This is a genomic window from Rothia nasisuis (assembly GCF_928381405.1).
Classification (GTDB): Bacteria; Actinomycetota; Actinomycetes; order Actinomycetales; family Micrococcaceae; genus Rothia; species Rothia nasisuis.
Genome location: NZ_CAKMSB010000001.1, coordinates 1 through 115,343, shown reverse-complemented (window position 1 = coordinate 115,343; position 115,343 = coordinate 1). Strand labels below are relative to the sequence as shown.

Here is a 115,343-nt window from a genome sequence, read left to right as displayed (position 1 = left end):
TGCCTCAAGCCGCTCAACCCTCACCACCAAGGACGGCAAGATTGTTTGGCAGGGTCTGACTCCTGCCGGTGCCCCCGTCGAGGGGGACCCCGTTGAAGCTATCCGCCAGACCCTAGAGATGCTCCACACCGAGCCCCTGGCGGGGCTGCCCCCGCTCACCAGCGGCCTGGTCGGCTACATGGGCTGGGACGTGGTGCGCCACTGGGAAAAGCTGCCCGGTGGACCAGCGGACGACGTCAACCTGCCCGAATTCGCCCTCAACATCGTCTCAGACATGGCAGTGCACGATAACGCCGACGGCACCGTCACCCTGATTGCCAACGCCATCAACTTCAACGGCACCGATGAAAACATCGACGCCGCCTACGCCGACGCCCTCTCCCGCGTCTACGCCATGATGGACAAGCTGGCCCAGCCCGCCCCCGACTCCGTCTCAACCCTCACCGGCACAGCAAACGTCGAAGCAAAAGTCGCCCAGGTCAAGCACACCTGGGCTGAACAGGGCTTCTTGGATGCTATCGACAAATCCAAGAAAAACATCCTGGACGGCGACGTCTTCCAGATTGTTATCTCCCGCCGCTTTGAAGCCGAGAACCGCGCCAGCGCCCTGGACGTCTACCGGGTACTGCGCCAGTCCAACCCCTCGCCCTACATGTACCTCTTCAACTTCGAGTCCACGGTCGATGGCGAGCCCTTCCAGATTGTCGGCTCCTCACCCGAAGCCCTGGTCACCCTCAAAAACGGCACCGCCACCACCCACCCCATCGCCGGGTCCCGTCCGCGCGGTGCCACCCGCGAAGAAGATACGGCCCTGGCCGAAGAACTCCTGGCCGACGAGAAGGAACGCTCCGAGCACCTCATGCTCATCGACCTGGCCCGCAACGACCTCTCCCGCATCGCAGTACCCGGTTCTGTCAATGTCACCCAGTTCATGGAAATCGAGCGCTTTAGCCACATCATGCACATCTCATCCGAGGTGCAGGCCCAGTTGGCCGAGGGCATGAATGCCTACGACGTGCTGCGCGTGGCCTTCCCCGCAGGCACCCTCTCCGGTGCCCCCAAGCCTCGCGCCATGCAACTACTGGACGAGTACGAGGTCAGCGCCCGCGGCGTCTACGGCGGTGTGTGCGGCTACTTCGATTTTGCGGGCAATATGGACATGGCCATTGCCATCCGCACCGCCGTGCTCAAGAGCGGGCGGGCCTATGTTCAGGCAGGAGCCGGTATCGTCATGGACTCGGTGCCTGCCTCTGAAGCCCAGGAAACCGTGAACAAGGCGGCAGCCCCCCTGCGCGCTGTGCTCACCGCTTCGGGCCTGGCCCCTCTGTCAACCGAGGTGATTGACTAGATGTCACAGCCAGCAGAGCACACGGACGCCGCCCAGCCCTTAGGTGGTAGCCAGGGCGGTCTCACGGGGGGAGGCTCGGCCCCTAGGTGGGCGCGCCCAGGCACGGTTATGCTGGGGTCAGCTGCCGCCGCCGCTACCGCCTTCCTGGCAACTCTGCCCACGTGGATTCAGGCTGAGGTGTCTACCGTTCTTGAAACCTCAACAATCGAAATATCGGGGGCAGATGCGGCTCCTGCTGTTTCAGCTCTTGCCCTGGTCGCCCTGGTTGCTTCGGTTGCTTTACGGATTGCGGGGCCTAAGCTCCGCAAGCTACTGGCAGTATTGATAGTGGGTGTGGGTGTGGGTGTCGCTTTTGCGGCCTTTGGTGTTCAAGCTGACCCGCAGGCTGCCTCACTGGCTCAGGTGAGCGCTGTAACCGGCACCAACGCTGCCGCCAACTCCTATAGGGTGACCGCCCTTCCCCTGCTAGCTGTTGCCGCCGGCGTTCTCGTCTGTCTCGCCGGTTTCTGGGCGCTGCTGGCATCGAGGCACTGGAAGTTCAGGCAGAAGTATGACCGTTCAGCTGCTCGTGCTGCCCGCCTTGCTGCCACCGATGAGAACCCCGATGAGATTGACACCTGGGACTCGCTGACCGAGGGTAAGGACCCCACCCAGTAGGGAGCACCGTCTAAAACGAGTCAAGCCGCAGGCCCGCTGTGATACTGCCGGGCCTGCGGCTTTTTGCTTGCTGTATCCGCCCTATTGGGGGTTAGCTGCCAAAGGAGCCTTCGAGGCGGCTGCGGGAGCCGGGGTGTAGGAGCACCACCTGGCTGATGAGTTCATCGCCTGACCAGGTGCTGCGCAGCAGGCGCAGGCAGGGGGTGGCCGGAGTGATGTGCAGGTCGGACGCCTGGGCGCTGGTAGGTAGCACAGCCTCAACGGTGTGCGTGCCCCGGGTAATAGGGGAGCACTGCCCCAGGTAAAAGTTGGGGGTAATACTGGTGAAGTCCTGCTGGAGATAGTCGGGGATAGCCTGAGCGTTCACGTAGCGCTCTTCGCGCTGAATGGGTAGCCCATCGTCGTAGTGCACCAGCACGCTGTGAAAGACCCTCTCGCCCAGCTCGGGTGCTAGGCGGCGCTGGGCCTGGTTAGCCGTTATCTCTTCGAGGGTGAGCACCCGGCTGCTGTGGGTGTGGCCGCGTTCGGTAATTTCATCGGCAATATTGCGTACCTCAAAGAGGGCTGAGGAGTTTTTGTGCTCTGCCACGAAGGTGCCCACTCCGCGGGTACGCACCAGCAGACCTTCAAGCGTCATTTCGCGAATAGCGCGGTTGACGGTCATGCGGGAGAGCCCTAGGGCGCTGGCTATTTCGTTTTCTGAGGGGATGGTTTCACCTGCGTCCCAGTGCCCGCTGTTGATTTGCTCGGTGATGATGGTTTTGAGGAGCTGGTAGGAGGGTGCCTTGCGGTCTTTGTGGTCAGCGAACTGCTGGGACAAGTCGGTGATTTTTTCCACGCCTACTCCATTGACAAGTAGTTGTATATACAAGAAGATGGGTGTGTGACCCCCTTCATCTTCCCACTGTACCGCCCCGGTGCGGTCAGGTAAAAGTAAAGATCCAGAAGCCGGGCGAAGTAGACCATCATGTACAAAGGAGTAGGCATGACCACCAGCGGCCCCCGCCCTGTCCGCGCCCCTCGCGGCCCTGAACTCAACACCCTCGGCTGGCAGCAGGAAGGTGCCCTGCGCATGCTCATGAACAACCTTGACCCCGAGGTTGCAGAGCACCCCGATAACCTGGTGGTCTACGGCGGCACCGGCCGCGCAGCCCGCTCCTGGGAAGCCTTTGACGCCATCGTCGCCACCCTCAAGACTCTCAAAGATGACGAGACCATGCTGGTGCAGTCCGGTAAGCCCGTGGGTGTCTTCCGCACCAACGAGTGGGCACCTCGCGTGCTACTGGCTAACTCCAACCTGGTGGGTGACTGGGCCAACTGGGAGCACTTCCGCAAGCTCGAAGCCGAAGGCCTGATGATGTACGGCCAGATGACCGCGGGCTCCTGGATCTACATCGGCACCCAGGGTATTCTGCAGGGCACCTACGAGACTTTCGGCGCGGTTGCCCGCAAGCGCTTTGGCGGCACCCTGGCTGGCACCATTACCCTCACCGCAGGTCTGGGCGGCATGGGCGGGGCCCAGCCCCTGGCTGTGACCATGAACGAGGGCGTCGCAATCTGTGTGGACGTGGACGAGTCCCGCGTTGACCGCCGCATCGACCACAAGTACCTGGACGTCAAGGCCCGCGACCTGGACCACGCCCTGGAACTGGCGGTTGAGGCCCGCGACGCCAAGAAGGCCCTGTCTATCGGTGTGGTCGGCAATGCCGCCGAGATCTTCCCCGAGCTGCTGCGCCGCAAGGCCCCCATCGACATCGTCACCGACCAGACCAGCGCCCACGACCCGCTCAGCTACCTGCCCACCGAGGTCAGCTTCGAAAACTGGAAGGCAGAGGCTACCCGCGACCCCGAGCTCTTCACCCAGCGCTCCCGTCAGTCTATGGCAGCCCACGTTGAGGCCATGGTGGGCTTTATGGACGCCGGTGCTGAGGTCTTCGACTACGGCAACTCTATTCGCGATGAGGCCCGCAAGGCAGGCTACCAGCGAGCCTTCGACTTCCCCGGCTTTGTGCCCGCCTACATCCGCCCCCTCTTCGAAGAGGGCCTGGGCCCCTTCCGCTGGTGCGCTCTTTCCGGTGACCCCGAGGACATCAAGAAGACCGATGCGGCTATTCTCGAACTCTTCCCCGAGAACGAGCACCTGGCGCGCTGGATCACCATGGCCGGTGAAAAGGTCGCCTACGAGGGCCTGCCCGCCCGCATCTGCTGGCTAGGCTACGGCGAACGCCACAAGGCAGGCCTCAAGTTCAACGAAATGGTGGCAAACGGTGAGCTCTCTGCCCCCATCGCCATTGGCCGTGACCACCTGGATTCCGGTTCGGTAGCCTCCCCCTACCGCGAAACCGAGCGCATGAAGGACGGCACCGACGCGGTTGCTGACTGGCCCCTGCTCAACGCCCTGGTCAACACTTCATCGGGTGCCTCCTGGGTCTCCATTCACCACGGTGGCGGCGTAGGTATGGGCCGGTCTATCCATGCGGGCCAGGTCTCCATCGCAGACGGCTCTGAGCTGGCAGCTGCCAAGCTGGAGCGGGTGCTGACCAACGACCCCGGCATGGGCGTGATTCGTCACGCGGACGCCGGTTACGAGTACGCCCAGCAGGTTGCCGCTGAGCGCGGTGTTCGTATTCCCATGCAGGAAAACCGCTAGTCATGACCAGCCGTCTCTTGACCAATATCGGGTCGCTCGTCACCAATGACCCCACCCTTGGCCGGGGGCCGTTGGGCGTGCTGGAACAGGCCGCCCTTGTGGTGGAGCAGGGCCGTATTGCCTGGGTTGGCCCTGCCAGCCAGGCACCGGCGTCCGACCGCTGCGTTGATCTGGGCGGGCGAGCTGTGCTGCCGGGTTTCGTGGAATCCCACTCCCACCTGGTTTTTGCCGGGGACCGCTCCCACGAGTTCGCTGCCCGTATGGAGGGCAAGCCCTATGAGGCCGGTGGCATCCGCACCACCATCGAGGCCACCCGGGCCGCCAGTGCAGCCGAGCTAGAATTCAACACCCGCTCTCTCATGCAGGAGTACGCCCGGGCCGGGGCAACCACGATTGAGGTAAAGACCGGCTACGGCCAGTCAGCAGAGTCTGAGCTGAAGTCGGTGCAGGTCGCCGCTGCCTGCACCGACGAGGTCACCCTGCTGGCTGCCCATGTGGCTCCGCCGGAGTACCGGGATAAGCAGGACGAGTACGTTCAGATGGTGGTCGACACCATGATTCCCGAGTGCGCCCCCTACGCCTCCTGGATCGATGTTTTCTGCGAGCGCGGGGCTTTTAGTGAGGACGAGTCGCGGGCAGTTCTGCAGGCAGGAATGGCTGCCGGTTTGAAGGCTCGCGTGCACGGCAACCAGCTGACCTACGGGGCCGGTGTGCAGCTGGCAGTGGAGCTGGGGGCTGCCAGCGTGGACCACGTGGTCTACCTGTCGGACGCGGACGTGGACGCCCTGGCCAACAGTTCTACGGTGGCTACGGTGCTGCCCGGTGCAGACTTTTCTACCCGGGGCGACTACCCCAATGCCCGCCGCCTGCTGGATGCCGGGGCTACCGTGGCCCTGGGGGCTGACTGCAACCCCGGCACCTCCTTCACCACCTCCATTCCCTTCTGCATTGCCCTGGCCGTGCGGGATCTTCACATGAGCCCGGACGAAGCTATCTGGGCAGCAACCGCCGGGGGAGCGGCAGCCCTGGGTCGCACCGACATCGGTGCCCTGACCGTGGGAGCCCGCGCCGACGTCCTGGCCCTGGACGCCCCCAACCACCTGCACCTGGCCTACCGGCCCGGCGTGCCCCTGGTCGCCGGCGTCTGGAAGGACGGCCAGACAGTCGTACCCCTGCACCGGGAGGAGATCTAGTGATACAGGTACAGACCGACCGCCCAGCCCCGGCCTGGAAGGGACGCAACGACGGGCCCGGCACCGAGTACCGCAGGCTCTTCCAGGCGGTGCAGCCGGCCAGTCAGCTGAACCAGCAGCCGGACGCCGTCTTCATCGGTTTTGCCTCCGACGAGGGCGTGCGCCGCAACCAGGGGCGCCCCGGCGCAACAGAGGGGCCAGCTGCCCTCCGCAAGGCCCTGGGAACCCTGGCCCTGGCACGGGCCTTTGGGAGTGACCGGCGTGCTGATGTGGTCTTAGCCGACGCAGGTGACGTCCTCGTTGAAGACGACCACCTCGAAGCCGGCCAGGAGCGCCTGGGCCAGGCTGTCGCCTCCGTCCTCGACGCTGGGAGCCTGCCGGTGGTGCTCGGGGGCGGGCACGAGGTTGCCTACGGAACCTACCTGGGAGTAGCCACCTCAGCCCTCCGCCAGCAGGCAGGTAAGAGCAGCCACCTGGGCATCCTCAACCTAGATGCCCACTTTGACCTGAGGGCTGCTGGGCAGGCCACCAGCGGCACCCCCTTTAGCCAGGCCCTGGCCCGAGAAGCCGAACAGGGCGGGCAAATCACCTACGCGGTCATCGGTATTTCAGAGGCAGCCAACACCCAGGTGCTCTTTGACGCAGCCAACACCCAGGGGGTCGCCTACCTGGTAGACGAAGAAGTGACCTGGGCGAACACAGCCGTTCTCGACGAGTTCCTGGCAGCTTTCCTTGCTAGCGTCGACCTGGTGTACCTGACCCTGGACCTAGACGTGCTCCCGGCAGCCGTTGCCCCCGGCGTCAGCGCCCCGGCCGCCCTGGGGGTTGATACGGCCATCATCAACCGAATCGTGGGGCAGGTAGCCGCCTCCGGCAAACTTGCGGTCTTTGACGTTGCCGAACTCAACCCCTCCCTGGATATCGACGGGCGCACCGCCAAAACCGCAGCCCGCCTGATACACACCGTCCTGACCCGGCACACGCCCTTGCCGGGGTAAGGAACTTTACAGGTTCTGCAGGCTCACGCCCGCCCCGCCTTACGGCGGATTCCGTGCTCTCTTGTGTGCTCGCGCGCTCGCACCCGGGCACTTCATCCAAGCCAGTAGCTTGGCTGTGAGCCTGCTTCACCTCGTACACTTTCAAAGGAGAAAATCATGACCACCACCGTCACCGTCGGCACCGGGCCCGTGAGCTTCGCTGACCTTATCGCTGTTGCCCGCCACGGCGCAGCCGTCACCGTCAGCAGCGAAGCCCTGGCCGAAATCGAGAAGTCTAGCCAGCGCATCCGCGACCTGGCTAACCAGGACCGCCCCGTTTACGGGGTTTCCACCGGTTTCGGCGCCCTGGCCAACAAGCACATTCCCCTGGAGATGCGCCAGGCCCTGCAAGGCGGCCTCATCCGCTCCCATGCGGCAGGATCTGGCCCCGAGGTTGAAACCGAAGTCATCCGCGCCCTCATGCTCCTGCGTCTTTCAACCTTGGCAACCGGCCGTACCGGTGTCCGCCCGGTTGTCGCCCAGGCCTACGCCGACATGCTCTCGGCTGGGTTGACCCCGGTGGTGCGCGAGTACGGCTCCCTGGGCTGCTCCGGGGATTTGGCACCCCTATCCCACTGCGCCCTGGCCATTATGGGCGAGGGGCAGGTGCGGGACACCGACGGTAGGCTCTACGAGACCGCCGAGGCGTTTGAGAAGTTCGGGCTGACCCCGGTCGAACTGGCTGAGAAGGAGGGCCTGGCCCTGATCAACGGCACCGACGGCATGCTGGGTATGCTGGTACTGGCCCTGACCGATCTGGACGCCCTGGTCAAGCTGGCCGACGTGGCTGCGGCCATGAGTGTTGAGGGGCTCGCCGGTACCGACCGCGTCTTTGCCCCCGAGCTGCACCAGCTGCGCCCCCACCCCGGCCAGGGGGCTGCCGCTGCCAACATGAAGAAGGTGCTCGAAGGCTCCGGTATTATTCAGCACCACGCCGAGAACGTCACCACCTACGTGCAGGACGCCTACTCCCTGCGCTGCGCACCCCAGGTCGCTGGCGCTGTACGCGACACCATCGAACACGCCCGCACCGTTGCCCTGCGCGAGCTGGCCTCGGCCGTCGATAACCCCGTGGTGACCCTGGATGGCCGCGTAGAATCAAACGGTAACTTCCACGGCGCCCCGGTGGCCTACGTGCTGGACTTCCTGGCTATTGCCGTGGCTGACGCAGCCTCCATTTCGGAGCGCCGCACCGACCGCTTCCTGGATGTTGCCCGCAACCGCGGCCTGCCGCCCTTCCTAGCCGATGACCCCGGCGTGGACTCAGGCCATATGATTGCCCAGTACACCCAGGCTGCTATCGTCTCCGAGCTCAAGCGCCTGGCCGTACCAGCCTCGGTAGACTCCATTCCTTCTTCTGCTATGCAGGAGGACCACGTCTCCATGGGCTGGTCGGCTGCCCGCAAGCTGCGCAAGGCGGTGGATGGGCTCACCCGCGTCCTTGCCATCGAAATCCTCACCGCCGCCCGCGGTATCGACCTGCGCGCCCCGCAGACCCCCTCACCGGCAACTGCCGCTGTGATTGAGCGCCTGCGCAAGGACGTGGCGGGCCCCGGCCCTGACCGTTTCCTCTCACCCGAAATTGAGCAGACCGTCGAACTGGTCGCCAACGGTGAGCTACTAGCGGCAGTCGAGAGTGTCACCGGGAGCTTTGCCTAAGGAAATAAAAAGGCACACGGGCACCTAACTGGGCCAAAGAGCCCCCTATCTTCTAAGATAGAGATAAGTATCTGTGTGCTCGGCACCCCATACACCGGCAAGCGCACGCCCACACACTACAAGGAGACTCACATGGCTCAGCAGACCGTTGAGATGATTCCCGACCTGCCCTACAATAACCACGGCAACACCACAGCCTCCTGGGCCATGACATTGATTATGATTCTGGGTTCTATCGTCGCTGCCGTTGGTTTTTGCATCGCGAACACTCCCATCTTTATCGTGGGCGTCGCTGTGATTGCTATCGGCGTTGTTGCCGGTATTGTGCTACGTTCTGCTGGTTACGGCCAAGGCGGCAAGCACACCAAGTACCACCACTAAGCCCGCTCCCGGGCCTCATGCCAGTGAGGGCACCCAGCTGAATCAGCCGGGTGCCCTTTCTGCTTGAACGACCTGTTCTCACCGGGTGAACCCGCCTGGCGCACAGGCCCCGGGCTACGAGATACTAGAAAGAGTTTTTACCAGCGCCTTCCGCTGGCACCATATACTGAAGCACCATAAGGGGCACCATGACCGTACTTGATGACATCATTGTAGGCGTGCGCGAAGATATGCAGGCACGCATGCAGATTCTGCCCCTCGACAAGGTGAAGGAGCAGGCTGACGTTGCCGCCCCAGCTCTCAACGCCTATGAGGCTCTGCGCGGCCTGGCACAGAACACAGTGCAGGTTATCGCTGAGGTCAAGCGGTCCTCTCCCTCTAAGGGGGCTCTTTCTGATATTCCTGACCCCGCTGACCTGGCTGCTGCCTACGAAGCTGGGGGAGCAGCTGCCATTTCGGTCCTGACTGAGGAGCGCCGTTTTAGGGGCACCCTGGCTGACCTGGACGCCGTCCGAGCCGCTGTGTCTATTCCGGTGTTGCGCAAGGACTTTACCGTTGATGAGTACCAGATTTATGAGGCCCGCGCCCACGGGGCTGACCTAATCCTGCTCATCGTCGCAGCCCTGGACGACGCCACCCTGCGCCGCTTTCTCGACCTGACTCACGAACTTGGCATGAACGCCCTGGTCGAAACCCACACACCCGAAGAAATCGAGCGGGCAATCAATGTAGGGGCCCGCATCGTGGGTGTGAACGTGCGCAACCTCAAGACCCTTGAGGTCGATAACGCCAACTTCAGCAAGCTGGCCCCCCTGCTCCCTGCTGATGCTGTGATTGTGGCTGAATCCGGTGTAGCTTCACCTGAGGACGTTGCCGCTTACGCCTCGAACGGAGCGCAGGTTGTGTTAGTGGGTGAGGCCCTGGTCAAATCTGGCACCCCCACCGAGACTCTGCGCGACTTCCGTGCAGCGGGTGAAGCTGCCCGCTCTAGCTGGCTGGCCTCTCACTAGCCTGAACTTTACCTTGTGCAAGCAGTTTAAGCGGGCCACGCCGGGCGTCGGCGTCCTCGGTGAAACATGCCTGCCACAGCAACCAGCCCAGCAGATAAATAGACTTTATGACCACCCACTCGAAGGGAAAACCCGTGACTGAAACCCTGGCAGACCAGTTCTTGGCAGCAGGCCAGAGCCTGAAGAACGCCCCCGGCCCCTACTTTGGCCAGTACGGTGGCCGCTACATGGCAGAATCTCTCATCGCGGCCATGGACGAGCTCGAAGAAACCTTTGAAAAGGCCAAGCTCGACCCCGACTTCATCGATGAATTCCGCCGCCTTTCAGCCGAATACTCCAACCGCCCCTCCCTGCTGACCGAGGTGCCCCGCCTCTCGGCAGCAGCCGGGGGAGTGCGCTTCTTCCTCAAACGAGAAGACCTCAACCACACCGGATCCCACAAGATCAACAATGTCATCGGCCAGGCCCTACTGGCTAAGCGCATGGGCAAGACCCGCCTGATTGCCGAAACCGGCGCAGGCCAGCACGGCGTCGCCACCGCCACCGCAGCTGCCCTCTTCGGCATGGAATGTGTGGTCTACATGGGCGAAGAAGACACTGAGCGCCAGGCCCTCAACGTCGCCCGTATGCAGCTGCTGGGTGCCACCGTCATTGCCGTGCAGACCGGCTCCCGCACCCTCAAGGATGCTATCAACGAGGCCCTGCGCGACTGGGTCTCCAACGTCGATACCACCCATTACCTGCTGGGTACCGCAGCCGGTGCCCACCCCTTCCCGGCCATGGTGCGCTACTTCCACGACGCCATCGGTTCTGAGGCCCGCGAACAGTTCCTCGAAGCCACCGGCACCCTGCCCACCGGCATTGCCGCCTGCGTCGGCGGCGGCTCAAACGCCATCGGCCTCTTCCACGCCTTCCTCGACGACGCCGACGTCAAAATCTACGGCTTCGAAGCAGGCGGTGACGGGCTCGACACCGACCGACACGCGGCCACCATCAACCTGGGCCGCCCCGGCATGCTCCACGGGGCCATCACCTACCTCATGCAGGATGAGGACGGCCAGACCATCGAGTCCCACTCCATCTCAGCGGGTCTTGACTACCCCGGCGTCGGCCCCGAACACGCCTACCTTTCAGACATCGGCCGCGTGGACTACCAGGCGGTCACCGACACCGAAGCCATGGACGCCCTACGCCTGCTCTGCCGCACCGAAGGCATCATCCCAGCCCTCGAATCAGCCCACGCCCTGGCAGGTGCCCTGCGCGTTGCCCGTCAGTGGGCAGATGAAGACCCTGCCACCGCGCACGAAAAGTCCATGATTGTCTGCCTCTCTGGGCGAGGGGATAAGGATATGGAAACCGCGCTCAAGTGGTTCGGCCTGGGCAAGGCCATTCCCTCCACCAGCCTGAACGTGGGCAACAAGGAAGCGGCGGCAGAGACCACCGCAGAGAACGACAAGGCTATGCAGAACGAAAGCAAGGGTGCCTAATGAGCCACATCGATTTTCAGGACGAAACCCGCTACTCGGTGCGCAAGGGCACCTTCCCTGCCCCCAACCCCGATTCCAAGCTGGCCGCCCGCCTCGCCGCGTGTAAGGCTGAGGGCCGTGCGGCCCTGATTGGCTACCTGCCGGTGGGCTACCCCAGCGTGGACGAGTCTATTGAGGCTGCCATCGAGATGGGCAAGAACGGGGTCGATATTATCGAGCTGGGCCTGCCCTACTCGGACCCGGTGATGGACGGCCCCGTGATTCAGCGGGCCACCGTTGAGGCGATTGAGAAGGGCTTCCGCACCGATGACCTCTTCCGGGCCGTGCGCGAGATTACCGCCGCCACCGACGCTGTAGTTCTGGTCATGACCTACTGGAACCCTGTACTACGCCGGGGTGTTGACCGTTTTGCCGAGGAGCTAGCTGCTGCCGGTGGCGCCGGTCTGATTACCCCCGACCTGGTACCCGATGAGGCCGCCGACTGGTTTGAAGCCTCAGAAAAGCACGGCCTGGACCGTATCTTCCTGGCAGCTATCTCCTCCAGCCCCGAGCGTCTTTCCCTGATTTCGCAGGCTTCCAGCGGCTTTGTCTACGCTGTCTCGGTGATGGGTGTGACCGGTGCCCGGTCATCGGTCAATACCGCCGCCGAGACTCTGGTCGCTGACCTGCGGGCCGCTGGCGCTCCCGCTGCCTGCGTGGGGCTGGGCGTTTCTCAGCGCGAACACGTGGAAGAAATCGGTGCCTATGCAGATGGCGTGATTGTGGGTACCGCCCTGGTTAAGGCTCTAGCTGAGGGTGGACCGTCCGCTGTTGCCGCCCTGACCCGCCAGCTGGCTGGTCGCGAGTAGGGGAAGTCGCCCATGACAGCTACCGTCCTTGCCTCTATTCCTTCGCCGTCTATCTCCACTCTTGAGCTGGGCCCCCTGACCATCCACTTCTATGCCCTCTGCATACTGGCGGGTATCGCGGTCTGCATGTGGCTGACTGGCCGCCGCTGGGCTGCCTGGGGTGAAGACCCCGAATGCGTCTGGGACGTTGCCATGTGGGCCATTCCCTCGGGTATTATTGGTGCCCGCCTCTATCACGTGCTCATTACCGACCCCGGCTCCTACTTTGGTGCTGGCGCTGACCCGCTTGATGTCTTCAAGATTTGGGAGGGCGGCATCGGCATTATGGGCGCCATTTCGGTCGGTGGCTTGGGCGCCTGGTACGCCTGCCGCCGCTACGGCATTTCGCTGGCTAAGTTCGCGGACGCCGCAGCCCCCGGCATCATGATTGCCCAGGCTATGGGCCGCTGGGGTAACTGGTTTAACCAGGAGCTCTTTGGCAAGCCCACCACCCTGCCCTGGGGCCTGGAGATTTCGGCCTCTTCACCCAACTTTCCCGACCAGTACCCGGCCGGTACGCTCTTTCACCCAACTTTTCTGTACGAATCCCTCTGGAACCTACTTGGTGCAGCCCTGCTGATTGCCCTGGGCCGCCGCGGCATTTTCCAGCTGGGCCAGGTCTTTTGGGCTTATGTTGTCTGGTACGGTTTCGGCCGCCTGATGATTGAGACTTTCCTGCGGATCGATACCGCTGAAATGCTGCTGGGGGTTCGTATCCACGTATGGACTTCTGGCCTGATTATGCTGCTGGGCATCGTTATGTTTGCGATCATGGGGCTACGGGCCCGCAGACGTGGTGAACTCCCGGGCGCCTATATGCAGGGTGCTGTCGTGCCCAGCGCGGACGAGCCCGCCCCGGCGTCCGTCCGCTCCGGGGAGTAATACTAACCCCGTCCTTTGGGTAATATCCCACTCTAGAGTGGGATATTACCCAAAGGACGGGGTTCTTCCGGTGCTTGTGGAATTTTGTGAGTATTTGGTTGATAGAACTCACTCATTAGAATTCGAAAAAACCGCTGTTGTGGGTTGAAATATATATCAACTCGACATTCTTAGAAGTAAAAGGTCGTCGGTCACATTCAATTCGCTGAGGCCTAGTTGTTTTCGGAGACTATTTCTGAGTGCAATAATTACCTTTTTTAAATCTCCGCCTTCTCTGTTCTGACTGGAGGAAATTTGTAACATAAATTGTCTTGCGGCTTCAATTTCCTCCTGCTCTCCAAGAAGCATGATGTCGGATAAAGCTTCTTCCAGTCCTTGCGTTTGCTCGAGGGATCTGTTTTCCCTATTGGCTACATCGCTCAATTTTCGGTAGGCTGAAATTAGGAACTCAATTCTTTGGTCACGCCTCTCTTTCTTTCGTTCGTTCCAGGCTGTGAGTATGTGTACAACGATTGAAGCCAAAAGTCCACTAAGTAGCGATATGATAATTGAGGCAATAAATGTTGGATTTGACATATAAGTCCTTTGTTGCGGATTGGTTTCCGGGATAAATCATACTATAGTGTAAGGTTGATGTGCTGAATGTCAGGATATAACCCCAAAATTACTTCCGTAGTGAGGGTTGTTCATAAGGGGATCCTCAATTTTTTTGCCGCTGGTGGGGCTGTTGTCTAGTTAGTGGTTGCATTCCTTATGAATAACCCTCAGTGTTCACAGCTGTAGTTATTTGTTGAAAAACCGCTTGTTGTGGTTTAAGTAAATTGGATGCTCTTATCACGTCCTTCCCTCCTGGTTGTACTTGGAAATAGTATAGTTATTTATGTGTGCAGAAATTGTTTGCAGCATATTTCTTTAGTCAAATTTTCCACCCTAATTGGGATTTGGCAAATATGTGCGAAATCAATTAATTTTGAATAATAAAGAAAGTGGATAAATCAGAACCTGCCGGTGAATCTCTGGCAGTTGTAAGGAGTTATTGTTTTGCATAGTTGTAAGCGTCAGGGTACAAAAGAGAAATTTCAGTGCGAAGCAGGAGAATCTACTGTGACTTTTGAATAACCAATGTTGAATGGGAAATTAGGTGGTTTCAAAACTAATTTTTTTCGTATGAGGATGGCAAATCTATTGATGACTATCGGTTGCAGTGCCCGCAGGAGATGCATGAGCCTTTCGAAGTGAATGGGGGTAACGAATTGTTATGAGATTTCTTCCTCTAAGCAACCAGAGCACTCCCACCTTTAATTCGTATGCAAGTATTGTTGAAGGCGGTGATTAGTAGCAGAAACCGCATTTATTCTGAAAAGTCCGCAACTAGTTGCGGGTACATCAGAATAAGTGCGGATTACTTTTTGCTCTGGGCCAGCACAAGATTGATATGGCTACTTATTAAATGGTAGGGTAGAGGTAGTCAGCTTCACAGAGGAGGTAATCATGAGGTATTCATCTTTCCCAAATCTCACAACGGTTCCGGCGTATCTGCTGTCTTCTACCCTGTGGGCGCTGGCAAGTTACGGGCTGCTTGTCTCGCTTGGAACAGTATTTTCTTCGCGATTTTTCCAGCCCGGGCTAACGATTTTGTTCGTTACCTGGTGTGGTATCGCGCTGGCGTTCTTGGCTCTACACCACCGGGTCAAAGCTGAGCGTGAACAAGCAGATGGTGCAAAGCGCCGTGGAAACTTCGACTCCTGGCTGCCGGGTAACCCTGTTGAAGCTGTGGCGGCACTGCTTATATATGGTTGTGCTGCCAATGGTGCTGTATATGTCATCGCGTCAATGGTTGGAGTAGGTTTTACCTGGGTCACGGCGCTCTTGGGGCTGGTGGCAGCGCTTCCGGTTGCCGCTGCTGGTTTCAACCGAAACCTGGCTCGCGGTGGTAACACCTAACCAGGGCGCCTAATCCGCATTTATTCTGAAAAGTCCGCAACTAGTTGCGGGTACATCAGAATAAGTGCGGATTACTTTTCGCCCCGGGCCAGTCTGGTCAATAGGGCGGAGGCTCGGTGGGCCCGCATATTCACCAGCGACGCGTTGGTCGATTCGCTGGGCTTCATAGTTGAAGCGTACAGATAGTAGCCCGCTAGTGCGACGACATTGGCCTTCAAAAACTCAAGCGGAGGGCGCAAGGACGCCGGGATCAGCTCCCTCACCTCGGTGAGGCTCAGGCTAGGGTCGGCAATCAGGGCGTCCGTCGCTACAGAAGCGACGTCAAAGTGGGGATTGCCCACCGTTGCCCAGGGCCAGTCAATCAAAACTGCTTCACCAGTGGGGCGAATCAGAATATTGTCGCCCCGCAGGTCCGTATGTACATAGGAGCTTCCTGCCAGGTGGGCAACCAGGTGCTCATCGACAAAGGCGGCAAAATCAGCAGCCTTCTGGTTAACAAAGGGCAACAGGTCTACCAGCTCCTGGTAGGAGTCGGTTCCCCGAATGTAGGCCAGCTGTTCTAGGGCCACACCCTGGGCGAGCCTGTGCCAAAAAACGAGTTCTTCGGTCAGGTCCGCTTCAGTGGCCGGCAGCTTGAGCTCCGCATTCACAGGAACCCGGCTTATACCGTCCAGGGCCCGAAAAACGGCGGCCAGTTCCTCTCTTCGCCAGGGGTATTCTGGGTGCCGCCCTTCGATATCTTCCAGGAGCAGGGCAACCCAGCCTGTGCCGTCCACCTCTAAAAAATCACGGGTGGCAAGGACGGCCGGTGTTGGGGCACTACGGGGGAAGGCTGAGGTAATTTTGCCCTCCTTGCGGTGCAGGGTAGCTGTTTGAGGGTGAACAGCTGCGTCGACAGCCTTGAGAAAAGCCCTACGCCCGTTATTGGCAATCAGGCGGTCAGCGGTGCCCAGGCTAAACCCGCCTTGCTGGGTTACTGCGGATATGACGGGCGCGCCGAGTGCTTGCGTGACCCAGTCCTGAATCTGCTGGGGGAGTTCAGCCCAGGTGAGCCGTTGTGATGTTGTGGCACGTGACATGGCTCTAGTGTAGTCACCCAGCCTATCTTAGGGGTAATGAAACCTTGAGATAGCGGTCTTAGGGAGTGGCAGACACCTCGACACTTAACAAAAAATAATGGGTAGGCCTAGCCATGAGCGATGGAAACCCCTAGGCTTTAAGTGAGCCACAACACGTATCCGGCCTATGTTGTAAGGGGACACCTTATGTCAACCATGAAAGCAGTTGTTGTATCTGACCGCCTTGATGGCACCGTAGATATTAAAGACGTGCCCATCCCTGAAGTTGGGCATGGCCAAGTGCTTGCAAAAATTGAATACTCAGGCATCTGCCATACTGACCTGCACGTTGCAGCCAGTGACTTTGGCGAAAAGCCCGGCCGTATCTTGGGCCACGAGGGCGTTGGTGTCATTACCGAGGTTGGCCCCGGTGTTGACCATCTACAGGTGGGGGATCGCGTCTGTGTTCCCTGGTTCTTCAAGGGCTGCGGCTACTGCGAATACTGCACCAGCGGCCGTGAGACTTTCTGCCGTACCGTCCTCAACGCAGGGTACACCGCAGACGGTGGTATGAGCGAGTACACCCTGCTCTACGCGGATTACACCGTCAAAGTGCCTGATGCTCTTGACCCCGTTGAGGCTTCCTCCATCACTTGTGCGGGCGTAACTACCTATAAGGCGGTCAAGGAGTCCGGTGTACGCCCCGGCCAGTGGATTGTCTGCTTCGGCGCCGGCGGTCTGGGTAACCTTTCTGTGCAGTACGCCAAGAATGTCTTTGGCGCTCAGGTCATTGCAGTTGACCTTAACGAAGACAAGCTGGTTCTGGCAAAAGATAGCGGTGCTGACGTGGTCATCAACGCCCAGAATGTTGAGGACGTAGTCGGAGAGATCAAGAACATCACCGAAGGGGCAGGTGCTCACGTAGCGGTTGTAACGGCTGTGGCCAAGGCTGCCTTCAACCAGGCTGTTGAGTCGGTACGTGCTGGTGGAACCGTGGTTGCGGTTGGCCTGCCCACCGAATCGATGGACCTCAATATTCCCCGTCTGGTCCTTGATGGAATCAGGATTCAGGGCTCACTGGTGGGTACTCGTCAAGACCTTGCAGAGGCTTTTGAGTTTGGTGCCCAGGGGCGCGTCAAGCCTGTCGTCCAGCTTCGCCCCGTTGAGGATGCCCAGGCCATCTTTGACGAAATGCACGCAGGCCTCATTAATGGACGCATGGTGCTCGACTTTACCGGTCAAACCAAGTAACCATATAGGAATCATTATTTTCCGGCGGGCCCATCATGCGATGGGCCCGCCGGATGCTGGTGTCTGGGCTACTTGTGGGCAGGCAATGTCTCAATGAACCGAAGTATGAGACTTTTGGTCAAAATATGAGATTCCACGTTTCACTCGTGTTTCAATTTATCGCCACTCTCGTTACGGCTCGCAGAGGAGAATAACGATAAATATTCATTATCTAATTGCTTTCTGCCCTAATGTAGAGCGTGCCTTGTATCGCAAGAGACCCAGACTCATGGGAGAACGATGCGTATACCTCTTTGAGCACCTATTGAATCTTTACATGCAGGCGCGTATAAATTTACACATACGTAACGAAGTCGCAGAAAACTGAGCACAGTAACCTCGTACGCCACAACCCGGCGCGAGGAACAGTAAGTTAGGGGCCCCACCGGGTGACCCACCAGAATTACGCGCTCACCGAATCAGCGAGGCGACCACTGACCACTCGTGCTGCAAGGGAGCGGCTAAACCACCGGCGTCCTACCCTCTCCCGCACACGCCTACCCGTTTAGCCCCCAGCAACACCGGAATAACGTAAGTAGGAATGGCCATGAGTCACACACCGATTGGCGGTACAACAGAAGCTGCAGAGAACCTTGCCCAAGATTCCCAGACCCTTGGGCAGGCACCCTCACCTTTCACCACCTTCGCCTCCATTCCTGGGGCAACCGGGCTCTATGACCCTGCCAACGAAAAAGACGCCTGCGGGCTGGCCATGATTGCCACCCTGCGAGGCACCCCCGGTCATGACATCGTCGATCACGCCCTGACCGCCCTGCGCCGCCTCGAACACCGCGGTGCTGTGGGTGCGGACGAGGGGACTGGAGATGGTGCCGGTATCCTGCTGCAAATTCCCGACGCCTTCCTACGCGAAGTGGTCGACTTCGACCTGCCTGAACCCGGCAAATACGCTGTGGGCACCGCCTACCTGCCTACCGGCGGAGTTAACGCCGACGAACTCAAAGACGGTCTAGCCCAGATTGCTGAAAAAGAAGGCCTGCGCGTCCTGGGCTGGCGTGAGGTGCCGGTCAAAGCAGACATTGTGGGCAAGGCTGCCCGCGAGGTTATGCCCTACTTTGTGCAGATGTTCATTGCCGAAGCCTCTGGCGAAGACCTGGACGCCGTCAACGCCCCCTTTACCGGGCACATCCCCGTCATCAACCTGGACGAAGACTCGGAACGTCACCAGCTTGACCAGAAGGCCTTTCGTGTGCGCAAGCGTGCCCAGCACAAACTCGGCGTCTACTTCCCCTCCTTCTCATCGCGCACTATCGTCTACAAGGGCATGCTGACCACCGCTCAGCTGGAACCCTTCTACCCCGATCTCTCAGACCCCCGTTTTGCTACCAAACTGGCCATCGTCCACTCGCGTTTTTCAACCAATACCTTCCCCTCCTGGCCACTAGCCCAGCCCTTCCGTACCATCGCCCACAACGGCGAAATCAACACGGTCAAGGGTAATCGCAACTGGATGCGCGCCCGCCAGTCCCAGCTCAAGTCACCCGTGCTGGGCCGCAATCCCGAAGAGCTCTTCCCTATCTGCTCGGTGGGTGCCTCAGACTCGCAGAGCTTTGATGAGGTAGCCGAACTGCTCATGCTCTCGGGCCGCTCGGCTGCCCAGGTGCTGATGATGATGGTTCCCGAGGCCTGGGAAAACCACGAGACCATGGACGAGGACCGCCGCGCCTTCTACCGCTACCACTCCTCTCTCATGGAGCCCTGGGATGGCCCCGCCGCTATCGCCTTCACCGACGGTGACAATGTTGGCTCCGTGCTTGACCGCAACGGCCTGCGCCCCGGCCGCTACTGGGTCACCGATGATGGCCTAGTTATTCTTGCCTCTGAGGTGGGCGTGGTTGACATGCCCGAAGAGAAGATTGTTGAGAAGGGCCGCGTTTCTCCTGGCACAATGTTCTTTGTGGACACCAAGGCCGGGCGTCTGGTTCCAGACGAAGAGGTCAAGGCCGCAGTTGCCGCCGAACAGCCCTGGAAGCAGTGGGCTGATGAGAATATCGTTGACCTTGCTGACCTGCCCGAGCGCGAGCACATCCGTGCCTCCCGCAAGTCTATTCTCAAGCGCCAGCAGACCTTCGGTTATACCGAGGAAGAGCTGCGCAAGATTCTGGCTCCTATGGCTAAGACCGGGGCTGAGCCTATCTACGCCATGGGCACTGATACACCGATTGCAGTGCTTTCCACCCGTCACCGCCTGCTCTTTGACTATTTTGTACAGTCCTTTGCGCAGGTGACCAACCCGCCCCTGGACTCCATCCGCGAAGAGCTGGTCACCAGTCTTAGGACCTCCATTGGCGCTGACGGCAACCTGCTCCGCAAGGGCCGGGTGAAGGTCCGCCACGTGGGCCTGGATTTTCCTGTTATCAACAACGATGAACTCGACAAAATCGTACACATCGAAGATGAGGACGGTATGCCCGCCGCCCTCAAGGTATCCGGTCTTTACCCCGCGCATGGGGGAGAGGAAGCCCTGCGTGCCCGCATCGCTGAAATTTGTGAGAAGGTCTCAGCGGCCGTGGAACGCGGTGTGCACTTCCTGATTCTCTCTGACCGTAACTCTAACGGAGCCTGGGCGCCGATCCCCTCATTACTCTTGACCAGCGCCGTCCACCACCATCTGTTGCGTTCTGCGACCCGCACCAAGGTTGCCCTCATCGTTGAAGCAGGCGATGTGCGGGAGGTCCACCATGTAGCTACCCTGATTGGTTACGGTGCCTCAGCGGTCAACCCTTACCTGGCTATGGAATCTGTTGAAGAGCTGGTTGCCCAGGGCGAAATTACCGGTGTTACCGAGTCTGAGGCCGTCTACAACCTCATTAAGGCCCTGGGCAAGGGGTTGCAGAAGATTATGTCAAAGATGGGCATCTCAACCGTCTCCTCCTATTGCGGTGCCCAGACCTTCGAAGCTCTAGGCCTCTCCCAGCAGGTCGTTGACCAGTACTTCACCGGCACCCACTCCCAGATGGACGGCGTGGGGCTGAACGTCATCGAAGCTGAGGTCCGTAAGCGTCACCACGACGCCTACCCCGATGACGGTGTTGCCGTGCCCCACCGTGCCCTAGAGACCGGCGGTGAGTACGACTGGCGCCGGGAGGGCCCACCGCACCTCTTCAATCCCGAGACCATTTTCCGCCTGCAACACTCCACCAAGACCCGCCGCTACGACATCTTCAAGTCCTACACCAAGCTGGTTGATGACCAGGCCAAGGATTTGATGACCCTGCGCGGCCTCTTTACCTTTGCCGAGGGCCGCCAGTCGGTTCCCCTTGACGAGGTTGAGCCGGTCAGTGAGATTGTCAAGCGTTTCTCGACCGGTGCTATGAGCTACGGCTCTATCTCTAAGGAGGCTCACGAGACCCTGGCTATTGCCATGAACCGCCTGGGCGCTAAGTCCAACACAGGTGAGGGTGGCGAGGACGTTGACCGCCTGCTGGATCCCGAGCGCCGCTCCGCTATCAAGCAGGTTGCCTCCGGCCGCTTCGGCGTCACCTCCCTTTACCTAACCAACGCCGACGATATCCAAATTAAGATGGCCCAGGGTGCAAAGCCCGGTGAGGGCGGCCAGCTTATGGCTGCCAAGGTCTACCCCTGGGTAGCTAAGACCCGCCACTCGACCCCCGGCGTCACCCTGATTTCGCCTCCGCCTCACCACGATATCTACTCCATTGAGGATCTGGCTCAGCTGATCTACGACTGCAAGCGCGCCAACCCATCTGCCCGCGTGCACGTCAAGCTGGTCTCTGAAATCGGTATTGGCACTGTGGCGGCTGGCGTGACCAAGGCCAAGGCCGACGTCGTGCTCATTTCGGGCCATGACGGCGGCACCGGCGCAGCCCCGCTCAACTCCCTCAAACACGCAGGTGCTCCCTGGGAGCTTGGCCTGGCTGAGGCCCAGCAGACCCTCATGATTAACGGTCTGCGCGACCGTGTGGTGGTGCAGGCGGACGGTCAGCTTAAGACCGGCCGCGACGTCATCATCGCCGCCCTGCTCGGCGCAGAAGAATACGGCTTTGCCACTGCCCCGCTGGTGGTCGAGGGCTGCATTATGATGCGCAAGTGCCACCTGGACACCTGCCCGGTCGGTGTTGCCACCCAGAACCCAGATTTGCGTGCCCGCTTTACCGGTCAGGCTGACCACGTGGTCAACTTCTTCGAGTTCATTGCCCAAGAGGTGCGCGAATACCTGGCGGCTCTCGGCTTCCGTACCCTGGACGAGGCCATCGGCCACGCTGAAGCGCTCGATATGTCTCGGGCTATCGACCACTGGAAGGCTGACGGGCTGGATCTTTCGAGGGTGCTGACCTCCACCGCCGTAGAGTACCCGGGGCAGGGCATCCGCCACCTCAAGGACCAGGACCACGAGCTAGAGAAGCACATCGACAACACCTTCATCCAGGCCGCAGCTGTTACCTTGAGTAGTCGCAAGGCTGTGAGTATTGATTCGCCGGTGGTTAACACCGATAGGTCGGTGGGCACCATGCTGGGCTACCACGTCACCAAGACCTTCGGCACCGATCTGCTGGAGCACAATTCCATCACCTTGAATCTGACCGGCCACGCCGGCCAGTCCCTGGGTGCCTTCCTGCCGCAGGGCATCACCATCCGCCTGACCGGTGACTCCAACGACTATGTAGGCAAGGGCCTCTCCGGTGGCCGCATTATCGTGGCTCCGGACGCTGCCGCCCCCCTGGTAGCCGAAGAGAATGTGGTTGCCGGTAACGTCATCGGCTACGGCGCCACCAGCGGCGAAATGTTTATCCGCGGTATCGTCGGTGAGCGCTTCTTAGTCCGTAACTCCGGCGCAACTGCCGTGGTTGAAGGCATTGGTGATCACGGCTGTGAGTATATGACCGGCGGTAAGACCCTGATTCTGGGCTCAACCGGCCGTAACTTCGGAGCCGGTATGAGCGGTGGAGTGGCTTACGTACTCGATCTCAATATGGCAAAAGTTAATAAGCAGTCCCGTGAGTCTGGCGAGTTGACCTTCCTTGAACTGAGCGAGGACGACCGCGCCGAGGTTGCCCAGCTTTTGACCCGCCACCGTACCGAGACCGGCTCAGACCTGGCCTCCGCCCTGCTAGCCGATCTGGAAGGCACCTACGCCCGCATCACCAAGGTGCTACCGCGCGACTTCGCAGCTGTTCAAGAAATCCGTGCCGAGGCTGAAGCCGCTGGCGAAGACACTGAATCCATGCAGGTTTGGAACAAGATTTTGGAGGTGACCGCTCGTGGCTGATCCCCGCGGTTTTCTGAAAGTAACCACCCGTCAAGACCGACCCAAGCGCCCCGTGCCCGTGCGCATCCTTGACTGGAACGAGGTGCAGGTCGCCCAGAACTCGGCTGTGCTCAAGACCCAGGCCTCCCGCTGCATGGACTGCGGTGTGCCCTTCTGCCACGTCGGCTGCCCCCTGGGTAACCTAATTCCTGAATGGAACGACCTGACCTGGCGTGAACAGACCGAGAAGGCTGTGGAGCGTCTGCACGCTACCAACAACTTCCCCGAGTTCACCGGGCGTGTCTGCCCGGCTCCCTGCGAGACCTCCTGTGTGCTGGGTATCAACCAGCCTGCGGTGACTATCAAGCAGATTGAATACTCTATTGCTGAGCAGGCCTTTGAGGGTGGCTATATCGAGCCGATTATGCCCGACCGTATGCTCGATAAGACCGTGGCTGTGGTCGGTTCAGGCCCCGCAGGTCTGGCAGCTGCCCAGCAGCTGACGCAGGCCGGTTTCACGGTTGCTGTCTTTGAACGCGATGACAAAATCGGTGGCCTGCTACGCTACGGCATTCCCGACTTCAAGCTGGAAAAAGATATCGTTGACCGCCGTATCGAGGTGATGAAGGCCGAAGGAACCCGCTTCCGTACCGGCGTTGACATCGGTAAAGACATCACCTGGGATGACCTCAAGCGCCGCTACGACGCCGTCATTGTTGCCACCGGTGCCACCGCCCCTCGTGCCCTGCCCATTCCCGGGGCCGACCTGGACGGTGTCCACTATGCCATGCCCTACCTGACCGAAGCCAACCGAGTCGTGGCCGGTGACCTCACCGCCCCCACTATTGACGCAGCAGGTAAGCAGGTCATCGTGCTCGGCGGCGGCGACACCGGCTCAGACTGTATCGGCACCGCAGTGCGCCAGGGCGCAGCCTCCATTACCACCCTGGCTATTGGTGCTCAGCCCCCAGCCGACCGCGCAGACCACGAGCCCTGGCCCATGTTCCCCAAGGTCTTTGAGGTCTCCTCATCTCATGAGGAAGGCGGTGAACGTAAGTACCTGGCCTCTACCGTGGAGTTTGTAGGTGAAAACGGTAAGCTCACCGGTCTTAAGGTGGCTGAAACCGAATACCTGCCCGACGGCCGTCGCGTACCCAAGGCGGGCACCGAACACGTGATCCCTGCTGACCTGGTCTTCTTGGCCCTAGGCTTCACCGGCCAAGAAAACGATGCCATCACCGCTCAAGCTGGCGCCGAGCTTGACAGCCGCACCAACGTGGCCCGCGACGAGAACTATATGACCAACGTCTCCGGCATCTTCTCGTGTGGTGATGCGGGCCGCGGCCAGTCGCTGGTGGTCTGGGCTATCGCCGAAGGGCGTGCCTGTGCGGCTGCCGTGGAAAAATACCTGACGGGATCGACCCTGTTGCCTGCGCCGGTCGCCCCATCAGACCGAGCAATAGGCTTGACCATCTAATCTCCAGCCCAAATCAGCTGGGTAGCCGCCTACACCTAGTAACGTCCCCGTGCCCCTGAAGCAGGGTCACGGGGACGTTCGTAGGCAAGGACGCTTCGGTGGGGAGCGCCTAGACTTAGGCCGGTAGATAGCCCTTGACCTGCTCGACGAGGGGGGCAACCCAGGAGCGGTCCATGTGGTCGGCGCCGCCGTTTTCGAAGGCTTCGATGAGCTGCTTATCGTACTCGTTCTGTTTGGGCTTGAGTTTATAGGCAGTTTTGACGCCGGTTAGTGCGGTCCTGTGGAGCTTAGACATCTCGCTCATCTTGAGGCCACCGCGAAAATGGTAGGCGGGGCGGTCACCGGCAACGTCGGCTTTAAAGCTTTTCATCACGCGCTCGTCTAGGTAGGAGCGGGGGTAGACCTCAGTACCGTTGAAGGAGACGGTGTAAAAGAGGCGGTGGGGCACCTTGAGCATGGCCTCGCGGCGCTTGCGTAGGGTAGGAGCGCCGGTCAGGAAGCCACCCAGGTAGCTGGCACCCACAATGAGCACGTCGGCTTGCTCAATTATCTCGTCAGTGGCTTCAGCGATGGGGGAGAGCGTCACTTCTGGGGCAGCAGGTAGTGCGCGCAGGTCTTCTGCGATCCACTGGGCATACCGTTCGGTGTGGCCGTAGGCCGAGCCGAAGAGAATGAGGACGTGAGGGGCTGGCATCTCGTTACTTTCTGAGGTTGTGTCTTTAGAATTGAGTTTTGGTCAAGCAACAGCATACGCCGGGTTGGTGGGAGAACCTCGATGTGACAGGCCACCCCTTAATATTTCTATTTGTTTATTACTGTTTATGTGTGTTTTGGTGGGGATTTTTCTGTGTTTTGACAGTAAAAGTACCTGAGACCTTCACCAAAACCCCCAAAAACAACGTATAATGGGGTACGAAAGTGTTGGAATTCGCCTGGCTGTTTGTGTATATGTTGGTTACGCCCGGTGGCTCAGGCGGTTCGCTTCACCAGAGTTCTCAGCCCCTACAGACCTAAGGTTGATTGATGAGACGCGCAAAGATTGTTTGTACTATTGGCCCCGCAATTTCTGCACCAGAGAAGATTGCTGCGGCTATCGAGGCGGGCATGAACGTTGCCCGCCTGAACATGAGCCACGGCGATCACGAGGTTCACACCAACTCATACGCAACCATCCGCGAGCAGGCTGAGAAGCTAGGCCAGAACGTCGCGATTCTTGCTGACCTCCAGGGCCCCAAAATTCGTTTGGAAACCTTCAAGAACGGCGCAGAGGTTCTTGAACCCGGCGACACCTTCACCATCACAACTGAGGATGTAGAGGGTACCAAGGAAATCTGCGGCACCACCTTCAAGGGCCTGCCCGGCGACGTCAAGCCCGGCGATACCCTGCTGATTGACGACGGTAAGATTCGTCTCGAAGCTATCGAGGTTGACAAGACCACCGTGACCACCCGCGTCATCGTCGGCGGCCCCATCTCCAACAACAAGGGCATCAACCTACCCGGCGTTGCTGTCTCCATCCCCGCCCTCACCGAGAAGGACGAACGCGACCTGCGTTTCGCCCTGAACCTGGGTGTCGATATCATCGCTCTCTCCTTCGTTCGCTCCGGCGACGACATCCAGCGTGTTCACGAAATCATGGAAGAAGAAGGCCGTAAGATCGCCGTCATCGCCAAGATTGAAAAGCCTCAGGCCGTTGAAAACCTGCAGGACATCGTCGACAAGTTTGACGGCATCATGGTGGCCCGTGGAGACCTGGGCGTGGAGTTCCCCCTCGAAGAGGTTCCTCTGGTTCAGAAACGTGCCATTGAGCTGGCCCGCCGCTGGGCCAAGCCCGTCATTGTGGCAACCCAGGTGCTAGAAACCATGATTCAGAACCCCACCCCCACTCGCGCAGAGGCTTCGGACTGTGCCAACGCCATCCTTGATGGTGCTGATGCCGTTATGCTTTCCGGTGAAACCTCGGTGGGTAAGTACCCCATCATCACCATCCAGACTATGGCCCGTATTATTAGATCAACCGAAGAGCGCGGCCTCTTCCGAGTTCCTGAACTGGGTACCTCACCCAAGACTCGTGGCGGTGCACTGACCCGCGCTGCGGTGAACATCGCTGATCAGCTGGATGTCAAGTACATCGCGACTTTCACCCAGTCCGGTGATACTGCCCGCCGTCTGGCCCGTCTGCGTCCGGCCAAGCCCGTGCTGGCGCTGACACCGGAGCCTTCTGTGCGTGCCTTCCTTTCCTTGCTCTGGGGTGTTGAAGCTGCTGTGGCGCCCGCAGCGAAGAATACTGACGAGATGACCGCCGTGGTTGATCGCTACATGCTCGCTAACGGCTGGGCTGAAGCTAATGACCTCATCGTCATGGCTGCTGGATCACCTCCCGGTGTTGCTGGCTCGACCAACACCGTCAAGGTGCACCGTGTGGGAGACCTGGATGACGCTGGTGCGGTTCTCCCCGAGGCTCGCGAGCAGGTTCGCCCTTTCACAGACTAGGACGTTCACGCGCCCCCGGGTGCTCACTTTTAGAGTGGTGAATAGCCCAGCCCTGCCACGGTTGAAGTGGCGGGACTGGGCCATTGCTGTGGTTAGGGAGCGCTTCATTTCAGGGGTATACGGGGTGGTAAACTGACCGTATGTTGAATACTCTACTCACTCGCTCCACTTTGATTGAGGCCCCGCTTGAGGTAGTACAGCCCCTGATTGCTGACTTGCACCACTGGGAGAGCTGGTCCCCCTGGCAGGAGCTTGACCCCGCTATGCGTCAGGCCTACTCGGGTGCCGAGAGGGGCGTCGGCGCAAAGATGGCCTGGGCTGGTAATAAGAAGGCCGGCGAGGGCCGCATGACTGTGGTCACTGTGCAGGACGATCTGGTTGAGATTGATATTGAATTCATCAAGCCCTGGGCCGCTAAGAACCGTAGCCACTTCAAGCTACAGCCTACCGAGGGTGGTACCGCAGTTGCCTGGTCGATGAGCGGTGAGCAGAACCTGATGATGAAGGTGATGTTCAAGGTCTTTAATATGCAAAAGCGTATCGGTGCTGATTTTGAGCGCGGCTTGGCCCGCCTGAAGGCGGTAGCAGAGGGTTAGGACGCCCGCCTCACCCGGTTGCCTGGGGAAAGTTCTTCGTCATATAGGGGTCATAGTTGCCTATTGTGATTGAGGAATGAACTTTAACCTGCCTGACAGGTGTAGACTTGTTGCGGTGATTCAGGGCCGGAGATTTGGTCTTTGAATCGAACCACCGCAGGAACCACAGGATCAAAGCCTCGCTTCGGTCTTGTCTCCGCACCAGCCCGCTCACTCTCCAAGAAGAGTGAGCGGGTTTTGTATGTAGGCTACCAACTTCTTCTATACAGAACTCTCGGTGAGCCGCGCTAGCCCAGGAGCGTCCAACTCATCCACCTAGTGGTCCATGGGGGCGGGCCGGGGATAAGACTGCTTGACGGGTGACAGGGGCTAGCTTTGCTTGAAAAATATCTGGATAAATTCTGACGACGCCACCGTGTCGACGAGCGAGGCTACGGTGGCGACCGGCGGAGCCTCTGAGTCAACGACTGGAACAGCCAGCGATGACTCCACCGAAACTCTGACCGTGACCGCAACCAATAACGGCGAAGCTTCTGTAATCTGGACTTTTGGTGCCTCCGTGGGCTCCGATGATTTTGAAGGTGAGTGGACCGAGCAGGTTGAACTTACCGATGAAGCCGATGTATTCACGATGACTGTAATTGGCGATGTCACGGTTGATAATGAAATTACCTGTACTATCACCGATTCAGACGGCAAAGTGCTTGAGGAGGTCACAGCCTCAGATCAGAACTCTGCTACCTGCACCTATGTTGATTCTTTCTAAGCCTTGCAGCCTGGCTCAGCTAAAGCCTAGCCAGCTTCCCACGAGGTGAGCTAAAAATCAGGTCACCTCAATTCTTACTGACCGGTTGGTGCAACAATGACCGGCTCCAGGAACGTTTCAAGGGCCTGACTCCGATGCAGAATCGGAGTCAGGCCCTTGAGGTTCTCACCGTTTAAAATTAAACCAGTCCAACTTTTTTTGGGGCTAGTTGACAGGAGAGAGGGTTTACCGTGCTTTGACTAGCCTCTTTATGGTGCCCAAGGTGGGACTCGAACCCACACTCCGAAGAACCGCATTTTGAGTGCGGCGCGTCTGCCAATTCCGCCACTTGGGCAAGTGCGAAAGCTCTTCATACAATACACGCCCACCTGCCATTCACGCCAATCGGCACTCGGTGGCTAAAACGACCCTGGGCGGCAGGCGTCCCGGTACCAAACTACTCCCGGCTCTCTAGATGCTGACTGTAAATGTCGTTACTATTAGGAGTGATTGAGTGCACGCGCCAGCTCTCGGTTGCAGGGGCGTATGCCGGGTGAGACGCGTGCGAAAATAGAGTGAGAACCTCAAACCAGCCGAAAAGGAGGCAAGGGTATGTCAGAGCAGACCGCCCAGGAGCCCGAGAACCAGGATCAGCAGCCCGAGCGCACTGTTGTCGTCGCTGAAGACGAGGCACTGATTCGTCTTGACATCGTCGAAATCCTCAAAGACCACGGCTTCAAGGTTGTGGCTGAAACCGACAACGGTAAAAAAGCAATTGAGCTTGCTGAAGAGCACAGCCCCGATGTGGTGCTCATGGACGTTAAGATGCCCGTTATGGACGGTATTGCCGCTGCCGAAGCTATCAGCGACAAGCAACTGGCACCCGTCGTCTTGCTCACCGCCTTCAGCCAGAAGGAACTCGTCGACCGCGCAACCGAAGCTGGTGCCATGGCATATGTGGTCAAGCCCTTTACTCCTCACGATCTGATTCCCGCAATTGAGGTAGCTATTAGCCGCTACGAGCAGATTCGTGCGCTTCAGAACGAAGTGGCAAACATCAAAGATCAGTTCGAAACCCGCAAGCTGGTGGATCGTGCCAAATCATTGCTCATGACCAAGATGGGTTTGAGTGAACCTGAGGCCTTCCGCTGGATTCAGAAAACCTCTATGGATCGCCGGCTCTCCATGCGTGAGGTTGCCGAAACCATCGTCAAACAGGTTCAGTAGGTACGCGCCAGGGCAGGCTAGAGCCCATCCTTATGCTGGGATTTAGTGCCGATGCCCCAGAGTGAAACCGCGGCGCAGACGGTGACGCCAACCCACCAGAGGCCGCCCTGGGCCAGAGCGGTGACCGTGAAGAGGAGGGTGAGCACAAGAAAAATATTGCCGATGAGCTTGCGGCGGCCTGAGGTCACGAGCTTTCCTTTCTGAGAGGGCTGGCCTTCTAACTTTACCGCCACCGGCCTGACCGCGTGAGTGTAGGCGCGTGCCAATGACCCAAGAGAACTGCTCCCCACCGGTTGGGCTGAGACATCAGTATCCAACTCGTGGGGAGCAGGTCAGGCCAGGATAGGCCGGGCTTGTTGAAAACAGGGAGGGCTAGACGGTTTTCGCTGCGGCCTCCTCGGCCTGAGCTATCTCGGTAGGTTCGTCGTCAACGTCCGCGCCAAAGACCTTAGCTAGGCGCTCAGTGAGCGACGCGATGGCCGCGTCACCGGTGACGTTGGTGGCAGTGCCGAAGGAATCTTGAGCCAGGTAGAGGGCAATCATGAGGGCAATCATGGCGTCGTCGAAGCCCAGCATCGACTGAAGTAGGCCTATCGCAGTCATGACTGCGCCGCCGGGTACACCGGGGGCGGCAACCATCATGACGCCCAGAACCAGAACCACGGGAATCATAGCGGTAAAGCTGAGGGAACCGCTGGTCATGAAGACCACAGCCACCGCACAGGAGGTGATGGTAATCATCGAACCGGAAAGGTGGATGGTGGCGCAGAGCGGGATGGCGAAGTCCACAATCTTGCTCTTGATACCAATTTTCTTAGCAGAAGCTACGGTCACGGGAATAGTGGCGGCTGATGACTGAGTTCCGATAGCGGTGAAGTAGGCAGGGAGCATTCCGCGCAACATCCTGACGGGGCTGCGGCGGGTCACAGTGCCAGCGATGGTGTACTGGATGGCCAGCATAGTCCAGTGCAACAGAATCACCATGATAAAAACCTTGCCGAAGACCGCAAGAATCTGGCCGACCTGCCCTGCCAGGGTCATATTAGCGAAGACGCCGACGATATGGACCGGTAGCAGGGGGATAATGACGTAGCCGAGTAGCTTCTCGATGATGGTCTGAAAATCCTGAAACAGATTCAGCATGGCTGTGCCACCTAGAGCGGTGATACCTAAACCCATAATGAAAGCCAGCACCAGGGCGCTCATGACCGACATGATGGGATCAAGGGTGAACGTCAGATAGCCAGCTGAGAGTGATTCTTCGGGGTTGTCGAAGGCAGTGAGTTGCTGGCCTTTGAGAATGATGGGGTAGAGAAAATAAGCCACGCTCAGCGCCAGGAAGCCGGCGGTAATAGAGGAGACATAAGCCAACCCCACGGTGGTGCCCAGCAGCTTGCCTGCGCCCCTGGCCAGGGAGCCGATACCGGGCACAATAAAACCAATGATGATCAGCGGGATAGCAAAGCTGAGGAAGGCACTAAAAATAGTGGAGAAAGAGACGAAGAGCTGGACGATGAGGTCGGTGGGGAGGGACGAACTTAGGGCACTGTTGATGCCCGAGATAAGACCGGGTGTGTAGGCTCCAATGAGGATACCGCCGATGATGGCGACGATAATCCACACGAGCAGAGGAATCTTTTTCATAGGGTTCCTTGTGGGTTGTGTGGGTGAATGTGCATATGACTGCTAGTTTATGCAATGACGAGTATTTTTAGTGGCCTACGGGGCAATTGATAGCCGAAGTATGCCCCGTATCACTGCCCGGTGGCTGTGGCTGATGCGGGTGGGGTGATGATGTTATTGGTGATTCGGGCGGTGGCTACCAGCCTGCCAGCATCGTCAGTGATGTCAACGGTGTGGACGGTAACGGTGCGGCCCAGCTTGACGGCGCGGCAGGTTGCGGTGACGGTGCCAGCACGGGCTGGGAGCATGTGCGTGATATTGAGGTCGACTCCCACAGCGGCCTGTCCCTTGTCAGCAACGGATAGGAAGGCGGCGAGTGAACCCGCGGTTTCGGCAAGGGCGGCGGAGGCACCGCCGTGAAGCAGACCTACTGGCTGTGTGTTTCCTTCTACCGGCATCGTGGCAACTAGATACTCCGGGCTGGCTTCATGAACCCTTATGCCGAGCTTTTCACTCAGCGCACCTGTTCCGAGTTTCTTAAGGACGTGTTGGTAGTGGTCATGAGAGTTTTCGGTCATGGTGATGGGTCTTTCACAGTAGGGTACTGGGCGGTCGGCTTCTATGGTAGGTCAGGAGGCAGATGACCCGCTAGGTCTGGTGGGGGGCGAAGCGGTAGGATGGTGGCTGTGATGACTACACCTGAAACCTCAGTAGAAACCCCACGTAAACTCATGCTCATTGACGGGCATTCCCTGGCCTTCCGTTCTTTCTACGGCACGCCAGTGGACGTGTTTGTTAACTCAGAGGGCCAGCATACCAATGCTGTTCACGGCTTTCTTTCAACTCTGATTTCATTGATTAAGAGCGAGCAACCAAGCCATATTATTGTGGCCTTTGATCTTGCCGGTGGTACTTTCCGCACCGAGGAATACGGCGAGTATAAGGGTGGCAGAAACGAGACTCCTGAGGAATTTTCTGGGCAGATTGACCTGATTCAGCGGGCTCTGGCTGCGCTGAAGATCCCGTCGGTAACCCTGCCCCGCTACGAGGCCGACGATATCGTGGCCACCTACACCCGTCAGGGGCGTGAAGCCGGGTTTGAGGTGCAGATTGTTTCGGGTGACCGCGATGCCTTCCAGCTGGTCACCGATACAGTTACGGTGCTATACCCTGTGACCACTGGCCCCACCAAGGGCATCCGCTATATGACTCCCGAGGCGGTCGAAGAGAAATATAAGGTCGCCCCTCATCTGTACCCTGATCTGGCTGCCCTCACCGGTGAGCAGGCTGATAATCTGCCCGGTGTGCCCGGAGTGGGCCCCGGTTTCGCTGCCAAGTGGATTAACGAGTACGGAGATTTGAACGGGGTACTTGAGAACGCAGAGAATATTAAGGGTAAGAAAGGGGAGGCTCTGCGTGAGCACGTGGACGACGTGTTGCGCAATCGCCGACTCAACCGCCTGGTTGATGACCTTGACCTGCCGGTGGCCCTGGATGAGGCTCATGGCTATGGGCCTCAGGCAGAGGAGCTTGAAGAGCTCTTTGACTACCTAGAATTCAACTCTATCCGCAAGCGCGTGGCTGAACTGTTTGACGGCATGGGGCAGACAACCCCTGCGGTGAGTGTTGAGATTGAGGGCCTGGAAAGAATAGAGACGCCGGACGCTCTGGCTGCCTTCCTGGGGAAGGCTGGCGAGACTGTTGCAGCAGCTGAGCGCCCTGCTCCGGTTCCTGAACGTCTGGCAACAGCTGTCACGATCTACCCTGTTGCTGATGAAAATGAAGGAAGGGCAAGTGCCCTGCAAGGCTTGATGCTGGTCGCCGGTGCGCAGGCAGCCTACGTATCCCTGACCCGTGCAGGCGAAGGCGTCACCGAAGCCTTAGCAGAGTGGCTGGGTGATGCAGGGGCTCCCAAAATCACTTTTGACGTTAAGCAGAATTTTAAATCTTTAACAGCAGCGGGCCTGCCCTTGGCCGGTGTGATAGAAGATCCGGTACTTTCCTCTTATGTTTGTGGCTTTATTCCCACCGCTCGCCGTCGTGGCCACCGCGACATGCTCGAAGACCTGACCCGAGACTACCTGAGTCAGTCGCTTCCTGCCGAGCCAGAGCAGGCAGACCAGGGCGAACTTTTCTCACTTGAATCCTCGGTTGATCTCACCCACCAGGGTCTTATCGCCCGCTACGTACAAGAGCTGGCCTACGCCCTGCACACAGACCTGGTGGCCAAAAGCCAGCTGGGTCTCTACGAGGAAATTGAACTGCCTACCGCGACCGTTTTGGCGCGCATGGAAATTGCAGGTGTAGCCATAGACGCTTCTGCTATCGCTGAACTCAAAGACTACTACGGTGAACATATTGCTCGGGCCACCGAGGCCGCTTATAGGGTACTGGGGCACGAAGTCAATCTATCCTCGCCCAAGCAGCTACAAACGGTCCTCTTTGAAGAGCTTGAGCTACCTACCACTCGTAAACTCAAGAGCGGTTACTCCACCGATGCCGATTCTTTGGCCGGTATCTTAGCCCAGGTAGCCCCCGATTCTCGTGGCGCCGACTTCCTAAAGGAGCTACAGACCTACCGCGACTACACAAAGTTGCAGCAAACCGTTGAAGGTTTGCGTAAGGCTAGAACCTCAGACGGCCGTATTCACACCACCTACCAGCAGAATGTTGCCGCCACCGGCCGTCTCTCCTCCACTGACCCCAATTTGCAGAACATTCCCATCCGCACCGAGGAGGGCCGCAAGATTCGGGATGCTTTTGTGGTTGCCCCTGAGCCCCTCAACGGTGTGGAGTACGTCAGCCTGCTCACCGCAGACTACTCCCAAATTGAAATGCGTATCATGGTTCACCTCTCGGATGACGCGGACCTCATCGCCGCCTATCAGGCTGGTGAAGACCTTCACCGTTTCGTGGGTTCTGAGGTATTTGGTGTTGATCCCGAGGACGTGACCTCAGAGATGCGCTCCAAGGTGAAGGCCATGAGCTACGGCCTGGCCTACGGCCTTTCCCCCTTCGGCCTTTCCAAACAGCTGGGTATCAGTGTGGACGAAGCTACTAGTCTGCGCGCCAACTACTTTCAACGTTTCGGTAAAGTGGGCAAATTTTTACGGTCCATTGTGCGTGAAGCCCATAAGACCGGATACACCGAAACCATGTTCGGCCGTCGCCGTCTGCTACCCGATCTGGCCTCCTCCAATCGTCAGCGCCGTGAGGCCGCGGAGCGCGCCGCTCTCAACTCGCCTATCCAGGGCACCGCAGCAGACATCATCAAGATCGCTATGATCAATGTGGATGAACGCCTGCGCCGTGAAAACCTCGCTACCCGCATGCTCTTGCAGGTTCACGACGAACTCATACTCGAGGTGGCAGCCGGTGAAGAAAAGGCTGCCGAGAAGATTCTTGTGGACGAAATGAGTGGAGCAGCCTCGCTACGCGTCCCGCTGGACGTGCAGGTTGGTTGGGGTAACTCCTGGCACGATGCGGGCCACTGAGCTACATTGCGGTGAGGCTAAGACTAAAATCACCCGGTCAGCCAAGGAACACGCGGTGAAATCGCCCACCAAATCGTTGACCGGCAGTCCGGTGGCCCCTAGACTTGAAACGGTGCGTGAGCTCTGCCCTCTTCCCGTGCGGTCGAGTAAGCGCACAGTTATTGTCCGTATCAACGCTCAATACAGAGAACCACGCGGTACCTCACCCCGGCAGAACGTGATGACATCGCGCCTGGCCGGGTCAGACTAAGATGCCGCCTGTATTGACCTAGAAAACTATCCATATTGGAGCCCTACTCTCTATGAGCACCAACGTTCCCCAGGTTGCAATCAACGACATCGGCAACGAAGAAGAATTCCTCGCAGCAGTTGACGCAACCATCAAGTACTTCAACGACGGCGATCTCGTTTCAGGCGAAGTTGTCAAGGTTGACCACGACGAGGTACTACTCGACATCGGTTACAAGACCGAAGGCGTCATCCCCTCACGTGAACTTTCCATCAAGCACGACGTAGATCCCGACGAAGTTGTTTCTGTTGGTGACACCGTTGAAGCTCTTGTCCTCACTAAGGAAGACAAGGAAGGCCGCCTGATTCTCTCCAAGAAGCGTGCACAGTACGAGCGCGCCTGGGGCGACATCGAGAAGGTCAAGGAAGAAGACGGCGTCGTCACCGGCACCGTCATCGAGGTCGTCAAGGGCGGTCTTATCCTCGACATCGGTCTGCGTGGCTTCCTCCCCGCCTCACTCGTCGAAATGCGCCGCGTCCGCGACCTGGCCCCCTACATTGGCCAGGAAATCGAAGCCAAGATTATCGAGCTCGACAAGAACCGTAACAATGTTGTTCTGTCCCGCCGCGCCTGGCTTGAGCAGACCCAGTCAGAGGTTCGCTCCACCTTCCTCAACCAGCTCGAAAAGGGCCAGGTCCGTTCAGGTGTTGTATCCTCAATCGTCAACTTCGGTGCCTTCGTTGACCTCGGTGGCGTCGACGGCCTCGTCCACGTGTCCGAGCTCTCCTGGAAGCATATTGACCACCCCTCAGAGGTCGTTGAAGTTGGCGACGAAGTCACCGTTGAGGTCCTCGAAGTTGATCTCGACCGTGAGCGCGTCTCACTGTCACTGAAGGCCACTCAGGAAGACCCCTGGCAGGCATTCGCCCGCACCCATGCCCTCGGCCAGGTTGTACCCGGTAAGGTCACCAAGCTTGTACCCTTCGGCGCATTTGTTCGCGTCGAAGACGGCATCGAAGGCCTCGTCCACATTTCCGAACTCGCTGTTCGCCACGTGGATTTGGCAGAGCAGGTTGTCTCCGTCGGTGACGAGCTGTTCGTCAAGGTCATCGACATTGACCTGGACCGCCGCCGCATCTCTCTGTCACTGAAGCAGGCTAACGAAGGTGTGGACCCCGAGTCCACCGAGTTTGACCCGGCCCTCTACGGCATGGCCGCAGAGTACGACGACGAGGGTAACTACAAGTACCCCGAGGGCTTCGACCCCGAGACCAACGAATGGCTCGAAGGCTTCGAAACACAGCGCGCAGCATGGGAGCAGCAGTACGCTGACGCCCAGGCTCGCTGGGAAGCACACAAGACACAGGTCTCTAAGGCGCTAGAAGCCGATGCAGAAGCAGCAGCTGCCGCTCCCGCATCAGCAGCTCCCGCCGAAGCCGCACCCACCTCCTACTCATCTGAGAAGCCCGCCGAAACCGGCACACTGGCTTCAGATGAGGCGTTGGCTGAGTTGCGTAAGAAGCTCACCGGCAACTAAAGAATGCGCGGCGCTCATGCGTTGCTCATTCCTAGTCCATAATGGGCCCTCCCACTACATGGGAGGGCCCGTTTGCGCCCGATAGCAAGCTACGGCAAGGCCAGAGAGCTGTGGAATCCGTCATGCTCATAGTTCATGCGGGCGATAGCGTTAGTTCACCTAAACTTAACCTTTTTCTCAGATTATTAACAGGGCCCAAAATGCGCCTTAAGACCGTATGAACTCAACCGAAGGGGGACTCGTGAATTCCAGCGCGGATTCCGGTTCACAGCTCGCAACCCCCGCGTTGCAACGAGACACCACCGATCGATGGTGGCACCTTACCTTTGGCGTCCTCATGGCCGCCTCACTTACTCTCTTTACCGTCTGGTCACTCAACTATGTTGACCAATCCCAGCACGTCATCATTCTAGTGGCGGCAGTGCTACTTGGTCTTTTCATGGCTTTCAATATTGGTGGTAATGACGTCGCTAATTCCTTCGGTACCTCCGTAGGTGCAGGTACGCTGACCATTAAACAAGCCCTGCTCATTGCAGCCGTCTTTGAGGTCTCAGGCGCTGTCATCGCAGGCGGCTCTGTGACCGATACCGTGCGCTCAGGCATCGTCGATCTGGGTGCCATCGACCTGGACCCCATGCAGTTCGTCTACATCATGATGGCAGCCCTCCTGGGTGCAGCTATCTGGCTACTGGTCGCCACCCGCATGGGTTGGCCCGTCTCAACTACCCACTCAATCATTGGTGGCATCGTGGGCGCAGCCCTAACCATTGGCTTTACCACCGGCACCGGCGGTATGGAGATGGTGCAATGGAACAAAATCGGCCAGATCGCAATTTCCTGGGTACTCTCACCGGTCTTAGGCGGTCTGTTCGCTTGGCTGCTATTCGGCTTTATCAAGAAGTACATCTTGGGCTATAACGAGAAGGTCGACGCGGCCATGCTTGAAATCAAGAAGTCTCAGGAGCAGGAACGAGCAGCACACACCCCACACGACGGCTTTCAACGTATCACCGACCTGCAGGCTGACGCCTATGCCAACGCCATGCTACGCAAGAAGAAGTTTAAGCTCAAGAAACTGGACCCCGAGGCTCCCGAGAGCGAGTACTACCGCCAGGTATACAAGCTTGACCAGCAGGCAAAGCGTAGTGACTCCCATCGTGCCCTGGAGGTTTACGTACCAATCCTGGCTGCCTTTGGCGCCGCTCTCATTGCTGCCATGCTCCTTTTCAAGGGCCTGGATAACCTCGAACTGGGTATCTCCACCATGGGTAACATCATGATTATGGTCATGGTAGCCGCTATTGCCTGGGTGAGCGTATCAGTCTTTGCCCGAAGCTTGCAGAAGCAGGAGCTCTCACGCGCTACCTTCACTATCTTTGCCTGGTTGCAGGTCTTTACCGCAGCAGCCTTCGCTTTCTCACACGGAGCGAACGACATTGCTAACGCTATCGGTCCCTTTGTTGCCATCCTCGATGTGCTGAAGACCGGCGTCATCGGTGACGAAGCGATAGTTCCTATGCCCGCGCTCATCACCTTCGGTATCGCTCTTATCGTGGGTCTCTGGTTTGTTGGCCGTAACGTCATCGCAACCGTGGGGCACGGGCTGACCAAGATGCACCCATCCTCTGGCTTCGCTGCAGAACTAGCTGCAGCGGGTGTGGTCATGGCCGCTTCGGTTTTAGGTCTACCCGTTTCGTCGACCCATATTCTGATTGGTGCTGTGCTCGGTGTGGGAATCGTCAACCACTCAGCCAACTGGAGGCTCATGCGCCCCATTGCTCTTGCCTGGATTATTACCCTACCCATCTCAGCCGCTATCGGCTCGGTAGGTGTGCTGGCTATTTCAGCAATCTTCTAGGCTAAATCAACCCACTGGGTTTCACCCCACGAAATGTGCCCTGCGCCGGCTGTCAGCTCGGCCAGGGCCGTTTCTGTCTGTGCCCGGGTTGCCCGGTCGTCAAAAACACCCAGGGTGATATCGGCTCCGCTGGCTGTGTAATCGGTCCCCAGCACCGTATAGCCCAGGGCCCGCAGCTCATTTTCGAAGCGTCCTGCCTCAGCGTGGGAGGCGGTAACTGTGCCCAGCCGCAGGCGTTCGCGGGGCACCAGGGGAGCGGCGTCCAGGGTTGCAACAACCGCATCTGTGTAGGCGCGCACCAGCCCGCCTGCCCCTAGCTTGATACCGCCAAAATAACGCACCACCACAGCGCAGATATCGGAGAGATCGGTGGTTTCGCCGTCGCGTCCTTCGGTGCGTCGGGCTAGCAGTGCTTGGAGCATGGGAATACCGGCGGTGCCAGCGGGCTCACCGTCGTCGTTAGAGCGCTGAATCTGCCGATCACCCCCGATGATAAAAGCAGAGCAGATATGGCGGGCATCGTGGTAGGTCTTGCGTTTGGATTCAATAAAGGCGCGGGCCTCTTCTTCAGTTTCCACGCGCTGAATGTAGCCGATGAATTCGCTGCGCTTAATTTCTAGCAGATGCCGGGTCTCGTCACGGGTGGCGAGCACGGTGTAGCGGTTGGTGCGGGTTTCATCGGTCATGGTGTCAATTCTAGTGTGCGGAGCCTAGCCCGCGTAGGCTGGTGGGAGCGGGCGGCCGCCCGGCGATAAAAGACGAAAGGACGCTTGTGGTAACGCGCATTGGCCTGACCGGCGGTATTGGGTCGGGTAAATCGACGGTGGCAAAGATGCTGGTGGAGTGCGGCGCTGTGCTGATTGACGCTGATGCTATCGCACGAAAGCTGATGGAGCCGGGGCAGGAGGTACTGGCGGTAACCGTCCGCACCTTTGGCGAGGGGATACTGACCCCCGACGGATTACTTGACCGCGCTGCTCTTGCGGCTCTAGTGTTCGCTAATGAAGATGCCCGTGAAAAACTCAACGCCATTGTGCACCCCGCAGTACGGGCTGAAGCGGCGCGGCTACGAGAGGTAGCCGTACAAGAGCGGGGGCAGGGCGTGGTAATCGTCGAGGATATCCCGCTACTAACAGAGACTGGCCAGGCAGCAGATTTTGATGGGGTGATAGTGGTTGAAACACAGCTGGAGGAGCGCCTACGGCGCCTCATACAGGTACGGGGTATGAGCGAAACAGACGCCCGCGCCCGCATTGACGCGCAGGCCAGCGATGAGCAGCGCCGGGCGATTGCCACCTGGGTGATTGATAATTCGGGAAGCGAAGAGCACACTGCTGCGCAGGTGCACGAGGTGTTTACCAAAATCACAGCAGGTTCTTTACATGAATAAATTTTAAATCGCTGATATTTGAACTAGCGGTTTAAAAAATTTGTTGTGACCTGTAAAAACGGGTGAGAACAAGAGCCTGCAGAAAAATCAAGTAGTTCTATCTCCCCTGGAAAACAATTCCAAGCCCTCTTATTGTTGATACGTTGCCCAGAGACCGGGCAGCCGCTGTGCGGGCGGTGGATGCAAGGGGCCCACACAGTAATACACTTATTTCCACCGGGATAATCCTGTGCTGAACAAGTTACACGACAGACTGGGGCTGCGAACCAACCCCATCATTTTCTTCTCATCTGCACTCTTTATCATCGTCTTTACCCTGCTGATGATGGCCTTCCCCACCGCCATGTCCGACGGAATCGGGGCTGTCTCCGACTTCATCATCACCTACCTGGGCTGGGTCTACACCCTGGGTATCGTCATCTTCTTTGTCTTCCTGATCTACATGGCGATGAGCCGGTTCGGGCGAATAAAAATTGGCGACGACGACGCAGAACCCGAATACTCCGGCCTGGCCTGGTTCGGTATGCTCTTCGCAGCCGGTGTGGGCGCCGTCCTGCTCTTCTGGGGCGCGGCAGAACCCATCACTCACTACGCCAACCCGCCCTACGACGGGGTAGAACCCCAGTCAGACAGGGCAGCCCTTGAAGCCCTCTCCATCGCCAACTGGCACATTGGCCTGGGCGTCTGGATTATCATGACCGTCCCGGCCCTGGCCTTTGGCTACTTCACCTACAAACGCAAGCTACCCCCGCGCGTCTCCTCCACCTTCCAGCCCCTACTGGGCGAGCGTATCCACGGCCCCATCGGTAAGAGCATTGACTCGGTAGCCATTATCTCAACCGTCTTTGGCATTGCTGTTTCGGTAGGGCTGGGCGCCCTGCAGATCAATTCAGGCCTGGGCATCATGTACGGTGTCCCCCTGGGCGGCTGGATTCAGGCTGCCATTGTCGCTGTTATTACCGCTGCCGGTATTACCTCGGTTCTCATGGGTATGGACAAGGGTGTGAAGCGCCTCTCCTATATCAATATCCTGCTGGCTATTGCCCTGATGCTCTTTATTCTGATGACCGGCGCAACCCGCTTCGTCACTCTCGGCACCATCGAGTCCGCCGGTTACTTCCTGCAGAAGCTTCCGGTGATGATGCTCTTCAACGATACTTTTGCTGATACCGGTTGGATTGGCTCTTGGACGGTCTTCTACTGGGCCTGGACCGTGACCTGGGCCCCCTTCGTCGGCCTCTTTATCGCCAAGATTTCTCAGGGCCGCACCATCCGCCAGTTTGTTGTCGGTGTGCTGGCTGCCCCCACCACCTTCACCCTCATCTGGGTCGGTGTCTTTGGCCTGAGCGCGTTCAACATCGAGCGCAACGAGAACGGTACCCTGGTCCAAACCGTAGCGGTCGAAGGCGATATTCCTGCTGCCCTCTTTGAATTCCTGGGCCACTTCCCGCTCTATCAACTGGTAGCTGCAATTACCCTCGTGGTGATTACCATCTTCTTCATCACCTCCATTGACTCAGCGGCCCTGGTGATGGACGCAATCGCTAACGGCCATGAGGATCCGGCCCCTAAGAAACAGGGCATCTTCTGGGCTGCTTCAATCGGCGTTGTGGCAGCTTCTATTCTGGTAGCGGCAGGAGATAACGGCCTGACAGCCCTGCAGAACGTCATTATTGTGATTGGCTTCCCGGTGTGGCTCATCGGCTTCATGCAAATGTGGATGCTGGTGCGTGCTCTGCGTGAGGACGCCGGCGAATTGCCTCCCATGCGCACTCGCCAGTGGAAGCAGGTTATCCCCCTCGAGGAGTACCACCGCCGAGCCCAGGAGGACTTCTCTTCCATTGAGGAGGTCACTATTCGCCCCGAATACGAGCTGGGTACCGAACCCGAGTTTGAGGGTCTAGTACCCAATACCGGGCAGATCCCCGTGGTAACAGCCGAAGATATCGCCGAGGACGCCGCCGCCAAGAAAGCAGCCTCAAAGCCGGCTGAAGAGCAGGGAACCCACACCGCGGTGGTGACAGGTGAGCTGCCTGCCACCGGCATTGATCTCAAGAAGTAGCGCCGCGGTAGGCGATTCGTCACCCCCCAACAAAACTAGTACATATGTTCTAGTTTTGTTGGGGGTTTTTCGGTAGGGTAGAGGGCATGAGTCTTGCCCAGGAAATTAAACGAGTCGTCGCTCCCTTTGAGGTCATCTCCGAATACCAGCCCGCCGGTGACCAGCCCAAGGCAATTGCGCAACTGACTGAGCGCGTTCAGAACGGCGAAAAAGACATCGTACTCATGGGCGCGACCGGCACCGGTAAATCGGCTACATCCGCCTGGCTCATCGAATCTGTGCAACGCCCCACCCTGGTTCTGGTGCAAAACAAGACCCTGGCTGCCCAGCTGGCCAACGAGCTCCGTGAGCTACTGCCCAACAACGCGGTGGAATATTTTGTCTCCTACTACGACTACTATCAGCCAGAAGCCTATGTTCCGCAGACCGATACCTTCATCGAAAAAGACTCGTCCATTAACGAAGAAGTTGAGCGCCTTCGTCACTCCGCTACCAACTCCCTGCTGACCCGCCGCGACGTCGTCGTCGTCGCTACAGTCTCCTGCATCTACGGCCTGGGCACCCCCGAAGAATACGTCGCCCAAATGGTCACCCTGCGCCAGGGCGAAGAAATAGATCGCGACGAGCTACTGCGCCGCTTCGTGGGGATGCAATACGCCCGCAATGATCTAGATTTCCACCGCGGCACCTTTCGCGTGCGCGGCGACACCGTAGAAATCATCCCCATGTACGAGGAAAACGCCATCCGCATCGAGTTCTTTGGCGACGAAATCGAAGCTATCTACACCCTGCACCCGCTCACCGGTGACGTCATCCGCGAAGAGACCGAAATGTATGTATTCCCGGCCTCCCACTACGTTGCCGGTGCTGAACGCATGGCCCGAGCCATTGCCTCCATCGAGGACGAACTGCGCGACCGCCTGCAAGAACTCGAATCCCAGAACAAGCTGGTTGAAGCCCAGCGCCTGCGCATGCGTACCCAGTACGACCTGGAAATGATGGAGCAGATGGGCTTCTGCAACGGCATCGAAAACTACTCCAGCCACATTGATGGCCGCGCTCGCGGTACCGCTCCGCACTGTCTGCTGGACTACTTTCCCGACGACTTTCTGCTGATTGTGGACGAATCTCACGTGACTATCCCGCAGATTGGTGCCATGTATGAGGGGGATATGAGCCGCAAGCGCACCCTGGTGGAGCACGGTTTCCGTCTGCCTTCTGCCATGGACAACCGCCCACTCAAGTGGGAGGAGTTCCTCGACCGCATTGGGCAGACCGTCTACCTCTCAGCTACCCCAGGTAAGTACGAGCTCTCTCAGGCTGATGGAGTGGTGGAGCAGATTATTCGCCCCACCGGTTTAGTTGACCCAGAAATCGTGGTCAAGCCTACGGAAGGGCAGATTGATGACCTGCTCGAAGAGATCCGTGTGCGTGTTGAGCGTAACGAGCGCGTACTCGTCACCACCCTGACCAAGCGTATGGCTGAGGATCTCACCGACTACCTGTTGGAGCACGGGGTCAAGGTACAGTACCTGCACTCCGATGTCGATACCCTGCGCCGAGTGGAGCTGCTGAGCGAACTGCGTCAAGGCGTCTTTGATGTACTGGTGGGTATTAACCTGCTGCGTGAGGGCCTGGACCTCCCCGAGGTCTCCCTGGTTGCTATTTTGGATGCCGATAAGCAGGGCTTCTTGAGATCGACTACATCGCTGATTCAGACAATTGGCCGAGCCGCCCGAAACGTGGGCGGCCAGGTACACATGTACGCCGATAAAATTACCGACTCCATGCGCACCGCTATCGACGAGACCAATCGTCGCCGCGAAATCCAGCAGGCCTATAACCGTGAGCACGGTATCGACCCTCAACCCCTGCGCAAGAAAATTGCCGATATCACGGACGCTTTGGCTCGTGAGTCTGAAGATACTGCCGAACTCTTAGCCACCCGTAAGGGGGCATCGGGCAAGCTGGCACCGACCAAAAAAGGTACCAAGTACGCCTCAACCAGCCCTGAAGCTGAGGAGCTCTTTAGAAAGGTTGAGGCGCGTGTACGCCAGGACGGTCTGGCTGCGGCCCCCGCTGAGGATCTGATGGGGTTAATTGAAGAGATGCACGCTCAAATGATGCAGGCTGCTGAGGAGCTCAAGTTCGAGTTGGCTGGCCGCTTGCGCGACGAGATTGCCGACCTCAAAAAGGAGCTTCGCGCTATGCAAGAAGCAGGGCACGCCTAGCGGGCAGGGAGTAGTGAGGAGCATCCCACAGCTGGTGGTGTAGACTGGCCAAGTTTGCGTCCGAACCACCGCAGGAGCTTCAATGAGCCAGAAGACCGCGCGCACTAGCGTTGCCCGTATGCCGGGTATGCCCCAGATTCTGCTCACCTTTGGGCTGAGTATCTGTAGCCTCTCGCTTCTGCTCCCTGCATCCCCGGCCTGGGCGCTGGCAGGTGGGAGCGGCTCCCTGGGGGCAGGTGCTACAAACGCGGTACTCATGGCCGTCACGGTGCTGACCCAGTTCAGCGTCCCAGCTCTTACTCGTCGTTTCTCCTGGGCACTCGTACTGCCGGTGGGCACCCTCTTCATGGGGCTACCCTCCCTGATACAGGCCCTTAGCCCAGACCTGCTCAACGTCCTTGTTACTTCGGGCCTGCGCGGTATTGGCTTCGGCATCGTCACCGTCTGTTGCTCCTCAGCTATGTCCTACCTCATTCCGGTCGAATACCGCGGGCGAGCCGTAGGGCTTTACGGGCTGGCAGCATCCGGTGCTCAGCTCTTCTTCACGCCCGTTGCCCCCTGGGCTCTTGAAACCTTCGGCTACCGTTCTGTGATTTCAGCCGGAGCAATTTCCGCCATTGCAGCCCCCTTTGCCCTACAGCTGGGGCGACTGGTTGACCACTTCATGGCCGAACAGCGCAGTGAGCAGCGGGGGAGCGAACCTACCTCACTCACCTCAACAGCCACCATAATTGCCCGTATCTGGCCTGCCCTGCTGACGCTCACCCTGGTCACTAGCGTCGGCGGTGCTTTCATGACCTTCTCCACCAAAATCGCTCCCACCGCCACCCTTGCAACCGGTGCCCTGCTGTTGCTTTGTGCCCTGGCAACTCCCACCCGTCTGTACGGGGGATCGCTGACCGACCGCTTCGGCACCCGTCTGCTCATGGCCCCGGTGCTAGCGGTCACTTCTCTGGGTGTGGCGGCAATAGCCTGGGTTGATGGAGCTGATCGAGGGTCTGTGTTCCTCCTGCTGGTTGGTGCCACAGTCATCGGTTTTGGCTATGGCTTCCTTCAATCCGTGACCATGGTACGGGCTTTGACGGACGCCGGCGGGCTCGAGACGACCCAGCGTGCCTCAGTCGCCTGGAACTCTCACTTTGACATCGGTACCGGCTTGGGTGCCCTTGCTATCGGTGCCGCCGTCCAGGCGACCAGCTTCACCGTAGCCTGGGTGGGTGCCGCCGTCCTGTTGTTGGTCTGTGCCCTTGTGCTCGGGATTAAGGACGCCCGTGCGTCTGTTCAAAAGTAAGAAGATGGGTTATAGTTGTAGACCGAGCAAGGGAGTATCCCACTAATTCCTGCATCGTCAGCACGTTGATCGAAGGCGCCCAACCGGGGCAGGAAACCACTCATTCGGGTGGTGGGAGAGACTTGTGGATTTTGGCAAACCCCAACCACAAGAAAGGCTCCCAATGCATATCACTGGGTTGCAGTGGGGTGTGACGATTGCGTTCATCCTGGCACTGCTTGCTTATGACTTCTTCTTCCACGTGCGTAAAGCACACGAACCCACCATCAAAGAGGCCGCGATTTGGTCGGCTGTCTACGTGGGTATCGCCCTGCTCTTTGGCCTGGTCATCCTCTTTTGGGACGGTACCCAGTACGCGGCCGAATACTATGGTGGCTATATCACTGAGAAGGCTTTGAGTGTTGATAACCTCTTTGTCTTCTTGATTATCATGGCCTCCTTCCGCGTGCCGCGTGAGGACCAGCAAAAGGTTCTGCTCTTCGGTATTATCTTCGCAATTATTGCCCGTACTGTCTTCATCTTCCTCGGTGCCGCTGCTATTGAGCGCTGGAGCTGGGTCTTCTACCTCTTCGGTCTGATTCTGATTTACACTGCCGGTAACCTCATCAAGGGTGAAATCACCGATAAGGAAGAAGAGGACGAAGCCAACAACATCGTGGTGCGCCTGGCTAAGAAGATGTTCCACACCGTTGACTACTACGACGGCGACAAGCTCTTCACCGTTGAAAACGGCAAGAAGGTTATGACCCCCATGTTGCTGGTCATGGTTGCTATCGGTGGTACCGATATTCTCTTCGCCCTGGACTCCATCCCCGCGATCTTCGGTCTGACCCAGGAAGCCTACATCGTTTTCACCGCGACCGCCTTCTCACTGATGGGTCTGCGTCAGCTCTACTTCCTGATTGACGGCCTGCTGGATCGCCTGATTTACCTCTCATGGGGTCTATCGATCATCCTGGCCTTCATCGGTGTCAAGCTGCTGCTGCACGCCTTGCACGAGAACACCCTGCCCTTCATCAACGACGGCCAGCCCGTTCACGTTGTTGAAGTGACCATCGGATTCTCACTAACCGTCATCGTGGGCGTCCTGATTGTTACCGTGCTTGCGTCCCTGCTTTCACCCAAGGGCAAGGCACTGGCTACTATTCAGAAGGTTCAGACTCTGTCTGAGAAGTATCTGAACCTGCCCGCCGATGCTTCTGAGGCTGAGCGCGCTGAGATTCAGCGCCAGCTGGATGAGCAGGTTGCTAAGTCCCGCGAGATTCCGCAGAAGTACCGCGATGAGTTGATTGAGTCTGAGAACGAGTACCAGGATTTGGTGCGCCGCGCTCGTAGCGCTCACGCTGAGCGCACTGCCTAGCTTATAAAATAAGCCGCCGTCTCTTCCCGAGTAGGGGAGAGGCGGCGGTTTTTCTCTGCCTTTGGAGCGGGGCGGCATGATTGTAGTTCCTCGCTCCAGAAAGCTTCAATTTTTTACTAATATTTCATTGGTCCGACCTGTAGGGGAATATTTTGAGGATTCTTCCCTCAAATCACGCTTGACCCATCAAGACATCCTATGTTTAGATACCTGTAGACAAAATCTGTAACTGGAATCACGAACCAAGGATGTCAAGTGAGCACCTTTACTACCTTTAAAGTCCACGATTTGCGTTTTCCTACATCGCAGCACCTCGATGGCTCGGACGCCATGAACCCCGACCCCGACTACTCCGCCGCTTACCTGACACTGCACACCGATGCAGGCGATAGCGGCCACGGCTTCGTCTTCACCATTGGCCGCGGCAATGACGTGGTCTGTAAGGCTATTGAACTGGTTGCAGGCTGCATCGCCGGGCGGGACGCTGAGGCAGCCCTCGCTGATCTTGGTGGGGTGTGGAAGGAACTGGTAGGGGACTCCCAACTTCGCTGGCTCGGCCCCGAAAAGGGTGCCATGCACATGGCTATTGGCGCTGTTGTTAACGCCCTGTGGGATTTGCGAGCAAAGCGGGAGCAGAAGCCCCTCTGGCTGCTACTGGCAGAACTGTCGCCCCGGGAGATTGTTGACCTGGTGGACTTTCGTTACCTGAGCGATGCCCTGACCGAAGAGGAAGCCCTCGATATTTTGACCCGGGCAGAGAGCGGCCGCGCAGACCGCATCAAGGAGCTGCGCGCCAAGGGTTATGGGGCCTACACCACCACACCCGGCTGGCTAGGCTACTCCGATGAGAAGCTGGCCCGCCTCTGCAAGGAGGCGCAGGAGGAGGGCTTCCCTCAGATTAAGCTGAAGGTCGGTGCAAGCCTTGAGGATGACGTCCGCCGTCTGGGCATTGCTCGCAAAACCTGCGGTGAGGGCTACCCCATCGCTGTTGATGCCAACCAGAGATGGGATGTTTCGGAGGCGATTGAGTGGATCGAGGCGCTCAAGCCCTTTGACCCGGCCTGGGTCGAAGAACCCACCAGCCCCGATGACGTCCTTGCCCACGTAGCCATAGCGGAGGCTATCGCTCCGGTACCCGTAGCGACCGGTGAACACTGCCAGAGCCGGGTTTTGGCCAAGCAGTTCTTTCAGGCCAAGGGTCTTAGTATCTATCAGATGGATGCCTGCCGTGTAGCAGGCGTCAACGAGAATATCGCCATTCTTTTGCTGGCTACAAAGTTTGGCGTTAGAGTCTGCCCCCATGCCGGTGGCGTGGGCCTGTGCGAGCTGGTCCAGCATCTTTCTATGTTCGACTTTATCTCGGTCTCAACGGAACTTGACCCCCGCATGATTGAGTACGTTGATCATCTCCACGAGCATTTCATCACCCCGGTTAATGTTCACGACGGCCGCTACTGGCCTCCCGAGGCTCCCGGTGCCGGCGCTGAAATTCTTGAATCGACCGTGACTGAATACACCTACCCAACTGGTCCAGTGTGGGCCCAGTAGGCTCCTTGGGCAGTGTTGCCCACCGAAAGTGAAAGGTTTACTACCATGGCTTCTGTAGTACAGAATCCAACTGCCGATGCTCTTGACCACTCTAAAGAGCCCATCACCGGCAAAGTGATTATGATCGCCGTCCTCGCTGGTTTCTCCGGCCTGCTCTACGGCTTTGACTCCGGGGCTATCTCTGGTGCTCTGCCGCAGCTCATTGACCTGTGGGGACTGACCGATGGCCAGGTCGGCCTGGTCACTGCCCTGCTCCTCTACGGCGCGCTACCCTCAATCGTGGGTGCCACCCTGGCCTCTCGCTACATCGATCGCCGTCAGCTCTTGCTTATTGCCGGTGTTATCTTTATCGTGGGTTCTATCGTCTGTGCGGTAGCTCCTACTGTTGAGGTGCTCATGGCAGCCCGCTTCGGCCTGGGCTTTGGTATCGGTATTGCCAACATGTTTGGCCTGATTTACCTCTCTGAGCTAGCCCCCACCCGCATTCGCGGTATGCTTACAGCCCTCTACCAGCTGGCCGTTAACTTCGGTATTCTCGGTGCTTTTACCGTGGGCGATGTTTACCAGAATGTAGAGCACGGCTGGAAGTGGATGCTGGGCCTGGGCGTTGTACCTGCTGTTATCTTCTTCATCGGTATGTGGATCGCCCCTCCCTCACCCCGCTTCCTCATTACCCGGGGCCGCTTTGAAGAAGCTCGTGACGTACTGCGCAAGCTCCGCGCCACCGAAGACATCGCAGATGCTGAAGCCCTCGAAATCCAGCGTATTGCCTCAGAAAAGAACGCCGGCATCGGCGAACTCTTCTCCAAGGCCCGCAAACCCCTTGTGTTGCTGATTGGCCTGACCTTCTTCCAGGTCTACACCGGTATTAATGCTGTGGTTTACTACGCCCCGATTATCTTCGGCACCATGGAAGGCCTGGGCGACCGGGCGGGCATGATCGCCAACTATTCCGTGGGTTTTGCGCTGGTTATCTCAACCGCTGTCTCCCTGCCCCTCATCGAACGTATGGGGCGCGTCAAGCTCCTGGCCATTTCTATGGCAGGTCAGGCCGTTGCCATGACCGTGCTCTGGCTCTTCCCCGAATCAGGATGGTTCACCGTTGCCGCGGTTTTTGCGTACACCTTCGCCTTCGGTTTTGGTCTAGGCCCGGTCTTCTGGCTCTACGTGCCCGAGATTCTGCCCCTCAAGATGCGCGCTATCGGCATGGGTGTTATTACTTTCACCCAGTACCTCTTCAACGCCATCTTCGCCAACATGGTTCCCACCTGGATGACCCAGTTCGGTTCCCTCACCTTCCTGGCCTTCGGCATCCTCTCCGTTGCGGGTGTACTCTACGTAATCTTCCTGATTCCTGAAACCACCGGTAAGTCACTCGAAGAAATTGAGCGCGAGCTGGCCTCAGGCAACCTCAAGGCCTAACTAACCCTATCCACCGCGATTCCCGGGAGGCGGCGTCCTTGCTGAACTCAACCATCATCCACCCCCAGCTGCTAGCGGCCCTGGCCCGCTGCGGCCACGGCACTAAAATCCTTATCTCTGACGGTAACTATCCGCATATCACCGGAGCCCCGGCAGAGGCTGAGCGGGTCTACCTCAACTTCAGCCGCGGTCTACTCACCGTCAGCCAGGTCCTGAGCGGGCTTGTACCACTGCTCAACTGTGAACAGGCCGAAATCATGCTCGATGAGAACCTCACCGAGCGGCCCGTGATTGCAGACTACCGCCAGCAGCTGGGGGAGACGGTTGAATTTATTGGCCATGAGCGGTTTGACTTTTATGCCGCGGCTAAGGAGCAGGACGTCGCCCTGGTGATTGCCACCGGGGACGATCGCCAGTACGCCAATCTGCTTCTCACCGTCGGGGTGAGGCCAGAAGGAGCTGAATAAACCGTGAGCACCACACCGTATGCGGTGAGCGACGCCCACCTACACCTATGGGACACCAGCCGCTTCACCTATCCCTGGATGGGCAGCGTCCGCGGCCTACCTGAGCTCGCCGAGCCCGCCCAGCTCCCGGCCCTAGCCACCAGCGCCACCGTCGTCGTTGAAGCGGGTGTCGCACAGGGAAGCGAATGGGCCGAACGCACCTGGGTCTACGAGCATGCTCAAACCCACCCCTGGATTAAGGGGTTCGTCATGGCAGCAGACCCCAACGCCCCCAACTGGCGAAATCTCATTGAAAAAGCAGCGGCCGACCCCTTCGTCGTAGGCATCCGTTACAACCTCGAAGGCCTTGCACCCGGCCAGATACACACCCCTATCATCGAAGACTTCATCGTTGAGGTACTCAACGCCGGGGTTGTCTTTGATGTGTGCATTCGCCACCAGCAGTTTGACGAACTCTACCGACTTCTCTCTGCGGTACGGGCTCGCACCACTGAAAGCTACCTGGTGCTTGACCACCTGGGAAAACCGCCCATCGCCACTGGTGACCTCGAAGACTGGGCCAAGGCCTTAGCTGTCTTCGTCAAACTCCCCGGAGTTATAGGCAAACTTTCAGGCCTACCCGCAGAAGCCGACCCCGGCCGTCCCCTCATCGAACAAATCATTCCAGCGCTCAAGGTCGCCATGTTCCTTTTCGGTCCTGAGAGGCTCATGATCGGCTCAGACTACCCGGTCTCCCGCGTGCCCGGCGGCTACGGATCCTGGCGCTCGCTCGTCCGCTCACTGCTTACCCTGGGGTTTACCGACCACGAGGTAGAACAGATTTCCCAGGGAACCATGCGAACTGTCTACGGCATACCCCAGAAGGAGGACTAACCATGAACATCATCGACGACCTCAAAGCCCGAGGCTCCTTCGGCTTCGGCGCCGCTCAAATTGGCAACCTCTACCGTCCCATCGATGATGAGACCGCCCACCGGGCCGTAGAAGCCGCCTGGGATCAGGGCATCCGCTACTTTGACACCGCCCCGCACTATGGGCTGGGCCTTTCTGAAACCCGCCTGGGTGCTGTACTAGCCACCAAGCCCCGCGACGAATTTATTGTCTCCACCAAAGTCGGCCGCCTACTACGCCCCAACCCCGAACCCCAGGGACAGGACGCTGAGGGATTCGCGGTAGCCGATGACCTTACCCGCGTACGTGACTACTCCGAAACCGGGGTACTTACCTCCATCGAAGAGTCCCTAGAACGCACCGGCCTTGATCGCATCGACATCGTCTACATTCACGACCCCGATGACCATTGGGAGCAGGCCTCGACCCAGGCCGTCAAGGCCCTCAACCGCCTTAAAGATGAGGGTGTGGTGAGGGCCTGGGGCATCGGCATGAATCAGGCTGAGATGCTCCACCGCTTCGTCACCGAAACCAACCCCGACCTCATCATGCTGGCAGGACGCTACACCCTGCTTGAACAGGGAGCCCAGAAGGAGTTACTACCTGCCTGCCTGGCCAATAATGTGGGGGTTGTGAATGTGGGCGTCTTCAACTCTGGTCTGCTTTCTAAGCCGCGCCCGGCTGCGGATGCCACCTACAACTATGAGCCTGCACCTGCCCAGCTCATTGACCGCGCCAACCAGCTGGCAGATTTGGCAGAGAAGCACGGGGTTACTTTGCCCGAGGCGGCCCTGGCCTTTCCCTACCAGCATCCGGCTGTGTGCAGCGTCGTGATTGGCATGCGTACCGCCGAGCAGGTCACCTCCAACGTGCAGATGCACACCCAAGCCCAGAACGTCCCCGCCGAGCTCTGGGAAGAAGCCCACGAGCTTGGCTACATCACCTCACACCGGTAGGAAGGAAAACACCATGGAACTACTGCGTCTAGGAGCCAAGGGCTCAGAAACCCCCGTTCTCAAACGAGGGGAGACCTACTACGATCTCACCGAGCTGGTGGGGGATATTGATCAGAAAATTTGGGGCAAGCTCGATGCTATTCGGCAGGCTGCGGACGCCGGTGAGCTGAAGGAGCTGGCAGGGGCAAAAGACCTGCGTGTGGGTTCACCCGTCGCCGCAGCCGGTTCGATTATCTGCATCGGCCAGAACTATGCCGCCCACGCTGCTGAGTCGGGAGCTGAACCGCCTACCGAGCCGGTGGTCTTCTTCAAGAGCCCCAACACCATCACCGGCCCCTATGATGAGGTGGGTATTCCGCCGCAGTCACTCAAGACTGACTGGGAGGTTGAGCTGGCTCTGGTAATCAGCAAGCCTGCCGCCTACCTGAAGTCCAACGAAGAAGCCGCTGCCTGCATCGGCGGCTACATGGTAGCCAACGACCTCTCAGAGCGTGAATACCAGATTGAGCTCTCAGGCGGCCAGTGGTCTAAGGGTAAGTGCTTCCCCGAATCCATGCCCCTGGGGCCGGTTCTGCGCACCGCCGACGACTTTGACCCTCGCGCCGTGAACCTGCGTAGCTGGGTCAACGGTGAAGCCCGCCAGGACTCCAATACCTCAGACATGATTTTCTCGGTCGAAGACATTGTGCGCGAACTCTCCTGGTTCATGCGTCTGGAACCCGGTGACATTATCTCCACCGGCACCCCTGAGGGGGTGGCCTTCTCGGGCCGCTTCCCCTACCTGACTGCGGGGGACACCACCGACCTTGAAATTGAGGGCCTGGGTGCCCAGAAGCAGACCTACTACCAGGTTGAAGTTGAAGGTAGCCGTCTTGAGAGCCGAGGAGCCTAAGTCATGGGTGAATTTACCGGACTCAAAGCTATTGTGACTGGCGGTGCATCTGGCTTGGGGCAGGCTACAGCCCAGGAGCTTTTGAGCCGCGGTGCAGCTGTTGCTGTACTGGATTTGCGGCCTGAGGGGGCACCCGAAGGAGCGCTGGGAATTCAGTGCGACGTTTCGGATGCTACGGCCGTAGCTACCGCCGTACAGCAGGCAGCGAGTGAGCTGGGCGGTATTGATATTGTGGTCAACAATGCCGGCATTGGTGCCCAGGGCGATATTGCCGCTAACGACGATGACGAGTGGGCGCGGGTGCTGAGCATCAACGTCACCTCGGTAGCCCGCGTGACCCGCGAAGCCCTGCCCTACCTGCGGCAGTCAGAGCACGCTGCGGTAGTAAACACCTCATCCATAGCAGCTACCGCAGGTCTTCCCCAGCGCGCCCTCTACTCAGCCAGTAAGGGAGCCATCTACTCCCTGACTCTGGCTATGGCGGCAGACCATATTCGTGAAGGTATCAGGGTCAACTGTGTGAACCCCGGTACAGCCAACACCCCCTGGATTGCTAACCTCCTAGCCAAGGCCGACGACCCGGACGCTGAGCGGGCAGCCCTCAACGCCCGGCAACCCCACGGCCGTTTGGTTGAACCCTCAGAAATTGCCCAGGCAGTCTGCTACCTGGCTAGCCCCCTCAGCGGCTCCACCACAGGCGTAGCCCTGGCCGTCGACGGCGGTATGCAGGGGCTACGACTGCGGCCCCAGTAATGGTTTACAAAAAGAAGGCGGAAGAGACCTGCGTGGGCTGCTCCGCCTTCTGCTATGCCCAGAGGCTAGAGGTTTCTTTGATAAACCGTTCAACCCCGCAGATATGGTGTGTCATTACGGCTCGGGCAAGAGCCGGGTTTCGCTCAGTTAGGGCATCAACAATGGCCTGGTGCTCAATAAGGGTGCGTTCTACCGCTTGTGAATCTGTGAGGCCACGCCAGATACGAACTCGTGTGGTGTGGGAAGCTAGGCTGTCAGTCAGACTCGCCAAATAGGAGTTATCGGCTAGATTCAGGACGAATTGGTGAAAGGCGATATCGTGCTCAACGAGAGTGTTGATAGTTGAAACATCTGTATCGGTGGCCCCACCCTGTTGAAGGGCCTGGCGGATGGTCTGCATCTGTTCTTCGAGCTCAAGGATGTCTTGGTCGGTTATGCGGGCAGCGGCTTTCTCGACGGCGGCGGCCTCAAGTATTCTTCTAACTTCAAAGAGCTCAAGTAGGGACGATTCTTGATGCAGGTCAAGAATGAAGGAGACGGCGTCGGTCAGGTAGTCGGTGCCCAGGTCGGTCACGTAGGTGCCGTCGCCCCGGCGGACGTCCAGAACTCCGATAACTTCGAGGGCCTTGACTGCCTCGCGCAGGGAGTTGCGGGAGAGCCCTAGGTGCACCCCGAGTTCTTTCTCAGGGGGGAGCCTATCGCCGGGCTTGAGTTCACCATCAATAATCATCTGTTTGATGGTCAGGATTGCTTCATCAGTCAGAGCCATAAGGCTATTTTACCGAGGAATAGCGGGAAAACCTGCCGGTTTTATGCCCGCAGCTTCCGCTCCTTCAAGGGTTTATGTAAAGTTGACCTTATCTTGAATGTTTAATCAAGGAGTCCCGTGAGTCCTCTTGCTCTTTTGCCCTTATCCGTGAGCCTTCTCATTGTAGGCGGTCTTTTCCTGATCATAGCGCGTATGGGGCGAGCCGGTACCCTGAGCCGTAATGGGCTCATAGGGATTCGTACCAATGCAACCATGCAGTCGGATGCCGCCTGGTATGCGGCCCATAGGGCGATTGCTCCCAGCCTGCGGGCCTGCGCCTGGGGTTACATGGCTGGGGCGGTTATCGTTCTTGGCCTTGCGCTGGCTGCTCCAACTGCTTTCGTGATTCCGGTTGGTCTAGCCTTTTTGATTCTTCCCACTATAGCTATGGTGGTAGTCGCCATGACAAGAGGTAAGTCCGCGGCCAATGAAGCCCACCTGGCCTGGGAACAGGAACAGTAGGTTTCCCCAGCCCATACCTGAACAAAAGGCCGAGAGGTGCACCCGCACCCCTCGGCCTTTTTTGTCTGAGCAGACCCCGTTAGCGCATATCAGCCAGCAGATTCTTCAGGTGGCCCAGGATCAGGGGACCGTCAGCGCCCAGGCCGTCGTGGTGGTGGGTCATGGACGTCCACACGCAGGTGTTCCCCACAAACTCGGCTGTCTTCATGGAGTGGGCATAATCCACGTACACATCAGGCACGTAGGCCGCTGCAACCAGGGGAACCTCGTTGCGGGCCAGCTGATCGTGATCATACAGGCGGCCCCAGTCCTTTTTCTCAGCCAGCAGCTGGGCAACCTCAGCCAGCGGGCGCAGGGCCGGGTCCTCCTCGTAGTACCAGGGGAAGATATGCTCGCCGGTCAGCAGCAGGGGAGAGGCGTCCTCGGCAAAATCCGGGCGCTCAGCGTACATGCGGGCAGCAGACCAGTTAGTCGGCGACGCAGACGGCGAGGTGCCCCCCAGCTCCTGGGCGGGGCCGTCCGCATAAATCGTCTCGTGCAACAGGCCATAGAGAGGGCCAGCCTGAAAGCTCACCTGCCCACCCACGGCAGCCAGGAACTGATCTGACAGCCACCGCTCAGACTCAGCAAAAGCTGATTCCAAGATGAAGTGCAGGGAATGCTTATAGGAGTTGCCTCCCAGAATATTGCCCAGCATCTGAAAACGGTGCGGGGTCAGGCGTTCGCCGGTGGGCAGGTATTCCTCGTTTTTGGTCAGGTGCTCGCAGATACGGACGGCCAGGCCCTTATCTTCGGGGTACCAACCGTAGTATTCTTCGGTGCGCTCCTTCATGCGGTCGAGGGTGGAGCGGTAGACCTCGTCCACGTGGGCGCGGACGGGGGCGAGCCCGGCGGTCATGCGGGAGTCCTTGACGGACTCGGGGGCAAAGGAGAGATAGGCCAGGGTTAAAAAGCCGCCGAAGCTCTGGCCCATGGTCGACCAGCGCTTGTCTGTACGATCAGCGAGCAGGAATTCACGGACGACCTCGGCGTCGGCAATGATGGAATCGGCACGGAAGAGCTCACAGAACTCAGCCTGCACCTCGGGGGTGCCCTGGGATGTGATGACGCGGGCAGAGAGCGGGGTGGAATTGCCGGTGCCGCGCTGATCCAGCAGTATCAGGCGGTGGGTCTTGGCCAGCTCCTGCACCCAACCACCTTCAGAGATAGGGCGGGGGCTCTTACCGCCGGGGCCACCCTGAAGGTAGACCATGTAGGGGCGCTCATCGACGGAGCTCGTCAGCGCGTCAGAGGTATCGATGACCTCCCGGGCAAAGATTGTGATGGTCTCAGAAGCGAAGCGGGAATCAAGGGCAGCTCGCTCATCCTTACCAAAAATCAGGCCGTGGGTGAGGGGCACGGTAAACCAGTGATCGATGAGCGTGAGAGAACCGATGGTGTGAGTGGCCCCGACTCGATAGGCTGGCGCGGGGAGCTGAGGGTGGGCAGGCATAAGCTTCAATCTTTCGTTACAGGTTGATGCATTTTGGATTAACGCTACCGCACCGCCTCATCTTTGGTTGGCCGTCTTTGATTAGACCTGCTTAAGCGGGTGGGTAACTTCAGCATGTGGCACTGCTAGCCTGGCAGAGTAACCTAGTGGTGGGCGGTGACCGCCCTGACTGGGCAGGCTAAAGCCCAACCGAAGGATATAACACTATATTGTTATATCTATAAATATAACGGTATAGTGTTATATATGTTTGTGATGACCGTAGACCAGCGCAACTCAACGCAGACAGGGATTGACCTCATCCCTCAGCTGCACCGAGACCTTTCAAACAACAGCTCAATCACCGCTCCGCTCAGAGAATTTCAGAGAACTGCCGGCGATGAAGTGCAGGCTGTATTTGATAACCCACATAACCTACTCACAACCACCCGGGTACTGGCCCGCCAGGGTAGCTGGCATATAGGCATCGGTTCAGGTATAGTCAATCAGCCCCTGCCCAGCGAGGCCCGTGCCGGTAGCGGTCAGGCTTATAGAAACGCAAGGTACGCAGTTGAGCGATCTAAAAAGTCGCCCGGACACATCGCTTTCGAAGGAAGAAGCCGCTTTGCTCCGCTCATCGAAGCCAGCCTCCAGCTGGTCATGGGACTTGAAGAAGATCGCAACGATACCTGGCAAAGCATGGGTGAACTATACGATCGGGGCCTGTCTCAACAGGCTATTGCAGAACAATGTGGAACATACCAGTCCGCAGTAAGCCGGGCGCTCAAGCGGGGGCGCTGGCATGAAACACGAAAAATCCTCAAAGAGCTGGCACACCTGTTAGAGGAGGAGCTATAAATGGCGTTTGTAGTGTATAGCCTACTGGGATTGCTGGTGGTCTTATCTCTTAGCTGGTTCAAGACACCCAGGCCTAGCCGTGTCAAAGTTTATCTTCTGGTGACTCTACTCGTTGCTACGGTGTTTAGCGCAACCCTTTTACCGCCGGTGGAATCACCGGCAATAGAATATCTTGGCCCGGTAGCTCTCTTGGCTGGGGGGCTAGGCGGCTCTGTACCCGCAGCATACTGCGTAGGACTGCTGGGGGCCCAGCCAGGAGGCGCAGATCCAACACACCAACTTGTGAAAGGTAGAATCGGGCCATTTCGATTCAAGGCGAAAATAATGAAATCTCCAGAGCAAGTTGGAGTGGCCGGTGGAGGCCGCCTCATCGGCATCTGCGAACGCCTTGCCGTCATACTCTGCCTGATGACATCACAGGTAAACCTGTTGGCAGTGATTGTCGCGGTCAAGGGCCTGGCCCGTTACCCAGATATTAAAGCTGGGCATCTGACAGCTGAGAAATTTATTGTCGGTACCTTCGTATCCTTACTTTGGGCTGCGGGGTGCGCCCTGATAGCAATCAACCTGCGTTAGAAGGCCCCTACACTCTCAATCAGCACCACGGGCGCGCCCTCCTCATCCGAGGCATCCAAATCGACCCTGGCCCTGATGCCGAAGTCATGGTTATCCTCCGGGTCAGCAAAGACCTGGCGCACCAACCAAAAACCGGGGTGGGCCGCCACATCATCATCAATCTCAATCAGACGCGGGGAGCGGGCGTCCGCGTCCGTATAGATATCCTCGTACTCATCGAAGTAGTCATCCAAGGCCTGCCCCCAGCGGTCAGCGTCCCAGCCCGAGCGCTCGCCGTCCAGCTCGCCCAGCAGGCGGTCCCGCTCGTCCGCAAACAGCTCCACCCGGCGGAAGAGGGCATTGCGTACCATCACCTTAAAGGCACGGACGTTGCGCGTCACCTTGGGTGCCGACTCGGCAACGAGCTCCTCGAGAGAGTCTTGCACCGGAGCTCCCTCTTCACCTGCGGCCAGACGCTCCCACTCATCCACCAGGGAGGAATCGGTCTGCCGGATAACCTCGCCCAGCCACTCGATTACATCGGTGAGCTCATCGGTCAGAGCAGACAGTGGCACAGTCTGGCGCAGGGCCTTATAAGCATCCGAAAGGTAGCGCAGCAAAATACCCTCGGAGCGCTCTAGTCCGTAATATTTGATGTAGTCGCCAAAGCCCATAGCCCGCTCGTACATATCGCGTACCACGCTCTTGGGCTCAACCTCAAACTCCTTCATGAAAGGGGCACTGGCAGAGTAGGTTTCAAAGGCCTGTTCCAGCAGGTCGGCCAAGGGTTGCGGGTAGGTGATGGTATCGAGTTCAGCCATGCGCTCGTTGTAGTCCATCCCCTCGGCCTTCATCTCAGCCAGGGCCTCGGTTTTGGCTCGCTTCTCCTGCCCGATTAATACCTGTCGGGGGCGCTCTAGGGTAGCCTCAATGACCGAAACGGCATCCAGGGCGTAGGACTCTGACTCCTGATCGAGCAGAGACAGCGAAGCCAGAGCGAAGGGGGAGAGAGGCTGGTTCAGGGCGAAATTCTCCTGCAATGAGACAGTCAGACGCACGGTGCGACCAAACTCGTCGGGCTCTGGCAGACGCTCTACCACACCCCCGTTCAGAAGCTCCCGGTAGATACCGAGCGCCTTGCGCTTGAGGGCCCGCTGCTTAATAGGTGGCTCGTGGTTGGCGGTCAAGAAAAGCATGACGGTCTCAAAGGGGTCAGCCTCGCGCTGCAACATATTGAGCATCATAGAGTGGGTCATCTGGAAGGAGGAGGTCAACGGCTCAGGCTCAGCGGCAATAATCTGCTCGAAGGTCTTCTCACTCCAGGCCACAAAACCCTGCGGAGGCTTCTTCTTTTTACCGCGTAGAGACTGGGCTATCTTCTTCTCATCCCCATTGAACTTCTCCCTGGCCTTGGCTTCAAGCCGGTTGTTCTCAATGTCGTGTTCGGGGGCCTGGACCACCACGTAACCGGCGGTATCAAAGCCGGCTCGGCCCGCGCGTCCAGCAATCTGGTGGAACTCACGGGACTTGAGGCGGCGGGTGCGCTGCCCGTCAAACTTTGACAGGGCGGTCACCAGCACAGTACGGATGGGGACGTTGATACCCACACCCAGCGTATCGGTGCCACAAATAACCTTGAGCAGGCCCGCCTGGGCTAGCTGCTCCACCAGGCGGCGGTACTTGGGCAGCATGCCGGCATGGTGAATACCGATGCCATTCTTGATGTACTTTTGCAGCTGCTTGCCGAAGCCCGCTGAGTAGCGGAAGCCCGCGGTCAGCTCGTTGATGCGGGCCTTATCCTCCTTGGACGCAATAGCCAGGCTCATCAGGGCCGCGGCCGTATCGATAGCCTGCAACTGTGAAAAGTGCACAATATAGACCGGGGCCTGGTGGGTGGACACCAGCTCGTCCACCTTCTCGACCAGGGGCTCCCGGGAGTAGGTGTAGTTCAGCGGAATCGGGCGGGTCTCGCTGGTGACCAGGGCCGTGCCGCGCCCGGTCAGTTCCGTCAGCTCGCGTTCAAACCGGCTGGTGTCGCCCAGGGTCGCGCTCATGAGCAGGAACTGGGCCTGGGGTAGATCCAGCAGGGGCACCTGCCAAGCCCAGCCGCGCTGGGGGTCAGAGTAGAAGTGAAACTCATCCATGATGACCTGGGTTAGGTCGGCTCCCTCACCCTCGCGTAGTACGATGTTAGCCAAAATTTCGGCGGTACAGCAGACAATAGGCGCACCGGCGTTGATAGAGGAATCGCCGGTCACCATCCCCACGTTCTCAGCCCCAAAAATCTCACAGAGATCGAAGAACTTCTCAGAGACCAGGGCCTTGATAGGTGCGGTGTAGTAGGAGCGCTGGCCAGCAGCCAGCCCCATAAAGTGGGCGGCAACTGCCACGGTCGACTTGCCGGAGCCGGTGGGAGTAGCCAGAATGACGTTGTTGCCCGCTGCCAGCTCCAGCACAGCCTCGTCCTGGGCTGGGTAGAGCTCCATGCCGCGGCTGGTAATCCAGTCAGTAAATGCTTCGTAGGCTTCGTCGCCGGTGAGCGGGTTTGAGGCAAAATCGCCGCGGAAATAGGGCTTGGCCTTATCGGCTAAAGAGGGGGAAAGAAAGGGAAGAATCTTCATGATCCTTCTAGTTTAATAGACCGGTCAAGACAGAGGCGGGTGTGACTCTTGTCAAGCACGGTTAGAATGTTCTAAGGTAAAGGGCAGAAATTAACCGTATATCTATCTCGCGAAAGGAGGCCCTGAAATAAATAACCACCCTATTCCCTTCAATAGCCTCCCGTGGGTAGATGCTCAATGGTGTGCTCGCCGCTAGCTCTTTAGCTGGTTGGCCGAGACCGGCAACCTAACCTTTCTATCGACCTACTGGGGCTTACAAACCCGGTAGGTATTTTTATGCCCCTGCGGGTTCGACGTACAACCCTCACACTTGCACGCACACACGCTGAAAGAGTAGCCAGATGGCTGAGAACGCTGACGAGAAAAAGACGAAAACACCGAAAGAAAAAGTTAAGTTCCGTATCGCACCGCCGGGCTTCCGCTGGCGTCCCCTCTTTTTTCTGCCCTTCCCCCTCGATATTCTGACCTCTCTAGCCCTCGTCTTTCTGCCGGTTCTGGTGGGCACGATTATCGACCTGCACACCTCTGGTGATGAGGCTGCTGCCTGGCGGCTGGTCTGGCTGTTAGTGGGTGTGGTGGTTTACCTGTCGGTCGTCGAGTTCGTGGGCTGGGGCATCACCTTTAGGGTAGTAGCCCGCATCGAGAGGGACTGGCGGCTCTACATCGCCCACCTAATCTCCCGCAGCCCCAACCGCGATACCGGTGCCCTCATTGCGATTTTGAATAAGGACGCCCGGGCAATGGCCGAGATGTGGGAGCCCATGATTATGGCTTTTTCTGCGGTGGGCGTGACCGCCCTGGGCACCTGGCAGCTCTGGCGCATTAGCCCGGCGATTGCGGTGGTGGCTCTGGGCGGGCTGATTCTCACCATGCTGACCCTCACCTGGATTTCCAAACTCTTGGAAAAGCACGCGGATATTTTCCGTGACAAGGTGGGGGTGTCTACCTCCCGGGCTTCAGATATTGCCTCTTCGATTCGCACTATTTTGGGCTTGGGCGCCCAGCGCCGCATGATGGACCGCTACGGGGCAACGGCCCAGGATGTCTACACCTCCCAGATCCGCCTGGAGAGCGTGCAGACCTGGTCTTATGCAGTGCGTAATTTTCTGGTAGGTACCGTAACCTGGGTAGTAATCGCCCTGGCCCTGCGTGGGGCTGCCCCTGAGGGCACCTGGATAACAGAGGTACCCGCGGGTCAGCTGGTCACAGTGGTTGGTCTGATTAACACCCTAACCGGCCCCATCTGGTCGGTGGAGATGCTGCTCTTTGACTGGCGCAATGCCCGTGTTGCCCTCAAGCGTGTAGATAGACTTGCGGCTGAGGTTGAGGGTAACTCTCAGGTAGAGGGTAAGGACGCCCCCGCCCCGGCGACCAGCGCCGCAGCAGGGCAGGCGCTGGTTGAGGTTCCCCGGGCCAGCACCCCGGTTCACTACATCAACCCGCGCGAAGCCGGGTTGCCAGCCCAGGACTACGCCGAAGCTCTGACCGAAGCCCTACGCCAAACTCAACCTGCCCCGGGCAGGGAGCAGGCGGCGGGCGTCCTCGCCGGGGGTGAGCGTGTGCTTCTTTCGGAACCCAACCCCATGATTTTTGCCGGCTCCCTGGCTGACCACCTGCAGATGGGCACCGAGGGGCTGAGCCGGGAGCGCATGATTGAGCTGTTGAAGCTCACCGACTCCGAAGAAATCGCCTTCCGACTCGGTGGCCGCGACCCCGAAAAGTACCTGGCCAGCACCCTGGCCTCAGAAGGCACCAACCTCTCTGGCGGCCAGCGGCAGCGCCTTGCCCTAGCCCGGGCACTAGCCCAGCCGGCGTCCGTGCTGGTGCTCACCGAACCGCTGAACTCGGTGGACGAACCCAGCCAGAAGTTCATCCTCAACCAGCTCGAAGCGTTGACGGGCAAACCCGGCCCCCTCGAACATATCCGCCAGATTTACCTGGTCTCAACCACCATGGAGGTTGAGCGACGACTGAAAGCAGGTGAGGCCCGTGGCTAACCTCCTCCCCATTACTGACGGTAAGACTACCTGGAGGCTACTGGCCCGCTCGATTCTCAAAACCCCCTGGCAGCTGATTTGGCTGGTGGTTCTGTTTGTGGCTAGCTCCGTGGCTACCCTGGTGACCCCTATTATGGTGGGGCAGCTCATTGACCGGGCCACCACCGGGCAGCTGACCGGCTACCCCTGGGCAGAGCTAGCAATCATTGGTGTTGCTGTGCTGGCCGGGGCCCTGCTGGCCCGTGCCTGGACCTTCCAGGGCCAGAAAATGGGCGTGCGGCTCAACCGCGATTTGGGCATAGACCTGGTTGGGGCCTCCCTGCAGCTGGATGCCCAAACCGTTGAGGATGCCGGCTCCGGCGACCTGGTAGCCCGCCTGACCGACGACGTCGATAGCGTGCGCCAGGTGCTGGCCACCGGCCTGCCGGAATTCGCCCATATCAGCATCTACATGCTGATTACCGCAGCTACCATCTTCACCGTCAACCCGGCCATCGGCCTGGTGACCGTGCCCATGTTTATCGTGATGACCATCGTGCTTTCGATTTTCCTACCCCGGATTGCCAAGCTCACCCGGGAAAAGACCGAGGCGGTCAGCGACCTGACCGTGGTAGCAACCGAAAACATTCGCGGTGCTGGGACCGTTGAAGAGCTGGGGATCAGTGAGGCCCGTGCCCGGGTGCAGGATGAGCGCATCTGGAAAACCTTTGAGGTCAGCGATCGCATGGTTGTGGTGCGCTCCATCTTCTGGGCCGTGGACGCCTTCAACTCCTTCCTACCCCTGGTGCTCTCCATGGTCTGGGGCGCCTACTGCGTGGAGCAGGGGTGGGCTACCTGGGGCGACGTTGCAACCGCCTCTATCATGCTCTTCACTATGCGCGACAACTCGGATATCTTCACCTTCTGGCTCGACCGCCTGCGCGAAATGACCGTCACCATGGGGCGTGTCTTTGGTGTTATTGACCTGTCGAACCAGCAGCAGGCCCGCCGTGCCGCCGGGCAGGTATCTGCCCCGGCGCACCTGCCCGGGCAGGGCGCGTCCGCCCCGGTCATTAGTCTGCAGGGCGTGACCTACGGGTACGACCCGGACGCCCCCGTGATTAAGGGGGTTGACCTGCAGCTGGCGGCGGGGGAGAGCCTTGCCCTGGTAGGGCGCTCCGGCTCGGGTAAGACCACCCTTGCCCGCCTGATTGCCGGGTCGCTCACCGCAGATAGCGGCACCGTGCAGGTCGGCAGTCAGCTAGTGGGCAACGGTTTGTACCCCACCCAGCCCGATGCCAGCGGACGCCCCGCCCTGCTCATCTGCACCCAGGAGGCCCACGTCTTTGTCGGCTCCCTGGCCGAGAACATGACCGTGGCAGCCCCCGACGCTAGCACCGAGCAGATGCTCACCGCCTTACGGGCGGTCGGCGCGACCTGGGTCGATGACCTGCCCGAGGGGCTGGAGAGCCGGGTCGGCGGCGGTAGCACAGAGCTCACCCGCGACCAGATTCAGCAGCTGGGTCTAGCCCGCATTGTGGTAGCTAATCCTCACGCAGTGATTCTGGACGAATCAACCACCCAGCTTGAACTGGCCGATGCCCGCCAATCTCTGGCTGCCGTGATGCAGGGGCGGGCTGTCATCATCATCTCCCATGATGCCCGTATTGCCTCTCTGGCAGACCGGGCCGTGCTCCTGGAAAACGGTGAACTGGTGGCAGAAGCAAGCCCGGCCGATATCTTTGCCAAAAGCTAAGCTGGGTGCCGGTCTGCCCTGAGCTAAGAAGCTACAAGATATGTGACGATTCTTACATCACCCCCTTTCGCCTCCTTGATGTGTGTCACTCTATACTTATGGGAACAATAGAGGACAAATGACCCCATAAAAGGTGGCAAATGTCCGATTTGAACCAGAATCAACAGGGACAAGAAAGATATTTATGCCCAGTAATCAGATGACCCGCCGCCATCTAGTCCAGGGGGCGAGCTGGTCCGTGCCTGTCATTCTAGGAACCAGTATGGTTCCAAGCTATGCCGCCTCTCAGACCTGCGCTAATGGGACCTTCGTTGCACCAGCACCAGCTGCAGATTCAGACCAGGCCGTCACCACCACCTGGACTGTTCCAGAAGGGGTCTCAAAGATCTGCTTCAGCGTATTAGGGGGCGGTGGTGGCCGAAGCTACCTTTCCTACATGCAAGGTGGGGCAGGCGGAATCATTACCGGAGAACTTATGGTTACCCCCGGCCAGCAACTGACCCTTGTAGTAGCAGCCGGCGGCATTGGTTCCCCCGGCCTGCCAGCAACAGGCGGTGGTGGCTACGGGGACGGCGGTAGCGTCCTGGCCCCAGAGACTGAAACCATCAATGGCGGCTTGAACTCTTACGCAGCAAGCGGTGGCGGTGGCTCCGCTATCCTCCTAGGGGCCGGAGACTCCGCTACCCCTCTCGTGGTGGCAGGTGGTGGTGGAGGCGGTGGCTTTGCAGGCTGGTGGACCCTCAGGGAGCCAGGCATCACCCCCCGCCAATGGACTGTGGGTAGCCGACCCTCAGCAGGTGGTGCCGGTCAAAGCGTAGGGCTGAACTCTGTCTACATGTCCATTGAGCGGGTCACTGCCACTACCTATGGCGGCGGTGGAGCTACAGGCGGTAAGGGAGGCGCTGGTGGAGCCAACGGGACAATGACCAACCAGATTGATTCAGTCCAAATTCTTGAATTTGCTCAGCTACCAGGTAACCCTGGGCAGGACGGCTTCAAGGCTAAGGGGGCAGATGGCAACATCAGTTACATCCACAACTCTGGCTACACCAACGCTATGCGCTCAGGAGCTGGCGGTGGCGGCTACGGCGGTGGCGGCTCTGGCGGGATTGTTGGTGCTGCTAGTATTTCTGAACAATCAAAGTCCACCGGCCAGGTGGGAGCCTCTGGTGGTGGCGGTGGAAACTATGTTTCCAGCCAGGTTCTGGGGGCAACCATCGCCCTAGGAAGCAACGGCGGTACTGCTCGCAGTGTCCGAAACCACGGGGCTATTTCCATTCTCTACTAGGGTAAACACTGCAACCCGGGGTAACCCCGAGGTTAAATTTTCATAGCTGAAGAGGGGAGGGTTACCCTCCCCTCTCTTTCTATGCTCCTCATAGATGGTTCCCCTCTCAAGCCCTTATTCTTGAGGGGTTACCGGCTAACCCGCCGTGCTGGATTCAGTGAGGCTAGAAAGAGATAAACTATAAAACGGCCTTCATCTTGCCTATATAAAAGGAATGAAACCATGAACCAGCCCTTCCCTTCTGACCTCGAAATCGCCCAAGCAGCGACCCTGCAACCGATTACTGAGATCGCCGCAGCGTCAGGCATCAACGAAGATCGCCTTGAACCTTACGGCAAGTATGTTGCAAAGGTACAGCTGACCGACGATACCACCGCAGAAAAAGCCCTGGCCCGTGGTTCCAAGTACATAGTGGTCACCGCAGTGACCCCCACCCCGCTGGGTGAAGGCAAGACCGCTACCTCGGTCTCCCTGGCTCAGGGCATGGCGGCTACCGGACGTAAGGCCATGCTGACCCTGCGCCAGCCCTCCATGGGGCCCACCTTCGGTATCAAGGGTGGAGCAGCGGGCGGCGGCTACTCCCAGATCGTCCCCATGGAGAAGCTCAACCTGCACCTGACCGGTGACTTCCACGCTGTCACGGCAGCCCACAACCTGCTCGCTGCCATGATTGACAACCACCTGCATCACGGCAACGAACTGCGTATCGATACCCGTGCCATCACCTGGCGCCGGGTCATCGATATGAACGACCGGGCCCTGCGCAACATCGTGGTTGGCCTGGGCGAGCGCATGGACGGCGTCCCCCGTGAAACCGGCTTCGACATCACCTCAGCTAGCGAAATCATGGTGATTCTCTCCCTCTCCACCAGCTTCGCCGACCTGCAGGAACGCCTGGCTAAGATCGTGATTGGCCTCAACGTGGACGGGGACCCCGTCACCGCCGCTGACCTCAAGGCTGACGGGGCCATGGCCGTCATACTGGCGGACGCCATCAACCCCAACCTCCTGCAGACCCTGGAAAAGACCCCCGCCCTGATCCATGCCGGTCCCTTCGGTAATATCGCCACCGGCAACTCATCGGTTGTGGCTGACTACGTTGGCCTGGAGCACGCTGACTACGTCATTACCGAGGCCGGCTTCGGTGCTGATATGGGTGCGGAGCGCTTCTTCAACGTCAAGTGCCGCGTCTCCGGTCTGAAGCCGGACGCCGCCGTCCTGGTGGTCACCGTCCGCTCCCTCAAGTCTCACTCGGGTCGCTACAAGATCGTGCCCGGCAAGCCCCTGCCCGAGGGTCTGCTGGCCGAGAACACCGAGGACGTAGAGGCAGGTGCAGCCAACCTGCTCAAGCACATCGACATTGTGCGCTCCTTCGGCGTGCAGCCGGTCGTTGCTATTAACGCCTTCCCGACCGACTTTGAATCAGAGCACGAGACCATCCGTCGTATTGCCGAGGAGGCAGGCGCCCGCGTTGCAATTCACCGCGGCGTCGCTGAGGGCGGGGCTGGCGTGACCGAGCTGGCGGACGCCGTAGCCGCTGCCTGCGATGACGTCAGTGAGCTGACCTACACCTACGAGGATACGGACAGTCTGACCACCAAGATCGAGAAGGTCGCAACTAAGGTCTACGGGGCTGACGGCATCGAGGTCGCTCCGGCAGCTGCCAAGCAACTGGCCCGCTACGAGGAACTGGGCTACGGTAACCTGCCGGTAGTCATTGCCAAGACCCACCTGTCCATCTCGGCTGACGCGTCGCTCAAGGGGGCCCCTACCGGCTGGACCCTGCCCGTGCGCGAGGTGCGCCTGGCAGCTGGTGCTGGTTACGCCTACGCTATTTGCGGCACCATGCGCACCATGCCGGGCCTGGCTAAGTCTCCGGCTGCCGAGCGTATCGGTTTTGACGAAAACGGAACCATGGTCGGCCTCTTCTAACCCGGTCTTAAAGAGGTAGGTACCAGCTACATCGGTTATACCCACGAACTAGGTGGGTATAACCGAGTTAGCTGGTACCTTTCCTGTTGAGGGCTTTATTTACTCTTGTTCAGAACCTTCAGCCCCGAACTCATCGGGCTGGCACACCGTCCCGTCCTTGGGTACGGTGCCCTCCACCAGGTAGGCGGTTGCCAGCTCATCGACGCAGGTAGAGCGACCCGAGAAGGACGCCCCGTGCCCCGCTCCCTCTAACGTTACGAAGGACGCCTTCCCCAGCTGACGGGCCAGCTCCTTGCCGTGCTGGTAGGGGGTGGCGTGATCGCCGGTAATACCAATGACCAGCAGGTCGGTTGACACCTTGGAAGCATCAAAAGAGGTCGTAATATCGGTGCCGGTCGCGGGCAAAACCGCGCAGTCGAACTCGGTCAACTCAGTTAGCACCTCATCGGTGATCTCGGGGCCGCCGATGAACTCGGGTACGCCCACCTCCTTCATGTGGGCGAGCAGGGCCTGCACATCGGGGGTCTTGGGCTTAGAAGGGCAGACCACCAGCTGACCCGCTGTATCAATCTCAGCGCTATTAGAGGCAATCATTTCAGCCAGGGTATCAATGGACTCTTTGTCCCCAGCCTTAGCCTTACCCAGCAGGTCCAGGCCGTCACCCTGCATTACGTCCGGCCCGTAGAGCTGGCTGGTCAGGTAGTCCCGCAGCTCAGAACCGGCAATCTCGGTGCCGTCACTGGCGACCAGGGGCTTATCAGTCAGGGACTTTTGATAGTCCAGCATCTGGCGCTCGCTGGTGAAGGGGCAGGTCACCGCTTGCCCCTCTGCGGTGGTGAGCTCAGAGCAACGGTCTGCTAGAGCGCCCACAGCTTTAGACACGGCCACCATCTGGTCGTAGTTGTGGGTCAGAGCTCCCCACTGGGCGTTTTCAGCCGAGTCGAGCACCATGCGTCCGGCCTTCTCGGGGAAGAGAGTAGCGTAGGTGGCCCCCAGCATGGTTCCGTAGGAATAGCCCAGATAGTCAAGGCGCTCACCACCGGCCAGGGAGCGCAGAAGTTCCATGTCGCGGGCCACCTGGGAGGTGCCCATGTAGTTGGCAACCTCCGAACTGGCGGCGCACTCGGCTAGCTGCACAGCAGCCACCTCAGAATCAGACTCACAGGTGACGGGGGAGGAGGCCCCTATACCGCGGGGGTCAAAACCCCAGAGTTGGTGGCTTTCCAGCACGGGGGCAAAGGAGGGGTCGGTTGCCAGCGACATAGCGTGCTGAATTCCACCGATGCCGGGCCCGCCGGGATTGGTAAAGAGGGGCATCTGCTGGCCGCCTGTTGACACAGTACGGCTGACGGCCAGCTCGACGGTGCGGTTATCGTCGGGCTCTCCCCAGTTCAGTGGAGCAGTGACGGTACCGCACTGGTAGTTGGCGTAGTCAAAGCCGGTTTCTTTCAGTAACTCTTCGTTCTCGGGTGAGAATCCGCTGTGCTCGGCTGTGCATTCACCCCAGCTGATGGTCTGCTCGTAGAAGTTCTCAAAGTTTTCCCGCTGCCAGGTGGCCCCGTGGGCACGATCAGAGGCTGGGGCGATAACCTGGTCTGAGGGTTGCTGGTCTGAAGGGACGCTGAGGCTACAGCCTGCCAGTGCCAGGGCGCTGGTGGTGAGGACGGCCGTGGTCAGGTAGATGGAACGACGGCGGCCGGAGCGGGGGATTAGGGTGGTCACGGTTGTCTTCTTTCTGTGACCGGTTGTGCGGGCCTGCGCTGTAACAAACGCAGGCTCACCAACCGATTAGGTGAGAATGGTTTTTATGTGTCTGTAAAAACCACTGTAGTCTCACACCTGTCTTAAGAAATCAGCCGTCAGGGTGAACCTGCCACCTCCTACAGGCGGATACGAGGCTGCTAGGCCCAGTCCCTCTTGGGGGAGGTGCCACCGATACCGGCGTTGAAGGTGTTGGTGGGGTCAAGCTCCTTAAAGTGCTCCACCATGGCCTCGGGCATGCGGTAGAGACGCCCGTAGTTGTGCTCAGCCGGTAGCTTGGCACCGCGAGTCTCGAGCAGTTCTTGGATGTCATCGTGCAGCTTATGGGGGTCAACGCCCTTTTTCGCAACGTAGTCCTGGTGCATGACGTGGCAGAAGAAATGACCGTAGTAGGCTGCGGTATCGAGCTGGTCAGCGATCTCTGGGGGCAGGACTTCCAGCCAATCCCAGTCGTCCCGGCGCAGGGCAACGTCGATGGGAATCAACTCGCCCAGCTCCTTGCGCTTCATGCTGGCGTAGCGGGTGGCGGCACTGGCAGCACCAAAACGGTTGAGGGTAGCGCTCTTGGCCTCGTCCGCGGTGCAGATGAAGAAATCGCCGGTGTGGCCTTCCTGGCCGAAGAAGGCCTTGAGCATGGCCTCACTCTCGGCTGCCTGAGCGGCGCTCACCGTGAGCTGGAGGTGGTGCTCAAAGCGGTTGCGGTAGTCCAACAGGCGTTGGGGTAGCTGACTGGGGACCAGATCAAAAGCTCTTTGTGAGACGGTATCGGCAAAGGTGGGGCCGAGGCCTGGAACCTTTCCAAAGACCCCGTTGGCCCAGGTCTTGAAGGCAAACATGCGGGTCTGAACCTTAGGGCTCAGATGCTTGAGGAAGACGTAGGTGTCCTTGCCGTACTTTTCTGCCAGGTCAAAGGCGGTGCGACCCATGTATTCAGCGGCAATCGGCAGGGGCATATCAGCGCTCAGGAAGAGGCGGCGGATTCCCTCAAGTTCCTGCGGGGTATGGGTACCGATATAGAAGGTGGTGGGATTCTTCTCCAGCGGGTAGGTGCGGGTTCGGACTGCAAAAATAAGGATCTTACCTGCTGATCCGGAGGCTTCGAAAAGGTACTTGGGGTTTGCGTTGTACCGGGCCGGGGTGGGCTCAACCTTCCGCAGGTGCTCAGCGTATTCGGTCTCGCTGGTGTCTTCTGGGGCGGGGGTGACGTCCGCCGGTGACCAGTCGCCGCGCTGTAGCTTATCGAGGGCTACCTCCGGGTCATCGCCCAGGGCAATCCCCAGATAGTTGACCAGTTCGACCTTACCCTCTACGGTGACGCGGGCGTAGATGGCTTCGCGAGTGAAGGCCGGGCCCTTACGGATTTGGCTGCCACCGGAGTTGTTGGCGATGCCGCCGATGACCGAAGCACCGATGGAGGTTGACCCGATGACTGAGTGTGGCTCACGGCCGTGCGGGGTGAGTTCTTCAGTCAAGTGGGTCAGGGTAGCACCGGCTAGGGATATAGCCTCGTAGGCGTCATTAATCAGGTGAACCTGGTTGATGAGATGGGTGGACATCAGGACGATAGGGCGATCGTAGTCCTGGAAGCCCGGGCCAGACCCGCCGGTTAGACCGGTGTTGGAGGCCTGGGGAATCACCATAAAGTTGTGATTGACGCAGACCTGTAGAGCCTTCCACATCTGCACCAGGGTTGTGGGGCGTAGCACCGCAAGGAGAGGCCCGCCGCCAAAGCGGTAGCCCTTGCTGTAGGGCATGGTGGCGCGTTCTGAAGTCAGCACGTTGTCTGCCCCCACAATGCCTTTGAAAGCATCGAGGGCCTGCTGGTGGGCTCCTGGGTTTGCTGGGGAGGTCATCTCACATCTTTCTGTCGGTTTCGTACTCCCGCCCAGCGGCAAAACTGCAAGGTGCGGGAGGGGCCGCGCCCCGTGGTAGGGCCCATAGTCATCATCCGTCGCTGACCTAGAGCTGTCAAACAGAAAGTGTGCGGCGGTGTGCCTGGTCGAAGAAATGCAGTTCGTGGGCGGACGCCTGCTGGTAGGCCTGCGTAGCGAGAGAACGGACCTGTGGTGATGCTACTTCGAGAGCTGCCTCTATGTAGGCTAGGGCCTGTTCGACCGAGGCCCTAAAGTCTGCTGACCCGTACATGCTTAACCAGGCAGTGTAGGGGTGGTTGGGTGTGTTGGCAGCTGCGAGAAGTTCACCGATTTCTGCATAGAGCCAGTAGCAGGGTAGGACGGCTGCTGCTGCGATAGCATAGTCCTGTACCCCGGCAGCGGCTGTAAGAAAGTCGGTGTAGGCTCGCGTGACCGGGGACGGGCCTGCAGAAACGTAGTCAGCGCCCAGCCAGTCCCCGTGGAGCAGGGATTCGACCGTGATACATTCTGCTGCCCCGCGCGCCCAGAAGACCTGCTGCTCGGAGGTGGGAGCTTTGGCGCTCAGGAGGGCCAGGGCCCTTGAGTATTCCCGCAGATAGAGGGCATCTTGATCCTGATAGAAGGTGAAATCTTCAGCCGATAGCGTTCCATCGGCTAGCTGGCGGATAAAGGGAAAGGCCGTGATGCGCTCCCAGATGCCGCCGGTCAGTTCCCAGAGGGCTGCGGTGTGCGGGCCAGCTGCCGGAATCAGGGGAGCCGGGGCGGTGGCGTCCGCAAAAGCACCCAGAGGAACCGGGGTGGTATCGGCAGCGGAGCCTGCCCACAGGTTCCAGAAGTGGTTGACCGGGCCGTGACCGGCCCCCACCTGCAAGCGGTCGCTGGTAGCGATAGCCCCGTGTAACCAGGCAGTGACCCAGGAGAGCGCTTCTTCGAGGGTGTCACCCGCCCCCAGGCGAGTGGCCAACGCGGACGATAGGGAGCAGCCCGTGCCGTGCGTGTTAGCGGTGGCAAGGCGTTGCCTGCTAAAGACCGCCTGTACCCCGTCAGCTGTGACCACCGCGTTCCCGGCCTCAGAACCGGTTAAATGCCCGCTCTTGACGATAAGGGCAGCCCCATACCGGGCAGCAACCCGCCGAGCCATGTGGCAGGCTTCATCCCAGGTGGCCGGTGGCTGCTCCTGAGCCAGGATCGCAAGCTCCGGGGTATTAGGGGTGAGCACCGTGGCCCGGTGGGAGAAGTCACGCAGGGCCTGTTCTGCGGCGGTCTCAAGAAGTCGGTCGCCGCTGGTAGCAATCATCACCGGATCAAGGACCACAGCCTGCTGGGGGTTATCGTCGAGCCAGGCGGCTACCGTATCAATAATGTCCACCGACCCCAGCATGCCAATTTTGACGGCGTCAATGCGCACATCGTCACTTACCGCATCAAGCTGGGCCCGTAAAAAGTCAGTGGGCGGAACCTCAATGACTCGGACCCCCACGGTATTTTGGGCCACTAGGGCGGTAATAGCGCTCATTCCATAGCCACCTGCTGCTGCAATGGATTTCAGGTCGGCTGATGCACCTGCCCCGCCGCTGGGGTCGGTACCGGCGATAGAAAGAATATTGGGAACGGGGCGGGAGTGCTGGGAACTTACCCCCGTAAAGAGCCTGCGCAACCGAGCAGCTGTCTGCTCTGGATCAGATGCTCCCATAAGGGCAGAGACCACGCAGATTCCGTTCACCCCGGTGGCAGCAAGTTCGGCCGCATTTTCAACCTGAATACCGCCGATAGCTACGCTTGCGATGCCCGCTTCGGACGCCCGTTGGGCCAGTTCGGTGATACCCGAGATTCCCAGAGCCGGTGCGGCATTGGGTTTGGTGGGTGTCTCTGCCAACGGGCCAAGGCCCACAACATCGGGTAGCCGCACCCCGGCCGCTGCGCACTGGGCGATACAGCGCTCTAGCTGGTCGAGGTTCTCAATTGACAGACCAATCATCAGATACTCCGGTAGGAGCTGACGGGCCTGAACATAGGGCATATCGGACTGCCCAATATGCAGGTGCAGACCCAGCGTGTGAGCAAGCTGCACCCGGTCGTTCACGAAAATCGGCACCCGTCCGCCCACAGCGCGGGCTAGAGCACGGGCCTGAACTTCCAGCTGCTCGTCACTGGCCTGCTTATCGCGAAGCTGCACCACGCTTACCCCACCCTTGATGGCCCGCAGAACGTGGTTGGTCAGGTGTTCGGCAGGGTGGAAGGACGGGTCTGTGACCAGGTAGAGTGACCAGTCAACAGATGCGCGGTCGGTAGGGGGAACCGTCATGCCTGCCCACCTGCCTTTAGTTCCCGCAGGCTGACCCGCTCAAGAATGTGCTCAGCACTCAGTTCTGCCAGGGCATCTAGCCAGGCTAGCGCGAAGGAGCCTGGTTTGGCGGGGTAGAGACCGCCGGCAACTGAACCGGCAGCTGCCGTATGGGCGTGGGCTGCGACCACAGCATCGTGGCGCTCTAGACCCTCTGCCTGTGCCGCCCCGGCATAGGCGGCGACCAAGGCCCCTAAGAAGCAACCGGTTCCAATGACCTGCGCCATGGTGGGGTGGCCGCCCTCCACAGCCGTCACCCGGTCACCGGTGACGACATAGTCAACCTCCCCGCTGATAGCAACCGTAGCACCGTTCTGCTTGCTCAGCGCGCGAGCGGCGGCGAGTACGTCCTCAGCCTTATCGGTTGCGTCTACCCCGCGTCCGCCCGTACTGCTACCTGCCAGCACCCCAATCTCTGAAGCATTGCCTCGAATCACGGCGGGGGAGAGGTGCACTACCTCCCGGTAGAAGTCGGTGCGGGCCGTGAGGGCCCCGGCTGCAACGGGGTCCAGCACCCAGGGGGTTCCCGCGTCGTTGGCTCCGGCAATGGCTCGGCGCATTCCCTCGTACTGTTCGGCGCTGGGGGTGCCACCGTTCACCAGCACACCGGTGGCAATCCGAGCAAAATCATAGGATTCTGCCGGTGTATCGCACATAGCCGGGGTTGCACCCGCTGCCAGCAGGGCGTTGGCCGTGATGTTACTGACGACAGCGTTGGTCAGGCACTGGACCAAAGGAGTGCCGGTTCGCACCGCTGTAATTGCTGCAAGGACGTCGGTGGTTGAGTCAGAGGGCGCGTTGAGGCGCGCGGAAATAGAGGCATGCTCCTGCATGGGTTTCCCTTCGCTAGTTCTAACTAGAGCAGGTTCAGTGGGTGTGTTCTCAGCCCCGTACGCCCGAAAAGAATCGGGAGTAGAAGCACCCCAAACCAGTTGTAAGGTTCATGCTAACAAGTTGACCGGTGAGCGACAAGGTATACCTTGTGTATTACATTCCCACCGGTTTTACTAGTGGGGGCTTTTACCAGCCCCGCTCCTTCCACTCTGGTAAGTGGGGGCGTTCCTTGCCCAGGGTGGTGGAATCCCCGTGGCCCGGTAGCACCAGGGTGTTATCGTCGAAGCGGTCGAAGATCCGCTCAGACACATCGGTAAAGAGTTGCTCAAAGTCCCGGGAAGAGTTGGTCTTGCCCACCCCGCCAGGAAAGAGCGAATCCCCGGTGAAGAGCGAAACCCGCTCACCAGCGTCCGCGCCCTCATCAGTAGGAACCCGCAGAGCTAGCGCCACCGAGCCGGGCGTATGCCCGCGCAGGGTGATGACCTCCAGCTCAATACCGGCCAGGGTGAGGTGCTCACCGCCAGTCAGGTGCTCTTCGATTCTCACACCTTCTTGCTCGGCAATGGCGGCAGCATCGGGTGCTCCGCAGTAGGTAACCGGATCCCAAGTTTCTATCGCATCGGGTAGGGCACGAATGTGGTCCCAGTGGGCGTGGGTGGTAATGATTGCGAGGACGCCTGCCCCCGCCCGGTCGGTATTGGCGGGGGAGTCTGCTGCCAGGGCCGCCTCCGCGAACCGTCTGATAGCGGGGAAGCCGTAGGCTGCGTCAATCAGCACCTGCTCGCCGGTGGCGCGGTTGGTCAGGAGGTAGACGTTATTCGCCATGTCAGAGACTGAAATTGATCGGACAGTCAGGGTATCAGACTCAAATATTAGGGTGTCGGCCAGGGAAAACATAAGCCCAGTTTACTGTTCAGCCCTTTGCATGGACCACCCCATTCTCATTGTGCGTGTTAATTTACCCACAACATGAGAATGGAGTGGTCCATAGTGTGATGGGTGATGAACTGACCCGCCCGGTGGCACGCTTTCACCTCACGCCCAAAACCGATAGAATATATCTTCGAAACTTCTTCGTAGATAGGTGACTCATGGCAGGCTCAGCCACCCAGCCCCTCGGCAACGACCTCACCCACATTCGCGTGCAGGGCGCCCGAGAAAACAACCTCAAAAACGTTAACCTCGATATCCCTCGCGACGCCATGGTCGTCTTCACCGGCCTCTCAGGCTCCGGTAAATCCTCCCTGGCCTTTGACACCATCTTTGCTGAGGGGCAACGCCGTTATGTGGAGTCACTGTCTTCCTACGCCCGCATGTTCTTAGGCCAGGTTGACAAGCCCGACGTCGACTTCATCGAGGGCCTCTCGCCGGCCGTCTCTATCGATCAGAAATCAACCAGCAAGAATCCCCGCTCAACCGTCGGCACCATTACCGAAATCTACGACTACATGCGCCTGCTTTGGGCGCGCGTGGGCCACCCCCACTGCCCCGAATGCGGCGAGGAAATCTCTAAGCAGTCTCCCCAGCAAATCGTCGACACTCTCATGGATTACCCCGAGAAAACCCGCCTACAGGTGCTGGCTCCGGTCGTTTCAGCCCGTAAGGGTGAGTTCGTCGACCTCTTCAAGGAACTAACTAACGCAGGTTACTCCCGCGCCCGCGTCGACGGCGAGGTTATTCAGCTGACCGACCCGCCCAAGCTTGAAAAACAGTTCAAGCACACCATTGAGGTCGTCGTTGACCGTATTGCCATCAAAGAGAGCGTACACCGGCGCCTGACCGATTCCGTCGAAACCGCCCTCTCCCTGGCCGACGGTAAGGTGCTTATTGACTTTGTAGACGAGGACGAGGGCGCCCCTACCCGCACCCGTTCCTTCAGTGAGAACCTGGCCTGCCCTAACGGCCACCCCCTGGCTGTAACCGAGGTCGAGCCCCGCGCCTTCTCCTTCAACTCTCCTTTCGGCGCTTGCCCTGCTTGCGACGGTATTGGCTCCACTCTCGAGGTTGACACCGACCTGGTCGTGCCCAACCCCGATCTTTCCCTGGCAGAGGGTGCGGTTGCCCCGTGGGCTACGGGCAAGGCTACGAGCGAATACTGGCTCCGCCTACTTGCCGGTCTAGCCGACGAACTCGACTTTGATTTGGGGGCCCCCTTCAAAGATCTTCCCGCCAAGGTCAAAAAAGCCATTCTGAACGGCAAGGATTACAAGGTCACCGTCGCCTACAAAAACCGCTTTGGCCGCGAACGCCGTTACACCTCAGGTTTTGAAGGTGCATCTGCCTACATCAAACGTAAGTATGAAGAAACCGAATCAGACTGGTCTAAAGACCGCTACGAACAGTACATGCGCAAGGTCGCCTGCACCTCCTGCAAGGGTGCCCGCCTCAACCCGACGATTTTGGCCGTCACCGTCGGCGGAAAATCTATCGCCGAGGTTACCGAATTACCTATGCGTGAGGCCCTGGCCTTTGTACGTTCGCTGGCCCTGACCGACCGCGAGGCTAAAATCGCCGAGTTGGTGCTCAAAGAAATCGATGCCCGGCTGCAGTTTCTGCTGGATGTGGGCCTAGATTACCTGAACCTGGCCCGCTCAGCGGGTACCCTCTCGGGTGGTGAGGCCCAGCGCATCCGCCTGGCAACTCAAATCGGTTCAGGTTTGGTCGGTGTGCTTTACGTTCTTGACGAACCCTCCATCGGCCTGCACCAGCGCGATAATCGCCGCCTAATCGAGACCCTCACCAAGCTACGCGATATGGGCAACACCCTGATCGTGGTGGAGCACGATGAGGACACCATGAAAGAGGCCGACTGGATCGTGGACGTTGGCCCCGGCGCTGGCGAACACGGCGGGCAGATTGTGCACTCGGGTACCTTTGCCGAGTTACTCAAAAACAAGAGGTCCGTAACCGGTGACTACATGGCTGGCCGCCGCTCTATCGATATTCCCGCTACCCGACGCCCCATCGACCCCAAGCGCACTGTCAAGGTCGTCGGAGCTCGCGAAAACAATTTGAAAAATGTGGACGTCGAATTCCCCCTAGGTGTGCTCACCGCCGTCACCGGCGTGAGTGGCTCCGGTAAGTCCACCCTGGTCAACGATATTCTCTACACCTCCCTGGCCAATAAGCTCAACGGGGCCAAGCAGGTGCCGGGCCGCCACAAGACCATCATCGGCCTGGAGCATCTCGACAAGATTATTCACGTAGACCAGTCGCCCATCGGCCGTACCCCCCGCTCTAACCCTGCCACCTACACTGGCGTCTTCGACCACATTCGCAAGCTCTTTGCCGAAACCACCGAAGCTAAGATGCGCGGATACCAGCCCGGCCGCTTCTCTTTCAACGTCAAGGGCGGCCGCTGCGAAGCCTGCTCGGGCGACGGCACCTTGAAGATCGAGATGAACTTCCTGCCCGATGTCTACGTGCCCTGCGAGGTCTGCAAAGGCAAACGCTACAATCGTGAGACCCTAGAGGTGCATTACAAAGGTAAGACCATCGCCGATGTGCTTGAAATGCCGGTCTCAGAGGCATCCGAATTCTTTGCCGCCTTTAGCAAGATTTCCCGCTACCTCAATACCCTGGTGGATGTAGGCCTCGGCTACGTACGCCTGGGGCAGTCAGCCACCACCCTCTCGGGCGGTGAGGCCCAGCGAGTCAAGCTGGCCACCGAGCTACAAAAGCGCTCCAACGGCCGATCCATCTACGTGCTCGACGAGCCCACCACGGGCCTACACTTTGAAGACATTCGCAAGCTCCTTGGGGTGGTGCAGGGCCTGGTCGATAAGGGCAATACCGTCATTACCATTGAGCACAACCTTGACGTCATCAAGAGCGCTGACTGGCTAATCGACATGGGCCCTGAAGGGGGCGACGGCGGCGGAACTGTTCTGGCAGCTGGCACCCCTGAGCAGCTGGCGGCCGTTCACGAATCGCACACCGGGCGTTTCTTGGCCGAGATGCTCTCCTAGCCTCTCATCTCATGCCGAAACCCACAGGGAACCCGTACCCGGGGGTATGATTTTTAGGTAAAAAGTAGGTCAATAACCTCATATCCCATACTCTCGGGTCCCACCCCGGTCAGGAGTCAGCATGTCACTGCAGTACAAGGCTACCCAGAAAGCTGTCGAAGCTCTGCTTCGGACCGTCTTTCGCGCACGAGTCACCGGCCTTGAAAACTTTCCCGCTGAAGGTCCCGTTATTGTGGCCTCCAATCATCTGGCCTTCCTTGACTCTGTGATTATCTCAGCCCTCATGCCCCGCCGGGTTGCCTTCCTCGCTAAGAGTGAGTACGTGAACTCACCCGGTTTTAAGGGCAGGGCGATGAGGGCTCTCTTTCAGGCTATCGACATTATTCCGGTCAATCGTACCGATAAAAAAGAATCGATAAAGGCCCTTGACGTTGCTCTCAAACACCTTAATGCCGGTCAGGTTTTCGGTATTTACCCCGAGGGTACGCGCTCCCGTGATGGCCATCTGTATAAGGGGAAAATTGGAGTCGCCTGGCTAGCGCATATGACCGGTGCAACGGTGGTTCCCGTCGGACTTATCGGCACAGATAGGCTGCAAAAGCCCGGCTCGAACATGGTCTACCCCCACCGCTTCACCGTGCGCGTGGGTGAACCCATGACCTTTGAAAAGCTGGGAGAGAAGATGAGCGGTAAGCAGCGCCGTGAAACTACTGACCGGATTATGAATGCTATTGCCCAGCTCTCTGGCCAGCCCCGCAAAAACGAATATAACGTCTCCCCGTCGGCAGATCGTGATGGGGGAGCGTAGCAATTTGACGTGACACCCCGTGCCTTCTGCTTGCTTGGTTTTGGGCCTGGTGTTCAGTTCTATCTACAAAGGATGACCAGTCTTGGCTAACCCCGCTTCTTACCGCCCCACATCCGGTGAAATCCCTACTAGTCCGGGCGTATATCGTTTCCGTGACGAGGTGGGGCGCATTATCTATGTGGGTAAAGCCAAGAACCTACGCAACCGCCTGAACTCCTACTTCGCTACAGTGGATTCGCTCAGCCCCAAGACCTATGCCATGGTTCATACGGCGGCGTCGGTGGAGTGGACGGTGGTCGGCAGTGAGCTGGAATCACTCCAGCTGGAGTACACCTGGATTAAGGAGTTCAAGCCGCGTTTCAATATTGCCTTCCGCGATGATAAGTCTTACCCCTACCTGGCTGTGACCCTCAAGGACCGCTTCCCCCGTGCCCAGGTGATGCGCGGTGAGAAGAAGAAAGGGGTGCGCTACTTTGGGCCCTATTCTCAGGCCTGGGCAATCCGTGAAACCTTGGATGCCCTGCTGCGGGTCTTCCCGGTACGTACCTGTTCCACGGGCGTTTTTAATCGGGCACAGGCCTCTGACCGGCCCTGCCTGCTGGGCTATATCGACAAGTGCTCAGCCCCGTGCGTGGAGCGCGTCAGCCGCGAGGAGCACCATAAAATGGCAGAAGATCTCTGCTCCTTTATGGCAGGAGGGGCTGATAAATTTATCGCTGATCTTACCCGGCAGATGCAGGACGCCGCTGCCAGCTTTGACTTTGAAAAGGCGGCTCGGTTGCGCGATGACATCGAAGCCCTGACTAAGGCCTTTGAACGCAACACCGTGGTTCTTCCTGATTCTGTTAACGCCGATATGTTTAACTTTGTTGAAGACGATCTTGAAGCTGCTGTGCAGGTTTTTTATGTGCGCGGAGGGCGTATCCGGGGCCAGCGTGGCTGGATTGTTGAAAAGGTGGAAGATTCTAGCCCCGAGTCGTTCATGGATCACTTGCTGGTGCAGGTCTACGGTGAGTCAGTTGCAGCTCTCGCTGCGGGTGTCACCGAAGAGGAAATCAACCACAACCTCAACGAGATTCCCCGCCATATCAACGTCCCTGTGCTCCCAGAGAATCACCGGAAACTTGAAGAGTGGCTCAGCGGCGTGCGCGGAGCCAAGGTCACCATCTCGGTGCCTCAGCGCGGGGATAGGGTTGAGCTGATGGCCACCGTAGCAGAAAATGCCAAACAAGCCCTGGCCCTCCATAAAACTCGCCGGGCGGGTGACCTCACCACTCGCTCTGCCTCCCTGGTAGAGCTACAAGAAACTCTTGAACTTCCTGAGCCTCTTATGCGCATCGAATGCTACGACATCTCGCATGTGCAGGGAACCAATGTGGTGGCCTCCATGGTGGTTTTTGAGGACGGCCTGCCCAAGAAGAGTGACTACCGCAAGTTCTCCATTACGGGTGATGCTGCCCGCGATGACACTGCCAGCATGTACGACGTCATCTACCGGCGCTTCCGCCGCTACCTCACTGACGAGGCCCCCGGGGCGCAGCCCCTAGCGTCCGGGCAAATCCCGGCTCAAGAGGTAGAAGCTAAGGTGCCCGCTAAATTTGCCTACCCACCCAACCTGGTGGTGGTTGACGGTGGCCAGCCCCAGGTGAGCGCCGCTAGCCGCGCCCTGGAGGATTTAGGAATTACCGATATTTATGTGGTTGGTATCGCTAAACGACTCGAAGAGGTGTGGCTACCGGGAGAGGACTTCCCTCTGATTTTGCCCCGTACCTCAAATGCGCTCTATCTGATTCAGCGTATTCGAGACGAAGCCCACCGTTTTGCTATCACCTTTCACCGTTCAAAGCGGGGCAAGGAGATGGTCAAGTCAGCTCTCGATTCCGTGCCCGGGCTAGGGCCAGCCAAACGTGAGGCGCTGATCAAGCATTTCGGTTCTCTTAAGCGCCTGACCGAGGCCAGCCAAGAAGAGTTACTTGAGGTTCCCGGCATTGGCCTGGCCATGGCCATGAAAATTCAAGAGCACTTTGCCGCAGGTTCCACTCCGGTGGCTGCGCCGCGAGAAAAAGCAAATGAGTCCAGCCACACAAAAGCCAGTGCTGACTCCGCCGGGGTGGACTAAGCTAGAGGTAACACGTAGACCTATCAGAAGTGAGAGCCCCCACCCATGTCACCTCACACCGTTGAACAGGCCGCCCGACCCCAAATTCTGGTAATTACCGGCATCTCAGGTGCCGGGCGTTCCACTGCTGCTAATACCCTCGAAGATGAGGGCTGGTACGTGGTCGATAATATTCCGCCGCAGATGTTCGGTGCTCTGGCCCAACTAGTCAAAGAGTCACCTGCAACCCTCCCTAAGGTTGCTGTGGGTATTGACATTAGGGCCCGCCGCCAGCTGCAGAATCTGCCCGAAGCCATTAATGAGCTTCGAGCATCTGATGTTGACTTCTCCATTCTTTTTATGGATGCCTCTGATAGGGACATCATCGCCCGGTATGAGGCTCAGCGGCGCCCACACCCTCTGCAACAGGGGGGTCAGGTTGCCGAGGCCATTGCCCAGGAACGCCGAATTTTTGCTGAGCTACGCGATACCGCTGACCACATCATCGATACCACCGGTATGAACGTTCATCAGCTGGCCAAGAAGGTGCGTGAAACCTACGCCCCGGGCAGGGAGCGAGTTGTCAATATCACTCTCATGAGTTTTGGCTTCAAGTACGGCACTCCCTCCGACGCGCATTTCATGGCTGATATGCGTTTTATCCCTAACCCTCACTGGGTTCCTGAGCTTCGCCCTCTAACTGGGCAGGACGCCGGTGTGCGAGACTTCGTCTTCGCGCAGCAGGGAACAGAGCTGTTTATCGCCAATTTTATTGAGGCTCTCAAACCTGTCATTGAGGGCTACCGTCGTGAGGGTAAGCTGTATGCAACCTTCGCTATTGGTTGTACCGGTGGTAAACATCGCTCGGTTGCTGTGACTGAAGAAATTGCCCAACGGCTAGCAGAACTTGAGGACGTCACCATCTCGGTTCATCACCGTGACATGGGGCGTGAATAATGAGTGAGACTTCGCGTATGAGCCGCTTTCCAGAAACCGGCCTGCTACCTCTTGTGGCGCAGGGCCACGAGAGACGGCCTGTTCGTGTGACCGCCCTGGGTGGCGGTCACGGGCTCTATGGGTCGCTTTCGGCGCTCAAGCTCATCACTACCGCCCTCACCGCAGTTGTGACCGTGGCAGACGACGGCGGTTCCTCGGGTAAGCTCCGCGAAGAACTAGACGTACTGCCACCCGGTGACCTGCGCATGGCTCTTTCGGCCTTGTGCGACGATACCGACTGGGGCCGTACCTGGCGCGATGTCATGCAGCACCGCTTCACCTCAAGCAGCGCAGATCGCCCCACCGCTCTAGAAAACCACGCTCTGGGCAACCTGTTGATTGTGACCCTTTGGGAGCTGCTCCAAGACCCCATCGCGGGGCTCGACTGGGCCGGGGCCCTACTCAATGCCCGCGGCCGTGTGCTCCCCATGGCAACTGACCCCCTCATCATTGAGGGCGATATTGTAAGCAAGAATGAACACGGTGTTACCTTTCGTGATACCGTGCAGGGCCAGGCCCGCCTAGCTCAGGCAGGGCGGGTTGACAAGGTGCGACTGCTCCCAGAAGACGTGGTGGCTTGCCCGGACGCCGTACGCGCAGTTCATGAGGCGGACTGGGTGGTGCTAGGCCCAGGCTCCTTCTTCACCTCCCTGCTCCCGCATCTTCTGCTACCCGGTTTGAGAGATGCCGTGTTGGCTACCACCGCTCAAACCTGCCTGGTCATGAATCTAGAGCTTGATGGCAATGAAACTCGGGGCATGAGTGCTGCAGACCACCTGCTCGTTTTGCGTGATTACGTTCCAGAAATTAGGGTTAATACAGTCATTGCTGACCCCACCGCGGTGGGGGAGCGAGGCACCTTTGAAGACGTAGCTGCGCAGCTCGGTGCCACCGTGCTCTGGGCTAGCGTTGCAGAAAGCGACCAACCCGGCGTACATGACCCGCTCAAACTGGCTGCCGCTTACAAGCAGGTTTTCAAGGGATAGCCCGGCCGTATCGCCGGCCACATCACGCACTACGTGACCACATATATTTGGAGGAAGACCCGCATGGCCCTGACGGCATCGGTCAAAGAAGAACTGGCTCAGTTCGAGGCAACCCGTTCGTCGGTGCGCAAAGCTGAGGTTGCTACGATTCTGCGTTTCACCAACGGCCTGCACCTGGTGCAGGGCCGTATCGTGGTGGAGGCCGAGGTTGACCTCGAATCCACAGCAGAGCGTTTACGCTTTAACATTGCAGAGATGTACGGTCATGAGGCTTCGATTACCTCTATATCGGGTGGTGGGCTACGGCGCGGTGGGCGTTTTGTGGTGCGTATCGACCAGGGGGGTGAGGCGCTAGCTCGTCAGACCGGCTTGTTGGACGGGCGTGGCCGCCCCGTGCGCGGTCTGCCCCCGGCGGTCGTGAATGGTTCTTTGGCTGATGCTGAAGCGGTCATGCGCGGCGCTTTTTTGGCGCACGGGTCTTTAACTGAGCCAGGCCGTTCGTCCGCCCTCGAGTTTACGTGCCCCGGACCCGAAGCCGCGCTGGCTTTAGTCGGTGCGGCCCGCCGTTTAGACATTATCGCTAAAGCTCGCGAGGTACGTGGAGTGGATCGTGTGGTTGTGCGCGACGGTGAAACTATCTCACTGCTTCTGGAACGCATGGGAGCTGTGGAGGCCCTGGGCCACTGGCGCGAGAGCCGGGCCCGTAAAGAGGTGCGTGCCACTGCCAATCGTATGGCCAATTTTGACGACGCTAATCTGCGTCGATCTGCCCAGGCGGCGGTCGCTGCCGGTGCCCGCGTGGAGCGGGCGCTGGAAATTCTCGGCGACAAGGTCCCTGAACATTTACGTTACGCTGGTGAACTGCGCGTGGCTCACAAGCAGGCTTCGCTAGATGAGCTGGGCCGACTGGCTGAGCCGCCTATGACCAAGGATGCCATTGCTGGCCGTATTCGTCGCCTTATTGCCATGGCTGATAAGCGCGCAGCTGAGCGCGGTATCCCCGGAACTGACGCCGGTATCAGCTCTGCTGGTCTTAACTGAGCCCGGCACATATTCTCATGTGGGTTTTTGTTGGTTTACCCCTTACTGGGTGGTCTTTCTCATGTTGGGTGAGAGATAATGGCTGATTTCTGAGGTCAATTCGGGAAGGCGTGCCCAAAACGCAAATAAATCCACTTAAAAAACCGACAAAAACACACCAAAACTCACATAAACTCAGGTAAGATGGTGAATGAACCGGACGAGAGCTCACTGGCTGAGCTGACGGGAAGAGACTTCCCCGAATGTTCGGCGATGAAACGCCAGAACCGGCGTCTCGTCCACCAACGTCACTAACTGTATCTAGGAGTTTGATTTCAGTGACTGTACGCGTAGCTATTAACGGCTTTGGCCGCATCGGTCGTACCTTCTTCCGCGCAGCTGCTCAGCACGGCGAAGGCTTCGAAATCGTTGCAATCAACGATCTGACCGACGTCAAGACCCTGGCACACCTGCTCAAGTACGACTCCATCATGGGTCGCTTCGACGGCGAAGTTGCTGTTTCAGAAAACGGCCTGACCGTCAACGGCAAGGAAATCAAGGTTCTGGCTGAGCGCAACCCCGCAGACCTGCCCTGGGCAGACCTCGGCGTCGACGTTGTTCTCGAATCCACCGGCTTCTTCACTGACGGCGAGAAGGCTAAGGCTCACCTCGAAGCTGGCGCCAAGAAGGTTATCCTCTCTGCTCCCGGCAAGAACATCGACGGCACCTTCGTCATGGGCGTCAACGACGACCAGTACGATTCAGCCACCATGAACATCGTTTCAAATGCATCCTGCACCACCAACTGCCTGGCTCCCATGGCAAAGGTACTGAACGACAAGTTCGGTATTGAGCGCGGTCTGATGACCACCATCCACGCCTACACCGCTGACCAGCGCCTGCAGGACGCCCCCCACTCAGACCTGCGCCGCGCCCGTGCCGCAGCACTGAACATGGTTCCCACCTCAACCGGTGCAGCTGCTGCTGTTGGCCTGGTTCTGCCCGAACTCAAGGGCAAGCTGGACGGCTTCGCAGTTCGTGTACCCACCCCCACCGGCTCCATCACCGACCTAACCTTCACCGCTTCACGCGAGGTCACCGTTGACGAAGTCAATGCAGCCGTCAAGGAAGCAGCTGAGGGTGCCATGAAGGGCATCATCACCTACTCCGAGGAGCCCATCGTCTCCAAGGACATCGAAGGTGAGCCCGTCTCCACTGTCTTCGATGCCCCCCTGACCAAGGTTATCGGCAACCAGGTCAAGGTTATCGCCTGGTACGACAACGAATACGGCTACGTCTCACGCCTGGTCATGTTCACCAACAAGGTTGTTGCAGCTCTCTAAGCTGACATCCACCGGTCTTTCATGAGACAGCAATAGGATAGGGTTAGCGGATTCACGCGCGATTCGCTAACCCTTACCTATACCCAGCACTCATCAGGTGCCCACCCCATCCACCCTGACAAACAATGGAGAGAAGACTCCCATGGCTAAGACTCTCGCAGAGCTCATCGACGGTGGCGTAGCAGGCCGCCGCGTCCTCGTCCGCTCAGACCTGAACGTACCTCTCAAGGACGGCGTCGTCACCGATGACGGCCGCGTCCGTGCCTCCCTGCCCGTGCTCAAGAAGCTGACCGAGGCAGGTGCCCGCGTCATCGTCACCGCCCACCTGGGCCGCCCCAAGGGGCAGGTTGACCCCCAATACTCCATTAAACCCGCCGCTGAGCGCCTGGCTGAACTGGCAGACTTCCCCGTTGTCATCGCAACCGACCTGGTTGGCGACGACGCTAAGGCTAAGGCAGAGGCCCTGAAAGACGGCGAACTGCTGGTCGTTGAAAACGTACGCTACGACGCCCGCGAAACCTCCAAGGACGACGCCGAGCGTGCCGAATTTGCAGCAGAGCTAGCAGCCCTGACCGGCGAGAACGGTGCCTACGTCAATGACGCATTCGGTGCCGTTCACCGCAAGCACGCCTCGGTCTATGACATCGCCAAGGAATTGCCCGCCTACCTGGGCGACCTGGTTAAGACTGAAGTTGATGTTCTGCAGAAGGTCATCAAGAACCCCGACCGCCCCTTTGTTGTTGTCATGGGCGGTGCTAAGGTTTCAGACAAGCTGGCGGTTATCGATAACCTTATCGGCAAGGCAGATGCCCTGCTCATTGGTGGCGGTATGGGTTACACCTTCGCCAAAGCCCTTGGGTACGAGGTTGGCCAGTCTCTGCTTGAAGAAGATCAGGTTGAGAACTGCAAGCGCTACATGGAAGAAGCTCCCAAGAAAGGCACCGAACTCATCATCGCCTCAGACATTATCTGGGCTGATGATTTCTCTAACGACGCTAACACCGAGATTCGCCCCGTCGAGGATCTGGCCGGCGGTAGGCTGGGCGCCAAGGGGGAGGGCCTCGACATCGGCCCAGCTACCTGCCAACTTTTTGCTCAGAAAATTAAGGAGGCCAAGCTGGTCTTCTGGAACGGCCCTGTTGGTGTCTTTGAAATCGAAGCTTTCGCAGGAGGTACCAAGGCAGTAGCAGAAGCTCTCGTGGAGTCGGATGCTTTCTCTATTATCGGTGGTGGCGATTCAGCCAGTGCCGTGCGCAACCTGGGCTTCTCCGATGACCAATTCGGCCACATCTCCACCGGCGGCGGTGCCTCTCTCGAATACATGGAGGGCAAGACCCTGCCCGGCCTCGAAGCACTCGGAGCCTAAACACAGATTCAACGGCGCCGCGCAGGTGCCACCAATGGGCAGGACGCCGAGTCACAGCGTCCTGCCTGCCCTCAACTTCAGCGAAAGGAACGAGCCCATGACTCGCAAGCCCCTCATCGCAGGCAACTGGAAGATGAATATGGATCACACCGAAGGCGTGACCCTGCTCCAAAAGCTAGCCTGGACCTTGGACGACACCAACTTCGACTACGACAAAGCCGAAGTGGCAGTCTTTCCGCCCTTCACCGACATCCGCTCCGTGCAGACCCTGGTCGACGGCGATAAGCTCAACATTGTTTACGGCGGCCAGGATCTTTCTGACCAGGATTCCGGTGCCTACACCGGCGACATCTCCGGTGCCTTCCTCAAGAAGCTAGGCGCTACCTACGTTCTGGTTGGTCACTCAGAGCGCCGCACCATCCACGGTGAAACTGACGCGGTTTGCGCCGCTAAGGTACAGGCTGCCTACCGTAACGAACTGACCCCCGTACTCTGCGTGGGTGAGGGCCTCGACAAGCGTGAAGCAGGCCAGCACGTTGACTTCACCCTGGAACAGCTGCGCGGCTCCATCGAGGGCCTCAGCGCCGAGCAGGCCGAATCCCTGGTCGTTGCCTACGAACCCGTCTGGGCTATCGGCACCGGTAAGGTCGCAACTGCCGCTGATGCCCAGGAGATGAGCAAGGCCATTCGCGAGGAACTGACCAAACTCTACTCCGCAGAGGTAGCAGATAAGGTACGCGTACTTTACGGAGGCTCCGTCAAGGCAGCATCTGCCCCTGAAATCATGGCAGAAGCAGACGTTGACGGCGTGCTCGTGGGTGGCGCCTCACTTGATGCTGCTGAATTCGCGAACATTGCACGCTTCGATGCCTAACCTGTGGGCCAGCCCATTGTGCTTACCGGCTGAGTTGCGCGTATAGTTGATAGGTAGCGTGCCCGGAGCACCATACCAACCCCCGTTGAAAGGTTTTGCGTGGAAACCCTCAAGATAATCCTGATGGTCGTCATCGCCATTACTAGCGTTCTTGCTATTCTGCTGGTTCTACTGAACCGCGGTAAGGGCGGCGGCCTTTCAGATATGTTCGGTGGTGGCATGACCACCTCACTGAGCTCATCGGGTATGGCCTCTAAAAACCTGATTCGTTTGACCGTAACGGTGATTTTGCTGTGGGTCTTTGCCATTATCGGCTATGCACTGGTGATGCGCTTCTCTGAGGTAGCAGTCATCTAATCAGCTCACCTAGAGCGATAGGAAACCCAAAAATCCCGCCCATCACCATGATGAGGCGGGATTTTAGTGTTCAGCGATAGTTCGCGGGAGGCAGTTGGATGTTAGCCCAGTGCATCGTCGGTGACGAGTACCAGGGTTTCGAGTAGCCCTCGTGCACCGGCCGCCGGAGTCTCGGTCAGAATCTGCGCGGTCAGCTCGCTTTCGGGTAGAGCGGCCGCTGCCCGTAGCCGAGAGGTTGCCTCGGCCTTATCCGAGCCAGCAACCAGGAACCAGATACGCTCCGAAAAATTAATCACGGGCAGGGTCAGGGTCACACGGGTGGGCGGGGGCTTGGGCGAATCATGAATCGCAAGAGCAACCCCTTCGGCGTGTAGAATCTCATCGCGAGCTGGGAAGAGCGAAGCAATATGGCCATCTGGGCCCATACCCAGCAGGGTTAGGGTAAAGAGCGGGCTGAGCTCACCGGCTGGCGCGAAGCGGGCCAGCTCCTGGCTGTAGGCCGCTGCAGCTGCCTCAGCCGTATCAAAGACGTCCGTAGCGCCCATCACATGCAGGTTACCCTCGGGTAATCTCAGGGAGGTGAGCCAGGCATCCCGTGCCTGCTGCTCATTCCGGTCAGCGTGGCCAGCTGCCACAAAGCGTTCATCAGACCACCAGAAGTGAACCCTAGACCAATCCACGGTTTCAGCCAGGGGGTGCTCAGCAATACCGGCGAGTACAGCAATACCCATAGTGCCGCCGGTCAGAGAAATATGGGCGATACCCCGGGCAGCAACAGCGGTGGCAGCCACATTGATGATACGGGTTGCACCGGCCAGCCGCAGCTGGGCCTTATCGTGATGGGGCACAAGGACGGGTTTAGGCATCGTAGACCTCCGTGTAGTCGGCTTTTTCATTGGCGGTATCGTCTGAATTAATGTCAACGACGATGTTGCCGCTGGTGACCACAGACTGTAGCACTTCGCCGTAGACCTCATCAGGGTCAAGGCGGCGCAGCTCTTCGGCCAGGCAGTCTGCCAGCGACCGTGCAGGTAGAGAAAGCTGCTGATCGGGAACGCCAGGGGAAGAGACCGTGGCGATTGAGCGGCCGGGGCGGTGGATGACGATTGAACCATCTTCCCGGACGAGCTCAACACGGTAAAGGCCACGCTGCACGCGAGTGGTGCGAAGGTGCACCTCTGCTCCCAGCCGGTCGCCCAGCCAGGCACCAAGGAGGACCACCGATGGGCTCATAGATGAACCGGAGACAACTACCTTGGTAACCGGTGCCGGCTCAATCTGGTCAAAGACGGCCGCGAGCTGAATACGCCAAAGCGTCAGCCGAATCCAGGCCAGGTCGGTGTCACCGTCACGGTAGCTGGTAGCTAGTTTCTCTAAGACCCCGAGCGGATCGTAGGCGCGAGCTGAGTCGGTGATGCGGCGCTGGGCAATCTTACCGATTGAGTGTTCAGCAGGGTTCTCGGGAACCGAATGAGGCCACCAGGCCACAATGGGGGAGTCCGGTAGCAACAGGCCAGAAATGAGGGATTCGGTAGCAATCGCAGCGGAACCGTAACCGCGCAGAATGATGAGTTCTGAGGCACCTGCGTCGCCACCCACGTAGATGTGAGCGTCCAACCGATCACCGGCATCCCGACCGTAGTCAATATGAACGATGATGCGGGAGGGGTGCTCGTAGGAGGCCTTGAGAGCAGCTTCAACCGCGGTCTTTGAATGGCCCTTCTCTGCTAGAATCACCAGGGTCAGTACTCGTGAGGACGTGGTCGCACCTTCTTCGTTGCGCAGGCGAGACAGTTCCTTGGCGACTTCGCCAACGGTGGTATCTTTAAGTTTCTTTATCATGGGCGTCTCCAAGCACGGCCGTCACGTTCTAGCATCTCATGGGAAGAAACCGGGCCCCAGGAGCCGGGGGCGTAGGCTTCGGGCTGAATCTTGTGTTCCTCCCAGTACTCCTCGAAGGGGTCTAGAATCTTCCAGGAAAGCTCAACCTCCTCGTGTCGGGGGAACAGCGGGGGCTCGCCCAGGAGTACATCGAGGATAAGACGCTCGTAGGCTTCGGGGGATTCCTCGGTAAAGGAATGTGAGTAGCCAAAGTCCATGTTGACATCGCGAATTTCCATCTGGGTGCCGGGAACCTTGGACGCGAAACGCAGGGTCATACCCTCATCGGGCTGAACACGAATCACGATGGAGTTCTGGCCAGCCTGGTCAGTTTTACCTCCAAAGAGCAGATTGGGTGACTTCTTGAAGACCACAGCAATCTCTGTAACTCTGCGGCCCAGGCGCTTGCCCGCGCGCAGGTAGAAGGGGACGCCGGACCAACGGCGGGTATTGATGTTCAGCTTAAGCGCAGCGAAGGTCTCAGTGCGTGAATCTGCTGGAATATCGTTCTCATCCAAGAAGCCGTTGACCTCTTCACCGCCCTGGTTGCCGGCAGAGTACTGGCCAATAGCGAAAGCGGATGCGATGTCGTCCGGCACCCTGACCGCTTCAAGCACCTTAGCTTTCTCAGCGCGCAGGTGGTCTGCGTTAAAACTAATCGGCTCTTCCATAGCGGTGAGAGCCAGCAGCTGCAGCAGATGGTTCTGAATAATGTCACGGGCTGCACCCACACCGTCGTAGTAGCCAGCTCGGGTGCCGATGCCAATATCTTCAGCCATAGTGATCTGTACGTGATCTACGTTGGTGGCATTCCATAGTGGCTCAAACATCTGGTTGGCAAAGCGCATAGCCAAGATATTCTGAACGGTCTCTTTGCCCAAATAGTGGTCAATGCGGAAGACCGAGTCAGCCGGAAAAACACGCTCAACGATAGCGTTGAGTTCGCGTGCTGACTCTAGGTTGTGGCCGAAGGGCTTTTCAATGACCACACGGCGCCAGCCCTCGTGCTGGTTATGGTTGGCTAGGTCATGGTCGGCTAGCTTCTGCAGAACCTGATCAAAGTCCTTGGGCGGAATCGACAGGTAGAAGGCATGGTTGCCACGAGTACCGCGGGTCTCATCAAGTTCGGTCAGCGTCGCTTTGAGCTTTTCGAAAGACTCGTCAGAGTCAAAAGTGCCGGTGACAAAACGGATACCGGCAGCAAACTGGTTCCAGACGTCCTCACGGAAAGGAGTGCGGGCGTGAGCTTCAACGTGCCCGCGAACCTCAGTGCGAAAGTCCTCATGACTCCATTCGCGGCGCCCAAACCCCACCAGGCCAAAGCTAGGGGGGAGCAGACCGCGATTCACCAGGTCGTAGACGGCAGGGAGTAGTTTCTTACGGGCAAGGTCACCGGTCACGCCGAAGAAGACCAGCGAGGACGGGCCTGCCACGCGGGTGAGTCTGCGGTCGCGAGGGTCTCGCAGGGGATTTGATTCGTGAGTGTTGGCCACCGCCGTGAATCCTTCACAGATTGGTTGGGCGGCAGCTCTCAAGGTCTCATGGGCTGCCGCGGTTCTCTTGTCTAGTGTACTCGTGCTGGCAGGGGAAGAAGGCGCCTTCACCGTGCGCTAGGGTGCAGTGAGGGCAGGGAAGAAATGCCCCCACCCTCACAACTGACTGGTTCTACTTATTCTCAGCCAGAGCGGTGTTGACGGTTTCGAGTAGCTCCTTCCAGGAAACCTCAAACTTCTCAACGCCCTCGGTTTCGAGCTTTTCAACCACGTCCTTGTAGGAGATACCCACCGCTTCAAGCTGATTGAGAGTCTCGTTGGCTTCCTCGTAGGTCCCTGCAATGGCGTTACCAGTTACTTCTGCGTGGTCGAAGGTTGCGTTCAGGGTCGCCTCTGGCATGGTGTTGACGGTGCCAGGAGCCGCAATCTCGGTGACGTAGAGAGTGTCTGGGTAGTTTGGGTTCTTGACGCCGGTTGATGCCCAGAGCGGACGCTGGCGGTTGGCTCCAGCTGCTTCAAGGCGGGCCCAGCGCTCAGAAGCAAAAGCCTGTTCGTAGACCTCAAAGGCCAGGCGGGCGTTGGCTACACCGGCCTTACCTCGAAGAGCAAGCGCCTCATCGGTGCCCACAGCCTCAAGGCGGGCGTCAATCTCGGTGTCTACGCGGGAGACGAAGAAGGAGGCGACGGAGTGAATCTTTGATAGGTCCTTGCCGTTTTCTAGAGCTTTCTCAAGTCCCAGCATGTAGGCGTTGATGACAGCGCGGTAGCGCTCCAGCGAGAAGATCAGGGTGACGTTCACCGAGATCCCTTCAGCTAAGGCGTCCGCAATGGGCTCCAGGCCCTCTTCGGTGGCGGGAATCTTAATCATGACATTCTCACGGCCCACGATGGAGTGGAGTTCCTTGGCCTGAGCCAAGGTTTCTTGAGCCCTGTGCGCAAGTAGGGGAGAAACCTCAATGGATACACGACCGTCGAAGCCCTGACTTGCCTCGTAGATAGGGGCAAAAACATCGCAGGCATCACGCACATCATCAATCATGGCGGCAAAACCGGCGCTTTCGGCGCTTTCACCGGTAGCGGCAAGTTCCTTCATCTGCTGGGCGTATGCGGCACCATTGCTTAGGGCAGCGGCAAAAATGCTGGGATTGGTGGTCACACCGACCACGTTCTTGGTGTCAATGAGTTCTTGCAGGTTGCCGCTGGTCAAACGCTCACGGGAGAGGTCATCAAGCCAGATGGAAACTCCTGCGTCTGAGAGTTTCTGGGTAGGGGTAGTCATAGTGTTTTCCTTTAGTCAGGTGCGGTTAGCGGGTAGCTTCGATGGATTCGAGAGCCTTGGCTGCAACATTTTCGGCGGTGAAACCGTAGTCAGCAAAAAGCTCTTCGGCAGATGCTGAGGCACCGTAGTGCTCCAGCGAAACGGCGCGGCCAGCTTCACCCAGAATGTCCATCCAGGGCATGGCCAAGCCGGCCTCAACGGTCACACGGGCTTTGACAGACGAGGGGATGACCGACTCACGGTACTCGTCAGACTCGGCGGCGAACCACTCGCGGCAGGGCATAGAGACCACACGAGCAGCGACGCCGTCCTGCGCAAGCTGGGTACGGGCGGCCAGGGCAACCTCAACCTCGGAGCCGGTGGCAATCAAAATGACGTCGGGGGCACCTTCGGTATCAGCGAGCACATAGCCGCCGCGTGCGGCACCGGTGGCAGAGGCAAACTTCTCGCCCTCGTAGTCGGGGTGCAGATCCTCACGAGCTACGTTGGTCAGGTTCTGGCGTGAAAGCACCAGGCCAGCGGGGTGATCCTTGATATCCAGAATCCTGCGCCAAGCAACGGCGGTCTCGTTACCGTCTGCAGGTCGCACCACGTCCAGATTGGGAATCGCGCGCATGGCAGTCAGGTGCTCAACGGGCTGGTGGGTGGGGCCGTCCTCTCCCAGACCGATAGAGTCGTGGGTCCAGACAAAAATATTGGGCACACCCATGAGCGCTGCCAGGCGGACGGCCGGGCGCTGATAGTCGGTAAAGACAAAGAAGGTGCCAGAGAAGGGGCGGGTGGGAGAAGAGAGCGCAATACCGTTGGTGATGGCCGCTGCCGCGTGCTCTCGGATACCAAAGTGGAGAACCCGCCCGTAGGGGTGGGCCGCCCAGTTCTTGGTGGAGCGGGAGACGGGGTTAAAGGATTTCTCGGTGTCGATAGTAGTGTTATTTGAGCCAGCCAGGTCAGCTGAACCACCCCAGAGTTCGGGTAGCAGGGGGGCGAGCGCGTTGATGACCTTACCAGACGCTGCACGGGTCGCAATCGAGGAGTCGGCCTCAAAAACCGGGAGGGCCGCATCGAGATTCTCGGGCAGTTCACCCGCTACCAGGCGCTCATAGAGCTTGGCCTGCTCGGGGTTGGCCGCTGCCCAGGCGTCGAAGGACTTCTGCCACTCATCGCGCTCAGCTGCACCTCGTTCCACCAGCTCTCGGGTGTGCTCAAGAATCTCGGGTTCCACCACGAAGTGCTGCTCGGGGTCAAAACCTAGAACCTTCTTGGTAGCAGCTACTTCTTCAGCGCCCAGCTTGGAACCGTGAATACCTCCGGTGTTTTGTTTGGTGGGGGCAGGGTAGCCGATGATGGTGCGAAGCTCGATGAAGGAGGGCTTATCGGTGACCTTGGTTGCCGCAACGATAGCCTCGTAGAGAGCTTCAATATCTTCAACGTACTCACCGGTGGCGGTCCAGTCTATCTTGGTGACGTCCCAACCGTAAGCCTCGTAGCGGGCAGCGACGTCCTCAGTGAAGGCTACGTCGGTGTCATCTTCAATAGAGATGTGGTTGCGGTCGTAAATAACCACCAGGTTGCCCAGCTGCTGGTGGCCGGCAAGGGCGGAGGCCTCAGCGGTGACGCCCTCCTGCACGTCACCCTCCGAGGCGATAGTGAAAATAGTGTGGTCAAAGGGTGAGGTTCCGGGAGCGGCCTCAGGGTCGAAGAGTCCGCGCATGCGGCGCTGGGCGTAGGCGAAACCCACGGCCGAGGCCAGGCCCTGGCCCAGAGGGCCGGTGGTGATTTCGATGCCCTTGGCGTGACCGTATTCAGGGTGCCCGGCAGTCTTGGCGCCAGCAGTACGGAGCGATTTGATATCGTCAAGCTCCAGGCCAAAACCACCCAAGAAAAGCTGGTTATACAGAGTCATAGACGTGTGACCCGGAGAAAGAATAAAGCGGTCACGGCCAGCCCAGCGGTCATCTGAAGGATCGTGTCGCATAATCTTCTGGAAGAGCAAGTAAGCTACTGGAGCCAGGCTCATCGCGGTACCGGGGTGGCCCGAGCCAACCTTTTCAACGGCGTCCGCGGCAAGAACACGCGCTGTGTCTACCGCCCGCTGATCTTTCTCGGTCCATTCAAGCTTCTGATTCAGGTTAGGCATCAGCCATCCTCTCTCAATCTGGCTACCCAGAAATATTCGCAACAAAACTGCCCTGCACGGTGCGTTGGCTAACGTGGTAACCCCACGTAGGCACAAGGACGCTGCGGCACAAGACGCTACTTTCAAGGATAGTTCACCTGCGCCCGCGTGGCCCCTACTTTGTCTCACAGCAGATGAGCCTGCTTAACGTATTGGCGGGGGTACAGCTGGCGATATATGATGTAATTTGACCAAAAGCTCTTTTGGCGTGCTTTCATACCAATTTAACTCACAAAATTGTGACTGTTGGCACAAAAATGGTGTGCTCTGGGGTGCGTTGCCCGCCGGCGTCCTGCCCCAGATAAAATCATTAAAAATCCTGCAATTTCACATAGTGAATCGCCGGGAGCCAGCCTTAAGAGCCTCACACACAACAGTCAAGGGAAGTCAGCATACGTGAAGGGCCATGGCATCAGCACCGTGATTGACCGTAGCGAGCCGGGTTCGCGCACCCCTGAGCCGTCCGCCCCGGAGCGTATGAATCTGGTACGCAAAATCAAGGCCTACATTCACCTGACCAAGCCGCAAATTATCGAACTGCTACTGGTCACTACTGCGCCCACTATGATTTTTGCGGCCGGAGGTTTCCCCAACTTTTGGCTGGTACTTCACACCATGATTGGTGGCTCTCTGGCTGCGGGTGCCTCTGGTGCCTTCAACTGCTATATTGACCGCGAAGCTGACCGTCTCATGAAGCGCACAGAGAAGCGCCCGCTGGTCACCGGTGAGCTGACTGACCGTGAAGCCCTGATCTTTGCCTGGGCGCTGGCGGTCATCTCGATTATCTATTTCTACTTCCTGGTTAACCCGCTGGCTGCTGGCCTAGGCGTCGTGGCCATCTTCCTGTACGTGGTCTTCTACTCCCTCTGGCTTAAAAAGCGCACCAAGCAGAACATTGTTTGGGGTGGCCTGGCTGGCTGCATGCCCGTCCTTATCGCTTGGGCTGCCGTTGAGAACACCATCTCCTGGGCCGCTGTAGTGCTCTTTGTAGTGATCTTCCTGTGGACCCCGCCCCACTACTGGCCCCTATCTATGAAATACGCCGAAGACTACCGGGCAGCGGGCATTCCCATGCTGGGTGCGACCGACTCAGCAAAGTCGGTTTCCGTTCAGGTGGTTCTCTACGGCTGGGCTATGGTGATGTGTTCGCTACTACTGGTGCCGCTTGGCGGGGCTGGCTGGGTCTATACCGCGACCGCTATGCTAATCGGGTCCTGGTTCCTCTACCACTGCCACAAGCTACACCACCTGGCCCTGGCCGAGCAGGCAACCAGCCGCACCGCTATGGTGGTCTTCCACGGCTCCATCACCTACCTGACCGTGCTGTTCATTGCGTTGGCGATAGACCCCTTCGTGGGTGGCCCGGTACTCCCGCTCTAAACAGGTAGGTACCATCTAAATCGGAAATACCCACTAATTAGGTGGGTATTTCTGATTTAAATGGTCTTTTCTTCTGGATGCTAGCGGTTTAGAAGGTAACGGATCTCTGCAGCGATTTCTGCCCGGCGCGTTACAAGGTCTACCCACCGATACCGGCGTACTGTCCACCCCAAATTTTGGAGAAGTGACTCCCGCCTGCGTTCGGACCATTCAGCCTCATACCGCGGGCCGAATTCTCGTACTTCACTTCGCCATCAAACTCAAGGGCAATCATCCGATCAGGGTAGGCCAAATCAAGTCTGAACCGCAGCCCACCAGCAGTTACTTCTACCTGCTCTGCCGGTGCTGGCAGGCCCGCATCGATGAGGATGAGGCGAAGCAAGGTTTCGCCCGGGCTTTCGGCAAAGGGGCTCATACTTATTGCAACCCTGCGGCATTTTTGGGAACCCCACCCAGCTATCTGGGAAAGTTCATGCGAGAGTTCCTCTACACCGACCAGCTTCTGATTCAAGGCACTATCTGCGATCACAGTTGCCTCTTCTATGGGAAGATAACGTGCGCAATCTACAACCGTCTGGACCAAGCCCGTCACGCTAAAACCGCCCACAAGCGTCCTGTGCTCTTCTATGGGCTTATAGGTGTAATGTTTGCGTGTTCCGGCAGCCCGTCCGCGTGAATCTGGCGGACCAACAATATCGACTGAGGGCGGGGTTTTTGCTAGAGCTAACCCGTGTAGGCAGGCAGCTGCGGCATGTGAAAAGGTGGTAGACGGTTCTGCTACGTGCACTGCGGCAATTTGGGCTCGGTAGATTTCGTGGGGCTTCAGGGAGCCCCACCAGGCTGTTGGGCAGTAGATACCCTTTCTGATACGTGTGAGTTTTTGAGCTTTCACGTCTCGATTGATTCGGTCAAAGGTGTAGCCCTGGTTCAGAAGCTGCCGGGTTGTGTAGATTGAGTTGGTGTATTCATGCATTGACATGGCTCTAGACTTATCGATGCAACCTTAGTTTTTCTAGAGCAAGAGTAGCCTGTGGATAACTAGAGAGCGTATGAGGTGAGAAAATTCATGAGGTTGTGGCCCGACTCAGCAGAAAATTGGTGCAGCGATAACGCTTATATGAAGCCCTTGTGCGAGCTTGTGGAAAAGACCATTTAAATCAGAATTACCCACGAACTAGGTGGGTAATTCTGATTTAGATGGTACCTACTGCAGGGGGCTAGGGCTGAGGTGCAAGGACGCGGGGGGTCGCTTTGGCGCGGGCTGACGGTGAGCTGAGCGTCAGCTGCCTCTCAAACAGTGAGGAAGCCGCCAGGGCGAAGACGCCCGACCCAATCAGGTGCATTTCTACCAGCCAGATGGGCAGGCCGTTGAAGTACTGGGTATAACCGACCACGGCCTGGTAGGTCAGCACAATCAACACAAAAACCATTGACTTGCCGAAGATTGGAGCCCAGCCCTTAGACCGCCAGGCCAGGAAGAAGCCCAGTACCGAGGCACAGTAGACCCACACCAGGGTACCGTGTATACGGGTCACCCACACAGGGTTGAAGGCATGCCTGTGGGTTTCGGCGTCGCCAGCGTGGGGGCCGGTGCCGGTGGTTACTGTACCCATGAACATCAGTGCAATGACCAGTGCCGCACCAACCCAACCGAGCACCCGCATCAGGTGTGCGGACGCGGGGGCGATAGCGTCCTTGAGGTCTGCTGACTGGGCTGCCGTCACTAGCCCCTCACGCTCGGCTGTGCCCTCAAAGTAGCGGTAGACGCGGTTCAGGTAGATGCCAGCAATCATAATCATGAGGGCCGAGAGCATGTAGTGGGCGGTGATCATCCAAGGGTTGAGCTTCTGCCAGACCGAAATACCGCCAACCACTGCCTGCACGGGAATCCCCCAAAGTAGTAGCAGGGTTAGATTAAAAAGGTCGGCGTAACGGGTTTCGTTCGCTCGTGCGCCCACAAGGAGTTTTTTAAAAAAGAAACCTGCTGGCACCCGCTGCGGGAAGACCACCCGCAGTACTGCCAGAAAGGCGGTGACGGTGACGGCAACCAGTACGAAAGTGAGCAGACGGTTGCCGAACTCCACCAGGCCATGAATACCCATTTCGGGGGTGGTGGTCCAGGAGCCGTCTGAAGTGCAGCGCGGCCAGGAATCACAACCAAGCCCTGAGCCGGTGAGGCGAACGATGCCGCCGGAGATAATCAAAAAGATATTGGCAATCGCTACGGCCCACGCGGTCCTCTTAATCCAGGGGGTGTAGCGGCGTGGCATCAGCTTTTTTCCGGAGGAGGACGCCTGCCTGTGGGCCTCGTCATGAGGCTGAGGGGAGTGTGGTGCGGCGTTTGCTGGAATTGGACTTTCCTTCACGGTGCTATCTTTCATGGTGTCTGTCAGGTGCGAGCCAGCCTATGCTGACCACTTGAAAAATTTGAGTGCCAGGCTGCCAAAGAGGGCAGTTGAGATGACAAGAATCAGATGTGGAATCAGGAGGAAGGTGTGGTCGATGAAGTCCCCGCGCAGGGCGTTGCCTAGGGCAGCGGAGGGTAGCATATCAACTAGTTGGGCCAGCCATGTGGGGTACCGGTCGGTGGGGAGTAAAATTCCGCCGGCCGCAGCAAGAACCACCCAGGCCATGTTGACTATAGCCAGGGTTGCCTCAGCCCGCACGGTTCCCGCGATAAGAAGCCCGAGGGAGGTAAAGCAGGCTGCTCCCAACACAAGTGTGGGTAGTGACATGAGCACGCCGGGCACGGTGGCCGTCCAACCCAGTAACTGCCCGAGGGCCCCAACAAGAAGGTACTGAATGAGCAGGACGGAGAGAACTGCCAACACTTTGCCGGCAATCAGCCCACTCTTGCCGAGAGGGGTTGTTGAGATGAAACGCAGCACCCCGTAACGGCGGTCAAAGCCGGTGGCGATACCCTGGCCAGATAGGGCCGTTGAGAGCACGCAGAGAGCGAGCACGCCGGGTACAGCAATATCCACGCGAGAGACCCCGTGTTGCTGTGCCCAGGGGTCGAGAAACCCGGTGAAGCACAGGGCCAGTAAACCCATCACCGGAAAGGCGATGTTGAGCATAAGTTGCTCGCCGTTCTTGAGCATGGTGACGGTTTCGAAAATGCCCTGCGCCAGGACGCGGGTGAGCGGTGACGCTGCGGCTGACCGGTATTCGCGGGGTTGGGTTGCGGTCATCGGATGTCACGTCCTGCTAGGTCGAGGAAGATATCTTCGAGGGTGCGGCTGGCAAGTGAAAACTCGCCGGGCATGATGCCCTGCCGTGCCCAATGGGTGGTGAGCGCCGCTAGATGGTGGGGCTCAAGGACACCGGCTAGTCGGTAGCTGCCCGGCTGCAATTCTTTGAGAACCAGCTGGGCTGCGTCCTCTGCCTTAAAAACCTGGGTAAGATCCAGCCCCGCAGGGGCGGTGAAGGTGAGGCATCGCTCGGGCCGCTGACCGGCGGCCAGCACCTCGCTCATCGTGCCTGAGAGTACCACGGCACCTCGCTCAATCATGTAGACGTAGTCGGCGATACGCTGGGCGTCGTCGAGTAGATGGGTGGTGAGTACAACCGCAACGCCGGCGTCTCGCTGCTCCTTGATGATGTCGAAGACAACGGCACGGGATTGAGGGTCAAGCCCGGCGGTGGGCTCGTCCAAAAAGAGAATGTCAGGCTGCCCCACCAGGGCAGCGGCCAGAGCCACCCGCTGTTTCTGACCGCCTGAGAGGCGGCGAATCGTAGTGTTGTCAAAGGTATGGATTCCCAGCCGCTCAGCCAGCGCATCAACGTCCAGGGGGATGGCGTACATCTTAGCTATGTGGCGGAGCAGGGGGAGGGGTCTCACGGACGGGGGCAGGCCGCCGTCCTGCAACATAATACCTACGCGGGCGCGCACATCAGGCCCAGCGCCCCAGGGGGTATGCCCCAGCAGGAAGATTTCACCGGCATCGGGCTTAAGCAGCCCCTGGGCTAGTGTGAGCGTGGTGGTTTTACCTGCTCCGTTTGCCCCAAGCAACACAGTAACCTGGCCGGCCGCAATATCAAGTGAGAGGTTGTTGACGGCACGTTTGAGCCCGGCCTCAGTCAGGGCTTCTGGGTGTTTACGTGCAAAGTCCTTAGAGGGGGCAAAATCCTTCACCAGGTTGCGAATCGTCAGAGCGTAGGGAGCTACTGGTGACGTGGCGTTCTCTCCTGAAAGGTGCGGTGTGGATGGGGCGGTAGTCACCCGTCTATTCTAGTCCCTTCGGTTGCGCTGTGGGCAAAGTTTGGGCGATACCCGGGTTTATATAGGTTGCCCTTACTAGCCAATCACGAGACAATTACGACATACTTTATTTGTGTATTCCGCAGAGAAAGGTAGCTTAGTGTCCCTCAAGACCGCTCGCTCTGCAGAAACAGAGGAGCGCACCCGCGACCGGGTGCTCCAGGGAGTTCTCACTCACGGCCCTGTTTCTGCGGCCAAACTCGGTGAACTGCTCTCGCTTACCCCGGCAGCGGTGCGCCGCCACCTTGACGTACTTGAAAAGAAGCACCTGATTGAGGTTGCCTCCCATCGTCAGCCCGGTGCCGGTGCTGGCCGCCCGGCTCGTCGCTACGTCATTGCCCCGCAAGGGCACAGTGAGCTGGGGAACGATTACCTCGATATTGCGCGTAATGCACTCACAATGCTGCAGCAGGTAGTTGGCGACGACGCCCTGAGGCAGTTTGCCTCGGCCCGAGCCCAGGAGATGGCCGAGCGCTACCGCCCGGTTGTTGAGGCGGCAGGTTCGGATGTCGCCGCCCGTGCAGAGGCCCTCGCGGAGGCGATGAATAAGGACGGCTTCGTCGCTAGCGCCCACGAGATGCTCCCGACCCTTGAGCGCTCACGGGGCAAGACCCCCGAGTACCTTTTGGCCTCGATTCAGCTCTGCCAGGGCCACTGCCCCGTACGTGACCTTGCCGAGGATTTCACGGTCTTCTGCGATGAAGAAACCGAGGTTATCTCAGATCTGCTTGGTGTTGACGTGCGCAGGCTTTCAACCATGGCAAACGGTGCTCATGTGTGCACCACCCACGTGCCCCTGGCTCGGCAGACACCGCCCGCGCAGGTGTTCGGCGCGGCAACGGCTGAGCCGGTGACCGAGCAGGACGCCCCTGCCACCCCCTAGATTTTCTACCGGTAGCTAGCCCGTCCGTGCAGCTACCACAGAAGAAGAATTCACGAGCCCCGCCTGTGAACGGAAGGACCGTGAACCCCAACCCATCAAGAAAGGCCGTAATGACTGAACAGGTTGAGCGCACCGCCAACAACACCGTCATTTCAGAAATTCTGGAGGCAAACCCCGAACTTGAAGGTATCGGTACCTACGAGTACGGCTGGGCTGACTCCGACGAAGCAGGCCAGGCTGCAAAGCGTGGTCTTGACGAAGATGTCGTGCGCGACATTTCAGCCAAGAAGAGCGAACCCGAATGGATGCTGAACCTCCGTTTGAAGGCTCTTAAGTTCTTTGACCGCAAGCCCATGCCCACCTGGGGGGCAGACCTCTCAGATATCGATTTCGACAACATCAAGTACTTCGTCCGCTCTACCGAGCGCCAGGCAGAAACCTGGGAAGACTTGCCTGAAGACATCCGCAACACCTACGAGAAGCTCGGTATTCCTGAGGCTGAACGTAACCGCCTGGTCGCCGGCGTTGCCGCCCAGTACGAATCAGAGGTTGTCTACCACCAGATCCGTGAGGATTTGGAGGATCAGGGCGTTATCTTCCTAGATACCGATACCGCCCTCAAGGAACACCCCGAATTCTTCGAAGAATACTTCGGCTCCGTCATCCCCGCAGGTGACAACAAGTTCGCAGCCCTCAACACCGCCGTATGGTCAGGTGGCTCCTTCGTCTACGTCCCCCCGGGAGTTCACGTAGAGATCCCCCTGCAGGCCTACTTCCGCATTAACACCGAGAACATGGGCCAGTTCGAGCGTACCCTCATCATCGCTGACGAGGGCTCCTACGTTCACTACATCGAAGGCTGCACCGCCCCCATCTACAAGACTGACTCACTGCACTCAGCAGTCGTTGAAATTGTGGTCAAGAAGAACGCCCGCGTTCGCTACACCACCATCCAGAACTGGTCCAACAACGTCTATAACCTGGTGACCAAGCGCGCTATCGCTCATGAGGGTGCCACCATGGAATGGATTGACGGCAACATCGGCTCCAAAGTCACCCAGAAGTACCCCGCTGTCTACATGGTCGGTGAGCACGCCAAGGGTGAAACCCTCTCCATCGCTTTCGCTGGCGAGGGCCAGCACCAGGACACCGGCTCCAAGATGGTTCACATCGCCCCCAATACCTCTTCCACCATCGTGTCCAAGTCAGTGGCCCGTAACGGTGGACGCGCCGCCTACCGCGGCCTGGTCCAGGTACGCGAGGGCGCTTCCCACGCTAAGAGCTCGGTCGTCTGTGACGCTCTGCTAGTCGACACTATCTCCCGCTCCGATACCTACCCCTACGTAGATATCCGCGAGGACGACGTCACTATGGGCCACGAGGCAACCGTCTCCCGCGTCTCAGAAGAGCAGCTCTTCTACCTGCAGCAGCGCGGCCTGCCCGAGGACGAAGCCATGGCCATGATTGTGCGCGGCTTCGTGGAGCCCATCGCCCGCGAGCTGCCCATGGAATACGCCCTTGAACTCAACCGCCTGATCGAACTCCAGATGGAAGGATCCGTAGGCTAAATTATGGCTAAGACAGAAAACCAGGGTCACAACAACCCCGCGATTCCCGGTATGGACCAGGAAGGCGAAAAGCTGGCAACCGAGCTGGCCACCGACGACACTATCCGTGTCTCTAAACACAACACTGATAAGGTCGAGATCGACGGCTCCCGTGCCGAGCGCAAGACCTCCTACAAGCTGGAGGATTTCAAAGAGCTTACCGGCCGCGAGGAAGACTGGCGCTTCACCCCCCTCAAGCGCCTAGGTGGCCTACACACCGATGAACTCACCGGTACTGCCCCCGCTGTAGAAGTCAATGCTCCCGCAGGCGTGCAGGTTGAAACCATCACCCGCGACGACGCCCGCATCGGCTCCGCCGGCATTCCCGAGGACCGTGTAGCGGCTAACGCCTGGAGCGCCTTCTCAGAGGCAACCGCCATCACCGTTCCCGCTGAAGCCGAACTGGAAGGCCAGATTGAGGTTGCAATCAAGGGCACCCACAAGGACGCCGCAGCCCAGCACCTCTTCATCGAAACCAAGCCCTTCTCCAAGGCCGTGCTTGTACTGCGCCATACCGGCTCAGCTGTGCTTTCCCAGAATGTAGAGTTCAAGGTGGGTGACTCGTCCTCCCTGACCATCATCACCGTTCAGCTCTGGGAGGATGACGCAATCCATGCCTCAGCTCAGTACGCTGCTCTGGGACGGGACGCTAAGTTCAAGCACGTCAACATCTCCCTGGGTGGCGACCTGGTGCGCGTCACCCCCTCCACCAAGTTCACCGCCCCCGGCGCTGAAACCGAGATGTACGGCCTCTACTTCGTCGATGCCGGCCAGCACATTGAGAACCGTCTCTTCGTGGCCCACACCGAACCCAACTGCAAGTCCCGCGTCACCTACAAGGGTGCCCTGCAGGGCAAGGGTGCGCACTCGGTCTGGGTGGGCGATGTGCTCATCGGTAAGGATGCAGAAGGCACCGACACCTACGAGCTCAACCGCAACCTGATTCTCGAAGACGGCCCCCGTGCCGACTCCGTGCCCAACCTGGAAATCGAAACCGGCCTGATTGAAGGCGCCGGCCATGCTTCCACCACCGGTCAGCTCGATGAGCAGCACCTCTGGTACCTGCAGGCTCGCGGCATTCCCGAGGCTGAAGCCCGCCGCCTGGTCGTCCGCGGCTTCCTCAACGAGATTATTCAGCAGATTCGCATCCCCGAGCTCGAAGAGCAGCTCACCGATGCCCTCGAAGCTGAACTCGCGATTTCCAACAACTAAAGCTTTACCTTTTTACAGGAGAAACAAACTATGGCAACCCTTGAAATCAAGGACCTCCACGTCTCCGTTATTCTGGACGACGAAAACACCAAGCCCATCCTCAAGGGCGTCAACCTCACCATCAACTCCGGTGAAATCCACGCCATCATGGGCCCCAACGGCTCCGGCAAGTCAACCCTGGCTTCTACCATCGCAGGCCACCCCAAGTACCAGATCGACTCTGGCGAGATCCTGCTCGACGGCGAAGACGTGACCGAGATGTCCGTTGACGAGCGTGCCCGCGCTGGTCTCTTTTTGGCCATGCAGTACCCCGTTGAAATCCCCGGCGTCACCATGAGCAACTTCCTACGCTCAGCCAAGACCGCTGTTGACGGTGAAGCACCCGCCCTGCGCACCTGGACCAAGGGCGTCAAGGAAGCTATGGAGAGCCTGGCCATCGATCCCGCCTTCGTCTCACGTAACGTCAACGAAGGCTTCTCAGGCGGCGAGAAGAAGCGCCATGAGATTCTGCAGCTGGAACTGCTCAAGCCTAAGTTCGGTATTCTTGACGAGACCGACTCCGGTCTTGACGTTGACGCCCTCAAGGTTGTGTCTGAAGGCGTTAACCGCGCCCACCAGGCTAACGACATGGGCGTTATGCTGATTACCCACTACACCCGCATCCTGCGCTACATCAAGCCCCAGTTTGTTCACGTCTTCGTGGACGGCAAGATGGTAGATCAGGGCGGCTCCGAGCTCGCTGACCGTCTTGAAGAAGAAGGCTACGAGCGTTACCTGGCAGCCAAGTAAGGCTAGCTGTCTCAACCGAGAGGACGGACACCACCATGGCAGAAGCACCCGCTGGTGCCCCCAGCCAAGAGGCCATCGAAGAGGCCCTCATGAACGTGATTGACCCCGAACTGGGTGTCAATATCGTTGATCTGGGTCTGCTCTACGGTATGCGCTGGAACGACGAAGGCGCTCTCGTGCTCGACATGACCCTGACCACCGCCGCCTGCCCCCTGCAGGACGTCATCGAGGAGCAGGTTCAGCAGAACCTGGAAAACATGATTGACGAGTGGCACGTGAACTGGGTTTGGATGCCCCCGTGGGGGCCCGAGCGCATTACCGAGGACGGACGCGACCAGATGCGAGCCCTGGGCTTCAACATCTAGCCTTTGGGTAAGAACATAAGGACGCCGCCTCGCACCCTCCTTGCCCCGGGGCAGGGGAGTGCGGGGCGTCTTTACTTTTTGTCAGGTTGTTGCCCCTCGTGGGGCTGCCAGGCACAGTCTGTTAGCTCGAAATTCGTGAAGACAGCGGTAAACGATGAGTCTTCGGGGGAGCAGGCGTACACCCCAAAACTGATCTCTTCACCCGCATCCGCCAGGTGGCAGATGCGCATCTGATGCCAGGTGGTGCCATCGAGAGAGTTTTCAATGCGGAAGTCCTGGCCCCTGCGGCTGAGCCGGTACCACATATAGCCGGTTGCTGCCGGTATCTCTGTGGTGGCCCAATCTGAGTAGCCGCCGTTGGTGACGACTGAACCCAGGTGCTGGAAGTCCTTATTTTCGTATTCGATGGATCCCTTAATCCAGTTGTTGCTGTCCAGGTAGACAGCTACACCGCACTGGTCAAAACGGTGCTGGGCGGTATCGAAGCTGGCCTTGACGATAAAGGAAAAGTACTGGTCCCGGGTTCTGGTTTGCAAGACTGGGGCGTTGTCGTTGCGGAAGTGGTAGTAGGTGCGTTGCCACAGATCTGTGCCGGGTTCGGTGGTGATTTCTACTTGGTCGCGGGTGACGGTGTAGTGGCGGGGTGGGCGCGTCCAGGTGAAGGTGGTGAGATCCATGTCTAATCTCCTTGTTCTCCGTCGATATTTTCACGGAGCAGGTCAGCGTGGCCCAGGTGCCTGCCCCACTCTTCGATCAGGTGCAGGGCGACCCAGCGGTAGCTGAAGCGGGTGCCGTCCTTGAGACTGCCGTCACTGAGATCATCCCAGTCGCGCTCCACCAGGAGTTGCCGGGTCTCCTCCATACTGGCTTGCAGGTTCTCTAGAACCTGAGGCAGGGGGAGGGGCAGGTACCAGTCGGCGTCCGCTTCCTGCTGCCAGTCGAAGGACGCCCACGGCTCAGGCAGGCTGCGGCCGAGCAGGATTTCCTCCCGCCAGTAGTCCTCAACGAACCAGAGGTGCCCGGCCATACCGGCTAAGGTCATGCTGGTGGGGTGCAGGGGAGTAGCAAGGACGCTCTCGCTCAACCAGGTGCCGTCCGCTCCCTGGAGCTTGCGCAGGAAAACCTCCTGCTGAAAACGGATATAGCCAAGCACCAGCTCCTTTTCGGAGCCGGTCAGGGGCGGGTCAGTGAAAGGGGTTTTCATAGTCTCAGTTTACCGGCGACACAACGAGCGTGCGTCATATCGCTGAGCGTGCACCCGCCATACGCACGCTCAGCGATATGACGCACGCTCGGTTCGGGGAGCTGGTGGGCTAGCTAGATTTACCCCGGTGTGTTCTGCTTCGGCCTGGTAGTCGGCCAAGTTGGCGTCATCGAGGATTTCGCCGGTGTCAGTGAGACTTATTCATAAGGGTAGAGGTGCCCCGGGCTCGCAGCGAAGCTGCTGGCTCGGATGAAGTGACCGGATGAGCACCAGTTTCCGCCCCCAGGTGACAAAAGAAACTGGTGCGAATCATCTGAGCGAAGCGAAGATGCAGCGCCCTCAGGGCACGGAATCCGCCGCAAGGCGGGCACCAATCGCCTGGATAAGCAAGGATTTTTCGCGCAGCGAAAAAGAAAGCCTTGCGCATCTGGCGAGCTTGCCAGCCAGAAGCGAACCGGGCGAGAAGGTCGGCAGCGAGCGCGAGCCCGGGGGTGCCTCGAGAAAGACCTTATGAATGAGCCTCAGTGAGGGTGGGTTTCTTGTGGGCCATGTGGTCCTCCGTAGGGTGTCCTGTCTTTCCTACTTCTATTGTGGACTCCCATGTAGTGAGCAACTAAAGAGGCTTATTCAAAAGTCCTACCACCGGCATAAAACACCAACCCCCGCACCACCGAGAACACCCGCTGATACAACCTCAACGGCCGCCTGAACCCAGTATGCAAAACCCGCCACGTCTTGATATGAGCAATAACCCTCTCCACTACCGACCGCAACCGATTATTCCGTTTCTGTTCCCTGATATTGCTGATATTCAGTAGGGTTTAGAAGCTTTTGATAACTCTTGTTTTCAGAACTATTTCTGAATAGGCTGATGATATGTCTACTCTTACCTATACTAGAACTTTCAACTCTTTTGAGCTAAGCCTTAACCTCAAACCTGTTTTTGAAGCGGCTGAGTCTCAGCCTGTTCTTGTGACCCGTCGTGATGGTGAAAATCTGGTGCTGATGACTGAGCGCGAGGCAGACGAACGACGCGATATGTTTGCGATTGCAGCTCAGATTATTGCTGTCACACCACTTGAGGGTGGTTCACTGGCTGAGGCAGATGGTGAAGCTTATTCAAAAGCCCCTTCGTTACAGCTCTCCAGGCTCGCGCTGGATGGAGCCCAGCGGCTCACTTCATCCGAGCCAGCAGCTTCGCTGCGAGCCTGGGTTGCCTGATTACTTTGAATAAAACCTCAATCACCTCTCTACCAGCAGCCAAGCTTTATAGTCCCACCTAATTCGGAGTTAATATTTATGATACAAAATATTGTTAACCACGAGACAGACATGCCATCTATTACTTCTTCCCTAAACCATCTTATTGGTATATTCTCGATTCAATATGGCAAAATATCACAACAGCTCGATATTTTTGATTTACAAAGCAAAACTTCTTGCTGTGACGATTCTTGGAAAACTACCAAAAAAAGGGAGGTAATCCTTTTACTCTTCTTACTACTAGAAGAAATCGAAAATCCAGAGGATGCTCGACGGATTTTGGATAAAAAAGAATACTTACAACGCCTCCTCCCATTGTTTAGATTTTCGAGAACAATTAGAAGAATTTCAAGCTCTGAAATTCGAGAAAATTGTCTATCTGACATAGAACACGACATAGGCATCGAAATTGTCGAAACTACCATCATAAGAAAAAATGATATTTTAGAAGAGTTTCAAAGCATGGGAAAACTAAATAAAATAGCAGGACATGATAAAATTGAATTTTTCTTAAAATTTCATCAAGCTGTCACCGAAACCCATAATTCCACAGACAGCGGGTATCATATACACCCCATAGATCAGAAAAATCGACATTATGGCTACAGATTCCTCTTCGATTCTTCTAAAACACAAGATGACTTAGGATGGGAACTGCATGGCAGTAAAAATAACAAAAAGCCAAAACCTGCTAATTTTACACCTTGGGGCAACCCTTCCGCTGACCCTATAGTGCACAGTAAAAATGCACGATCACTCTGGGACGCTTCACTTTACTCAGTGAAAGTAACTAAAAGATTTAAGAAGCACAAATTTAAAGAGTGGAGTGGCAAATTTATAAGCCCAGGGAATGGAACCTATTACCTTCACACATTGAACACAAATTTGGTTGGAACACAAACCCATAAATTTTGATAACACTTGTAAGGTCAATTAGATTTTATTCGTAATGGGTTCACGCTACTCACAATCCTGAGTACTCAGAACCAGGTTTCACGGAAAGACAGTAACTGAGGTCTATTCAAAAGTAATCAGGCGACTGAATAAGATTCATTGCTCGGGGTATTAAAATCTAATTGTGTCAAGAATTTTTGCGAACTTTGCTTCTTCTGACCCTTATCGAGCAGGTGGGTTACACTTCGCAGCTTCTTGCGCATGAAGCTCAGCGCCAACTCAGCCTCAGCCATGCGCTGCTGGGTCAGGGCCCGCTGCTCCGCCTGACGGCGTAGCGTGGGAATAAGCTGGCGGTCAAAAGCCCTACCCATAGGAGCTAGAGCTGGGGTCGCCGAATGGTTGTACACACCCCAGACCATCAGGTGATACAGGTCGGTAACAGCCCGCTCGGCGTCCCGCCCAGAAAGCACCTTCCGGGAGTTATGGGCCGCATCGTTTCCCAGATGGCGGATGGTCTTGAACTTCAGACGCTTGTCATTGTCGAGATATACCGAGAAAGCCTCATTGCTGGTCAGGGTTGCCAAAGTGGCCTGCTCCGGGCGATAGATGCCCCGCGCTCGGTAGATGTGCTCCACCAAGCCCTCGATAGCCCGCCGGGCGTAGAAGCAGGCGGTGGGTGCGTCCGTCACCAAATAACCCTCAGCCTTGGCGCAATCCTGGTAGAGCTCCGGCAGGGCCTGGTAAACAAAAGCAAAGTTAGACATAGCGCCTCGTGACTGTGCGAGAAGGTGTAGGTGCAATCACACATATTTTAGCCTGGTCAGCAGGTTTAGGTGCCTTTATTCAGCAACCAATAGAGAAGGAGCGGGCTCGCAGCGAAGCTGCTGGCTCGGATGGAGTGACCGGATGAGCACCAGTTTCCGCCCCCAGGTGACAAAAGAAACTGGTGCGAATCATCTGAGCGAAGCGAAGATGCAACGCCCTCAGGGCACGGAATCCGCCGCAAGGCGGGGCGTGAATCGCTCTTTGAGAGCGAAGCGAGCCGAGCGAGAGGGGCACAACACGCTGGAGCCCGCTCCTTCTTTCTTGATCTACTCGTTAGCCCCCGCGAACTGCGAGTTATAGAGCTCAGCGTAGAAGCCGCCGCGCTCCAGCAGCTCGGTGTGGGAGCCGGATTCGACGATGTCACCATCGCGCATAGCAAAGATGACGTCGGCGTCCCGGATAGTGGAGAGTCGGTGGGCAATCACGAAGGAGGTCTTGCCAACCGCCAGCTGGCCCAGGGCTCGGGCAATCAGCAGCTCGGTGCGGGTATCAACCGATGAGGTTGCCTCATCAAGGATTAGCAGCGGCTTATTGGCCACCATAGCCCGGGCAATGGTGACCAGCTGCTTCTGGCCGGCTGAGAGCTGGGTCTGATCGGTCAACACGGTGTCGTAGCCATCGTGCAGCTGGGTGACCAGCTCGTCCAGGCCCACCGAGGCCATCACCTCATCTAGCCGCTCCTGGCTGACCTCTCCGGCCCCATAGACTACGTTCTCCCGCAGGGTGCCCTCAAAGAGCCAGGTATCCTGTAGCACCATGGCAAAGAGGGAGTCCACCTGTTCGCGGGTCAGGTCGGTGGTGGGCACCCCGTCAATACGAATCTGGCCCGAGTCCAGCTCGTAGAAGCGCATGAGCAGGTTGACCAGGGTGGTTTTGCCGGCTCCGGTCGGGCCTACAATGGCTACCTTCTGGCCCGGTGCTACCGAGGCGGTAAAGCCGTGGATAATCTCAGTGCCCGGCTCGTAGCTGAAGCGCACGTCCTCAAAGTTCACTGCCCCGCGCACCGGCTGGGGCAGAGCGCCGGTCTTGGCGGACTCGTCCTCCAGCTCCTCTGCCTCTAAGAACTCAAAGACGCGAGAACCCGCAGCTGCCGCCGACTGGAGGGAGGTTGCCGACTGGGCCAGCTGGCCCAGGGGATTGGTGAAGAGGCGGACGTAGACGATAAAGGCCACAATCACGCCGAAAGTGATGCTGTTGTTCAGAACCAGGGCAGCACCAACCACGCAGACCACCACATAGCTCAGGTTGCCGATGAAGCCCATGAGGGGGAACATGAGGCCCGAGAAGAACATAGACTTCCAGGCCACCCGGTAGAGGTCGCTATTGCGGTCGGCAAATTCGGCGCGGGCGCCTGCCTCCCCGTTGTAGGCGCGGATCATGGAGTGACCGCTGAGGGTTTCTTCAATGTGGCCATTGAGCTTACCGAGTAGCTGCTGCTGGGCCACGAAGTATTTCTGGCTGCGGGCCAGCACGAAGCCGGAGGCGACGATACCCAGCAGGGAGGCAACAATGGCAGCCAGGGCCATGCGCCAGTCGGTGACAATCATCATGATGGTTGAGCCCACCAGGGTGACCACACCGGTGATGGTGGTGGCCAGGGAGTTGTTGAGGGTCTGCTGTAGGGTATCCACATCGTTGGTCACGCGCGAGAGTGTATCGCCGGTTGAGCCCCTATCCATGTAGGCCAGAGGCAGCCGGTCAATTTTGCGATCCAAATCGTGGCGCATGGAGCGCGATACCCAGACCGTTGAGCGGGCCATAATCTGCCCCTCCACCAGGCTTAGAAGCAGGGAGGCCACCAACATGCCGATGGAGATCCACATCAGGCGGTAGATTTCGCCCATATCCAGCTGGCCGGTGAAGCCCTTCTGAATCTCATCGGTGATCGCCGAAAGGAACTGCGGGGCAACAATGGTAAGAACAACCCCGATAATGGCAGCCACAATGGCAACAATCATGCCGGGCAGCACCGGGCGCAGGTAGGCAAGCAACTTACCTATAGTTTGTTTGAAGGGGGCGGACGCCTGCCCCGGCAGGGTGTGGCGCGGCGGACCACCGGGGCCACCGAAGCCACCGGGGCGGGAGCCCTTATCGCTTTTGAGCTGGCTATCGCGCAGCTGGCCTGCAGACTCTAGGCCCCTGCGGGCTGACTCTAGCTCTTCGGGGGTAAAAACTGGTGACTGGCTCATGAGCGAAGTTCCTCCTCAGAGAGCTGGGACAGGGCAATATCCTGGTAGACCTCGTTGCTGGCCAAAAGTTCCTCGTGGGTGCCGGAGCCAACCAGGCGGCCTTTATCAAGCACCAGAATCTTATCGGCCTCCCGTACCGTACCGATACGCTGGGCCACCACCACGATGGTCGCCCCCTTGGCGGTCTTCTTGAGCTGACTGCGGATATCCCGCTCAGTCTTATAATCCAGGGCCGAGAAGGAATCATCAAAAATCATGATCTCCCCGCCACGGGCAAAGGCCCTGGCCATGGATAGGCGCTGCCTCTGACCACCAGAGAAATTCTTACCGTTCTGGGCAACCACCGAGGCATAGCCGTCCTCTTTCTTGCCCACGAACTCAGCTGCCGCAGCTGCATGAGCTGCCGCCACCACGTCCTCGGCGGTCACTGCCTGCAGGCCCTCACCCAGGGCAAGGTTAGAGGCCACCGAGCCCGAGAAGAGCACACTCTTTTGAGGCACATAGGCTAAGCGGGCCCGCAGGTCCTTCTGGTTCCAGTTGCGCACATCAACACCGTCCACCAGCACCGCACCCTCGCGCACATCGGCAAAACGCGGAATCAGATTCACCAGGGTCGACTTACCCGAGCCGGTTGAACCAATAATGGCCACCGTCTCACCCGGGGCTGCCGTAAAGGAAATCGAATGCAGGGCGTCCCCGTCCGCCTCGGGGTAACGGAAGCTGACATTCCTAAACTCCAGGGAACCTGCCGGGGCCGTACCAGCGCTGACCCCGCCGTCCACAATCGTAGCCGGAGTCGAAAGCACCTCGCGGATACGGCGCCAGGCAACCAGTGCTCGTGGGCCCATCACAAAGATTACGGTCATCATCATGAAGCTGGTGACCACCTGCAGAGCATAAGTAGAGAAGACCACCATCTGCCCAAAGAGGGTGACGCGGTCGGTGAGGTTGGCGGTGCCGTTGATGAGCACAGCACCCAACACGTAAATCGAGAGCGACAGGCCGGTCATAATGGCGGTCAACAGGGGCATGATGAAGGCCGTGGTGGAGTTGACGAAGAGGGTGGTGTTACGCAGGTCGGTGTTGACCTCTTCAAAGCGTTCTTGGTGAAAATCCCCGGTGGTGTAGGCCCGAATGACGCGCAGGCCGGTCAGGTGCTCACGGGTAACCCGGTTGAGGCGGTCGGTGATTTTCTGCATACGCATCATGCGGGGAATCGCCAGGCCCATCGCGACGCCCAGAACCAGCAGGGTAGCTAGGACGGCGATGCCGGTGGGAATGGTCCAGGTCAGCGACTGGGTAGCGATCTTGGAGCTGGCCCACACCGCCATGATGGGGGCCTTGATGCTCATCTGCAAGCCCATCACCACAAACATCTGCACCTGGGTCACATCGTTGGTGGAGCGGGTAATCAGGCTGTCGGTGCCGATCTGGTTGACCTCAGCGCTGGAGAGGTCAAAGGTCTTGTTATAGACCCCGGCCCGCATACGCCGGGCTAGGGTTGTGCCGAAAATAGCGGTGCAGTAGCCGGTGATAATGGCACAGACCATGGAGGCCAGCGCTGCAGCCAGCATGAGGGTGCCGTCTGAGGTGACGTCCTTCAGTTCTGACCCGGGGGATGAGATGGTGAGGGTGATGTTCTCCATGTACTCGGGAACCTTGAGGTCAAGGTAGACCTGAGCCACGATAGACAGCACCGCCACCAGGGCGAGTAACCATTCTCGCCGGTGAATGAAGCGGGTAATTTTCATGGAATCCTAGGGCGTTTTCGTCAAAGAAAAAAGGTGCATCTCTGCACCTTCGTCCTTTCTATTATGCCCACCTACGGCAGGTACGGGGAGTCTGCCAGAGCCCTCTAGGGCTGTACTTTTCGCCACCTCTGTTGAAAGGCTACAAGACTTACGGGGTATCAAGGCCTCGGGCGGCAAGGGCATCGCCGGTTTCGTGGGCGTAGGCCACCGTGGCAATCACCAGGGGGATAAAGAGCCGAAACTGTGCCACCTTAACCCCGCGGGCAACCACCGCCGCCTGAATCAACCGCCAGCTATCCATAATCACCGGAATAGAACGCACCATCAGGGCCAGCGCTAGCCCCACCCGCTCAGGAGAGCCCCCTACCCACTTGAGAGGGGCGCACAGCCAGATAAAGCCGTCAATGAGCACCGGCAGGGGCGTAGACCACAGGAGCACCTTAGAAACCGCAATCATGGTGAGCAGGGTCAGCAGGACGTCCGCCCCCGACACTATCTTGCCGCTCACCAGGTAGTAGACCGATAGAATCACCAGTAGCCAGGTGAGGGAGGTTAGGGCCTGCAACCAGGTGCGCCCCGGAATTTTTGCCAGAGCCCCGAGGGCCAGCATCAGCACGAGGGCTACAAGGCCGAAAGCCCAGTGGCTAGTGACTGCCAGGTACATACCCAGAACAAGAATGAAGACGCCTTTAGCCCACAGGGGTGCCCGGTGCACCGGAGTATTGAGGGGCTGGTAGGTGCCAAAGAGCTGGTTGGCAATGTTCATGCCCGGCTCCCGTCAGGACGCCCGGGGCCAGCCGGTTCTGGCAGGGTGGGGAAGTCCGTGGCACACCAGCGCTGGTAGTCTGCTAGGACGCTGGCCGCCGGTCCCTGTGCCAGTAGTCGACCCTCGTGGATCACGATGGCCTCATCGCACGTAGCTGCCAGGTCAAGATCATGGGTAGAGACAACCTGCTGCTGGGGAAGGGTGTCGAGCAGGTCAAATAGTCTCAACCTGTTCTTAAGATCTAAAAGGGTGGTGGGTTCATCTAAAAGGAGAACCTTAGGGTTAACTGCCAGGACAGCAGCTAGAGCGGTTAGCTGCTTCTCGCCGCCGGAGAGGTTATAGACAGAGTCAAAAGCGCGGTGCTCAACCCCGCGCTCAGCAAGAGCTTCCAGCGCGGCGGCGCGGCGGGCCTCCTTACCCTTGATGTGCTGGAGAGACAGCTCAACATCCTCAACGCCCGTCGGCATCACCAGTTGGGCACCGGGATCGGAAAAGAGCATACCCACCCGCGAGCGCACTGCCGATAAATGCTCGCTGATGCTCACCCCGTGTACGGTGACCTCGCCCGATGTGAGAGGGGAAAGCCCGTTGAAAAGCCGCAGAAAGGTGGATTTACCCGAGCCATTGAGGCCGAGTACGGCGGTACGCGGGGCAGAAAGCTCCGCGGTGATGCCTTGCAGGAGGGTGCGTTCGCTGGCGCCAGTATCAACGGTGACGGTGGCGGAGCGGACGGCAAGCAGCCCGTCGTCCGTAAACTGGGCCGACGGGCTTGCAGTGCTTGTGCGTGAAGAGCGAGAAAAAAACACGGGTTTTGTAGTACCTAGCGGCGAGCCAGGGCTGGGAAGGCGCGGTGCACAGCGAGGGCAATCAGCACGGCAACCAGGCACTTGATGAGGTCGCCGGGAACATAGATCAGCGCGGCAGCAACGGCAGCACCTAGCTCAAGGTCAGCGTTAATCATCATGCCGGCAACACCGAAGACCTGAATCACCGCAAAGCCTGCCAGTACGGCTATGACAAAAGCACCAAAAAGACTAGTCCCGCTCAGGCGGCGGCGCAGGGCGGCATAGGCAAGGCTACCGGTGATAAGTGCGCCGGGAATGAAGCCCAGCAGGTAGCCAAAGGAGGGGGAGGCGATGGTTCCTAGCCCGCCGCGTCCGCCAGCAAAGACAGGCAGGCCAATCAGGCCAGCAATGACGTAAAGAGTGACGGCCAGGGCTGCGCGGTTGCCGCCCAGGGTCAGGGCTGCAATGTAGATAGCCAGGGTTTGCAGGGTAATAGGAACGGCAGCCGGGCCAACCGGGATAGCAGGCAGAAGAGCGCACACGGCAATAAAAGCGGCAAAAACAGCGATGAGGGCCAGGTCGCGGCCGGGATGAGCAGCGGCGCGTGCCGGGCGGGAGGAAGTCTGTGATGAGGTCATGCCCACTACTATAAACAGGTTTTGAACACTGTTCAATAAACCCTCCTTTTATTCCACTTCTATGACAAGCCCCAGTGAGCCCACCCCCTTGGCC

Annotated in this window: 93 protein-coding genes, 1 tRNA gene and 1 riboswitch (1 of these 95 running past the window's edge); of the genes, 60 read left to right on the top strand and 34 right to left on the bottom strand. The window is 58.5% G+C overall.

Features of this window, described 5'->3' with window-relative positions:
• A protein-coding gene (locus L6966_RS00470; RefSeq protein ID WP_237232656.1) for an anthranilate synthase component I crosses the window boundary here: on the top strand, positions 1 to 1,348 show its 3' portion. 221 nt of this gene lie to the left of the window's left edge; only the last 1,348 of its 1,569 coding nucleotides appear in the window; its start codon lies off the left edge, out of view; it ends in the stop codon at positions 1,346 to 1,348.
• Positions 1,349 to 2,005 carry a Trp biosynthesis-associated membrane protein gene (locus tag L6966_RS00465; RefSeq protein ID WP_237232655.1) on the top strand — a complete coding sequence of 219 codons (657 nt, stop codon included), beginning with the start codon at positions 1,349 to 1,351 and terminating at the stop codon, positions 2,003 to 2,005. It abuts the gene before it with no gap.
• Between the two features lie 91 nt (positions 2,006 to 2,096).
• Here the strand turns inward: L6966_RS00465 and hutC are convergent, their stop codons facing one another.
• Complete coding sequence (gene hutC, locus L6966_RS00460; RefSeq protein WP_219336372.1) at positions 2,097 to 2,843, bottom strand: histidine utilization repressor; 747 nt, start codon at positions 2,841 to 2,843, stop codon at positions 2,097 to 2,099.
• A gap of 129 nt (positions 2,844 to 2,972) precedes the next feature.
• Here hutC and hutU point away from each other — a divergent pair, with 129 nt between their 5' ends.
• The 9 genes from hutU to lgt all read left to right on the top strand — a co-directional run bounded on the left by hutU (position 2,973) and on the right by lgt (position 13,191).
• The gene (gene hutU / locus L6966_RS00455) at positions 2,973 to 4,655 is read left to right on the top strand and encodes a urocanate hydratase (RefSeq protein ID WP_237232654.1); all 1,683 of its coding nucleotides are present in this window, start codon (positions 2,973 to 2,975) and stop codon (positions 4,653 to 4,655) included.
• A 2-nt stretch (positions 4,656 to 4,657) separates the two neighbouring features.
• Positions 4,658 to 5,848 carry an imidazolonepropionase gene (gene hutI, locus L6966_RS00450; protein WP_237232653.1) on the top strand — a complete coding sequence of 397 codons (1,191 nt, stop codon included), beginning with the start codon at positions 4,658 to 4,660 and terminating at the stop codon, positions 5,846 to 5,848.
• Complete coding sequence (gene hutG / locus L6966_RS00445) at positions 5,848 to 6,846, top strand: formimidoylglutamase (RefSeq protein WP_237232652.1); 999 nt, start codon at positions 5,848 to 5,850, stop codon at positions 6,844 to 6,846. Before hutI ends, hutG begins: the two co-directional genes overlap by 1 nt.
• 156 nt (positions 6,847 to 7,002) lie before the next feature.
• Positions 7,003 to 8,544 carry a histidine ammonia-lyase gene (gene hutH, locus L6966_RS00440; protein ID WP_083093015.1) on the top strand — a complete coding sequence of 514 codons (1,542 nt, stop codon included), beginning with the start codon at positions 7,003 to 7,005 and terminating at the stop codon, positions 8,542 to 8,544.
• A gap of 132 nt (positions 8,545 to 8,676) precedes the next feature.
• The gene (locus tag L6966_RS00435) at positions 8,677 to 8,925 is read left to right on the top strand and encodes an HGxxPAAW family protein (RefSeq protein WP_083093013.1); all 249 of its coding nucleotides are present in this window, start codon (positions 8,677 to 8,679) and stop codon (positions 8,923 to 8,925) included.
• 188 nt (positions 8,926 to 9,113) lie between these two features.
• On the top strand, positions 9,114 to 9,935 hold the full coding sequence (gene trpC / locus L6966_RS00430; protein WP_237232651.1) for an indole-3-glycerol phosphate synthase TrpC: 822 nt from the start codon (positions 9,114 to 9,116) through the stop codon (positions 9,933 to 9,935).
• 107 nt (positions 9,936 to 10,042) lie between these two features.
• Positions 10,043 to 11,422: a tryptophan synthase subunit beta gene (gene trpB / locus L6966_RS00425; protein WP_419721869.1), complete on the top strand. Its 1,380-nt coding sequence runs from the start codon at positions 10,043 to 10,045 to the stop codon at positions 11,420 to 11,422.
• Positions 11,422 to 12,270 (top strand): tryptophan synthase subunit alpha, encoded by an 849-nt coding sequence (trpA, locus tag L6966_RS00420; protein WP_237232649.1) that lies wholly within the window; start codon positions 11,422 to 11,424, stop codon positions 12,268 to 12,270. The genes trpB and trpA overlap by 1 nt, the downstream gene beginning before the upstream one ends.
• 12 nt (positions 12,271 to 12,282) lie before the next feature.
• Entirely contained in the window at positions 12,283 to 13,191 is a 909-nt protein-coding gene (lgt, locus tag L6966_RS00415; RefSeq protein ID WP_237232648.1) for a prolipoprotein diacylglyceryl transferase, read from the top strand.
• A gap of 156 nt (positions 13,192 to 13,347) precedes the next feature.
• Here lgt and L6966_RS00410 read toward each other — a convergent pair whose 3' ends face one another.
• The gene (locus tag L6966_RS00410) at positions 13,348 to 13,767 is read right to left on the bottom strand and encodes a hypothetical protein (RefSeq protein ID WP_237232647.1); all 420 of its coding nucleotides are present in this window, start codon (positions 13,765 to 13,767) and stop codon (positions 13,348 to 13,350) included.
• A gap of 915 nt (positions 13,768 to 14,682) precedes the next feature.
• Between L6966_RS00410 and L6966_RS00405 the strand changes: the two genes are divergently transcribed.
• Positions 14,683 to 15,135: a hypothetical protein gene (locus L6966_RS00405; RefSeq protein WP_237232646.1), complete on the top strand. Its 453-nt coding sequence runs from the start codon at positions 14,683 to 14,685 to the stop codon at positions 15,133 to 15,135.
• 71 nt (positions 15,136 to 15,206) lie between these two features.
• Here L6966_RS00405 and L6966_RS00400 read toward each other — a convergent pair whose 3' ends face one another.
• Positions 15,207 to 16,214: an aminoglycoside phosphotransferase family protein gene (locus L6966_RS00400; protein WP_237232645.1), complete on the bottom strand. Its 1,008-nt coding sequence runs from the start codon at positions 16,212 to 16,214 to the stop codon at positions 15,207 to 15,209.
• A 186-nt stretch (positions 16,215 to 16,400) separates the two neighbouring features.
• Between L6966_RS00400 and adhP the strand changes: the two genes are divergently transcribed.
• From adhP to L6966_RS00385, 3 genes are all read left to right on the top strand, one after another.
• Complete coding sequence (adhP, locus tag L6966_RS00395) at positions 16,401 to 17,444, top strand: alcohol dehydrogenase AdhP (RefSeq protein ID WP_237232644.1); 1,044 nt, start codon at positions 16,401 to 16,403, stop codon at positions 17,442 to 17,444.
• Positions 17,445 to 18,024: 580 nt separating this feature from the next.
• Positions 18,025 to 22,731, top strand: a complete 4,707-nt coding sequence (gene gltB / locus L6966_RS00390; RefSeq protein WP_419721868.1) for a glutamate synthase large subunit — start codon at positions 18,025 to 18,027, stop codon at positions 22,729 to 22,731.
• Positions 22,724 to 24,187: a glutamate synthase subunit beta gene (locus L6966_RS00385; RefSeq protein WP_237232642.1), complete on the top strand. Its 1,464-nt coding sequence runs from the start codon at positions 22,724 to 22,726 to the stop codon at positions 24,185 to 24,187. Before gltB ends, L6966_RS00385 begins: the two co-directional genes overlap by 8 nt.
• Positions 24,188 to 24,302: 115 nt before the next feature.
• Here L6966_RS00385 and L6966_RS00380 read toward each other — a convergent pair whose 3' ends face one another.
• Positions 24,303 to 24,881, bottom strand: a complete 579-nt coding sequence (locus L6966_RS00380; RefSeq protein WP_237232641.1) for a flavodoxin domain-containing protein — start codon at positions 24,879 to 24,881, stop codon at positions 24,303 to 24,305.
• 329 nt (positions 24,882 to 25,210) lie between these two features.
• Here L6966_RS00380 and pyk point away from each other — a divergent pair, with 329 nt between their 5' ends.
• From pyk to L6966_RS00365, 3 genes are all read left to right on the top strand, one after another.
• Positions 25,211 to 26,680 carry a pyruvate kinase gene (gene pyk, locus L6966_RS00375; protein WP_083092992.1) on the top strand — a complete coding sequence of 490 codons (1,470 nt, stop codon included), beginning with the start codon at positions 25,211 to 25,213 and terminating at the stop codon, positions 26,678 to 26,680.
• A gap of 140 nt (positions 26,681 to 26,820) precedes the next feature.
• Positions 26,821 to 27,276 carry an SRPBCC family protein gene (locus L6966_RS00370; protein ID WP_237232640.1) on the top strand — a complete coding sequence of 152 codons (456 nt, stop codon included), beginning with the start codon at positions 26,821 to 26,823 and terminating at the stop codon, positions 27,274 to 27,276.
• A gap of 379 nt (positions 27,277 to 27,655) precedes the next feature.
• Positions 27,656 to 28,042, top strand: coding sequence for a hypothetical protein (locus tag L6966_RS00365; RefSeq protein WP_237223838.1), 387 nt, complete (start codon positions 27,656 to 27,658; stop codon positions 28,040 to 28,042).
• Between the two features lie 251 nt (positions 28,043 to 28,293).
• Here L6966_RS00365 and L6966_RS00360 read toward each other — a convergent pair.
• Positions 28,294 to 28,376 (bottom strand) — tRNA-Leu (locus L6966_RS00360).
• Between the two features lie 257 nt (positions 28,377 to 28,633).
• On the opposite strand from L6966_RS00360, the gene L6966_RS00355 reads away from it, so the two are divergent.
• Entirely contained in the window at positions 28,634 to 29,248 is a 615-nt protein-coding gene (locus tag L6966_RS00355) for an ANTAR domain-containing response regulator (protein ID WP_083092986.1), read from the top strand.
• Positions 29,249 to 29,265: 17 nt separating this feature from the next.
• On the opposite strand, the gene L6966_RS00350 is transcribed toward L6966_RS00355, so the two are convergent.
• From L6966_RS00350 to L6966_RS00340, 3 genes are all read right to left on the bottom strand, one after another.
• Positions 29,266 to 29,436, bottom strand: a complete 171-nt coding sequence (locus tag L6966_RS00350; protein ID WP_180377891.1) for a hypothetical protein — start codon at positions 29,434 to 29,436, stop codon at positions 29,266 to 29,268.
• 184 nt (positions 29,437 to 29,620) lie between these two features.
• The gene (locus L6966_RS00345) at positions 29,621 to 30,892 is read right to left on the bottom strand and encodes a dicarboxylate/amino acid:cation symporter (protein WP_237223839.1); all 1,272 of its coding nucleotides are present in this window, start codon (positions 30,890 to 30,892) and stop codon (positions 29,621 to 29,623) included.
• A gap of 110 nt (positions 30,893 to 31,002) precedes the next feature.
• The gene (locus L6966_RS00340; RefSeq protein WP_237223840.1) at positions 31,003 to 31,449 is read right to left on the bottom strand and encodes a PaaI family thioesterase; all 447 of its coding nucleotides are present in this window, start codon (positions 31,447 to 31,449) and stop codon (positions 31,003 to 31,005) included.
• A gap of 111 nt (positions 31,450 to 31,560) precedes the next feature.
• On the opposite strand from L6966_RS00340, the gene polA reads away from it, so the two are divergent.
• The 3 genes from polA (at position 31,561) to L6966_RS00325 (ending at position 37,989) form a co-directional block, all read left to right on the top strand.
• A complete protein-coding gene (gene polA, locus L6966_RS00335) occupies positions 31,561 to 34,365 on the top strand; it encodes a DNA polymerase I (protein ID WP_237223841.1) in 2,805 nt (934 codons plus the stop codon).
• A 302-nt stretch (positions 34,366 to 34,667) separates the two neighbouring features.
• The gene (gene rpsA / locus L6966_RS00330; RefSeq protein WP_083092980.1) at positions 34,668 to 36,131 is read left to right on the top strand and encodes a 30S ribosomal protein S1; all 1,464 of its coding nucleotides are present in this window, start codon (positions 34,668 to 34,670) and stop codon (positions 36,129 to 36,131) included.
• A 241-nt stretch (positions 36,132 to 36,372) separates the two neighbouring features.
• Positions 36,373 to 37,989, top strand: a complete 1,617-nt coding sequence (locus L6966_RS00325) for an inorganic phosphate transporter (RefSeq protein ID WP_237223842.1) — start codon at positions 36,373 to 36,375, stop codon at positions 37,987 to 37,989.
• On the opposite strand, the gene L6966_RS00320 is transcribed toward L6966_RS00325, so the two are convergent.
• Positions 37,986 to 38,675, bottom strand: a complete 690-nt coding sequence (locus L6966_RS00320; RefSeq protein WP_083092976.1) for an IMPACT family protein — start codon at positions 38,673 to 38,675, stop codon at positions 37,986 to 37,988. The genes L6966_RS00325 and L6966_RS00320 overlap by 4 nt on opposite strands.
• 146 nt (positions 38,676 to 38,821) lie before the next feature.
• Here L6966_RS00320 and coaE point away from each other — a divergent pair, with 146 nt between their 5' ends.
• The 12 genes from coaE to L6966_RS00260 all read left to right on the top strand — a co-directional run bounded on the left by coaE (position 38,822) and on the right by L6966_RS00260 (position 53,252).
• Positions 38,822 to 39,379: a dephospho-CoA kinase gene (gene coaE, locus L6966_RS00315; RefSeq protein WP_372237708.1), complete on the top strand. Its 558-nt coding sequence runs from the start codon at positions 38,822 to 38,824 to the stop codon at positions 39,377 to 39,379.
• 229 nt (positions 39,380 to 39,608) lie between these two features.
• Positions 39,609 to 41,441, top strand: a complete 1,833-nt coding sequence (locus L6966_RS00310) for a BCCT family transporter (protein ID WP_237223844.1) — start codon at positions 39,609 to 39,611, stop codon at positions 41,439 to 41,441.
• Positions 41,442 to 41,527: 86 nt separating this feature from the next.
• Positions 41,528 to 43,672: an excinuclease ABC subunit UvrB gene (uvrB, locus tag L6966_RS00305; RefSeq protein ID WP_237223845.1), complete on the top strand. Its 2,145-nt coding sequence runs from the start codon at positions 41,528 to 41,530 to the stop codon at positions 43,670 to 43,672.
• Between the two features lie 82 nt (positions 43,673 to 43,754).
• Positions 43,755 to 44,963, top strand: a complete 1,209-nt coding sequence (locus tag L6966_RS00300) for an MFS transporter (RefSeq protein ID WP_237223846.1) — start codon at positions 43,755 to 43,757, stop codon at positions 44,961 to 44,963.
• A gap of 163 nt (positions 44,964 to 45,126) precedes the next feature.
• On the top strand, positions 45,127 to 46,323 hold the full coding sequence (locus L6966_RS00295; protein ID WP_237223847.1) for a TerC family protein: 1,197 nt from the start codon (positions 45,127 to 45,129) through the stop codon (positions 46,321 to 46,323).
• A 255-nt stretch (positions 46,324 to 46,578) separates the two neighbouring features.
• Positions 46,579 to 47,871, top strand: a complete 1,293-nt coding sequence (locus L6966_RS00290) for an enolase C-terminal domain-like protein (RefSeq protein ID WP_237223848.1) — start codon at positions 46,579 to 46,581, stop codon at positions 47,869 to 47,871.
• Between the two features lie 45 nt (positions 47,872 to 47,916).
• Entirely contained in the window at positions 47,917 to 49,293 is a 1,377-nt protein-coding gene (locus tag L6966_RS00285) for a sugar porter family MFS transporter (protein WP_237223849.1), read from the top strand.
• Between the two features lie 38 nt (positions 49,294 to 49,331).
• A complete protein-coding gene (locus L6966_RS00280; RefSeq protein WP_083092962.1) occupies positions 49,332 to 49,760 on the top strand; it encodes an RbsD/FucU family protein in 429 nt (142 codons plus the stop codon).
• A 3-nt stretch (positions 49,761 to 49,763) separates the two neighbouring features.
• Complete coding sequence (locus tag L6966_RS00275; RefSeq protein ID WP_083092959.1) at positions 49,764 to 50,633, top strand: amidohydrolase family protein; 870 nt, start codon at positions 49,764 to 49,766, stop codon at positions 50,631 to 50,633.
• A 2-nt stretch (positions 50,634 to 50,635) separates the two neighbouring features.
• Complete coding sequence (locus tag L6966_RS00270; RefSeq protein WP_237223850.1) at positions 50,636 to 51,607, top strand: aldo/keto reductase; 972 nt, start codon at positions 50,636 to 50,638, stop codon at positions 51,605 to 51,607.
• A 13-nt stretch (positions 51,608 to 51,620) separates the two neighbouring features.
• Positions 51,621 to 52,499 (top strand): fumarylacetoacetate hydrolase family protein, encoded by an 879-nt coding sequence (locus L6966_RS00265; protein ID WP_237223851.1) that lies wholly within the window; start codon positions 51,621 to 51,623, stop codon positions 52,497 to 52,499.
• A 3-nt stretch (positions 52,500 to 52,502) separates the two neighbouring features.
• Positions 52,503 to 53,252 (top strand): SDR family NAD(P)-dependent oxidoreductase, encoded by a 750-nt coding sequence (locus tag L6966_RS00260; protein WP_237223852.1) that lies wholly within the window; start codon positions 52,503 to 52,505, stop codon positions 53,250 to 53,252.
• Positions 53,253 to 53,304: 52 nt separating this feature from the next.
• Here L6966_RS00260 and L6966_RS00255 read toward each other — a convergent pair whose 3' ends face one another.
• Positions 53,305 to 54,021 (bottom strand): FadR/GntR family transcriptional regulator, encoded by a 717-nt coding sequence (locus L6966_RS00255; protein ID WP_083092937.1) that lies wholly within the window; start codon positions 54,019 to 54,021, stop codon positions 53,305 to 53,307.
• Between the two features lie 117 nt (positions 54,022 to 54,138).
• On the opposite strand from L6966_RS00255, the gene L6966_RS00250 reads away from it, so the two are divergent.
• Positions 54,139 to 54,522 (top strand): SdpI family protein, encoded by a 384-nt coding sequence (locus L6966_RS00250; protein WP_237223853.1) that lies wholly within the window; start codon positions 54,139 to 54,141, stop codon positions 54,520 to 54,522.
• Between the two features lie 79 nt (positions 54,523 to 54,601).
• On the opposite strand, the gene L6966_RS00245 is transcribed toward L6966_RS00250, so the two are convergent.
• Positions 54,602 to 56,014, bottom strand: a complete 1,413-nt coding sequence (locus L6966_RS00245; protein WP_237223854.1) for an alpha/beta fold hydrolase — start codon at positions 56,012 to 56,014, stop codon at positions 54,602 to 54,604.
• A gap of 156 nt (positions 56,015 to 56,170) precedes the next feature.
• Here L6966_RS00245 and L6966_RS00240 point away from each other — a divergent pair, with 156 nt between their 5' ends.
• Together L6966_RS00240 and L6966_RS00235 are read left to right on the top strand one after the other, a co-directional pair.
• Positions 56,171 to 56,851 (top strand): hypothetical protein, encoded by a 681-nt coding sequence (locus tag L6966_RS00240; protein WP_237232639.1) that lies wholly within the window; start codon positions 56,171 to 56,173, stop codon positions 56,849 to 56,851.
• A 324-nt stretch (positions 56,852 to 57,175) separates the two neighbouring features.
• On the top strand, positions 57,176 to 57,427 hold the full coding sequence (locus L6966_RS00235) for a hypothetical protein (protein ID WP_143539213.1): 252 nt from the start codon (positions 57,176 to 57,178) through the stop codon (positions 57,425 to 57,427).
• Here the strand turns inward: L6966_RS00235 and L6966_RS00230 are convergent.
• The gene (locus L6966_RS00230; protein WP_237223856.1) at positions 57,424 to 60,027 is read right to left on the bottom strand and encodes a DEAD/DEAH box helicase; all 2,604 of its coding nucleotides are present in this window, start codon (positions 60,025 to 60,027) and stop codon (positions 57,424 to 57,426) included. The genes L6966_RS00235 and L6966_RS00230 overlap by 4 nt on opposite strands.
• Before the next feature lie 341 nt (positions 60,028 to 60,368).
• Between L6966_RS00230 and L6966_RS00225 the strand changes: the two genes are divergently transcribed.
• The 4 genes from L6966_RS00225 to L6966_RS00210 all read left to right on the top strand — a co-directional run bounded on the left by L6966_RS00225 (position 60,369) and on the right by L6966_RS00210 (position 66,979).
• Positions 60,369 to 62,024 (top strand): ABC transporter transmembrane domain-containing protein, encoded by a 1,656-nt coding sequence (locus L6966_RS00225; RefSeq protein ID WP_237232638.1) that lies wholly within the window; start codon positions 60,369 to 60,371, stop codon positions 62,022 to 62,024.
• On the top strand, positions 62,017 to 63,759 hold the full coding sequence (locus tag L6966_RS00220) for an ABC transporter ATP-binding protein (protein WP_237232637.1): 1,743 nt from the start codon (positions 62,017 to 62,019) through the stop codon (positions 63,757 to 63,759). The genes L6966_RS00225 and L6966_RS00220 overlap by 8 nt, the downstream gene beginning before the upstream one ends.
• A 184-nt stretch (positions 63,760 to 63,943) precedes the next feature.
• Entirely contained in the window at positions 63,944 to 65,047 is a 1,104-nt protein-coding gene (locus tag L6966_RS00215; RefSeq protein WP_237232636.1) for a glycine-rich domain-containing protein, read from the top strand.
• A 222-nt stretch (positions 65,048 to 65,269) separates the two neighbouring features.
• On the top strand, positions 65,270 to 66,979 hold the full coding sequence (locus L6966_RS00210; protein WP_237232635.1) for a formate--tetrahydrofolate ligase: 1,710 nt from the start codon (positions 65,270 to 65,272) through the stop codon (positions 66,977 to 66,979).
• Between the two features lie 99 nt (positions 66,980 to 67,078).
• Here the strand turns inward: L6966_RS00210 and L6966_RS00205 are convergent, their stop codons facing one another.
• The 5 genes from L6966_RS00205 to L6966_RS00185 all read right to left on the bottom strand — a co-directional run bounded on the left by L6966_RS00205 (position 67,079) and on the right by L6966_RS00185 (position 74,689).
• Positions 67,079 to 68,701 (bottom strand): alpha/beta hydrolase, encoded by a 1,623-nt coding sequence (locus L6966_RS00205; RefSeq protein WP_237232634.1) that lies wholly within the window; start codon positions 68,699 to 68,701, stop codon positions 67,079 to 67,081.
• A gap of 179 nt (positions 68,702 to 68,880) precedes the next feature.
• The gene (dld, locus tag L6966_RS00200) at positions 68,881 to 70,593 is read right to left on the bottom strand and encodes a D-lactate dehydrogenase (protein WP_237232633.1); all 1,713 of its coding nucleotides are present in this window, start codon (positions 70,591 to 70,593) and stop codon (positions 68,881 to 68,883) included.
• Between the two features lie 115 nt (positions 70,594 to 70,708).
• Complete coding sequence (locus L6966_RS00195; protein ID WP_237232632.1) at positions 70,709 to 72,919, bottom strand: bifunctional hydroxymethylpyrimidine kinase/phosphomethylpyrimidine kinase; 2,211 nt, start codon at positions 72,917 to 72,919, stop codon at positions 70,709 to 70,711.
• A complete protein-coding gene (thiM, locus tag L6966_RS00190; RefSeq protein ID WP_237232631.1) occupies positions 72,916 to 73,791 on the bottom strand; it encodes a hydroxyethylthiazole kinase in 876 nt (291 codons plus the stop codon). The genes L6966_RS00195 and thiM overlap by 4 nt, the downstream gene beginning before the upstream one ends.
• Positions 73,780 to 73,894: riboswitch (TPP riboswitch) on the bottom strand. Its footprint overlaps the gene before it by 12 nt.
• 84 nt (positions 73,895 to 73,978) lie before the next feature.
• A complete protein-coding gene (locus tag L6966_RS00185; RefSeq protein WP_237232630.1) occupies positions 73,979 to 74,689 on the bottom strand; it encodes an MBL fold metallo-hydrolase in 711 nt (236 codons plus the stop codon).
• A gap of 194 nt (positions 74,690 to 74,883) precedes the next feature.
• On the opposite strand from L6966_RS00185, the gene uvrA reads away from it, so the two are divergent.
• The 10 genes from uvrA to secG all read left to right on the top strand — a co-directional run bounded on the left by uvrA (position 74,884) and on the right by secG (position 87,608).
• The gene (uvrA, locus tag L6966_RS00180; protein WP_083092902.1) at positions 74,884 to 77,760 is read left to right on the top strand and encodes an excinuclease ABC subunit UvrA; all 2,877 of its coding nucleotides are present in this window, start codon (positions 74,884 to 74,886) and stop codon (positions 77,758 to 77,760) included.
• A 121-nt stretch (positions 77,761 to 77,881) separates the two neighbouring features.
• Positions 77,882 to 78,568 carry a lysophospholipid acyltransferase family protein gene (locus tag L6966_RS00175; protein ID WP_237223865.1) on the top strand — a complete coding sequence of 229 codons (687 nt, stop codon included), beginning with the start codon at positions 77,882 to 77,884 and terminating at the stop codon, positions 78,566 to 78,568.
• Positions 78,569 to 78,650: 82 nt separating this feature from the next.
• Positions 78,651 to 80,687, top strand: a complete 2,037-nt coding sequence (gene uvrC / locus L6966_RS00170) for an excinuclease ABC subunit UvrC (protein ID WP_237223866.1) — start codon at positions 78,651 to 78,653, stop codon at positions 80,685 to 80,687.
• Between the two features lie 45 nt (positions 80,688 to 80,732).
• Positions 80,733 to 81,623, top strand: coding sequence for an RNase adapter RapZ (rapZ, locus tag L6966_RS00165; RefSeq protein ID WP_237223867.1), 891 nt, complete (start codon positions 80,733 to 80,735; stop codon positions 81,621 to 81,623).
• The gene (locus L6966_RS00160) at positions 81,623 to 82,648 is read left to right on the top strand and encodes a gluconeogenesis factor YvcK family protein (RefSeq protein WP_083092881.1); all 1,026 of its coding nucleotides are present in this window, start codon (positions 81,623 to 81,625) and stop codon (positions 82,646 to 82,648) included. The genes rapZ and L6966_RS00160 overlap by 1 nt, the downstream gene beginning before the upstream one ends.
• Before the next feature lie 63 nt (positions 82,649 to 82,711).
• On the top strand, positions 82,712 to 83,689 hold the full coding sequence (whiA, locus tag L6966_RS00155; RefSeq protein WP_237223868.1) for a DNA-binding protein WhiA: 978 nt from the start codon (positions 82,712 to 82,714) through the stop codon (positions 83,687 to 83,689).
• Positions 83,690 to 84,006: 317 nt separating this feature from the next.
• Positions 84,007 to 85,011 (top strand): type I glyceraldehyde-3-phosphate dehydrogenase, encoded by a 1,005-nt coding sequence (gene gap / locus L6966_RS00150; RefSeq protein WP_083092876.1) that lies wholly within the window; start codon positions 84,007 to 84,009, stop codon positions 85,009 to 85,011.
• Positions 85,012 to 85,153: 142 nt separating this feature from the next.
• Positions 85,154 to 86,377: a phosphoglycerate kinase gene (locus L6966_RS00145; RefSeq protein WP_237232629.1), complete on the top strand. Its 1,224-nt coding sequence runs from the start codon at positions 85,154 to 85,156 to the stop codon at positions 86,375 to 86,377.
• 97 nt (positions 86,378 to 86,474) lie between these two features.
• Entirely contained in the window at positions 86,475 to 87,251 is a 777-nt protein-coding gene (gene tpiA, locus L6966_RS00140; protein WP_237223870.1) for a triose-phosphate isomerase, read from the top strand.
• A 99-nt stretch (positions 87,252 to 87,350) separates the two neighbouring features.
• Entirely contained in the window at positions 87,351 to 87,608 is a 258-nt protein-coding gene (gene secG, locus L6966_RS00135; protein WP_083092867.1) for a preprotein translocase subunit SecG, read from the top strand.
• A 101-nt stretch (positions 87,609 to 87,709) separates the two neighbouring features.
• On the opposite strand, the gene pgl is transcribed toward secG, so the two are convergent.
• From pgl to tkt, 5 genes are all read right to left on the bottom strand, one after another.
• The gene (gene pgl / locus L6966_RS00130) at positions 87,710 to 88,474 is read right to left on the bottom strand and encodes a 6-phosphogluconolactonase (RefSeq protein ID WP_237232628.1); all 765 of its coding nucleotides are present in this window, start codon (positions 88,472 to 88,474) and stop codon (positions 87,710 to 87,712) included.
• Entirely contained in the window at positions 88,467 to 89,450 is a 984-nt protein-coding gene (locus L6966_RS00125; RefSeq protein WP_237223872.1) for a glucose-6-phosphate dehydrogenase assembly protein OpcA, read from the bottom strand. Before L6966_RS00125 ends, pgl begins: the two co-directional genes overlap by 8 nt.
• Positions 89,447 to 90,982 carry a glucose-6-phosphate dehydrogenase gene (gene zwf / locus L6966_RS00120; RefSeq protein ID WP_237232627.1) on the bottom strand — a complete coding sequence of 512 codons (1,536 nt, stop codon included), beginning with the start codon at positions 90,980 to 90,982 and terminating at the stop codon, positions 89,447 to 89,449. The genes L6966_RS00125 and zwf overlap by 4 nt, the downstream gene beginning before the upstream one ends.
• Positions 90,983 to 91,154: 172 nt before the next feature.
• The gene (tal, locus tag L6966_RS00115; RefSeq protein ID WP_083092857.1) at positions 91,155 to 92,261 is read right to left on the bottom strand and encodes a transaldolase; all 1,107 of its coding nucleotides are present in this window, start codon (positions 92,259 to 92,261) and stop codon (positions 91,155 to 91,157) included.
• A 25-nt stretch (positions 92,262 to 92,286) separates the two neighbouring features.
• The gene (gene tkt / locus L6966_RS00110) at positions 92,287 to 94,398 is read right to left on the bottom strand and encodes a transketolase (RefSeq protein WP_237232626.1); all 2,112 of its coding nucleotides are present in this window, start codon (positions 94,396 to 94,398) and stop codon (positions 92,287 to 92,289) included.
• A gap of 459 nt (positions 94,399 to 94,857) precedes the next feature.
• Here tkt and L6966_RS00105 point away from each other — a divergent pair, with 459 nt between their 5' ends.
• Positions 94,858 to 95,817, top strand: coding sequence for a heme o synthase (locus tag L6966_RS00105; protein WP_372237707.1), 960 nt, complete (start codon positions 94,858 to 94,860; stop codon positions 95,815 to 95,817).
• Between the two features lie 139 nt (positions 95,818 to 95,956).
• Here the strand turns inward: L6966_RS00105 and L6966_RS00100 are convergent, their stop codons facing one another.
• From L6966_RS00100 to L6966_RS00085, 4 genes are all read right to left on the bottom strand, one after another.
• Positions 95,957 to 96,796, bottom strand: coding sequence for a hypothetical protein (locus L6966_RS00100; protein ID WP_237223874.1), 840 nt, complete (start codon positions 96,794 to 96,796; stop codon positions 95,957 to 95,959).
• A gap of 238 nt (positions 96,797 to 97,034) precedes the next feature.
• Positions 97,035 to 98,183 (bottom strand): COX15/CtaA family protein, encoded by a 1,149-nt coding sequence (locus L6966_RS00095; RefSeq protein WP_237223875.1) that lies wholly within the window; start codon positions 98,181 to 98,183, stop codon positions 97,035 to 97,037.
• A gap of 39 nt (positions 98,184 to 98,222) precedes the next feature.
• Positions 98,223 to 99,008: an ABC transporter permease gene (locus L6966_RS00090; RefSeq protein WP_237223876.1), complete on the bottom strand. Its 786-nt coding sequence runs from the start codon at positions 99,006 to 99,008 to the stop codon at positions 98,223 to 98,225.
• Positions 99,005 to 100,039, bottom strand: coding sequence for an ABC transporter ATP-binding protein (locus L6966_RS00085; RefSeq protein ID WP_237232625.1), 1,035 nt, complete (start codon positions 100,037 to 100,039; stop codon positions 99,005 to 99,007). The genes L6966_RS00090 and L6966_RS00085 overlap by 4 nt, the downstream gene beginning before the upstream one ends.
• A gap of 139 nt (positions 100,040 to 100,178) precedes the next feature.
• Between L6966_RS00085 and L6966_RS00080 the strand changes: the two genes are divergently transcribed.
• The 5 genes from L6966_RS00080 to L6966_RS00060 all read left to right on the top strand — a co-directional run bounded on the left by L6966_RS00080 (position 100,179) and on the right by L6966_RS00060 (position 104,934).
• Positions 100,179 to 100,961, top strand: a complete 783-nt coding sequence (locus L6966_RS00080) for a helix-turn-helix transcriptional regulator (protein ID WP_336603619.1) — start codon at positions 100,179 to 100,181, stop codon at positions 100,959 to 100,961.
• A gap of 110 nt (positions 100,962 to 101,071) precedes the next feature.
• Positions 101,072 to 102,529, top strand: a complete 1,458-nt coding sequence (gene sufB, locus L6966_RS00075) for a Fe-S cluster assembly protein SufB (RefSeq protein ID WP_237232623.1) — start codon at positions 101,072 to 101,074, stop codon at positions 102,527 to 102,529.
• 3 nt (positions 102,530 to 102,532) lie between these two features.
• Positions 102,533 to 103,780 (top strand): Fe-S cluster assembly protein SufD, encoded by a 1,248-nt coding sequence (gene sufD / locus L6966_RS00070; protein WP_237223878.1) that lies wholly within the window; start codon positions 102,533 to 102,535, stop codon positions 103,778 to 103,780.
• 30 nt (positions 103,781 to 103,810) lie between these two features.
• On the top strand, positions 103,811 to 104,569 hold the full coding sequence (sufC, locus tag L6966_RS00065) for a Fe-S cluster assembly ATPase SufC (protein ID WP_237223879.1): 759 nt from the start codon (positions 103,811 to 103,813) through the stop codon (positions 104,567 to 104,569).
• Between the two features lie 35 nt (positions 104,570 to 104,604).
• Entirely contained in the window at positions 104,605 to 104,934 is a 330-nt protein-coding gene (locus L6966_RS00060) for a metal-sulfur cluster assembly factor (protein ID WP_083092831.1), read from the top strand.
• Positions 104,935 to 105,005: 71 nt separating this feature from the next.
• On the opposite strand, the gene L6966_RS00055 is transcribed toward L6966_RS00060, so the two are convergent.
• Both L6966_RS00055 and L6966_RS00050 read right to left on the bottom strand, forming a co-directional pair.
• On the bottom strand, positions 105,006 to 105,611 hold the full coding sequence (locus L6966_RS00055; RefSeq protein WP_237223880.1) for a DUF1349 domain-containing protein: 606 nt from the start codon (positions 105,609 to 105,611) through the stop codon (positions 105,006 to 105,008).
• A gap of 2 nt (positions 105,612 to 105,613) precedes the next feature.
• Complete coding sequence (locus L6966_RS00050; protein ID WP_237223881.1) at positions 105,614 to 106,138, bottom strand: mycothiol transferase; 525 nt, start codon at positions 106,136 to 106,138, stop codon at positions 105,614 to 105,616.
• Positions 106,139 to 106,400: 262 nt separating this feature from the next.
• On the opposite strand from L6966_RS00050, the gene L6966_RS00045 reads away from it, so the two are divergent.
• The 3 genes from L6966_RS00045 to L6966_RS00035 all read left to right on the top strand — a co-directional run bounded on the left by L6966_RS00045 (position 106,401) and on the right by L6966_RS00035 (position 108,316).
• Positions 106,401 to 106,652 carry a hypothetical protein gene (locus tag L6966_RS00045; RefSeq protein WP_237223882.1) on the top strand — a complete coding sequence of 84 codons (252 nt, stop codon included), beginning with the start codon at positions 106,401 to 106,403 and terminating at the stop codon, positions 106,650 to 106,652.
• Positions 106,653 to 107,014: 362 nt separating this feature from the next.
• Positions 107,015 to 107,359 (top strand): hypothetical protein, encoded by a 345-nt coding sequence (locus L6966_RS00040; RefSeq protein ID WP_237223883.1) that lies wholly within the window; start codon positions 107,015 to 107,017, stop codon positions 107,357 to 107,359.
• Between the two features lie 111 nt (positions 107,360 to 107,470).
• Complete coding sequence (locus tag L6966_RS00035) at positions 107,471 to 108,316, top strand: hypothetical protein (protein WP_237223884.1); 846 nt, start codon at positions 107,471 to 107,473, stop codon at positions 108,314 to 108,316.
• A 116-nt stretch (positions 108,317 to 108,432) separates the two neighbouring features.
• On the opposite strand, the gene L6966_RS00030 is transcribed toward L6966_RS00035, so the two are convergent.
• From L6966_RS00030 to L6966_RS00005, 6 genes are all read right to left on the bottom strand, one after another.
• On the bottom strand, positions 108,433 to 109,059 hold the full coding sequence (locus L6966_RS00030; RefSeq protein ID WP_237223885.1) for a DUF4145 domain-containing protein: 627 nt from the start codon (positions 109,057 to 109,059) through the stop codon (positions 108,433 to 108,435).
• 327 nt (positions 109,060 to 109,386) lie between these two features.
• The gene (locus L6966_RS00025; protein WP_237223886.1) at positions 109,387 to 111,309 is read right to left on the bottom strand and encodes an ABC transporter ATP-binding protein; all 1,923 of its coding nucleotides are present in this window, start codon (positions 111,307 to 111,309) and stop codon (positions 109,387 to 109,389) included.
• Positions 111,306 to 113,060, bottom strand: coding sequence for an ABC transporter ATP-binding protein (locus L6966_RS00020; protein WP_237223887.1), 1,755 nt, complete (start codon positions 113,058 to 113,060; stop codon positions 111,306 to 111,308). Before L6966_RS00020 ends, L6966_RS00025 begins: the two co-directional genes overlap by 4 nt.
• Before the next feature lie 148 nt (positions 113,061 to 113,208).
• Positions 113,209 to 113,826 (bottom strand): energy-coupling factor transporter transmembrane component T family protein, encoded by a 618-nt coding sequence (locus L6966_RS00015; protein WP_237232622.1) that lies wholly within the window; start codon positions 113,824 to 113,826, stop codon positions 113,209 to 113,211.
• Entirely contained in the window at positions 113,823 to 114,632 is an 810-nt protein-coding gene (locus L6966_RS00010; protein WP_237232621.1) for an energy-coupling factor ABC transporter ATP-binding protein, read from the bottom strand. The genes L6966_RS00015 and L6966_RS00010 overlap by 4 nt, the downstream gene beginning before the upstream one ends.
• 14 nt (positions 114,633 to 114,646) lie before the next feature.
• Positions 114,647 to 115,249 (bottom strand): biotin transporter BioY, encoded by a 603-nt coding sequence (locus L6966_RS00005; protein ID WP_237223889.1) that lies wholly within the window; start codon positions 115,247 to 115,249, stop codon positions 114,647 to 114,649.
• Between the last annotated feature and the right edge of the window lie 94 nt (positions 115,250 to 115,343).

Bases quoted from the DNA above. Each gene is read 5' to 3' on its own strand.
- L6966_RS00050 (WP_237223881.1), bottom strand. From the start codon at position 106,138: ATGAAAACCCCTTTCACTGACCCGCCCCTGACCGGCTCCGAAAAGGAG.
- uvrA (WP_083092902.1), top strand. From the start codon at position 74,884: ATGGCAGGCTCAGCCACCCAGCCCCTCGGCAACGACCTCACCCACATT.
- trpC (WP_237232651.1), top strand. From the start codon at position 9,114: ATGACCGTACTTGATGACATCATTGTAGGCGTGCGCGAAGATATGCAG.
- L6966_RS00465 (WP_237232655.1), top strand. From the start codon at position 1,349: ATGTCACAGCCAGCAGAGCACACGGACGCCGCCCAGCCCTTAGGTGGT.
- L6966_RS00345 (WP_237223839.1), bottom strand. From the start codon at position 30,892: ATGAAAAAGATTCCTCTGCTCGTGTGGATTATCGTCGCCATCATCGGC.
- L6966_RS00210 (WP_237232635.1), top strand. From the start codon at position 65,270: ATGAACCAGCCCTTCCCTTCTGACCTCGAAATCGCCCAAGCAGCGACC.
- lgt (WP_237232648.1), top strand. From the start codon at position 12,283: ATGACAGCTACCGTCCTTGCCTCTATTCCTTCGCCGTCTATCTCCACT.
- L6966_RS00270 (WP_237223850.1), top strand. From the start codon at position 50,636: ATGAACATCATCGACGACCTCAAAGCCCGAGGCTCCTTCGGCTTCGGC.
- L6966_RS00355 (WP_083092986.1), top strand. From the start codon at position 28,634: ATGTCAGAGCAGACCGCCCAGGAGCCCGAGAACCAGGATCAGCAGCCC.
- L6966_RS00380 (WP_237232641.1), bottom strand. From the start codon at position 24,881: ATGCCAGCCCCTCACGTCCTCATTCTCTTCGGCTCGGCCTACGGCCAC.
- L6966_RS00035 (WP_237223884.1), top strand. From the start codon at position 107,471: ATGCCATCTATTACTTCTTCCCTAAACCATCTTATTGGTATATTCTCG.
- dld (WP_237232633.1), bottom strand. From the start codon at position 70,593: ATGACCTCCCCAGCAAACCCAGGAGCCCACCAGCAGGCCCTCGATGCT.
- L6966_RS00160 (WP_083092881.1), top strand. From the start codon at position 81,623: ATGAGTGAGACTTCGCGTATGAGCCGCTTTCCAGAAACCGGCCTGCTA.
- tpiA (WP_237223870.1), top strand. From the start codon at position 86,475: ATGACTCGCAAGCCCCTCATCGCAGGCAACTGGAAGATGAATATGGAT.
- L6966_RS00040 (WP_237223883.1), top strand. From the start codon at position 107,015: ATGTCTACTCTTACCTATACTAGAACTTTCAACTCTTTTGAGCTAAGC.
- gltB (WP_419721868.1), top strand. From the start codon at position 18,025: ATGGCCATGAGTCACACACCGATTGGCGGTACAACAGAAGCTGCAGAG.
- L6966_RS00030 (WP_237223885.1), bottom strand. From the start codon at position 109,059: ATGTCTAACTTTGCTTTTGTTTACCAGGCCCTGCCGGAGCTCTACCAG.
- L6966_RS00145 (WP_237232629.1), top strand. From the start codon at position 85,154: ATGGCTAAGACTCTCGCAGAGCTCATCGACGGTGGCGTAGCAGGCCGC.
- polA (WP_237223841.1), top strand. From the start codon at position 31,561: ATGACTACACCTGAAACCTCAGTAGAAACCCCACGTAAACTCATGCTC.
- hutH (WP_083093015.1), top strand. From the start codon at position 7,003: ATGACCACCACCGTCACCGTCGGCACCGGGCCCGTGAGCTTCGCTGAC.
- L6966_RS00405 (WP_237232646.1), top strand. From the start codon at position 14,683: ATGAGGTATTCATCTTTCCCAAATCTCACAACGGTTCCGGCGTATCTG.
- adhP (WP_237232644.1), top strand. From the start codon at position 16,401: ATGTCAACCATGAAAGCAGTTGTTGTATCTGACCGCCTTGATGGCACC.
- L6966_RS00300 (WP_237223846.1), top strand. From the start codon at position 43,755: ATGAGCCAGAAGACCGCGCGCACTAGCGTTGCCCGTATGCCGGGTATG.
- L6966_RS00020 (WP_237223887.1), bottom strand. From the start codon at position 113,060: ATGAAAATTACCCGCTTCATTCACCGGCGAGAATGGTTACTCGCCCTG.
- pgl (WP_237232628.1), bottom strand. From the start codon at position 88,474: ATGCCTAAACCCGTCCTTGTGCCCCATCACGATAAGGCCCAGCTGCGG.
- L6966_RS00370 (WP_237232640.1), top strand. From the start codon at position 26,821: ATGTTGAATACTCTACTCACTCGCTCCACTTTGATTGAGGCCCCGCTT.
- L6966_RS00175 (WP_237223865.1), top strand. From the start codon at position 77,882: ATGTCACTGCAGTACAAGGCTACCCAGAAAGCTGTCGAAGCTCTGCTT.
- rpsA (WP_083092980.1), top strand. From the start codon at position 34,668: ATGAGCACCAACGTTCCCCAGGTTGCAATCAACGACATCGGCAACGAA.
- rapZ (WP_237223867.1), top strand. From the start codon at position 80,733: ATGTCACCTCACACCGTTGAACAGGCCGCCCGACCCCAAATTCTGGTA.
- L6966_RS00235 (WP_143539213.1), top strand. From the start codon at position 57,176: ATGAAATCTCCAGAGCAAGTTGGAGTGGCCGGTGGAGGCCGCCTCATC.
- pyk (WP_083092992.1), top strand. From the start codon at position 25,211: ATGAGACGCGCAAAGATTGTTTGTACTATTGGCCCCGCAATTTCTGCA.
- L6966_RS00015 (WP_237232622.1), bottom strand. From the start codon at position 113,826: ATGAACATTGCCAACCAGCTCTTTGGCACCTACCAGCCCCTCAATACT.
- L6966_RS00125 (WP_237223872.1), bottom strand. From the start codon at position 89,450: ATGATAAAGAAACTTAAAGATACCACCGTTGGCGAAGTCGCCAAGGAA.
- L6966_RS00260 (WP_237223852.1), top strand. From the start codon at position 52,503: ATGGGTGAATTTACCGGACTCAAAGCTATTGTGACTGGCGGTGCATCT.
- hutI (WP_237232653.1), top strand. From the start codon at position 4,658: ATGACCAGCCGTCTCTTGACCAATATCGGGTCGCTCGTCACCAATGAC.
- L6966_RS00100 (WP_237223874.1), bottom strand. From the start codon at position 96,796: ATGTCAATGCATGAATACACCAACTCAATCTACACAACCCGGCAGCTT.
- L6966_RS00410 (WP_237232647.1), bottom strand. From the start codon at position 13,767: ATGTCAAATCCAACATTTATTGCCTCAATTATCATATCGCTACTTAGT.
- L6966_RS00055 (WP_237223880.1), bottom strand. From the start codon at position 105,611: ATGGATCTCACCACCTTCACCTGGACGCGCCCACCCCGCCACTACACC.
- L6966_RS00025 (WP_237223886.1), bottom strand. From the start codon at position 111,309: ATGAGCCAGTCACCAGTTTTTACCCCCGAAGAGCTAGAGTCAGCCCGC.
- sufD (WP_237223878.1), top strand. From the start codon at position 102,533: ATGGCTAAGACAGAAAACCAGGGTCACAACAACCCCGCGATTCCCGGT.
- tal (WP_083092857.1), bottom strand. From the start codon at position 92,261: ATGACTACCCCTACCCAGAAACTCTCAGACGCAGGAGTTTCCATCTGG.
- L6966_RS00255 (WP_083092937.1), bottom strand. From the start codon at position 54,021: ATGGCTCTGACTGATGAAGCAATCCTGACCATCAAACAGATGATTATT.
- L6966_RS00230 (WP_237223856.1), bottom strand. From the start codon at position 60,027: ATGAAGATTCTTCCCTTTCTTTCCCCCTCTTTAGCCGATAAGGCCAAG.
- L6966_RS00435 (WP_083093013.1), top strand. From the start codon at position 8,677: ATGGCTCAGCAGACCGTTGAGATGATTCCCGACCTGCCCTACAATAAC.
- L6966_RS00245 (WP_237223854.1), bottom strand. From the start codon at position 56,014: ATGCCTGCCCACCCTCAGCTCCCCGCGCCAGCCTATCGAGTCGGGGCC.
- L6966_RS00195 (WP_237232632.1), bottom strand. From the start codon at position 72,919: ATGACGGTTCCCCCTACCGACCGCGCATCTGTTGACTGGTCACTCTAC.
- L6966_RS00225 (WP_237232638.1), top strand. From the start codon at position 60,369: ATGGCTGAGAACGCTGACGAGAAAAAGACGAAAACACCGAAAGAAAAA.
- sufB (WP_237232623.1), top strand. From the start codon at position 101,072: ATGACTGAACAGGTTGAGCGCACCGCCAACAACACCGTCATTTCAGAA.
- L6966_RS00005 (WP_237223889.1), bottom strand. From the start codon at position 115,249: ATGACCTCATCACAGACTTCCTCCCGCCCGGCACGCGCCGCTGCTCAT.
- sufC (WP_237223879.1), top strand. From the start codon at position 103,811: ATGGCAACCCTTGAAATCAAGGACCTCCACGTCTCCGTTATTCTGGAC.
- L6966_RS00400 (WP_237232645.1), bottom strand. From the start codon at position 16,214: ATGTCACGTGCCACAACATCACAACGGCTCACCTGGGCTGAACTCCCC.
- trpB (WP_419721869.1), top strand. From the start codon at position 10,043: ATGACCACCCACTCGAAGGGAAAACCCGTGACTGAAACCCTGGCAGAC.
- thiM (WP_237232631.1), bottom strand. From the start codon at position 73,791: ATGCAGGAGCATGCCTCTATTTCCGCGCGCCTCAACGCGCCCTCTGAC.
- hutU (WP_237232654.1), top strand. From the start codon at position 2,973: ATGTACAAAGGAGTAGGCATGACCACCAGCGGCCCCCGCCCTGTCCGC.
- coaE (WP_372237708.1), top strand. From the start codon at position 38,822: ATGCTGGTGGAGTGCGGCGCTGTGCTGATTGACGCTGATGCTATCGCA.
- L6966_RS00285 (WP_237223849.1), top strand. From the start codon at position 47,917: ATGGCTTCTGTAGTACAGAATCCAACTGCCGATGCTCTTGACCACTCT.
- L6966_RS00045 (WP_237223882.1), top strand. From the start codon at position 106,401: ATGAGCACCAGTTTCCGCCCCCAGGTGACAAAAGAAACTGGTGCGAAT.
- whiA (WP_237223868.1), top strand. From the start codon at position 82,712: ATGGCCCTGACGGCATCGGTCAAAGAAGAACTGGCTCAGTTCGAGGCA.
- trpA (WP_237232649.1), top strand. From the start codon at position 11,422: ATGAGCCACATCGATTTTCAGGACGAAACCCGCTACTCGGTGCGCAAG.
- uvrB (WP_237223845.1), top strand. From the start codon at position 41,528: ATGAGTCTTGCCCAGGAAATTAAACGAGTCGTCGCTCCCTTTGAGGTC.
- L6966_RS00340 (WP_237223840.1), bottom strand. From the start codon at position 31,449: ATGACCGAAAACTCTCATGACCACTACCAACACGTCCTTAAGAAACTC.
- L6966_RS00060 (WP_083092831.1), top strand. From the start codon at position 104,605: ATGGCAGAAGCACCCGCTGGTGCCCCCAGCCAAGAGGCCATCGAAGAG.
- L6966_RS00185 (WP_237232630.1), bottom strand. From the start codon at position 74,689: ATGTTTTCCCTGGCCGACACCCTAATATTTGAGTCTGATACCCTGACT.
- L6966_RS00295 (WP_237223847.1), top strand. From the start codon at position 45,127: ATGCATATCACTGGGTTGCAGTGGGGTGTGACGATTGCGTTCATCCTG.
- L6966_RS00320 (WP_083092976.1), bottom strand. From the start codon at position 38,675: ATGACCGATGAAACCCGCACCAACCGCTACACCGTGCTCGCCACCCGT.
- L6966_RS00265 (WP_237223851.1), top strand. From the start codon at position 51,621: ATGGAACTACTGCGTCTAGGAGCCAAGGGCTCAGAAACCCCCGTTCTC.
- L6966_RS00090 (WP_237223876.1), bottom strand. From the start codon at position 99,008: ATGACCGCAACCCAACCCCGCGAATACCGGTCAGCCGCAGCGTCACCG.
- L6966_RS00215 (WP_237232636.1), top strand. From the start codon at position 63,944: ATGCCCAGTAATCAGATGACCCGCCGCCATCTAGTCCAGGGGGCGAGC.
- tkt (WP_237232626.1), bottom strand. From the start codon at position 94,398: ATGCCTAACCTGAATCAGAAGCTTGAATGGACCGAGAAAGATCAGCGG.